We start from the raw sequence: 108,542 nt of genomic DNA on the forward strand, positions 1-108,542 counted from the left end.
GCGGACCTGCTCCTGAAGCTGGCGCTCGACGTGAACGCGCTGCCGCCGACGGACGACCGCTGGTACGAGGCGCTCCGCGCCGAGCGCATGAACGCGGCGCAGCAGCCCGCCTGAGGCCGTCGCCGCACAGGTGAGCGGCACAGTCCAGCAGTCGGACGCCCGGTGCGGCCCCGCCCCCTCTCGCCTATAGGGTGGCGGGGTTCCCGCCGGACGACGTGGTCCGGACTTCGGCCCACGCAGCACAAGGGCCCCTCTTTATGAAAGACGTTGGCGGGCTATGCGCATTGGTGTCCTCACGTCCGGCGGCGACTGCCCCGGTCTCAACGCCGTCATCCGCTCGGTCGTGCACCGCGCCGTCGTCGACCACGGCGACGAGGTCATCGGTTTCCACGACGGCTGGCGTGGTCTGCTCGAATGCGACTACCGCAAGCTCGACCTGGACGCGGTGGGCGGCATCCTGGCGCGAGGCGGAACGATTCTCGGCTCCTCCCGTGTCCAGCCCGCGCACCTGCGCGACGGCGTCGAGCGGGCCAAGGGCCACCTCGCCGACCTGGGCCTGGACGCGGTCATCCCGATCGGCGGCGAAGGCACACTGAAGGCGGCCCGGCTCCTGTCGGACGCCGGTCTGCCGATCGTCGGGGTGCCCAAGACGATCGACAACGACATCGCGGTCACCGACGTGACGTTCGGCTTCGACACCGCGGTCGGCGTGGCGACCGAGGCCCTCGACCGGCTCAAGACGACCGCCGAGTCGCATCAGCGGGTCCTGATCGTCGAGGTCATGGGCCGACACACCGGCTGGATCGCACTGCACTCGGGCATGGCCGCGGGCGCGCACGCGATCGTCGTGCCGGAGCGGCCCTTCGACATCGAGGAACTGACGCGGAAGGTCGGCGAGCGGTTCTCCGCCGGCAAGAAGTTCGCGATCGTCGTGGCCGCCGAGGGCGCCAAGCCCCGTGAGGGCACGATGCAGTTCGACGAGGGCGTCAAGGACATGTACGGCCACGAGCGGTTCGCCGGCATCGCCCGCCAGCTCTCCATCGAACTGGAGCAGCGCCTGGGCAAGGAGGCCCGCCCGGTGATCCTCGGGCACGTCCAGCGCGGCGGCACCCCCACCGCGTACGACCGTGTCCTCGCCACCCGCTTCGGCTGGCACGCCGTGGAGGCGGTGCACCGCGGCGAGTTCGGCAAGATGACCGCGCTGCATGGCACGGACATCACCATGGTCCCGCTCGCCGAGGCCGTCGAGACGCTGAAGACGGTGCCGGACGAGCGCTACGCCGAGGCGGAGTGCGTGCTCTAGAGCTGTTCCGGATCTTCTCTGGAGCAGGACCTTGATTCAAGGCTGAAGGAACGGCCCCCGGACGCGTCGGCGTCCGGGGGCCGTTCTAGTCTGGTGCGGACACACAGCGCACAACCGCACGAATCAGGAGCCACTGGATGGATCACAGCGGGCACGGCATGAACATGGATCTGCCGCCGTTCACGCTGGGGCGCGGGCTCGAGCTCTCGGCCGACCCCTTCTTCCTCATCGGCTGCCTGGTGGCCCTCACGCTCTACGGCTGGGGCGTGGTCCGGCTCGTACGGCGCGGTGACAAGTGGCCGGTCGGTCGCACCCTTTCCTTCGTGGCGGGCGTGCTGACCATCCTGCTCGTGATGTGCACCAAGCTGAACGACTACGGCATGGTCATGTTCAGCGTGCACATGGTGCAGCACATGATCATCAGCATGCTCTCGCCGATCCTGATCCTGATGGGCGCCCCGATCACCCTCGCCCTGCGCGCGCTGCCGGTCGCGGCCCGCGGCAGCAAGGGTCCGCGCGAGTGGCTGCTGTGGGTCCTGCAGAGCCGCTACATGCGGATCATCACGCACCCCGCGTTCACGATCCCGCTGTTCATCGCGAGCCTGTACGCGCTGTACTTCACCCCGCTCTTCGACACCCTGATGGGGTCCAAGGTGGGCCACATCGGGATGATGGTGCACTTCCTCGCCGTCGGCCTGGTCTTCTTCTGGCCGATCATGGGCGTGGACCCGGGTCCGCACCGGCCCGGATACATCATGCGGATGCTGGAGCTGTTCGCGGGCATGCCGTTCCACGCGTTCTTCGGCATCGCCCTGATGATGGCGTCAGAGCCGATGGTCGGCACCTACAAGAACCCGCCGTCCTCGCTCGGCATCGACGCACTCGCTGATCAGACGGCTGCCGGAGGCATCGCCTGGGCGTTCAGCGAGGTGCCGTCGGTCCTCGTGCTGCTCGCGCTGCTCTTCCAGTGGTACCGCTCCGAACAGCGCCAGGCGCGGCGCACGGACCGGGCCGCCGACCGTGACGGCGACAAGGAGCTCGAGGCGTACAACGCCTATCTCGCCTCACTGGCCGCGCGCGGGCGCTAGCGGCGAAGGGTCTTCGCGGGCGAGGATGGTCTCAGGCCGCGGTCTTGGCGTCGAGGCGCCGGGCTGCCGGGAGGAGGCAGGGCGATGCCTGATTCTACGAAGACGATGGGTGTATTCACCATCGGAGGCTTGGTCGCGGTGACCGCGTACACGGTCGCGCTGGGGAGCAACGGCTGGCTGTGGTTCGGCTGGGTCGTCATCGGCATGCTCACGCTGGCGATGGTGCTCTCGCGCAGTACGCCCTAGGCGCCGCGCACCGCCGAGGAAAGGTGCGGGGCGGCGCCCGGGTGCACTGCGGGGCGGCACCCGGGGTGGGCCCTCGGGCGGCGCCTGGGGTGGAGCGCGGGTGGACCGTCGGCCGGTGCCGTCAGAAGCGGAAGACGGCGCCCGTCGAGTGCGCCATCTCGCAGGCGTTGCCGTACGTCTTGTTCCAGCTGACCGGCTTGCCCCGGTGCAGCCCCGTCGCGCTCACGGTGACCGGGGCGTACTGCTTGGTGCAGATCCCCGACTTCGTCGTCGGCAGCGCGTCGAAGTCGCCCTGCGCCTTGTCGATCGCCGCGCAGGCGGCGGCCGCGTGCGGATGGTGCGCGGGCCGCTGGGTCACGCAGTCGAGCAGCACCCCGCGGACCCACGCGTTGTCCTGCCCCGTGACGGTGAGGAAGACGCCGCTCGCCCGCTCGGGGGCCGTTTCGCCCGCCGCGTGGGCGGGCGCGGCGACGGCGAGGGAGACCAGCGCGGCGGCGGTGGCCGCGGCCGGGCGCAGGCGGGACGTGGGACGAGACCTCATGGGGGACCTCCTGTGACGGTGACGTACTGCGTCGGAGAGAGGCCAGGCCACCCCCGCTCCCACCGCCCGCGCGAGCGACACGCCGGGCACTCACCCGGACGTGTGCGCGGCGAGGCCCGGACGGGCGCGTCACCGGCCGGGCGCACGATCACGCCAACGACCGAGGCCACCCGGCCACGGTCCCTTCTCCCGTCGCGGCGGCGCACCTAAACTGACCGCTGCGCGAGGACCCGTGACCTGCGACGACGCAGCACCCAGGCCGGTCCACCTACGTCAAGGAGCAACGGGTGTTCTACTACCTGCTCAAGTACGTCGTCCTGGGGCCGCTGCTGCGGCTCATGTTCCGCCCGCGCATCGAGGGGTTGGAGCATGTACCGGAATCGGGTGCGGCGATCGTGGCGGGCAACCACCTCTCGTTCTCGGACCACTTTCTGATGCCCGCCATCATCAAGCGGCGGATCACCTTCCTCGCGAAGGCCGAGTACTTCACGGGCCCCGGCATCAGGGGCCGTCTGACGGCCGCGTTCTTCCGCAGCGCCGGGCAGATCCCGGTGGACCGCTCCGGCAAGGAGGCGGGCCAGGCCGCGATCCGCGAGGGCCTCGGGGTGCTGCGCAAGGGTGAGCTGCTCGGCATCTATCCGGAGGGCACCCGCTCGCACGACGGGCGGCTGTACAAGGGCAAGGTCGGCGTCGCCGCGATGGCGCTCAAGGCGCAGGTGCCGGTGATCCCCTGCGCGATGATCGGCACGTTCGAGGCGCAGCCGCCGGGCCAGAAGGTGCCGAACTTCCGGCAGGTCTCCATCCGCTTCGGCGCCCCGCTGGACTTCTCGCGCTATGCGGGCATGGAGAACGAGAAGGCGGTCCTGCGCGCCGTCACGGACGAGATCATGTACGCCATTCTCGGGCTCTCCGGGCAGGAGTACGTCGACAAGTACGCCGCGGTCGTCAAGGCCGAGGAAGCCGAGCGCGCCGCCGCCGCGAGAGGACGGAAGTTCCCCCGGATGCCGCTGAGTTGATGCCCTGACGTACGGTCGCGCCCATGAGCGAACACATCCTGTACACGAAGCTGGTCGGGCTGCTCGACGAGCGGGGCGCGGCGTACCGCGTCATCGAGCACGAGGCGGAGGGCGCCACGGAGGCGGTGAGCGCGCTGCGGGGCAACACGCTGCAGCAGGCCGCCAAGTGCATCGTGGTGATGGTGAAGATCGGCAAGAAGACGAAGCGGTACGTGCTCGCCGTGGTGCCCGGCGACCGCCGTGTCGACCTGAACGCCGTCAAGCAGCTCCTGGGCGGGACGTACGCGGGCTTCGCGACGCACGAGGCGGCCGAGCGGCTCGCGGGCAGTGTGAGCGGCACGATCCTGCCGTTCTCCTTCGAACCCGAGCTCGAACTGGTCGTGGACCCGGCGCTGCTCGCCCACGAAGAGATCTTCTTCAACGCGGCCCGCCTGGACCGTTCGCTGGCGCTGCGGACCGCGGACTACGTGGCGATCGCGGAGCCGCGTACGGCGGAGATCGCGCAGCAGGCGGCGTAGCGACCGGAGCTGTAGCGCCGAAGGGGCGACCGGGTTTCCCCGGTCGCCCCTCGTGTCGCTGCCTGTCGGTCGCCTAGTGGCGGACCGTCACGGCTTGGGCTCGGCGTGCGGTGCGCACGTCACGTCCTTGCTGTCCACCTTGCCGGTCAGCAGGTAGGTGTCGACACGCTCGTTGAGGCACGGGTTGGCCAGGTTCGTGATGCCGTGCGAGCCGGCGTCCTTCTCCGTGATCAGACGCGAGCCCTTGAACCGCTTGTGAAGCTCGACGGCGCCCCCGTACGGGGTTGCCGCGTCACGCGTCGCCTGCGCGATGAGCACGGGCGGCAGACCCTTGCCGGTCTTGACCTCGACGGGCTCGTGCTGCTTGCTCGACCAGGTCGCGCAGGGCAGGTTCATCCAGGCGTTGGCCCACGTCATGAACGGGTTGTCGCGGTGGATGCGGGTGTTGTCCCGGTCCCACTTCTTCCAGCTGGTCGGCCACTTGGCGTCCGCGCACTCGACGGCCGTGTAGACGGCGTTGCTGTTCTCCGACGCGATGTTGCCCGCGGTGTCCGACAGGTCGGGGCTGGCTGCCTCGATCAGCGGCTTGGGGTCACCGGCGACGTACTTGCTGAAGTTCGTCGCGATCCCGACCCACGCGGAGTCGTAGTACGGGGCGCTCTGGAAGTAGGCGATGAGCTCGGCGGGGCCGACGACTCCGCCCAGCGGCTCCTTCTTCGCGGCGGCACGCAGCTTGTCCCAGTTCTTGGCGACCTTGTCCGCGGTGTCCCCGAGGTGGAAGGTGGCGTCGTACTTGGCGACCCACTTCATCCAGTCCTTGAGACGGACCTCGAAGGCGACGTCCTGGTCGAGGTTGGCCTCGTACCAGATCTTCTCCTTCGACGGGTTGACCACCGAGTCCAAGAGCATGCGGCGCACGTGCGTCGGGAAGAGCGTGCCGTAGACCGCGCCGAGGTAGGTGCCGTAGGAGACGCCGAGGAAGTTCAGCTTCTTCTCGCCGAGCGCGGCCCGGATGACGTCCAGGTCGCGTGCGGTGTTCGGCGTCGTCATGTGCGGCAGCATCTCGCCGCTGCGCTCGGCGCAGCCGTCCGCGTACTCGGCGGCGAGCTTGCGCTGGGCGCGCTTGTCCGCCTCGGAGTCCGGCACCGGGTCGAGCTTGGGGGCCTTGACGAACTCCTGCGGGTCCACACAGGAGATGGGCGCCGAGTGACCGACGCCGCGCGGCTCGAAGCCCACGAAGTCGTACGCCTTCGCCGTCTTCTCCCAGAGCTTGGCCTTGGTGACCACGCGGTTGGGGAAGCGGAGACCGGAGGCGCCGGGGCCGCCGGGGTTGTAGAGGAGAGCGCCCTGGCGCTCCTTCTTCGTCCCGGTGCTGCCGACGCGGTCGACGGCGAGCTTGATCTTCTTGCCGTTGGGCTTGGCGTAATCGAGCGGGACGGTGACCCAGCCGCACTTGATGGCCTTGTCCAGACCCCAGTCGTCGGGGCACGTCTGCCAGTCGATGCCGGCCTTGGCGGCACGCTGCGCGGCGAGCGCGACACCGCGCGCCTCGGAGCTGGTCCGCTGGCGGGCGTCAGCGCTGCCGCTGCCCTGACGGGCGTCGGCATTGGCGACCGGTGCCATGATCGCGCCCGCTATGAGCGAGCCCGTGATCAGCGTGCCGGCTGCGCCGAATGCTGTGGTGCGTCTCAACTGGTTCCTCCCCCTGTCGATTTGCCTGTCGATTTTCGAACAGTAGGAGGATCCTGTCGGTCTTCGGGTTCAGTGCGACAGACGCAGCCGGGGTTTCTTTACCAATCCGATAACCGGGTCGGTTTAACCGGTGAGCGGTTCGTCCAGGTAAGAGGCCCAATCCCCTGAGGAATCAGGCCTCGACCACTGCATGCGTGTCTAACTGAGTGACTACGTCTCCGGAGGGCGCCGGAAAATGTCGTCCATGACGGTTGCCCCGGTCTGGATCACCGGACGGAGCTGCTTCCGGTACACGGTCTCGGTCGTGACCTGGCTGGAGTGACCCACCAACCGCGAAATCTCCTCAATCGGCACTCCGTTGTCGGAGAGGATCGACACGAAGGACGTACGGGTCTCTCGCGTAGTCCACTCGTGAGGTTCGATCTTGACCCCCTGAGCCTTAACCCGCCCGAGGACTCGGCGGAACTCGTGTCGCACGTTCGTCGCGTCCAACTGCGTACCGACAGCCGAGGCGAACACGAGCCCGTTCTCCTGCCACTTGGCACCCGCGGCCTGGCGTTGCAGGTCCTGACGCTCCCGCTGAACCTTGAGAGCATCGATGGCCCGTCCGGGCAGGGCCAGCGTGCGACGGGACTTCCGGGTCTTGGTGTCCCCCGTACGCCGGACCGAACGCCACACCGCGATGTGTGGAGGGACCGCGGGCACCGCGTCCGGATCACCCTCCAAGTCCACGTGCTCCCAGCGCAGTGGGCGGAGTTCTTCGGTACGGCCCCCGGTGAGCAGCGACACGACGATGTACGCGTAGAGCCGTGAGTCCTCCGCCGCGACGAGAATCCCCTCAGCCTGCGCCAGAGACAAGGACTTCGAGGGGCGCCCAGGCTGTCCCTCCGGCACATCGCACAGCTCAACTACATTGCGTTTCACTTTGTCCCGCGCCATGGCTCGCTTCACGGAGCGGTTCAGACAAGCACGCACCATCGTGAGCGAGGACGTACTGAGGACTGCAGCCTTCTTCTGTAACCACCTGTCCACATCGTCGGCACTGAGGTCGCGCAGCTTCCTTGCTCCAAGATCGGGGATCAGGTGATTCTTACAGAGGCTCCGGTAGGTGCCGAGGGTGCTGCGCTCGTCCCGCCCAGGGAGACCGTAGGTGAGCCAGTTGGTCACGGCGTCCTTGACCGTGTAGTCGGTGGGCGCGATGGCGAGCCCGTCTTCGTAGTCGCGCAGCACCTCCTTGAGCTTGTTCTTGGCTGCTGTCTTCGTCGTGCCACTCGCCCGCTTCACGATCCGCTTGCCGCTTGAGTCATGGCCGAGGCTCGCGGTGGCGATCCAGCGTTGCCGCTTGGCGTCCCAATGGAGGCCGCCGTCACCCCTACTGCGTCGCTTCGTCATCAGGCCGCCTCCACGAGCCGTTCCCGGATGTAGTCCTGGATCGAGCTTTCGGGGATGCGGCGGGCGCGCCCCTCGGTGATGGAGACGAGGCGCTTGGAACGGATCAGGTCGTAGACCTTGGAGCGTCCGAGCTTGAGTCGCGCCATGACCTCCGGGACGGTGAGGAGTTGGGCGGTTGTGGTGGTCATGCTGCGGCTCCTTCCGGTCCATGTTGGTCTTGCAGGGCTTCGCGTGCGGTTTCGCGGTTGGTGCGGATGTCTTCGGCGATCCCGGCGGCGAGCCAGGATTCTCCGGGGGTGTATCCGTGTCCGGCATAGCTCCAGTGCGCGAGGACCAGGGTGGTGTCCGGGTCGGGCAGGCCGAGGGCTTGGCGTTGTTGGTCGGCGCGGTAGTCGGCGCGGACCTGTCGGCGTTCGGTGAAGGTCGAGGAGTAGGCGCGGGACTTGGTCAGGAAGTGGCCGCGGAAACCGAGCATGTGCGCCCAGCGTGCGAACATCCGTTTCGGGTAGACGCGTTGGAGCTCCGAACAGGCCAGCATCAGGCGCCGGATGTGGTCGGGCACGGGCAGAGTGGCAGGGTCTTGGCCCATGCCGGAGCCTTCGCAGGTGCGGCAGTAGACCGGGGTACCGTCCGCGTGCTGGATGGTGGGGAAGCCGCCAGAGCCCCGGCAGGTGGCGCAGTACACGGCGCGGTCAGTGGCACCGGTAGATTCGGCTGCTTTGGTGGCGTACTTGGCGACGTACGCGGCGACCTTGCCTTCGTTGATGTCGTCGGTGGCGAACGCGGTGATGGGCCGGACATCGAGCACCGCACCCCAGGACAGATCACGGGCGGGCTGCTCGGAAACGGCGGGCACGCGGACCGTGGTGTACGGGTGGTGGTGGGCTGCGGCGATGGCGTCGGTCAGCAGGTCGAGCGTGGCCCAGGCCGGGGGCGGGCTGGCAGAGCCTTCGGGTCCGTCGAGGCGGATCACGGCATGGAAGTGGATGGCGCCGCGGTTCTGGAATTCGGCGACCTTGCCGTACGACAGCCGGGCTACGTCGGCGAACTCCCGTTGGGTGAGTCCGGCGCGTAAGGCGATCTCACGGCGGAGCCGGTTGATGAAGCGGTGCCACAGGTCCCCGGCATGGTTGTTGAACAGCACCGCCCCCGTGTAGTCGTACGTGCTCGGGTTGAGCGCCGTGCCCAGGGCCGGATCATCGTCGCGGTGGCGGGTTCCGCAGCGGCAGCGGCCGGTATCGGGCTGGTTGTGGACGGGCCCGAACGAGGGGGCGGTCAGGGTCAGGAAGACGCGGGGGCGCTCGCGCACGGTGGCAGGGATGTGCATGGCGTCATCGCCGCACAGACCCGCACGGATCAACCGGAAGGCGTCCCCGGCATACAGGTAGGAGCAGGGCGCACAGCGCGAAGCACGGCGGTTTCCGCAGGCGACCCGGAGCCGTCCGCCAGGCTGGTCGTCACTGGTGGTGTGGTGCAGCAGTCTGCCGGTGGTCTTGTCCTGGGTCCTGGTCCAGCCGGTCAGGTGGATGGGGTTGGCGCAGCCTCCAGTACGGCGGATCTGCTCGCGCCAGCTGTCGAAGTCGGGGGCGGAAGCCACCCGCAGCAGATCGCCGAGGGTGACCGGATCGAGGCCCGCCAGGGTGGCCGTGTCGCTCATCAGTGACCCTCCCTGACATGGGCGAGGCCGTGAAAGTAGGTGTAGTCCTGCACGAGCGCCCAGGCATCGGGGTCTCCGTCGGCGGTAGCCGTGTCACCACAGCCGCAGACGTAGGAGCCCGTGGCCGGGGCGTACGGGGACGGCTTGACGACGTGCAGGCCGGGGCTGTCCGACGTCGGGGTGAGGTCAGTCATGGGCCACCCCGACTGCCTCAGTGAGGAGGGGAGCCGACAGGAGGCCGTCAGGTGGGGTCCACAGCCCGCGGGCGCCAGGCCAGGGAAGCGGCTCGGACAGCCGCACCACGTCGGTGAGTTTCCAGTGCCACTGACCAGGAACGGACCACAGGGTGCAGTAGCCGTCCGGGGCGTGGCAGTCAACAAGCCTGGCCACGGCGATCACGGCGCCTGTGGGTTGTGGCCGACTCAGGAACGGCCGGGCCAGCGGGGCGTTCCTGGCGTGGCGGTCCTGGGTGAGTCCGGCATGAATAAGGAGCAGGCCGCGGTAGCCGGTGGGCCACGTGCGGTTTTCGATCTTCTTAGTGCCATACGCGATGGCCGAGGCCCAGGGCTGCCACAGGGTGAGGGCCTGAATAGCGGGCAGTGTGCTCATGGCGTCACCGCCGCAGGGTCCTTGGCTATGTCGTCCAGGACCTGTGCTGCTTGGGCGGCCTGGGTGGCGAGTTCGCGTAGGGCATCAGCGGTGCCGGGAACGGCGATAAGGGAGATGTCGATCAGGCCGCTGCCGATTCGCAGGCTGACGAACGCCTCGCCGGGGGCGCGGTTGCCGAAGATGATGAGCCGGGTCGGGGTGTCGGCTTCGAGGTGAGCGGTAAGGGTGGCGGTGTTCATGCCGTCACCCCCGCCGGGGCCGTGGTGGTGCGGCGGACGGGGAGGGTTCCGGTGCCGCGGCAGGCCGGGCAGTCGGCGGTGATGGTGTGCAGGTGGCCCGCGGCGTTGCGACCGCCCAGGGTAATGGCGACGGAGGCGAAGCCGTCGCAGTCCGGGCAGATCCGGGCAGCGGCAGGAGTGCGGTCGGGCATGATGGGACTTCCTTCCGGTTCATTTGGTCGGGTAGGGGCTGTGCCGTCCGGGGCGGACGAGACTTGGCGGTTGAGGCCGCCCCGGGGGCCGGTCAGCGTCGGTCGTTCATGAGCGAGCGGATGACCACGGCGAGCAGGGCCAGTGATCCGGCCGTGATGGCGATGGCCAGGAACATCGAGGTCAGCAGCAGCCCGCCGACGACGAGCCCGGCAACGACCAGGACGGGGTTGCTCTTGACCAGCTCGACCGCGGCCGACGTGCGGGCCAGGGGCACAGGTTGAAGTGCCGGGGCGGGGGTGCGGTCGGTGGCCGGGGGCACGGCGGTGGTGATCGTGGGGTAGGTGTCCGGGGTCGGGTACTTGGGCTTGAACATCGGTGGATCTCCCTTCTGGATTGGGTTACTTGACCTGGGTGTCGCTGAGCGGGGCGAAGATGCTGTCGGACAGCAGGTAGCCCCCGAGCAGGAGCAGGGCGACGAGCCAGAGCGGCGGCCGGAAGAGCTTGACGCCGAGGTAGCCGACGACCGCGAGTGCGAGCCAGAGCGGAACGGTCATGACGGGTCACTCCTTTCAGGCGAGTTGGAGGGTGATGGCCTCAGCCATCGGAGCGGGCACACCCAGGCGGGCACGCAGGGTGGTGGAGTCGATCGGCTCACCGGTCGAGGCGCGGTGGGCATCGGCGATCTTCTGGGCGCGGTCGGCGAGCGCGGGCGGAACCTTCACCGCAGGCACAGCAGCGGGAAGTTCGGGGGCAGGCTCGGGGATATCGAGCGGCTCGACCAGCGGTGCGGGCTCGGCAGGGGCCGGTTCGGTGGACGCGTCGGGCAGCGGGGCCGGGTCGGGGGCGCGGTCAGGGTGGTGGGCCAGGAGGGTGCCGCCCAGGAAGGCGAGCGCGGGCCACCCGGCAACCAGGAACCGCAACCAGGCCGGGGGCTGTTGGAGGTCGAGGAATCCGGCGGTGGCGACGTTCGCACCGAGCGAGGCGATCAGAGCGACCACGAACCAGAACCAGGCCAAGCGCGGGGTCTGCCCGGCTCGAAGTCGGCGCCACGCCGCGACCAGCAGCAGGTCTACCGAGATCGGGTAGGCCCAGGCTTTCCAGCCGGTCTGTCCGGCCGAGGCGGCGATGTCGTGCAGGTGGGCAAAGGACAGAGCACCGGCGATCACGGCTTGCACGAGGACGGCATCGCAGCGGATCGAGCGGGACATGTCTTCACCTCCTTCGCGTAGTTGGAGCCGGTACCGGGCGGGGTATGGAGGCCAGCCGCCCGGCACCAGCGGTGTTCAGTCGGTGGGGGCTGCACCAGTGCCGAAACAGGCCAAGCAGATGCCGGTCTGCTTACCGACGTCGCGGCGTTGGCGGCCGACGCGGACCGTGATCGGAACCTCTCCGGTGCCCTTGCACGGCTTGCACCTCACGAGCGTGGGCTTGCGAGCCGGGGGCTTCTTCTGGGCCATCTCCGGTCACCGCCTCTGGCGTGCGGCGCCCTCAACGTGCAGACGGGCCTTGGTGACAATCTCGTCCCGATGCGTGATCGCGCGGCCGGTAACGCCGCACGAGCACTGGAAGTTGAAGTAGCCGAACCCGGCGTCGTAGACCTCGGTCTTGTGCTTCCTGCGCAGCAACCTCATGACGGTTCCTCTCTCTGTGATCAGGCATGGCGGGGGTAGGGAGTTGGCGCGAGGCGGTCACGCCGACCGTTGACGGGGTGTGGCTACAGAGCCTTCGCGGGCGCCGGGACCTCGGTGCGGGCCGGGCGGAAGGGGCGCAGGGCCGGGATCATGGGGGCCAGGTGGGCGTACTGGCGGCACACCGTGGCCACCTCGCCCAAGCTGGTCTTGGGGGTGCGGATCCGGGTCCAGCCACCCGAGGTGTCCCCGGCAATCGCGGTACCGCGGCGCTCCGGGGCGATAGCGGTAGCGGCCGGTACGGCGAGATCGCTGATGTCGCCCAGACCCATTTCCGCAGTCTGCTTGTCGTTGCAGCGGTGCACCACACGCCCGGTGAGCTGGGCACGCAGAGCGGTGGCGCCCTTGCCGAGATCGGTGCCGAAGCGCTGCGCGTTCACTTCCAGGTAGATACCGACCGCACGAGCCAACTGGGCCAGGCGCACGAGCTGGGTGACGACGTGGTCACGGCGCTTGCGGTCATCGGTGGAGACCACGAAGAACAGCTCGGCGATCTCATCAATCAAGACCACGATCGGCGTCGGGCGCAGGTGCTTGGGCAGACCCCAGATGTCGGACGTGATGTCTTCCAGCGGGGTGCTGGGGTCGATGCCCTGATGCAGGCACAGCAGGTCGAAGCGCTCTTCCATCTCCGTCACCAGGGCATTAAGCAGCCCCTGTGCCTGCTCCGGGTCGGTGGCCAGTGCGGAGAGACGTTCCGCGAACGGCGCCTGCTCCACACCGCGCTTGCAGTCGATCCCGACGAGCGCCACATCCAGCGGGGCGAGCGCCTTGATCAGACACCGCTGGTACATCGACTTACCCGAGTCGCTGGCGCCCAGCGTCAACGCGTGCGGGATCTGCCGGTAGTCGCGGACGAAGGGCCGACCGTCCTCGCGCAGGGCCACCACCGCGGACAGCGGACCGGGCGCCAGCCGACGCGGCATACGGACCCGAGACAGGAGGTCAAAGCCGGTCATGCGCAGCTCGACCACACCAGGTTTGAGTTCGGCGACATGCACCGAGTACACGCGCCAGGCATGCCGCAGGCGTTCAGCCGACTTGACCACATCGTCCGGGGCCAGACCCGCCGCCAGATGAAGCCGCAGCCGCAGGCCGGTAGTGGTCGGGGCAATCCCCCGGACCTTCGGGACGCCGGGCCGCGACTCTTCATGGCTGGTCACGTTCCTGGCCAGCACCCTCCACCAGGGCGGGGAGACCGTCAGCTCACAGGCTTCCATGGTCTGGCGGTAGGAGGAGAAGATCCGGTACAGGGCGGCCGGAAGGCCGAACAGAGACCAGTACACGGCCGGAGCCTTGGCCCGTGCTATCAGGGCCACCAGCACCACCAGGGCGGCGAGCACTAAGAGTTCGGTCATCGCGATCAGCCCTTGCCGTTGGCCATGGCCGGAACCTGAGCGGCCATCACGGCGGTCGCACGGTAGGTGATGCCGTGCCCGTACTCGTTCTCCCACGGGCGGCCGAACGGCTCGACCAACGTCACCTGCGTCCCCGGCACCAGACCGTCAGCGATCCCTGACTCGGGGATGGTGAAGGTGTCCACGTCCGGCTTGCCGTCGATGTTGATCAGGGCGACGTTGACGCTCATCAGCAGTTCGCCCGTGTTCGTGTCGTACGCCTTCTCTTCCGTCTTCTTGTTCTTCAACTTCGGCTCCGGAGCCTGCATCAACATCACAGACGTCCAGCGCTCCGGGTTCAGAGGCAGGAGACGCATAGCGGTCACTCCTTGATCGAAAGGAAGCGTCAACTCGCAAGTGGCTCAAGCCAGTTGACCTGACATGGTTCAGTGAACTGGCTTGAGCCAGTTGCGTCAACCCCTCCGAGCGAACTGGCTTGAGCCACCCGCTATGGTGGTGGCAGTCAGAAACGGGAGAGTGGATGTCAGGGCGAGACGAAGACAAGAGGCCTGCAAGTAGGCGAATTGCGGATGAACTGCGCGAAGCGATCGAGGCTGGCCAGTACGCGCCAGGGGAGAAGCTGCCATCCAGCCGTCAGCTAGCGGAGCGCTACGGAGTGGTCCGAAACACGATCGATGCCGCGACGGAAATCCTGAATCAGGAAGGGCTCGTAACGACCGAACATGGTCGAGGCTCCTTCGTCCGCAAGCGGCAGCCTCTTATCCGACTGGGCAGCGACCGCTATTCGCCGAAGTACCGCGAGAGCGGGCTGTCCCCCTTCTTGGTCGAATGTTCCAAGCAAGGGAAGACCGGCCGATTTGAAGTGCTAGGCATTGAGCGAGTCAAGCCGGACAGTGACCTAGCGAACCGACTTAAAGTCTCCCACAAAACTAAGTCGGTACTTCGCCGTGAGAACGTTTTTCATGCTGGCGATGATCCTGTCTATCGCGTCACAACTTGGATTCCGTGGAGCATTGCTCAAGGTACTGGACTCGTCGAAGAGGAGGTTCCCCACCAGTATGGGATTCACGGAGTCTTTGAGGACCAAGGGCATGTAATGGAGCGCATCAACGATGAGGTGACCGCGCGCATGCCCACCCCCACGGAGGCTGAGTACCTGCAACTACCGGGAGGTGTGCCAGTCATCGAGGTGCTACACACCAGCATTGATCAAGATGGCGAGCCGTACGAGTTGACCAAGTTCGTCATGCGTGCCGACATGAACGGACTGGTTTACAACGTTCCCATTGAGTGACGCCCAGCCAAGGAGTAGCAGCCATGCCCAGTGACGCACTGCGTGAAACCTTGATCAGGCCCCGGATAGACAAAGATATTCCGGGTGCCGCCGCAGCACTCGTTGATGTCCATTCCTCCGATGGCTATCCAGTAGAGGGGGTGGAGCGCCCCGAGGAGTGGCTTAGGCCTAGCGGTTTGATTCAAAGCTGGGTTGCCGAGCTGGCAGAAAATATCGTCGGGCATGTGTGCATCACGCGCGGACAAGGTGAAGCGGCAGTAAACCTCTTCCTTGAGCGAAGCAAAAAGTCCAAGGATGAAGTGGCCGTAATGGCAAGGCTGTTTGTCGTTCCGGAAGCGCGGCGAAACTCCACCGGCGAACGTCTCGCGCGGGCGGCCGTTGCTTACGCCCAGAAGCACGGGCTCGTACTCGTCGGCGACGTCATGACCAAGGACGCTTCCGCGATCCGACTCTATGAGCGGCTTGGCTGCCAGTTCATCGGCACGACCAGGCACAACTATGGCGAAGGCCAGGAGACCCCTGCACTCTGCTTCGTCGCGCCAACAGGCTGACGCGTAGCAGGACTTAGCAGCAGTGTGAGCACTAACAGTGTGCCTTTGCACCTTTGCCGGGTCCGTTCGATCTTCGTTCAACGGCCGCCAGATGCCTGGCCGTTGTCCTCGTTATCGACCGGCGTGCCGACCTCACCCGTACCGCCGCAGCCATCGCATGTCACGGTCGTCTCGTTACCCGCGTCGTCCCGGAGCGTGATCGTGCCACCGACGCAGTTGCCGCACTTCGGCACTCGATCCTCCAGGAGCCGCTGGGTCAGGTTGAGCAGACGGCTGTACCGCCAATCGTGTTGAAGCATCGGGATGTGCTCGCGATCGACCCAACCCACGTCAGCCTCACCCAGCCTTTCACCTTCACCTTTGAAGGTAGCGGCAAACGGGGCTCCGCGGGAGCCTGCCGTGAAGCGGGGCGCTCCTTGAGCCCGTATCGCGCGGACAGACTTTCCCTACATCATCAAGGGCTCGCCCCGCTCGCCGGCCGTCGTACCGCCAGGATCGCCGACACTGCCCATGCCCGCGGGCCAACGTCCACGGGGACGCGGGTTCGACGGCATCGCGCCGCCGCCACGATCCGGCCTCTGAAGAGGGAAAAGACCAAGAGCCACAACATGGCCTAGTCGCATACGTACAGGCAGAACCCATAGACCCCAAAAACCAAAGGCCTAACAGAGTTAGGTCGATTCGCAGGGAATCGTGAGCCGCACAGAGTGCGTCGGCGCCGGATGGCCGCCGACGCGCACGCCCTTCGCATGTCTCCGCCAGCGGGTCGCACGCGTCGTCGCCCATCCGCACCCACAAGGGGAGAAGAGCAAGCATGGGGCAAGGGGGAAGAGCCGTACAGGCAAAAGACGCTTTGTGCTTACAAACCGAGGCCGGATCGTGGCGGCGACGCGATGCCGTCGAACCCGCTCCCATGGACGAGGCCCGTCGGCTGAGGCGGTCGGCTCCACGGCTTTACGCAGCCACCATGGGGCGAGCCTCGAAGATCATGGCCCCACCGTCGTGCTTTACCGGGCAGGTCCAAAGACCGCCCGACTCGCGATGAGCTTACGGGGCCATGATCACTCACCCCATGGCAGCTCCCGCCCAAAGCCGCTCCACCGACCTAGGCATTCGACGCAAGGTGTATTTAAATGCACCAGTATGGATGAGGGTATGGCTGCCGTGATCGCTGGATTAGCGTCCATGGTTGGCGCGCTTGGTGGAGCCATTGCAGGAGGAATGGCAGCAGTCAGAGGGACCCGCGCCGGGGCAGAAACAAGCGCTCAAGCGCTCCGTCAACAAGTGCAAGACCAGGCAGCGACTGAGCATGCACACTGGCTCCGGGCCCAACGCAGAGAGGCATACGATGCATACATCGCCGCTGCGCAGTCCGTAGGGGTAGAGATCGAAAAGTACACGCTATATCCAATTCGCGCTGATGCGAATGAATTACAAAATGCAACTAGTCAACTAGCGAACATCCGCAGCAGGGTCACTCTAATCGGCTCCAAAGAAACCAGTAAGGCGGCTCGCGATCTTCTGGGTTCCGCGCAGCGTGCTAAGAATACCGTCCTCAGTGCATCGCCGAGAGCGAGAAGCGTTCGACACGTCAGGGCACGGAACCTAGCGGCGACGGATTTCCTCGAAAAGTACAGTCTCTTTGTCGCGGCAGCTCGCTCCGAATTAGGAGTCGACTGAGAAGTTGTTACAGCACTTCCTTGAAGCATCATTCGGAAGAGAGTTCCGTGGGGCGACCGCACGAGCCTGGCACACGGGCGGTGTGCTCAGGAGCGTTCATAGGTCTCGGCGCACCGCAGCGAAGTACGACAACCGCAGCAACCATCCACGCCCGATAGCATTCCCCCAGGACCGTGTGGAGGCCGGAATGACCGTCGGCGACCGGCCCCGCTAGAGCTGCGGATCAGAGGGCGCCTGACTTACAAGGCGCGTGTCGCCCAACGCGCAAGCGCCCTCCTCGGGCCGTCATGGGGCCGTAGAAGGGCGCTCGTTGGTGACCAACGCTGACAACTGCCAACAGCACAGCAGCAGTTCAGAGCGGTGATCGAGTAGACGGCCGCACGTCACGGCCATCAATGATCAGTTGTGGCGATACTGTCGCTGGAACGGCCAATCCGATGAGTAGCTAACTGCGTGACAACGCCGACGCACACCCGCGAACAACCATGGACGCCAGCGCACCATCAGCGCAGGTGACAGGCACACCAACCCGAGGCCAGCCCCCACCCCCAATTGCCAATCCGATAACCGGGTCGGGGGAACCGGTGAGCGGTTTGTCCATGTGGGGAGGCCTGCTCCCTCGATCACCGGGCGGTGCTGCTTCCGGTACGCGGTCCTGGTTGCGGCCTGGCTGGAGTGCCCCACGAGCGGCGAGGTCTCCTTCAGGCGGACAGCCAAGCGCGCCGATGCCGGGCAACCGCGTACAGCTCATCGATCTGCCTGGCATCAAGCACCCCGCTGAGCGGGCCGAGCGCAGAGACCTCCCGCTCGCGGTACACGCGGACGGTGAACTGCGTTGCTGCCTTGGTCAGTTCCGTCACGCCGACGAACACGATGACCGGCTGCACATGTACCGGGATGTCGGTGTAACGCCGCAACACCGCTTGGACCCGACCAGCCTCCGCCTTGCTCTTGCGTGCGTACGGCTGTGGCGGGCCGTGATTGACCTTCGCCATCTCATCGCCGACCCATACGGTCTTCCCGAAGTGGCGCTTGGTGTTGATGCTGAACACTCCGCCGGGACCGATCAGGAGGTGGTCGATGTCCACGTCCCGAGGCAGCGGCACAGAGTGCAGCACACGCCAGCCATACCGCGAGAGCCTCTGTAACTCGCCACCGACCCGACGCTCACCGGCGAGCCCCATGCGCCATGAATCCCACTCAGACTCACGCCGCAACAGCCAGGAGAGCACCCTCTGCGCAGCGCTGGGGCCCTTCTCCGCCAGCAAGCACCTAAGGCCCTCCCCCGGCCGATTCAGGGCGAGATCGTCCGGCGCCGTCAGCGGAGGCAACTCCGGTACACCTTGCGGCTCTACCGATCTACGCGGTTTGGGCTTCGCGGCGGCGCTCGATCTCGGTGCGGGAGAAGGTCGCGTGAGGAGCGGACGCAGCAACCCGAGTGCCTCATGCCGATACGGCTCGACCAGGATCGTGACCTTGCCCGTCCGGCAGTCGGCCCATGCGACGGCGGAGCCGTCAGGGAGATTCACATAGAGCCGATCCTGCCCATGCCGCTTCCACCGAACGACCTTGAGATCACCCATGTTCGCCCATTACCGTCTTCGTAGAGCCCGGTTCGGGTTCGTGGCCTTCAGGGCCGGTATGACTCGTTGCCCCTGTCCTTGATGATCCGGGGGGTGCTGTCGCCGGTCCTGGCGGCACCGGATGGTCGCTGATGGAAGCATGTCCGCCGGCAGGCAGGGCTGCGTAATGTGGCTGCCGATCTCCGGTGCCCGGCTGGGCCACCGGTGGTGACTCCGGGGAGGGAAAACCCGGTGACCAGCAATGACTTCACGTCAATCGATGTGTTCTGCGCCCTGGATGTGGGCAAGTCCGCCCACCACGCTACGGCTCTGCTGGCCGACGGCCGTACCACCTTCGACAAACCGCTGCCCAACGGCGAGCCCCAGTTGCGGGAACTGTTCACCCGTCTCAAGCGCAAGGGGAGGGTCCTGGTGGTGGTCGATCAGCCGGCCTCCATCGGCACGCTGGCGGTGACCGTCGCCCGCGCCTGCGGCTGCGATGTCGCCTATCTGCCCGGCCTGTCGATGCGCCGGCGGGCCGACCTGCACCCGGGCAGCGGCAAGACCGACGCCCGTGATGCCCACGTCATCGCCGATGCCGCCCGCACCCTGCCCCACCTGCTGCACTCCATCGACGTCGATGAGAGCGTGCGGGCCGAACTGACCATGGTCCTGGGCTATGACGACGACCTCGCCCAAGACGCCACCCGCACCTCCAACCGGCTGCGCGGCCTGCTCACCTCGATCCATCCGTCCCTGGAACGCGTCCTGGGACCGCGCCTGCGCCATCCGGCCGTCCTGGCCCTGCTCCAGACGTTCGGCTCCCCGGCCGCACTGGCCCGGGCCCGCACCGAAGAGCTCATCGAGGTCATGACCAACGCTGCCCCGCGCATGCGCACCCCGCGGGAGCTGGCCGAACAGATTCATATCGCCCTGGCCCAGCAGACCGTCCAGGTCCCCGGCACGGCCTCGGCCGGCGAGATCATCGCCGGCCTGGCCGAAGCCCTCGCCGTCCTTCTCAAGCGCCGCGATCTCCTGGAGAGCCGGGTCGCCGCGCTGCTGGAGGCCCACCCTCTCGCGAAGGTCCTGACCTCCATGCCCGGGGTCGCGGTCAGGACCGGAGCCCGCATCCTGGCCGAGGTCGGCGACGCCAGCGCGTTCCCCACCGCCGCCCACCTGGCCTCTTACGCGGGACTGACCCCCACCACACGTCGGTCCGGGACCTCGATCCGGGGCGAAGGACCACCCCGCGGCGGCAACAAGATGCTCAAACGGACCCTGTTCCTCGCCTCGTTCGCCTCACTGAGCAGCCCCGAATCCCGGGCCTACTACGACAGGAAACGAGCAGAGAACAAACGCCACAACGCAGCCCTCATCTGCCTCACCCGCCGCCGCGTCGACGTCCTGCACGCCATGCTCAAACATCGCACCCTCTACCAACCCCGGCACGAACAAACAGCCTGATCAATCCCCCAGACCTTGACCGAACAGATAGAAGCACCCCCCTGCAGCGGCACAACCCCCAAGGCCATGGGAACAGCGGATCGGCACCACCACAAGGACGCGTACTACCGCTGGCGCGACAGCTCCGATGCGTGTCTGTCTGCGTGTCAACGCCGACGCACAGCCGCGAACGCCCATGGACATGCCGGGAACCCCGCTGAGCGGATATGACCCCGTTCACGTGAGTGTGCGTAGCGCCTCGTCGAGGATGCGGCGGATCTGTAGGGCGTCGGGGGCGACGGCGGTGACGAGTACCGCGGGTCCGGCGAGGGGGGTGAGCGTGGCGCCTTCGGTGAGGAGGGCCGGCCCTGGGCGCTCCTGGTCGAACTCCGGGCGTACGAGGACGAGCTGGCCGATCGCGCGATGCCCCGCCAGGACAGCGGGGCCGTCCCAGCCGGCGGGTGCGCCGGGTCCGCAGGAGAGCTCCTGGTCGAGCAGGAGGCGGCCGGCCCGGCGCACGGTGAGGCGGCTGGTGAGGCGTCCCGGGTCCTCGCCGGTCCGCCCGAGTACCTGTTCCTCCCGCAGCACCAGGCGCGCGCTCGCGGCGAGCTCGGCCCGTGTGGTCACCCGCAGATCACTGTCGCGTACGGAGATCAACTGCTCGGGCAGCCAGAGCAGTTCCGCGTCCTCGCCCACCGTGAGCCGCACGTCGTAGCGCGCCGTCTCCTTCGACTGCCCCGGCAGGGCGAGGGTGGCGGCGGCCGAGCCGACGCGTAGCCGGGCCCCGTCGTGGGCGGTGGTCTCGACGGTGAGGTGGTCGCCCCCGAGGGGGCCGCTCATCGCCCCGACGAGGGTGACGTGGGCGCCCGCTCCTGCGGCCCGGGTGCGGCGCGGGACGAGGGGCCCCTCACCGTCGAGCACGGGCAGGGCGGTGCCGCCCCGCCCGTCGCCTCGCGCGGTGATGCGGGCGGTGCCGCGTACCCCCGAAGCCACGACCGCGTCCACGCTCATGCGGACGCGGTCCACGCCGCGTACTGGGCGCGTACCCAGGCGGCGACAGGACCGACACCCTGCTCCGACCTCAACGACTGGAAGACGACAGGCAGTTCGGCGCGCTGGGCCTTGGCGTCCGCGGCCATGCGCGCGAGGTCGGAGCCGACGTGCGGGGCGAGGTCGGTCTTGTTGACGACCAGGAGGTCGGCGGTGCTGACGCCGGGGCCGCCCTTGCGCGGGATGTCGTCGCCGCCCGCGACGTCGATGACGAAGATCTGCGCGTCGACCAGGCCCTTGGAGAAGGTGGCGGTGAGGTTGTCCCCGCCCGACTCGACGAGGATCAGGTCCAGCGGCCCGACTTCGTCCTCCAGGTCCTCCACCGCCTCCAGGTTGGCGGAGATGTCGTCGCGGATAGCGGTGTGCGGGCACGCACCGGTCTCCACGGCGGTGATCCGCTCGGGCGGGAGCACGGCCTCGCGCAGCAGGAACTCGGCGTCCTCGCGGGTGTAGATGTCGTTCGTGACGACGGCGAGGGACAGCTCGGCCCGCAAATCCTTGCAGAGCGCGGCTACGGTGGCGGTCTTGCCGGACCCGACGGGCCCGCCGAGCCCGATCCGCAGGGCGCGGCGGCGCCCGTCGGCGCGGTGTGCGTCGGCGCTCACGGCGGTGGACTCGTCGTGGGAGTGGTCGAGATGCATGGTGCGACTCCTATGGTTCAGCAGTTCGTTTCGCCCCGTACGGCGGGGCTCCGGGGGCGAGCGCCCGGTGGTGCGGTCCGCTACGACGCGAACAGCCGCGCGGGCCAGGCCGCGTGTGCCTCGGCCCCGATCTCGAGGAGCGGCGCGGACGCCGCGGGCAGCGCGTCGACGCCTTCGGTCAGGGCGCACCGTGCGGCCTCCGCCGCGGCCCGCGCGACGAGATCGAGTTCGGGCGCGAGGCGGGCCAGGACCCCCGTCGCGTCGAACGGGTCAAGGCTCAGCAACCGCACGGTCGCCGTCGCGGGCCCGCTGACGCATTCGTACGCGGAGCAGTACGCGGCGTCCTCGGCGCCGAGCCCCGCCGCCCGTGCTGCGAGGCCGAGGACGACCGGTTGGTGGGCGCCCTTGGGCCGGGCGGCAGCCAGGTGGTCCAGGGACGGGTCGGGCCACGCGGACCGCGCGGCCCGCATCATCTGCCGCCCGAGCCGCCGCCCTGCACCGCGCAGTGCGGCCGACGAGGTCCGCGCGTCGGCGGCCTCGTCCAGTTCGAGCGGATCGATCCCGAGCGCCGCGGCCGCCGCGAGCGAGGCGGAGACGAGCCCCGTCGTGTGCAGCCGCCCCCGGCAGAACTGCTCCAGGTCCGCGGCGCCGGTGACGCGTCCCGCCTTGACCGCTTCCTCGGCCCCGCCGGAGTGGGCGTGCCCTCCGGCGGGGAACCGGCCGTCGGCCAGGACGAGAAGTGCGGCTCTAGACATCGCGGTCGACCGTCATCAGAGCAACCACCACCAGAATCACCATCAGAAGAGGAAGTACCGCTGCGCGAGCGGAAGTTCGGCGGCGGGCGACGGCTCGACGAGCTCACCGTCGATGGTGACGGCGAAGCTGTCGGGGGCGACCTCCACCCTCGGCAGGGCGTCGTTCTCGCGCATGTCCGCCTTCGAGCGTCCGCGCGTGGAGCGGATCGCGGTGAACTCCTTGGCCACACCCAGCCGTTCCGGCAGCCCGTCGTCCAGCGCCGACTGGGTCACGAAGTTGAGCGAGTTGAGCCCCGGCGCCTTGCCGTGCGCGCCGAACATGGGCCGTGGCAAAACCGGCTGCGGGGTGGGGATGGAGGCGTTGGCGTCGCCCATCTGCGCGTACGCGATCTGGCCGCCCTTGATGACCAGTTGCGGCTTGACGCCGAAGAACTTCGGGTCCCACAGCACCAGGTCAGCGAGCTTGCCGCTCTCCACCGAACCGATCTCGTGGTCGACGCCCTGGGCGACCGCCGCGTTGATCGTGTACTTGGCGACATAGCGCCGCGCGCGCCGGTTGTCGGCGCGGCTGTCCCCCGGCAGGAAGCCGCGCCGCCGCTTCATCACGTGCGCGGTCTGCCAGGTCCGCATGACGACCTCGCCGATGCGTCCCATGGCCTGCGAGTCCGACGACATGATCGAGATGGCGCCGATGTCGTGCAGGATGTCCTCGGCCCCGATGGTGGTGGGCCTGATCCGCGACTCGGCGAAGGCGAGGTCCTCGGGGACCGCCGGGTTGAGGTGGTGACAGACCATCAGCATGTCGAGGTGCTCCTCGACGGTGTTGACGGTGTGCGGCCGGGTCGGGTTGGTGGAGCTGGGCAGCATGTTCGGCAGCGACACCGCCGTGATCATGTCGGGGGCGTGCCCGCCGCCCGCGCCCTCGACGTGGAAGGCGTGCAGGGTGCGGCCCGCGACGGCGGCGAACGTGGCGTCGATGAAGCCCGCCTCGTTCAGAGTGTCGGTGTGGACGGCGAGCTGGGCGCCGGTGTCCTCGCAGACGTTCAGGCAGGCGTCGATGGTGGCGGGGGTCGCGCCCCAGTCCTCGTGAATCTTGAAACTGACGGCTCCGGCCCGCAGTTGGGCGTGCATGGACTCGGCGGAGACCGTGTTGCCCTTGCCGAGGAAGCCGATGTTGACGGGGCTGGAGTCCATCGCGGCGAACATCCGGGCCAGGTGCCAGGAGCCGGGCGTGATCGTGGTCGCCTTGCTGCCTTCGGCGGGTCCGGTGCCGCCGCCGATGAGGGTGGTGACCCCGGAGGCGAGTGCCTCGTCGACGATGGTCGGCGAGATGAAGTGGATGTGGGTGTCGATGCCGCCGGCGGTGAGGATCTTGCCGTTGCCGGAGATGACCTCGGTCTCCGGGCCGATCACGAGATCGGGGTGCACGCCGTCCATCGTGTCCGGGTTGCCGGCCTTGCCGATGCCGGTGATGCGGCCGTCGCGTATGCCGATGTCGGCCTTGACGACGCCCCAGTGATCGATGACCACGGCGCCGGTGACGACGGTGTCGGGGGCGCCTTCGGCGCGCGTGGTGCGCGACTGCCCCATCGACTCACGGATGACCTTGCCACCGCCGAACACGGCCTCGTCGCCGGAGCGTCCGGGGCCGCCGGAGCGGTCCTCCTCGATCTCGACGAGGAGGTCGGTGTCGGCGAGCCGGATGCGGTCGCCCGTGGTGGGGCCGAACAGGTCGGCGTACGCGGCGCGGGACAGTTCAGGCATCGAGGGGGCCTCCGGTCTCGCCGCGCAGTCCGGGCACGATGCGCAGACCGGCCAGGGGGACGAGTTCGACGTCGACGGGGATACCGGGCTCGAAGCGCACGGCGGTCCCGGCGGCGATGTTGAGCCGCTTGCCGCGGGCGGCACCGCGGTCGAAGTCGAGACCGGGGTTGGCCTCGGCGAAGTGGTAGTGGGAGCCGACCTGGACGGGGCGGTCGGCGGCGTTGAGGACGGTGAGAGCGGTGACCTCGCGGCCTTCGTTGTAGGCGACGGGCTCGTCGGCGAAGAGGATCTCGCCGGGGATCACGGGCTGCGTGGGCTGCGTGGGACTCTGCGTGGGGCTCTGCGCGGAACTCATGTGGCCGGCCCCCGTCAGACGATCGGCTCGTGGACGGTGACGAGCTTGGTGCCGTCCGGGAAGGTGGCCTCGACCTGGACGTCGTGGATCATCTCGGGAATGCCGCTCATGACGTCGTCGCGGGTGAGCACCTTGCGCCCCGACGACATGAGTTCGGAGACGGTGCGGCCGTCGCGGGCACCTTCGAGGATGTGGGACGTGATGAGCGCGATCGCCTCGGGGTGGTTGAGCAGCAGCCCCCGCGCCCTTCGCTTCTCGGCCACGTCCGCGGCCACATGGATGAGCAGTCTCTCCTGCTCGTGCGGGGTCAGTTGCACGCGTCCCACCTCACAGTCCTCGCTCCGGACCGTGCGGGGTCCGGCTGCCGCGGCCACCGCGACGGATATAGATGTAACACACAGACAGTACGCATGATCTTGCGCACCCCGGTTACCAAATCCCCTGGTGGCGTGGGATCGCAGGCTAGTTGGGAGGAGTTTCAACGAGGTTAACCAGCGCTTGACCGCTCCATGACCATCAGCTGGGCAGACCCATACTCATCCGCTGGGCCGACCCACGACCCTCAGCCGGACCGCCCCGCACCGGTCAGCCGGGCCGGCCCATGCTCATCAGACCGCGCAGACCGTCCTGCAGCGCCTCGATCGGGACCTCGTCGAACAGCGCGAGCTGGGCGGCGAACCCCTGCGCCGTCGCGACCATCACCCGCGCGACATGGTCGGCCGGGACGTCGCCGCGCATCATGCCCGCCGCCTGATACCCCTCGACGATCTTCACCCAGGCGACGCGCACCTTGGCGTACCCCTGATGCATCACGGCCGCGAGCTCTTCGTTGCGCAAGGTCTCCGCCCACACCTGGACGATCAGCCGCGGGAAGTACGAGGCCTCCCCCTCCCGGACACCGGGCTTACGACTGAGCACCTGGGACAGCGCGCGGCCGACCAGCACGTCCGGCGGTGGCGGCGGGGTCTCCTCGGCCGCCGCCTCGAAGGTCGCCTGGATGTACTCAAGGACCTCGCCGACGATCGCCCCGATCAGCTCCTCCTTGCCCCGGAAGTAGCGGTAGACCGCTCCGGCCGACAGGCCGACCTCCTTGAGCACGTCCTGCATCGAGGTGGCGTGGAAACCGTTGCGGGCGAAGCAGAGGGCGGCGCCGTCCAGGATCTGGCGGCGGCGTGCGTCTAGGTGCTCCTGGGATACGCGGGCCATGCCGCCAAACTAAAACGAACATTCCTTCTTGACAAGCTCCACACCCGGCAGCACAGTGAGGACATCACGTAAAACGAACGATCCTTCTCTTTAGTCAATCCCGGAATCCCGGTCCGAGAATCCCGGAAGGGGCTCAGCTCATGTCGACGCCCGTCGCTACCTCGCCTCCTCAGGCCCGCCGCATGGTGATGGTGGCCGTCCTGGTCTCCGCCGTCGTGGCCCTCGCCCTGTGGGCCTTCGCCTGGCCCGCCACCAGGACCACCCCGCGCGATCTGCCCCTGGGCGTCGCGGGACCCGCTGCGGCGACAGCCCCACTCAAGGCGCAACTGGCCGACCACAAGGGCGCGTTCGAGGTTCATCAGTACGCCGACGAGGCCGCGGCCCGCGACGCCATCGAGGACCGGGCCGTGTACGGGGCGGTCGTCGTCACGCCGCAGGGCATGGAGCTGCTGACCGCGACGGCGGCGAGCCCGGTGGTCGCCCAGCTTCTGGAGCAGGCGGTGGCCGGTCAGGCTCCCGAGGGGGCCGAGGTGCGGACCACCGACGTGGTGCCGGCGCCCGCGGCCGACCCACGGGGCTCAGCCCTCGGCTCGAGCATCCTGCCGCTGGCCATCGCGGGAGTCGCGGCGGGCGCGATGGTGACGATGCTCGGCCTGCGCGGCGTCCGCGCGGTGACCGCCCTCGTGCTGGCCGCCGGGGCGGTCGGCGTGGTCGCCGCAGCCGTGACGCACAGCTGGCTCGGCGTCCTGACGGGCAACTGGTGGGCGGAAGCCGGGGTGTTGGGGCTCTTGACGCTCGCGCTGGGCGGCGCCGTCGCGGGATGCGCCGCGCTCTTCGGCCCGGCGGGGATCGGGATCGGCGCGCTGACCATGGTGCTGCTCGGCAACCCGTTCTCCGGCGTGACGTCCGCGCCACGACTGCTGCCCGAACCGGTCGGCTTCATCGGGCAGTTGCTGCCGCCGGGCGCCGGAGGCACCCTGCTGCGCTCGGTCTCCTTCTTCGACGGCGCGCGCGTCACGGGTCCGCTCGTCACCCTCGCCGTCTGGGTCCTGCTCGGCCTCACCGCCGTGCTGCTGGGTGCGCTCCGCCGCCGTCCCGCTGCCGCGACGCGCGACGAGGCGCCGACGGCGAGGGAAGCGGTGCCGGTCTCCTGATCCGGCGGCACGCCTCGCAACGCTTCCGGCACTCGGACAGCCGTACACCCCCGCTGTAGCGGACGGGGGCGTACGGCCATTCCTGCGGTCGCCGCAAGCAATCAACCGGCCGTTACGTCGCGTTGGGACCCCGGTGCTCGGCCGCAATGCCGAAACGGCGGCCTTCGCCCGCGCCGGACGGGGACGACGTCGGGCGCAACGACGAGACGGAGCTGATCACCTGCTCCTCGTCGGCCTCGGGCGCCGCCTCGGACAGCGCCTCGAGCCGCTCCAGGTCGGCGGCGGAGACAAGGGCCACGAGTGGCTTGCCATGACGGGTGACGACCACCCGCTCACCGCAGTATACAACGCGGTTGATCAGGTCGGCGAGCTCTGCGCGGGCTTGCGTCACCGGAATCTCGTAGGCCATGCCCCCCAGCCTACCGGCGCCCCGTGCGGCCATCCGGCCCGCGAGGACCGGATGCGTCGCAGGTCAGCCCGTACATCAGGAGCCGGGCTTCGGGTCGCGCGCATGTGGTGGCGACGACTCCAACTGCCGGGAGCCGTCACCGTGGTCGACGTCGTGCTGGGCCAGGAGCGTGAGCAGCTCCGCCACCGCGAGCCCCGATTCGGCGGGGTGACGCAGGATGGTCCCCGATTCGATGCGATACGTGTTGGAACGGCCTTGCCGCGTGTGAGAGAGATATCCGCCTTCCTCCAGATCGGAGACGATCTTCTGCACGGCGCGCTCCGTGAGGCGGCAGCGAGCCGCGATGTCACGGATGCGGGTCGCGGGATCATCGGCGATCGCGGCCAGCACGCGGGCGTGGTTGGTGAGGAAGGTCCAACCGCTGTGTGATTCAGGTACTGCTCCCATCCCTACAAGATAGGGCGTTTGATTCACGCATTCAAAAGGGCGAACCCCATTTCCTGTATCACTTGACGGGTATGCCGTGCCGGACCGACGCTGGGTGAGGTGATGACGCCCGGACGTCTACGGAGTGGCCGCCATGACAGAACGTGTACTTACTGCGCAGGTCGCGGAGGAGCCGGCCATCGCGGAGGATCTGATGTCGTTGCCGGATGACCTGGTGTCCCTACCGGATGACCTGGTCTCCGTCGCGGACGCGGACTTGGAGCAGGACCCGCGCGTCGAACTCGTCCAGCTGCGGCGGGCCATGGAGACGAGGCCCGTCATCGACATGGCCCGCGGAGTCCTGATGGCCTCCTTCGGGCTGAGCCCCGATGACGCGTGGGACGTGCTGGTCTCGATCTCCCAGAACTCCAACACCAAGTTGCACATCGTGGCCGACGAACTGGTCGGCGCCGTCACGGGAGGGCACATCCCGAAGCCGTTCCGACGCCAACTGTCCACGACGATCGCCCGGCTCCAGGCGGCACCGCAGGCTCCGGCGACGCGGGCGACGCCACCTTAGAAGAGCCTCAGGAAAGCCTCCGGATCTGTTCTCAGTTCTCGGTTCTCGGTTCTCGGTTCTCGGTTCTCAGTTCTCAGTTCTCAGTTCTGCAGGGCCGCGATCCGCAGGGGCACCGGCAGGCTGGCGGGCACCGTGACCTCGCTTTGGCTGACGTCCGCCCACCACGCCCCACCGTCCTCCATATGGCGCAGCAGTACGCCCTCACGGATGGCCCAGGGGCAGAGGGTGACCGTCTTGACGCCCGTCAGCTTCATCGCCGTGTGGCCCACGATCGCCCCGGCCAGGCTCTGCGCGGCCCGCGGCGCCGAGACCCCCGGCAGCGCGGCACGTTCGGCCACCGGCAGCGCGGCGAGGCGGTCGCGGCATCGGCGCAGGTCCGCCCGGCTCAACTGCCGCGCCATGAACGGCCCGTGGCGGCCGGGAGCGGCGCCGCCGAGCCGCGCCAGCTGCTGGAACGTCCGCGATGTCCCGACCGCGGTACGCGGCCCCTCCCAGCGGATTCGTGCGGCGACGTCCCGCAGCTGGTGGCGGACCTTGCGCCGCAGCGCCTTCACGCTCTGCTCGGTCGGCGGGTCCTCCCCGTCGAAGAACTCCCGGGTCAGCCGACGGGCGCCGAGGGGCAGCGAAGCGACGTAGTCCGGAAGCCGGCCACGTCCGAAGGCCACCTCCAGCGAACCGCCGCCGATGTCGAACATGGCGAGGGGCCCGGCGCGCCAGCCCATCCACCGCCGGGCGCCGAGGAAGGTGAGTTCGGCCTCCACCTCTCCGGGCAGTGTGCACAGCGGTATGCCCGTCTCCTCGCGTATCTCCCGCAGCACGTCGAGTCGGTTGGGCGCGCTGCGCACCACCGTCGTCGCGAAGGCCAGGGGCTCCGCCGAGCCCCATCTGCGGGCGGTACCGGCCGCCTCGGCGACCGCCTTGACCAGCTGTCCCACCGATTCCTCGGGGATCACCCCGCTCGGCCCGATCTCCTCGGAGAGTCTCACCTTCCACTTGGCGGTGTGCACCGGCAAGGGCACACCGTCCTCCGCGTCCACGACAACCAGCCGGACCGCGTTCGAACCCACATCCATCACACTCATCCGCATGTGACACTGAGTACCCAAGAGGTCTGAGCTCAGTCACTCTGATTGACCTTCGCGGCACCAGGGAACTCGTGATCCATGACCGTCGATCACGCCCGAGCCCCCGTACTCGAAGCCCTGGCGGACCACCGCAGAAAGGGCCGTATCTCCTTTACCCCGCCCGGCCACAAGCAGGCCCGGGGCGCCGATCCGCTGGTGCGGGAGGTGCTCGGCGACGCCGTCTTCCACGGCGATCTCCTCGCCTCCGGCGGCCTCGACGACCGCCTCGGCCGCGGTCAGGTCCTCGAACGGGCCGAACGGCTGATGGCCGACGCCGTGCACGCGACGCACACCTTCTTCTCCACATGCGGCAGCTCCCTGTCGGTCAAGGCGGCGATGCTCTCGGCCGCGGGACCGCACGAGAAGCTGCTCATCGGGCGTGACGCGCACAAGTCCGTCGTGTCGGCCCTGATCCTCTCCGGCATCCGCCCGGTCTGGGTCGATCCGAGCTGGGACCCCGACCGGCATCTGGCCCACCCGCCGTCGGCCGACGCCTATGCCGAGGCGTTCGCCGCCCATCCCGACGCGATGGGCGCCCTGGTCACCAGCCCGACTCCGTACGGAAGCTGCGCCGATCTGCGGGGCATCGCCGATGTCTGCCACCGGCACTCCCGTCCGCTGATCGTGGACGAGGCCTGGGGCGCGCATCTGCCGTTCCACCCCGACCTGCCGTCGTGGGCGATGGACGCGGGCGCCGACATCTGTGTGACGAGCATCCACAAAATGGGCAGCGGCCTGGAGCAGGGTTCCGTCTTCCACCTCCAGGGCGACCTGATCGACCCGACGGTGCTGAAGTCCCGGGCGGACCTGTTCGGCACCACGAGCCCGTCCGTGCTCATCTACGCCGGTCTCGACGGCTGGCGCCGCCAGATGGCCCTGCGCGGCAAGGACCTGATGGGGGCGGCCCTGGATCTGGCGGCCGACGTACGGGCGAAGATCGAGGAGGTCGACGGGCTGCACGTGAACGACCGCTCCGACTTCTGCGGTCCCGCCGCCGACTTCGACCCGCTGCCGGTCGTCATCGACGTGAGCGGCCTGGGCACCTCGGGATTCCGGGCGGCGGACTGGCTGCGTGAGCACCGCTCGATCGAGGCGCATCTGGCCGACCACCGCCGCATCAGCACCCAGCTCACGCACGCCGACGACCGGGAGACGACGGATCAGCTCCTGGCCGCGCTGCGGGCCCTGTCCCAGGCCGCTCCCGGCCTGCGTCCGGTGCCGGAGGTGGAGGTCCCCTCCCCCGCCGCGCTGCGCCTCTCCCAGGTCGATCTGCCACGGGACGCCTACTTCGGACCGACCGTCGACGTGCCGGTGGCCGAGGCAGCGGGGCGCGTGGCGGCCGAGATGCTGACGCCCTACCCGCCGGGCATTCCCGCGGCGCTGCCCGGCGAACGCCTCACCGAGCCGGTGCTGCGCTATCTGCGCACCGGCAGGACGGCCGGGATGAACCTGCCCGACGCGGCGGATCCCGGCCTGGACACCGTGCGGGTCGTCCGCGAGACGGCCGGCTGACGGAACCGACCGGCTGACAAAGCCACCGAAACCCCTCACAAGGAGAGTGAAGAGCCATGCGTGTCGCATTCCTGATGGCGCCCGAGGGCGTCGAGCAGATCGAACTCACCGACCCCTGGAAGGCGGTGAAGGACGCGGGCGGCGAGCCCGTCCTCGTGTCGACCGAGGCGGGTCAGGTCCAGGCCTTCAACCACCTCGACAAGGCCGACACGTTCCCCGTCGACGAGGTCGTCGGGGAGGTGTCGGCGGAGTCCTTCGACGGGCTCGTGCTGCCGGGCGGCGTGGCCAACCCGGACGCGCTGCGCCTCGACGAGGGGGCCGTGTCCTTCGTGCGGGGCTTCTTCGACAGCGGCCGCCCGGTGGCCGCCATCTGTCACGCCCCGTGGGTCCTCGTCGAGGCCGGCGTCGTCTCGGGCCGTGGACTCACCTCGTTCCCCAGCCTCCGTACGGACATCCGCAACGCGGGCGGCACCTGGGTCGACGAGCAGGTGAAGGTCTGCCATGACGGGCCCAACGCGCTGATCACCAGCCGTAAGCCGGACGACCTGAAGGCGTTCTGCGAGGCCTTTCTCACGGAGTTCGCGAAGTTCGCGAAGAGCTAGTCCAAGGAGCCGGTCCCAGGGAGTCAGTCCCTGGGAAGCAGCGGCCCCAGCGGCCCGAGGTCCAGATTCAGGTCCTCGGGCCGCAGGCCGTAGCGGTCGCGCAGTTCGGCCATGCGATCGTCGAGGAGCATCAGCGTGAGGCCGATGCGCTCCTCCTGGTCCTCGTCCAGCTCGCCGGTGTCGAACCGGCGCACGGCCTGGCGTTCCATGAGCTGCCGCAGCAGCTCCACGACGGTCAGGACCAGTTTGATCAGATCGCGTTCGACCGTGTCCGGCTCCAGTTCCAGCCGGTTCTTGCCCGCGGGCCGCTCCCGGACCTGCTCCCGGATCTGCTCGACCTCGCGCTCGGCCTCGCCCTCGCTCACAGCAACTCCTCGAAGGGCGAGGGGACCTGCTCGTTCACCGAGCTGATGAGCGCGTTCAGGTCGATGCGGACGAGATCGACGTCCGCGATGCGCAGGGTGAGATCGCCCTTGATGACGACCCCGCCCGCGAGCAGCCGGTCGAGCAGGTCGACCAGGGCGACCTCGCGGCGTTCGATGACGGTCACAGTCCCGCCTCCCCCGCCGCGTCGTCCCCCTCGGCCTCCACCCCCGCGAAGGAGTACGCGGCCCACGGCCCCGTCAGCTCCACGCGCATGCCCGGCTCGTCTGTCTTCACGCGTTCCACGAGTTCGACGAAGGCCTCCGAGTCCGCACGCGGCACCAGATAGGCCGCGTTGAGCACGTTGCGGCCCGACACCTTGGAGAGCGCGGAGTTCTGGGGCGCATGCAGCCGGGCGTCCTCCGCCTGCTCGCAGAGCGTGCCGTGCAGCCGGTGGGCGAACTTCTCGGCGCTCTCCCACATCTCTTCGTGCGCACGGTTGCGCTGCCGTCGCTGGCGCAGATAGTCCCTGCCCGACGCGGGCTTCTCCGACTCGGCGGCCGGGCTCGCGGCCTGCGCGTCGGAGTAGATCTTGACACCCCATTCCACGCGGCCGTCGAGCCGGTCGAGTGTGCGCCTGAAGGAGTCCTCCCGTGCCTCCATCATCGCGCGCACCCCCGCGTCGTCCCGGAACACCGTGGCCAGGCGCAACGGCAGCGGCGTGGTCACCGCCGTGAGGGCGTCGATCACGGACTGGTGAGCGCGCGCGGTGGCGCTCAGCCAGTCCAGGTCCTCCAGGTGGCGCCGCAGCGGCTCCTCGGCGAAGTCCTGCTCCGGCACCGTGCCGACCACGGCGATCAGACCGTGGTGCGACAGCTGACCGGGGGGAGCGCCGTCCACCCCGGTCACCTGCGCCTGAAGCGCAGCGTCGAAGGGCCGGCAGATCGCGTAGACGTACCGCAGTCCACTCATGTGCTCTCCTCCGCCTTGCCGCGCTTCGTCGTGCCCTGTTCCACCTTGCCTCGCTCCGTTCCGCTCTCCTGCCCCGTCCTGCCTTGCTCCAGTGCGGCGACATGGGCGCGCAACTCGGCGTTCTCACGGGTGAGTTCGTCCCGACGTGCGCGGGTGGAAAGCGCGGGGTCGTCCTCCCACCAGTCGATCCCCATCTCCTTCGCCTTGTCGACGGAGGCGACGATGAGCCGCAGCTTGATCGTCAGGAGTTCGATGTCGAGCAGGTTGATCCGGATGTCCCCGGCGATCACGATTCCCTTGTCGAGCACGCGCTCCAGGATGTCGGCGAGGTTCGCGCCGCCGCCCTGCCCGTACGGCTCCGGCATCCGGCCAGCCATCGTCATCGACGGCTCCCGCTCATCTCGGCGTCTTCGTCGTGCTTCGCCTCGTCCTCGTCCTCGTACTCGTCGTACTTCGCCTCGTCGTCCTCGTCGGCCTCATCGGCGTCCTCGGCGTCCTCGTACTTCGCCTCGTCTTCCTCGTCCTCGTCCTCGTAGGGCTCCTCGGGCTGGTCCTCCTCGTCGCGCTCCTCTTCGTCGCGCGCTTCCTCGTCGTGCTCGTCGTCCTCGTGCTCGCCTTCCTCGTCCTCGTAGGACTCCTCCGGCTGCTCCTCGTCGCCCTCGTACTCGTCCTCGGCGACGTCCTGCTGCTCGCCCTCGGCTTCCTCCTCGGCGACCGCGTCGTCGTGGCTGTGGACGACCTCACCGTCGCGGATCTCGCCGCGCCAGCCGTCCTCCGCCTCACCCTTGATGGTGATGAAGCGCGCGAAGTTCTTCAGGTCGAGCCGGGCCCGGCGCCCCTGGGCGCGCCAGATGTTGCCCGTCTTCTCGAAGAGGCCCTTCGGGTAGTACTCCAGGACCAGCAGGACGCGCGTGAGGTTCTCCGCCAGCGAGTGGAAGGAGACGACGCCCTTCGTGGTGCCCTTCGCGCCCTCCGAGGTCCACGCGATCCGGTCGTCCGCGACCTGTTCGGTGGTGTGGGCCTTCCAACTCCTGTTGGACCAGAAGATCTTGGCCTGCCAGTCGGTGGTGGTGTCGTCGGCGCGGTTGGCGCTCTTGACGCCCTTGGCGAAGGTGCTGAAGTCCTGGTACTGGGTCCACTGGTCGTACGCGGTGCGCAGCGGCACGCCGACGTCGATGAACTCCATGATGACCGTCGGCTTCTTGCCGGCCCCGCTCTTGCGGCGGCCCTTGCCACCGGTCATGTTCTTGAAGGCTCCGACAACGCTGTCCTTGGCGCGGCCGGCACCGATCTCCACGGCGGACCGCAGCGGTCCCTTGCCCTCGGCGATCTTGCGGCCGCCGTCGAGGGCGAGCTTGGCGAAGCCCGGGCTGTTGCCCTCGGCGATGTCGTTGAGCTTGCCCGTCGTCTGGCCGAGCTTGTGGCCCACTCCGACGAGCAGCCGCTGGGCCTGGGCGTTCAGGTACTCCTGGAACTCGGCCTTCAGGCGGTCGGCGGCCTCGCTCTGCGCGATGCCGGCGAGCGGGTTCTCCTTCGCCTTGCCCGAGGCGGACTTCAGGGTGTCACTCATCGCGGCCCCCCTCCTTCGGCAACCGGGCCCCGGTGGAACGGCGCGCGGACGTCTTCGTCGCGGCCCTGGCGGGGGCCTTCTTCGCCGTCTTCTTCGCAGGGCTCTTCTTCGCCGTCGTCTTTCTGGCGGGGGTCTTCTTGGCGGCCGCCTTCTTGGGGGCGGCCTTCTGCGCCGCGGCCTTCTTCCGCGGCCGGGGCTTCTCGTCGGGCTCCTCGTCGGACTCCGCCTCGGCGGACTCCTCGTGGTCCCGCTCGTCGCGGTCGTCGTCCCGGTCGTCCTCGTCGTCGTACTCCTCGTACGCGTCGTCCGGTTCGTCCTCGTCCTCTTCGGTGTCGCGGCCCGGGAGGTCCGGTTTCACGCCCGAGAGCTGGTCTCGCACATCCGCCGTCCGGCCGTGCAGCCGGTCCGCCAGGCCCGAGATCTGCCGCTCGACCAGGGCTCCGGTCGCGGCCTTTCCGACCCCGCGCATGTCCTCGCGCAGCTGGTCGCCGATCTCCTTGAACTGCGGGTTGTTCTGCAGCTGCTGAGACAGCAGGTCACCCAGGGCGCGCGGGCTCAGGTTCATCCGCTTGCCGGCCACCATGGTGCCGACGGCGAACGCGAGTTTCATCTTCTTCGTACGTCCGAGGACGTATCCGGCCCCTACGGCGAGGCCAAGTCCCACTCGATTCATTGTGTCGTCCCGTTGTCGGTTCCCGCGCCGGGGCGCAGGCCTATTTCCAGGCGGTCGAGCAACTCGTCCTCCCGGCGGTCGAATTCCTCCTCCCCGATCTCGCCCGCCTCGAGCTGCTGCTCGAGAAGGGCGAGTTCGGACCGGACGGTGGCCGGGTCGTAGTACAGGCGCTCGGCCTCGGCGAGTACCTGGCTCACCGCCCACAGGCCGCCGCGCACCGGGGCGAGCGGCAGCATCAGTACTTCGCCGATCAATCCCATGAGCTACTCCCGGCCGGCCTGCGAGCTCGCGGACTCCGGCGTGGCCCCGGTCGGCTCGGAAGGACCGGGCTCGACGAAGCTGTAGGGCGGCAGCGGGCCGTTGACGCGCAGTTCGATGTGCGGGTGGGCCTTGCGGGCTTCCTCGACGGCGGCGAGGAACACCTCGGCCGACTTGCGCTCCACGAGGAACGACAGGTTGGCCAGCCATCCCGTGGACTCGGGGCCCACGCTGACGGAGTGCGCCGCCGGCTCCAGGGTGCGGTGCAGTTCCACCGCGTCCTCGGCCTCGCGGGCCTGGAGCGCGGCCACCACCATCTCGCCGAGCTGCAGCTTCTGCTCGTAACTGCCGCCGCCCGCCTGCCGGTTGGCCTCCGCGAGCGCCTGCACCTCGGGGTTGTCCGCCATCACGCGGTGCAGTGCGGCCTGTTCGTCGTGGCTGGCCTTGACGTTGTACTCGACCTTGCCGGCCAGCGTCGAGAGCCGCTCGTTGTAGTGCTCGGCGCGCTCCGCGAGGACGCTCGTGACCGCCGCGTCGTCGGGGGCGACGTTGCCGAACCGCATGGGCAGGACCGGACCGGCCGCGCCCGCCTCGTTCAGCACGTTCTGATGGGCGAGGAGGTCATTGCGCTTGGCGCGCAGCCCCTCGGGGGCGTCACTGACGATCGCCGCCAGGTCGCCCTCCTTGAGGATGCGCACGGGGCGGGCCGGCTTTCCCACGCCTTCCATGCCCTCGGGGAGCGAAGGGTGCGAACCCGCGGTGATGCCGTAGACGTACGTGCTCATTCCTGCTCCTCCTTCCGGCGCGCCGAGGTGCTCTTGCGGGCGCGCGGGCGGGACTCCGACTGGCTCTCTTCACGCGACTGCTTGAACGCGTCGGAAATGGTCTCGGCCGCACCGGAAAGGGCGCCCTTCGACTTGCCGCGCGCACCGGACTCGGTGATCTCGCCCATGAGGTCGGGGAGTCCGGGGTTCTTGTGCGGACCTGCCTCCAGGTCGAGGCGGTTGCACGCCTCGGCGAAGCGCAGGTAGGTGTCGACACTCGCGACCACCACACGCACGTCGATCTTCAGGATCTCGATGCCCACGAGCGAGACACGCACGAAGGCGTCGATCACGAGGCCGCGGTCGAGTACCAGCTCCAGGACGTCATACAGACCACTGGTGCCGCCCGATCCGCCGGATTGCTGTGCAGGGACAACGGTCATGCCGATCGACCCTCCTTAGTCTGGGATATCTGTGGACATGTCGCGGAAACCCGCGCGTACAGCCGTCTCAGCGGCCGCCGGACTTGCTGCCGTCGGCGCGTCCGCGTTCGTAGCGGCGGATGCGCCGGTAACCCAGGAGTTCGCCCTGCGGGTCGCACTCCACCTGATAGCTCGCGAGGAGACTCATCGTGTCCGGCACCCGGGTGAGTTCCAGGACCTCGATCTCCAACGTCCAGCCGTCCTCGGTCTGTTCGAAGGACGACACGGACTCGGCGGCCATCCCGGTCAGCTCGGCGAGCTGGGTGCGTGCGATGCGCAGCACCTCCATGGGGCCCGGGCGGCGCTTCGCGCTGCCGCTTTCCGCTTGTTCGGTCGAATTACGCGAGTTCTGCGAACTCGTCTTCTTCTTCTCTGGTTCCGATGATGTGTTCAATATGGCCACCTCAATTCCCCGAGTGGCCCGTAACCCGTTGGCCAAACATCTTCGTTCGGGGTGGCCCGGATCACTGTCCCCAGCGGTGCGGCACCTCGGGCTCCACGCCGCCCGGATGCGCCGCGTCCACGGTCGGCGGCGCCGTCGGCCGCTCGGGCGCCGGCGGTGTCACGGGCGGCGGGGTCATGGCCGGCCCGTCCACCGCCGGCACGTCCGGAGAGGGGTGATCCGTGGAGGGCAGGTCCGTGGAAGTCCGGTCAGTGGAAGCGCGATCGGCGGACGGGCGGCCCGCGGAAGGGCGCGCCGCGTTGCGCAACAGATAGGCCACGCCACCGAGCACCACCGCGGTGATCAGCGCCGCCGCCCAGTCGGGCAGTCCCAGAGCGAGCGCGAGGCCGAGGGCGAGTGCCAGTGCCGCGCCCGCGTAGAGGCCGGCGGCTCCCGCACCGGCGTACAGCGCGGCCCTGCGGCGCTGCCCCCGTGTCTGCTCCCTCAGTTCGTCGCGTACCGCCTCGCGGGCCGCGTGTGTCAGTTCACGCGTCAGTTCGTCGACGAGGCTCTTGTCCAGATGCTCCAAACGATTCATGGCGCCCGAGTACCCGTCCGTCCGGGCGCGTAACGCCTTGCCCCGGCCCGCGCTCGCCGTGCCGGGTGGCCTGCTCGAAGGCGTGGCCGATCCGCAGAACACGTAGGTCGCCGCGGTGCGGGCCGACGATCTGCAGCCCGACCGGCAGTCCGCCCGGGGTGAATCCGGCGGGCACGGACAGGGCCGGGCAGCCGGTGGCGGACACCAGGTACGCCGAGCGCATCCAGTCCAGATAGTCGGCCATCGGCACCCCGTCGATGTTGTCCGGATACTCCAACTCCACGGGGAAGGGTGGCACTTGGCTCGTCGGCAGGATGAGCGCGTCGTAGCGGTCGAAGAACGCCCGCATCCGGTGGAAGAGTTCACCGTGCAGCACGGTGGCCCGCTCCAGGTCGATGCCGGTGAGGGCGCGCCCCTGCCGTACGTTGCGGACGAGGCTGGGTTTGATCCGGTCCGCCGCGCTCTCCACGAGCCCGCCGAGCGCCAGGTGGAACTGCCAGGCGCGGAAAGTCCGGAACACCTCGTCGGCGCCGCCCAGTTCGGGGCATGCCTCCTCGACGGCGCACCCCAGGTCGGCGAAGACCGCGACGGCGGGCGCGAGCACCTCCCTGACCTCGCGGTCGACCGGGACCGCTCCGCCCAGGTCGGGCGACCAGGCGATCCGTAGCCCCTTCAGATCCTGCTCCAGCGACCCGCCGAAGGCGCTCCCCGGCGTCTCCAGGGCGATCGGTGAGCGGGGGTCGGGACCGGCGACGACGGAGAGCAGCAGAGCCGCGTCGGCGACGGTGCGTGCCATCGGCCCCTGCACGGCCATCGTCGACCAGGGCGCGGCGTCCGGCCAGCTCGGCACCCGGCCCGGCGACGGGCGCAGGCCCACCACGTTGCAGAACGACGCGGGGTTGCGCAGCGATCCGCCCATGTCGCTGCCGTCGGCCAGGGGATGCATGCCGCACGCGAGCGCGGCCGCCGCTCCCCCGCTGCTGCCGCCCGCGGACCGGCGGAGGTCGTACGGGTTGCGGGTCGCCCCGAAGACCGGGTTGACGGTGTGCGAACCGGCTGCGAACTCGGGCACGTTGGTCTTGCCGATGGTGATCGCCCCGGCGGCGCGGATGCGTTCGACGATCAGCTCGTCCCGGTCCGGGACGTTGTCGGCCAGGAGCGGCGTCCCGTAGGTGGTCCGGATGCCGCGGGTGTCGTGGGTGTCCTTGTGGGCGACGGGCAGTCCATGCAGCGGGCCGAGGGCGGCGCCGCTCGCGGCGGCCTCGTCCGCGGTGCGCGCCTCGTCGAGCGCGCGTTCCGCCACGAGCGTCACGACCGCGTTCACGCGGTCGTTGACCTGTTCGATCCGGTCGAGGTGCGCCTGGACGACCTCGCGGGCGGACACCTCGCGGGTGCGGATCCTGGCGGCGAGTTCGCGGGCGGTGAGGTGGACGAGCTCGGACGCAGTCATACGGCGCTTTCGGCTGGGGGCGGTTGAGATCGCGACGAGGCGGAGCATGCCCACGCCGTCCCCGATTCTCACCACGGCGTTACGTACGTCCTGTACATTTTTTACAGGAAGCCATGGGAGCAGCCGACCCCGACAGAGGAGAGACGCGCCATGAACCGACCGTTCGCCCGTCATGTCCTGCCCGAGTTCACCGAGCACTCCAGTACGGGCCGACGCACGCTGGACCCCTACGCGAAGCTGCTCGAGGAGCGCATCGTCTTTCTGGGCACACCGATCGACGACACGTCGGCCAACGACGTGACGGCACAGTTCATGCACCTCGAACACCTGGCGCCCGACCGCGACATCGCGCTCTACGTCAACTCCCCCGGCGGCTCGTTCAGCGCGATGACCGCGATCTACGACACGATCCAGTTCGTCACCTGCGACGTGGAGACGACATGTCTGGGGCAGGCCGCGTCGTCGGCCGCCGTCCTGCTTGCCGCGGGCACCCCCGGCAAGCGGTTCATGCTGCCCGGCGCCCGAGTGCTGCTCCATCAGCCCGCCTTGACCGAGCCGGTCCACGGCCAGACCTCCGACCTGGCGATCCAGGCCGACGAACTCCTGCGCACCCGCGCGCGACTGGAGGAGCTGCTCGTCCGGCACACGGGGCAGAGCGCCGATCGTGTCGCGGCCGACATCGAGCGGGACAAGATCCTCGACGCGGCGGGGGCAGTCGACTACGGCCTGGTGGACGGGATCATCGCGAACCGCAAGTCCTCCCCGCGCTCCCCGGATCCGCGCAGCCCGGAACCACGCACCCCGGACGCGAGGTGAGCCACCGATGCTGCCGCCCGAGCTTCCCCCGCTGCCCGCACTCACCCGCGCCGAGGGCGAGTTGATCGACCGGTACCTCGAAGTGGTCGACCTGCTCGGCCGGATCAACCCCGCCCGCGCCTCGGACACCTACGGAGGACTGCGCGCGGCCCAGGCCCTGGTCGGCAGCGCGACCGCCCTGCGGGACGCGCTGACGCTCATGCACCAGCGGGGTGAAAGCGCCGTGCACGCACCGACGCTGGCCCGTGCGCTGCGCGTGCTCGACGGAGAGCGGCGGGCCGGGCGGGTCACCGTGCCGCCCCCATCCGCCCCCTGAGCAGCCGTCACCCCGGGCTGCGAACTCCGTAGCGTCCGGGGCCGATCTCAAACGAACCAAACGGGCTACCTCATTCAGCGTAGACATTCCTCCTTTTTCGAGACGTCTTCGGTTGCGTCAGATGTGTACGCGTGGGCCGGAATTCGTCGTTCCGGTGCTGGTCGAACGATCGTCCGGCGCGCTCTCCCGCTCCCGAATCCGACCGTGTCCACCCGAACGGTTCAGCCGTGAGGAGCCTCACAAAACGCCGTTTCGGCTCGGTTTTCGACCCCATGTCGGGTCAAGATCCTCTCCGACGACAAGCCCCCGCCACAGCGGCGGGGCGGTCCGGGCGGACGCCGAGTCCTGCCGCCACCCGGATGACCGGTCGACATCGGTGCATCGGCAGGAGTGGAGGACCCAGGCATGACGGGTCGGTCCGGAAGGTCCGGACAACGACCCTTGGGGTGAAGCCGCAGTACGCGGCCGGGCAACTTTGTCAGCCCGAATCCGACAGGTCATCCTTCACAGGCGGTTGACGAAGGGTTGCGCATGACTGCGCTGAATCATGTTCCGTCGCTGCTCACCAGGGTCGGGTCCGTATCCGCCCTCACGCTCGCCGTCGTAGGCGGCACCCTCGTGGCCCCGGGGCTCACGTCGGAGGCGGAGGCCGCGACACACGGGACGAAGGCGCTCAAGATCGCCGCCTCAAAGAAAGGCTCTCCGTACCGCTACGGAGCCACGGGACCACACCGGTTCGACTGCTCGGGCCTGACCCAGTACTCCTTCAAGCGCGCGGGCAAGAAGCTGCCACGCACCGCCGCCCAGCAGTACAACAAGACCCGCCACATCTCCGCGTCCAACCGCGTCCGCGGCGACCTGGTCTTCTTCCACTCCGGCCGGAACGTCTACCACGTCGGCATCTACGCCGGTAAGGGCCGGATCTGGCACGCCCCCAAGTCGAACACCAAGGTGCGGCTCGAGAAGATCTGGACGAAGAGCGTCTGGTACGGCAGGGTGCGCTGATCATCCGTCATCGGCCGGAGGGCGGGGCGACCCCCGCCCGGCCCTCCGGTCGGCGCGCCCGCCAGGCGTGGAGCGCGTCGGCGCGGATACTCGTGCGCCATGGCCGAAAACAACAGTTCTCCCGCCTCGGACCACCCATCGCGTAACGAGACGCGCTTCGAACGCGCCGACCGCAACTTCGCGGAGATCCTCCAGGAGCTGCGCGTCACGCAGGCCGGGGTGCAGATCCTCTTCGCCTTCCTGCTGACGCTCGCCTTCACCGAGCGCTTCCCCTCGCTCGACACGGTGCAGCGAACCACCTACGTCGCCACGCTGCTGCTCGCGGTGCTCGCCGCGGCGTTGTTCACCGCCCCGGCGGCCGTGCACAGGTCTCTCTTCGGTCAGCACTCCAAGCCACTGATCGTGCGGGTGTCGTCCCGCCTCGCCGGCATCGGTCTGGGTGTCCTGGTCTTCGCGGTCTCCGGCGCCGTGCTCCTGGTCGTCGACGTGGCGGTGGGCCGGACCGGCGGGATCATCGCGAGCGCGGCCACGCTGCTGGTGTGCGCGGGCCTGTGGGGGCTGCTCCCCCTTCTGCTGCGCCGTGCGCGCGACGACGAGGATTCGGACAGCTCGGACGACGTCAGGGCCTCACGACCCCGCTGAGGAGCCCCAGCCCGAGCACGCTCAGCGGGGTGAGGTCGAGTCAGCGGGGTGAGGTCGAGGGGGTCGCGGCCTCACCGCGGACGGGTGCCGTCCACGGCAGCTCGATCCAGACCGTCTTGCCGCCCTCGGGGGTGGGCGTGAACGACAGCCTGCCGCCGCACTCCATGGTCAGCCAGCGAATGATGACCAGACCGCGGCCGTTGTCCTGCTGGACGGCGGCGGGCAGCCGCTTGGGATAACGGGGGTGGCTGTCGGTGACCCCGATGCGCAGCTGCTCGTCCCGGTCCAGCTCGATGTCCACCCGGAAGGTGGGCGACTGGCCCCGGGTGTGCTGGACGGCGTTCGTGGCGAGCTCGGAGACGATGAGCCGGATCGTGTCGGCCGCCTCGGTCTCGCCCGGCAGACCCCACTCGGCCAAGATGCTCGCAACGTATTTCCGGGCCGCGGAGACCGAGGCAGGATCGCTCGGCAGGGTGACGGATGCTTCCTGAAGGTCTGCCATGGCGACGCTGTCCCTTTCCCACCGGGGCTCGGCTCCGACTCGTAACGAAGGCACGAGGACAGTCCCGGAATGGTGCTTCGCGCCAGACTGCCACTCTTGGACCCCTCAGAGGTGGCCATCCACCAAGATGTGCATATATCTGTCGCTCAAAACGGTGAACTCTGCTACGAGAGACCGTATTTGGGCGCGCGGTCGGCGCTTCCTCTACTGTCGCCCCTGAACGGCCCGGGGGAGGCCGAAAAGAAACGCTCCGTCGGGAAGGAGACGGACCATGCGGTACGGCCCAGCGGTGCGCCGCCGGAAACTCGGCGCCGAACTGCGTGCGCTACGCACGCACGCCGGGCTCACCAGTGGCCAGGCAGCGGACCGGGTCGGCTGGCATCAGTCGAAGGTCAGCCGGATCGAGACGGGACGTAGCAGCGTCAAGGCTGCCGACGTAGGTCTGCTGCTCGACGCGTACGAGGTGGCGGACCCCCAGCTCCGTCAGTTGCTGGTGGCATTGGCGGGCTCGGACGACGACGGCGGGCGGCGCCACTGGTGGCACGCCTATCGCGAGCTGCTGCCGCCCGCCTACCGCGACTTCATCAGCCTGGAGTCGCAGGCCTGCCGGATGCGCACCCTGGAGACCACCGTCGTGCCGGGCCTGCTGCAGACCCCGGACTACGCGCGTGCGGTGACGCGGGCCGCGCTCGACGGACTGCCCCAACAGCAGGTGGACACGCTGGTGGAGGTGCGTCTGGCCCGTCAGGACGTGCTGCGCGCGGCCCCGCCGCTGCGACTGAGCGTGATCCTGGACGAGGCGGTGCTACACCGGCCAGTGGGCGGCAGCGAGGTGCTCGCGGGCCAGTTGAAACGGTTACTGGAGGCCGCACAGTTGCCTCATGTACGACTTCAGGTGTTGCCGTTCGCCGCCGGAGAGCACGTGGGCCTCATCGGCCCTTTCGTTATTTTCTCCTTTCCGAACATTGCTGATCTGGATGTGGTTGTTCTCGACCACTTGACGAGTAGCCTCTACCTCGAACGGAAAGAAGACCTTCAGGCCTACACGGAGGCCTTCAACTCCCTTCAGAGAAAGGCACTTTCACCCGAGGAATCAACGGATCACATCGCCGGGATACGTGACGGCGCGTAAGGGGGCACCATGACGGCACTGCCTCGGCACGTACCTTCCAGCACTTCTCTGCACGGCGCACGGTGGTACCGCAGCAGTCGGAGCAACGGCATGAACAACTGTGTGGAGACAGCCTCGCTCGCTTCAGGGCCGAAGCAGGGGCTGCTCGCCGTGCGCGACTCGAAGAACACGGCAGGGCCCGCCCTGCTCTTCTCGCCCGCGACATGGGAGGCCTTCGTCCACGGCCTCCGGTGACTACCGGGGTGCGGCGCGGCTGATCACTCGTACGGCATCGGCGATCTGTCCGTCGGTGAGATCCGCACGGGCGGTCAGCCGCAGCCGCGAGATGCCGTCGGGCACCGACGGCGGACGGAAGCAGCCGACGGCCAGGCCCGCGCCCCTGCAGTCGGCGGCCCACCGCACGGCGGCTTCCGGTGACGGCGCGCTCACGGAGACGACGGCGGCGTCGGGGCGTACCGCCGAAAGCCCTTCCGCCGTGAGGCGTTCATGCAGCTCGGCCGCGACCGCGCGCGCCCGTGCGGCACGCTCCGGCTCCGCGCGCAGCAACCGCAGGGCCGCGAGGGCCGCCCCCACGGCGGCGGGCGCGAGCCCCGTGTCGAAGATGAAGGTGCGTGCGGCGTTGACCAGGTGGTCGATGACCTTGGCGGGGCCGAGGACCGCACCGCCCTGGCTGCCGAAGGACTTCGACAGGGTGACCGTGGCCACCGTGTGGTCCGTGCCCGCGAGCCCGGCCGCCTGCGGGGCGCCGCGTCCGCCGTCGCCGAGCACGCCGAGCCCATGGGCGTCGTCGACGACCAGACCGGCACCGAACTCCTGGCACAGGGCAGTGAGTTCGGCCAGTGGGGCCGCGTCTCCGTCGACCGAGAAGACGGTGTCCGAGACGACGACGGCCGGACCCGCGTGCGCGTCCAGCGTCTTGCGCACCGCTTCGGTGTCGGCGTGCGGCACCACCTGCGTCGTCCCGCGCGCCAGGCGGCAGCCGTCGATCAGCGAGGCGTGGTTGCCCGCGTCCGAGACGATCAGCGAACCGTGCGGGGCAAGGGCGGTGACGGCGGCGAGGTTCGCGGCGTATCCGGACGAAAGGACCAGAGCGGCCTCGAAGCCGCAGAACGCGGCCAGCTCGCGCTCCAGGTCCGCGTGCAGTTCGGTCGAGCCGGTCACCAGACGGGAGCCGGTGGCTCCACCGCCCCAGCGCCGGGCCGCGGCCGCCGCGCCCTCGGTGATCTCCGGGTGCCTGGCCAGGCCCAGGTAGTCGTTGCTCGCCAGGTCCAGGAGGCCGCCCGCGTCGGCGGGGCGGGGGCGCAGGGTGCGGACGAGTCCGGCCCGTGCGCGCAGGCTCGCCTGCTCGTCGATCCAGTCGAACGGCGAGCTCGCCATGGGGGTCCCCTCCGGGTCGCCGGCACGGGCCGGTTTGTAGACAGTGCACAGACCCTAGCCGTCCGGCCACCGGGCCAGGATGTGGCAATACCCACACCTCTCAGCGTTTCTGTTGTGCGAAGTCTCCTTGGAAAGCGGGGCCCCCGTGCGTAAGGATCAGCGCCATGGATCTGCTGAACACGCTGGTGGACAAGGGGCTTCGGCGCGAGCTGCCGACCCGTGAAGAGGCGCTGGCCGTGCTGGCCACGTCCGACGACGAGCTTCTCGACGTGGTGGCCGCCGCCGGGAAGGTACGGCGGCAGTGGTTCGGGCGCCGGGTGAAACTCAACTATCTGGTCAATCTCAAGTCGGGTCTCTGTCCGGAGGACTGCTCGTACTGTTCGCAGCGTCTGGGCTCGACGGCGGGCATCCTCAAGTACACCTGGCTCAAGCCCGACGAGGCCTCGAAGGCCGCGGCCGCCGGAGTGGCGGGCGGCGCGAAGCGGGTCTGCCTGGTCGCCAGCGGGCGCGGTCCGACCGATCGTGACGTCGACCGGGTCTCCCAGACCATCGAGGCCATCAAGGAACAGAACGACGGCGTCGAGGTGTGCGCGTGCCTCGGCCTGCTCTCCGCGGGCCAGGCGGACAAACTGCGCACCGCGGGCGCCGACGCGTACAACCACAACCTCAACACGTCCGAGAGCACGTACGGCGAGATCACCACGACCCACACCTACGCCGACCGCGTGGACACCGTGCAGCAGGCGCAGGCCGCGGGCCTCTCCGCCTGTTCGGGTCTGATCGCGGGCATGGGCGAGAGCGACGAGGACCTGGTGGACGTGGTCTACGCGCTGCGTGACCTCGACCCCGACTCGGTGCCGGTCAACTTTCTGATCCCCTTCGAGGGCACGCCGCTGGCCAAGGAGTGGAACCTCACCCCGCAGCGCTGCCTGCGCATCCTCGCCATGGTCCGTTTCGTCTGCCCCGACGTCGAGGTCCGCATCGCGGGCGGCCGCGAGGTGCACCTGCGCTCGATGCAGCCCCTGGCCCTTCACCTCGCCAACTCGATCTTCCTGGGCGACTACCTGACCAGCGAGGGCCAGGCCGGCAAGACCGACCTGGAGATGATCGCGGACGCCGGTTTCGAGGTCGAGGGCACCGACACGGTGACGCTGCCGGAGCACCGCGCGGACGCCGTCGCGGCCGCGGGCTGCGGGTCGCACGGCGAGGCCGGGGGCGGCTGCGGGCCGTGCGGTTCCTCGGAGCCGGAGGCAGAGTCGGTACCGGCATCGGCATCGGCATCGGCATCGGCCGGGATCTCCGAGGACGAGGCCTCCGAGGCGCGCACGGACCTGGTCGCGGTACGCCGCCGGGGTGCGGGAACGGACCTGGCGCCCAATGCCTGACCTCTCCGTTCCCGAACTCCTCGATCTCGACCGCCGTCATGTGTGGCACCCGTACGGCCCCATGCCCGGCCGCCAGGAGCCCCTGGTGGTCGAGGCGGCGAGCGGTGTGCGGCTGCGACTCGCGGGCGAGGGCGGCGAGTTGATCGACGGCATGTCCTCCTGGTGGTCGGCGATCCACGGCTACAACCACCCCGTGCTCAACGACGCGGTGCGCGGCCAGCTCGACCGGATGAGCCATGTCATGTTCGGCGGGCTCACCCATGAACCCGCCGTCCGCCTGGCGAAGCGCCTTGTCGACATATCTCCGGAGGGCCTCGAGCATGTCTTCCTCGCGGACTCCGGCTCGGTGTCGGTCGAGGTCGCGGTCAAGATGTGCCTGCAGCACTGGCGCTCGCTCGGCCGCCCGGACAAGCGGCGGATGCTGACCTGGCGCGGCGGCTACCACGGGGACACCTGGCAGCCCATGTCGGTGTGCGACCCCAAGGGCGGCATGCACGAGCTCTGGCAGGGGGCGCTGCCGCAGCAACTGTTCGCGGACATGCCGCCCGCCGGCTTCGACGCGTACGACGACGCCTACGCCGACCATCTGCGCGAGACGATCGGGCGCCACGCCGACGAGCTGGCCGGTGTGATCGTGGAGCCGGTGGTGCAGGGCGCGGGCGGCATGCGCTTCCACTCCCCCGCCTATCTGCGGGTATTGCGGGAGGCCTGCGACGAGCACGACGTGCTGCTCGTGTTCGACGAGATCGCCACGGGGTTCGGCCGCACGGGCGCGCTGTTCGCCGCGGACCACGCGGGTGTCACGCCCGATGTGATGTGCCTGGGCAAAGCGCTGACCGGCGGCTATCTGACGCTGGCGGCGACGCTGTGCACCTCGCGGGTCGCGGACGGCATCTCCCAGGGCGAGGTTCCCGTCCTTGCCCACGGCCCGACGTTCATGGGCAATCCGCTCGCGGCTTCGGTGGCCCTGGCCTCCATCGACCTGCTGCTCGGGCAGGACTGGCAGACCGAGGTCAAGCGCATCGAGGCGGGCCTGCGCGGCTCCCTGGCCGAGGCGGCACAGCTGCCGGGCGTACGGGACGTACGCGTGCTCGGCGCGATCGGCGTCGTACAGCTGGACCACGGCGTGGACATGGCGGCGGCCACCCGCGCCGCGACCCGCGAGGGCGTGTGGGTGCGGCCGTTCCGCGACCTCATCTACACGATGCCGCCGTTCATCACGGGCGACGACGACGTCGCACGGATCGGCCGCGCGGTGTGCGCGGCGGCGAAGGAGGGCTGAGATGACGGTCATCGTGGTGTCGGGGACCGGCACCGAGATCGGCAAGACGGTGACGACGGCGGCGGTGTCCGCCGTCGCGCTCGCCGCGGGACGCAGCGTCGCGGTGCTCAAGCCCGCGCAGACGGGGGTCGCGCCCGGTGAGCCGGGCGACGCGGAAGAGGTGCGGCGGCTCGCGGGCGAGACGATCACCACGCTCGAACTCGCCCGCTTCCCCGAGCCGTTGGCCCCGAACACCGCCGCGCGCCGGGCGGGCATGGCGCAGGTGCGTCCGTACGAGGTGGCCGCGACGGCGGAAAAGCTGGCGGCCGACCACGACCTGGTCCTGATCGAGGGCGCGGGCGGCCTGCTGGTCCACTACGACGACGAGGGCGCCACCCTCGCCGACGCCGCGCGCCTCCTGTCCGCTCCGGTCCTGGTGGTCGCGACGGCGGGCCTGGGCACGCTGAACACGACGGAACTCACGGCCGAGGCCCTGCGGGCGCGCGAACTCGCCCCGCTGGGTGTGCTGATCGGCAGCTGGCCCGCGGCACCGGACCTCGCGTCACGCTGCAACGTCGCGGACCTGCCACGGTGCGCGGGCGCTCCCCTGCTCGGCGCCCTGCCGCAGGGCGCGGCGGCGCTCGCGCCCGCCACCTTCCGTACCAGCGCCGGGACTTGGCTCGGTCCGGAGCTCGGGGGAACGTGGGACAGCGCGGCGTTCACGGCGCGTGAGGCGCCGCGCAGCGCCTGAGACCCCGGCGGCTTCTGTTCGGGCACCTGCCGGGACTCGCGGGCTTCGGCCGGGGGGAAAGGGGGCGCTGCCGGGGCACCATTGCGGTGTCCGGTCGTCCCGCCGAGGAGGGTTCATGTCGCCTCGCTCCGCCAGGTCCGCGTCCCGGGACGCGGTGCACCATCCCGTCTTCGCCCGCTTCTACGCCCGTCAGAGCGTGGCCGCCGAGCGCGTCATCGCCACGTACCGCAAGGAGCTGCTCGCCGGGCTCTCCGGCCGGGTGATCGAGGTCGGCGCGGGGAACGGGCTGAACTTCGCGCACTATCCGGCGGCCGTCTCCGAGGTCGTGGCCATCGAACCGGAGCGCATCCTGCGCCAGTTGGCCGTGGACGCGGCCGTGCGAGCCGGTGTGCCGGTGGACGTGGTGCCCGGTGCCGCCGAGGCGCTGCCCGTCAAGAGCGAGGCCTTCGACGGCGCCGTGGCCTCGCTGGTGCTGTGCAGCGTGCGTGACGTGCCCCGTGCCCTCGGCGAGCTGCGGCGCGTCCTGCGGCCGGGCGGCGAGCTGCGGTTCTTCGAGCACGGCGTGGCTCCGGGCGCGGCGATGGCGGCCACGCAGCGCGCCTTGGACCGCACGGTGTGGCCCCTGCTCTTCGGCGGCTGTCACGTCGCGCGGGACACCCTGGGCGCGCTGCGTACGGCGGGCTTCGAGATCGGCCCGTACCGGAGTCTGCTGGTGCCCCCGAAGGGCCCGCGGCTGCCGACCTCCTACTGCGTCCTCGGCACGGCCCGGCGGCCGGAGAGCGACTGACCGCGGTGGCCGCAGTCGGCGTGCCCGGCGGACGTCAGATCATCTGCGTGAGGTTCACCGCGTTGCCGTCGGGGTCCTTGATGTGCGCGACCCGCTGGCCCCACGGCATGTCGTTGGCCGGCCCGAGGGCCTCGCCGCCCAGGGACTCCACCCTTTCGACGAGGTCGTCCACGGCTTCCACCGCCACGCTCAGCAGGATGCGCTGGGGCGTGTCGAGCGGCACGCTCGTGTCCGAGACGACGCCGAGCTCCGCGTCGCCGATGCGCAGGTCCACGAAGAACGCGGGCCCCTCCTCCGGGGTCCTCGACACCTCCTTGGCGCCGAGCAGTTCCTGGTAGAAGCGCACCAGGCGGTCGATGTCCGGGGTGATGATCATCGGCTGGATGGCGGCAGGCATGGGCGTCCTCCTGGAGTGCGGCTCCTTTGCGCCGAACCTATCCCCGCCGCATGATCATTGGTGCGCGCCTCGGCATCCGGCCGGCTCGTGCGAGCTCGGCCGCTACAGACTCCACTTGCGCAGTTCGTCCGCGATGGCGCGCACGCTCGCCCCGTCCTCCTTCACCAGACGGGCCAGTTCGCGCACCTGCTCGGGCGAGGTGACGACCTTCATGCCGCTGGCGACCAGATAGGCGTAGGCGACGGACGAGGCGAAGAGGGCGTTGGAGCGTTCCAGGGCGGGGATGTGCAGGAGGACCTGGAGCAGGGCGGCGGCGCGGTCGTGCGGGGATTCGTAGACGGGCACGCCGAAGATCTCCGCCTCGTGCCGGCTGACGGCGGCCACCAGGGCACCCCAGTCGGTGACCTGCGGGTCTCCGGGCGTCTTGTGTTCGGCGATCATCAACAGCCAGGCAAGATCAATTCTGAGGTTCAAGGGCTAACGACGACCCTCGCGCTCAGCACCGAACTCTTCGGCGAACACGGATTCGTACTGCTTCATGAAGTCGGCGGCGGCCTCGACAAAGGTGTGGCCGACCTCGCCGGCGTCCTGTTTGACCAGTTCCTCGATGTAGCGGTTCACGCTCATCCCGCGGGCGAGCGCTCGCTCGCGCGCGGCCCGGGCGGTGCCTTCGTCCACCCGCACGTTCAACTGGGTCTTCGCCATGCCTTCAAGCTAGCGCCGGGGTGCTAGCACCGGCAAGAGGGCGCAGGAGAGTGCGGGAGGGCGCAGAGGCGCACGCGCGGACCGGTCCCCCGTGCCCCTTACATACGTCTGCGGTTCACGACCTTGGAGGGATACCGGCGCTCGCCCCGACCCTCTACTCTCGGCAGGATTACGGGAGTTGGAGCGGCCACGACCCAGGAGGCGGCCTTGTCCACACCTGCTTCGGCATCGGCCACAGGCCTCGCGGAGCCCGCCGAGGTCGCCGCGCGGGCACGCGCCCTGACCAAGGCCTACGGTTCCGGCGAGACCACGGTGCTCGCCCTCGACGCGGTCGACGTAGACATCGCGCGCGGCCGTTTCACGGCGGTCATGGGCCCGTCCGGCTCGGGCAAGTCCACGCTCATGCATCTGCTCGCCGGGCTCGACACGGTCTCAGCGGGACAGGTGTGGCTCGGCGACACCGAGATCACCGGGCTCAGGGAACGGGAGCTGACGCAACTGCGGCGCGACCGCATCGGGTTCATGTTCCAGTCCTTCAACCTCATCCCCACGCTGAACGCCGCCGAGAACATCACGCTGCCCATGGACATCGCGGGCCAGCGCCCCGACCGCCAGTGGCTCGACCACGTCATCGAGACGCTCGGCCTGCGCGACCGCCTCAAGCACCGGCCCGCCCAGCTCTCCGGCGGCCAGCAGCAGCGCGTGGCCTGCGCACGGGCGCTCGCCTCGCGCCCCGAGCTGATCTTCGCCGACGAACCGACCGGCAACCTCGACTCGCGCGCCGGCCTCGAAGTGCTCGGCTTCCTGCGCGAGGCCGTCGACAAACTGGACCAGACAGTCGTGATGGTGACCCACGATCCCGGCGCGGCTGCCCACGCCGACCTGGTGCTCTTCCTCGCCGACGGCCGCATCGTCGACGAGATGCCGCGCCCGTCGGCGGAGTCGGTCCTCGAACGCCTCAAACGGTTCGACGTGATCCACGCGCAGCCCCAGGAGAACCCGCCCGGGGCTGCCGACAGCGGTCGGGGCGTCGACATCGACAGCACGCCGGACCAGGACTGAGGCGTCGGGGACATGCTGAAGGCGACGCTCAGGAGCTTCCTCGCGCACAAGGGCCGTCTGCTGCTCTCCGCGCTCGCCGTGATCCTCTCGGTGGCGTTCGTCGCGTGCAGCCTCATCTTCTCCGACACGGTGGCCCGCACCTTCGACCGGCTCTTCGCCTCGACGTCCGCGGACGTGACCGTCGAGCCGAAGGAAGACCTCGACGAGGCCGTGCCGTCGGGCCGGACACCGACGATCCCCGCCGATCTCGCCGACCGCATCAGCGGGATCGACGGGGTCGCGCGGACCCGCGTCGACGCGGCCGTCGAGAACATCACGGTCGTCGACAGCGAGAACGACCCGGTCGGCTCCACCACGGGCGCCCCCACCATCGCCACCAACTGGGAGCCCAACGACCGCAGCCCGGTGGATCTGACCTCGGGACACGCCCCGCGCGGCAAGGACCAGGCGCTGCTCGACAAGGACACCGCCGACAAGAAGGACGTACGGATCGGCGACACCCTCACGGTGCTCGCCGCGCCCGGCTCGTTCAAGGTGAAGGTCGTCGGCATCGTCACCTTCACCACCACCAACCCCGGCGCCGCGCTGGTCTACCTGGACACGCCGACCGCCCAGCGCGAGCTCCTCGGTGACAAGGACGCGGTCACGGGCATCTCGGTGGACGCCGCCCCCGGCGTGAGCGACACCGAGCTGAAGCGTCGTGTCGCGGCCGAACTGGGCTCGGGCTACGACCTGAAGACCGCGGACGAACAGGCCGAGTCGGCGGCGTCCGAGCTCGGCGGTTTCCTGGACGTCATCAAGTACGTGATGCTCGGCTTCGCCGGGATCGCCGTCCTGGTCGGCATCTTCCTGATCGTCAACACCTTCTCGATGCTGATCGCGCAGCGCACCCGCGAACTCGGCCTGCTGCGCGCCCTCGGCGCCGACCGCAGGCAGGTCCGCCGCTCGGTGCTCACCGAGGCGGTCCTGCTCGGCGTGGTCGGTTCAACGGTCGGTCTCGCGGCGGGGATCGGACTCGCGGCCGGGCTCATCGAGCTGATGGGCGTGTTCGGGATGAACCTGAAGTCCACCGAGATGGTCATCGGGTGGGGAACTCCCGTCGCCTCGTACGTCGTCGGGGTCGGCGTCACCTTCGTCGCGGCGTATCTCCCGGCGCGGCGCGCGGCGCAGGTGTCGCCGATGGCCGCGCTCACCGACGCGGAGATCGCGGGCGTGGGGCGGTCGTTGAAGGTCCGCGCGGCGGTCGGCGCGGTCGTCGGGGCGGCGGGCGCCGCGGCCCTGGTGGGCTGTGCCACCGCGCAGGAGACCGCGTCGGCGGCGTCCCTGCTGGGCCTCGGTCTCGTCCTGACGCTGGTCGCCACCGTCATCGCGGGACCGCTCCTCGTCCGCCCGGTGATCCGGGTGCTCGGCGGCGCCTTCCCCGCGGTGTTCGGCTCGGTCGGCCGGATGAGCCAGCGCAACGCGCTGCGCAACCCGCGCCGTACGGGAGCCACGGCCGCAGCGCTGATGGTGGGCCTCGCCCTGGTGAGCGGCATGTCCGTGGCGAGCGCGTCGATGACCAAGTCGTTCGACGAGCAGATCGACAAGACGCTGGGCGCCGACTTCGTCGTGCAGAACAGCAACTTCCTGCCCTTCTCGCAGGAGATCACCGACAAGGTGCGGGACACCGAGGGCGCCGGACTCGTCGTGCGGCAGCGGTTCACGCCCGTGAAGGTGTCCATGCCGGACGGCAGGAGCGTGGAGACCACCGCGGCGGGCTACGATCCGCGCCTCGACGACGTGGCCCGCGTCACCTACGTGGACGGCGACACCACACGGGCGCTCGCGCCGGGAAGCATCGCCATGCAGCGGGACTTCGCCCGCGACCACAAGATCCGCATGGGCTCCGAGCTGCCCGTACAGTTCCCCGGCGGCCGCAAGACGGAACTGACGGTGGGCGCGCTCACCGACCAGCCGGGGGCCGAGGGCTTCGGTGTCGAGGGCGGGATCTACTTCGGCATGGAGACCGTCGAGGAGTTCGCGCCGGGCGGCCAGGACTCCGCGCTGTACGTGAACGCGGCAGCGGGCACGGATGCCGACACCCTGCGCGACCGCCTCGAGAAGACGCTGGACCCGTATCCCCAGGTGCAGGTCCGCGACCAGGCCGACTACAAGGAACTGATCCGCGAGCAGATCGCCGTGATGCTCTACCTCGTCTACGCGCTGCTCGGCCTGGCGATCATCATCGCGGTCCTCGGCGTGGTCAACACCCTTGCCCTGTCGGTCGTCGAGCGCACCCGCGAGATCGGTCTGCTGCGCGCCATCGGACTCGCCCGGCGCCAACTGCGCCGGATGATCCGCCTGGAGTCGGTGGTCATCGCGGTGTTCGGCGCGCTGCTGGGGCTCGCGCTCGGCCTGGTGTGGGGCGTCGCGGCCCAGCAGGTGCTCGCGCTGCAGGGCATGACGGCGTTCGCGATCCCCTGGACGACGGTGATCGCGGTGCTGACCGGCTCGGTGATCGTCGGTCTGGCGGCGGCCCTGCTGCCCGCGCTGCGCGCCTCACGTATGAACGTGCTCGCGGCCATCGCGCACGAGTGAGGCGCCGCCGCCGCTGTGCCTACTTGGCCGCGAAGCCGAACATCATGATCGTCTTCTTGTCCGCGGAGTACTGGCCGAGCAGCTCGGAGCTGAGGAACAACTTGTTGCGGTGGTAGCGCAGTTCGGAGATCAGGGGCGGCAGCGCGGACGGCCGGGTGCCGAGGTCGATGAGCACCGTCTCCTTCTTCAGGTTCCTGCCGTCGAGGGAGACCACCTGCGCGTAGGGGCCGCTCTTGTAGACGAGCACGTTCCCGCCATCCATGCGGATGGGGAAGACGGGGGAGCTGTCGCCCCCCTCCACCTTCTCCCCGGTGGTCTTGCCGGTGGCCAGGGAGAAGACCACGACGTCGTTCACCGACGAGAACTCCTCCGCCCCCTCGCGCTTCTCGGTGGCGACGTAGAGCTTGCCGTTGCCCGCCACGATGCCCCGGCAGTCCTGGACGATGGAGACGGTGCCGCACTTGTGCAGGTACTTGCCATCCGTCAGGGCGATCCGCGTGTGCCGCTTGCCCTTCTCGTCGATGGCGAAGACGTCCGTGGCACCGGACGAGGTGATCTCGCCGGAGTCCAGGGCGACGACCACCGGCTTGGTCGAGACCAGGCTGGGGCTGCGGACACCCGCCGGCAGCTTGTGGGTCCACTTCGACTTGCCCGTGGCCGGGTCGATGACCTGGACCTGGAACCGCTCCGCCCCGTAGTCACCGCAGGAGCGGACCGCCACGAGCCGCTCGCCGCCCCCGTACCCCACGTCGCGGCAGGTGTCCCCCTGCTGCGGCTTCCACAGGACCTCGCCACTGCGCAGGTCGAACGCCGCGCCGCCGTACAGACCGCCGACCGCCGCCGTGTCACCGCTGATGGTGACCTGGTTGAAGACGGTCTTCTTCTTCTCGTAGCCGATGGTGATCGACTTGGTCCAGAGCTTGTCGCCGGTGTCCACGTTGAAGGCGGTCACCTCGGTGCACGCGTCCTTGAAGCCCCTGTCGTCCTCCACCTTCGCCCCCGTGACGACGACGGCGATGTTGCCCTTGCCGACGTCCGGTGAGCCCGCGCACGACTCCCCCGGCTTCGGCAGGCGCCACAGCCCCTTGCCCGTCGTGGCGTCGACGCCGACGATCGCCTCGACGGAGGACTTCGCGTACACCTTGTCGGTGAGCCAGGAGCCCTGTGCCTTCCAAGTGGTCTGCCCCTTGGGCAACTTGGGCTGCACGGCCTTGGTCTTGAAGAAGGCCTTGGGGTCCGCGGGCGCCTTCTCCTCGGGCTTCTCGTAGGCGGGCGCCCCGCCGTCGCCGCCCGGCTTGGCGGCGGTCTTGTCCTTCGAGCCGTCGCCCGCCGAGGTGGCGTACCAGAGGCCGCCGCCGACGGTCAGGGCGAGCGCGGCGACGACGAAGACGACGATCGCGGTACGCCGACCGGGCCGTCCGCCCCCGGAGCCCGGCGACGGGACGGGCGCCGGAGTCGGCTGGTAGACCTGGTGAGGGCCGAAGCCACTGGGCGGCGGGGCGACCGGCGGGCCGAAGCCCGGCGTGTTCCCCTGCTGGGGCGGACCGAAGGCGCCTTGCGGGGGCGGGCCGAACGCGCCCTGCGGAGGCACCGGGCCCTGGGGCTGCTGCGGGGACTGTTCGGGGGGCGGCTGCGTCATCGAGGCTCCACTGCTGGTGAGGGTAGGGGGGCGTACTGCTCGGCCGGAGGCCTCACCGGGCGAAGGAGAGCATGCGGGCGTTGCCTTCCTCGCCGTCGCCGCCGTGGCTCTTGCCGTCCAGGCGCGTGGGAGTCACGAAGAACCGCTGGTCGGCGTACAGGACGTTGCCCGCGAACATCGCGGCCTCCGTGCTCTGGGCCGCCGAGGTGTGCCGCAGCAGCACGTCGGGCTTGCCTCCGCCGGGGCCGAACCACACCGTCTGCCCGTTCTTGCCGTCCTGCGCCCGCGCGTACGCGATCAACCCGGGCCGGTCGCCTCCGGCCACGGTCACGGGCACGATCTGCCGCCCGCCGTCGACCGATCCGGCCCACTTGGACTTCCCCGTACGGAGGTCGTAGGCGACGATCTTGTTCGGTCCGAGGACGCCGTCCTTGGGTTCGCTCGCCAGGTAGAACGTGTCTGCGTCGGCGGCGGCCCCCGGGCAGTTCTGCACGCCCTCGCCGGAGTCCCCGGCCCCCGCGCACATCTCGAACTCCTGCGGGCCCTTGTCGACACTGATCCAGGAGCGCTGGTCCCCCTTGTCGTCGACAGCGACGACGGCCCACTTGTCCATCTCGTCGCGGTTTCGGACGGCGACCACGGCGGGGTCGACGGAGTAGACCTTCTGGATGCTCCAGCCCTTCTTGGTCCGGTAGCTCCACTCGACGTCGCCGGTACGGGGGTCGAGCTTCTTGAGCCTGCCGTGCGTGCTGGGGCTGCCCAGTTGGCAGGACTCCACCTGGAGCAGCCGCGCGCCGCCCGCGACGCCGTCGAGCGAGCAACCGCCCTTGCGCTCCCGCTCGGTGGTGTACAGGCGCTTGCCGTCGCCGATGCGGTAGGCCCGCATGGTGGCGCTCTGGTCGACCAAGACGGTGCTGCCCGTGATGGACACGTGCGTCGCGCTGGTGTCGTCCCAGAAGCCGCGGTCGACGAGTTCCTTGTGCCAGCCCTTCTCGCCGGTCTTCAGGTCGATCATCCGCAGTTGGTCACACGACGCGTTCTGCTCGGACTTCTTCTTCGTGTACGCCACCACGACCTTGCCGTCCGGCGTGGGATTCACCGGGGTGTCGCACACCGTGCCGGGCAGCGGCACCGACCACGCCTTCGAGCCGTCCTTGGTCCGGTAGCCGGTGACCTCGTCGTACTCGGCCTGGGCCACGATCCCGGGGACGTGCCAGAGATCGAGGAGCTGTGCGCCCTTGCCCGGCAGCTTGATGTCGTTCATGGCGACCCACGCCTTGGCCTCACCGGCCTTGCGCCCCGCGTTGACGTCGATCACGGCGGCCGACCCGTCGTCCTTCGCGCCGGCGTCACCGTCCGGGTCCGCCGACTGCGGCCCCTCGTCCGGCGATTGCCGTGTCTGCCCGGCCACGGGCTCACGGGAACCGCTCCCCTCCCCGTCCCCGTCCGCTTGCGTGACGGCGTAGAAGCCCACGCCGATCAGGATCAGGGCGAAGGCACCGGCGCCGAGGGCGAGGCGGAGCTTTCGCGTGGTGCCCGCCGGGGGCGCCGGGGGCGCCGGCTGGGCGTAGGGGTTGCCGGGCACGGGCTGACGCACCGGCTCGGACTCACGATTGACCATGAACGAGATTCTGGACCAACCCGCGCTCTTTCTAGAGACATTTTCTAGAAAAAGTTTCCACCGCAGGTTTCCGCCACGAGCCGGAGGGCAGCAGCGGGCAGCGGAAACCGCTCGCCCACCGAGCGGCCGCACTGCTTACCTCTCCCCATGAGTGATCTCCACGTCCGCGGCGCGACCCCTCCGGACATCGACGACGTACTGCGGTTCTGGCGCGAGGCCGCGAAGGGGACGAGCGTCAGCGACGACCACGACGGAGTGGCACGCCTGATCGCCCGCGACCCCGACGCCCTGCTGCTCGCGGAACGCGACGGTCTCCTCGTGGGCACCGTGATAGCCGGCTTCGACGGCTGGCGCTGTCACCTCTACCGCCTCGCCGTGCACCCGGACCACCGCCGCCAGGGCATCGGCTCGGCGCTGCTCGCCGCGGCGGAGGAGCGTTTCGTGGAGCTCGGCGGACGGCGCGGCGACGCCATGGTCCTCGACGGCAACGAACAGGCCCATCACGTGTGGCACGCCGCGGGCTACGCGCCCCAGCCGCAGTGGAGCCGCTGGGTGAAGCACCTCCTCGACTGAGCGGCCGAGCCGGGGGTACCCGTACGTGACCGCAGGAGTGGGCTTTGCTGATCCTTTAATATGGACGGACCACTCGAACGTCTACGAAAGGTGTGAGCGTCCGCCGATGGGCGAGCCTCCCAGTACCCGACATCGCGCATTCCCTCGGTCCCTGCCTGATCATGGGACGGAGGTGACCCGATGACCGAAGTACTCCTGCTCCTGGTGGCGGTGCTGCTCTCGCTGGCCTGTGGCGTCTTCGTCGCGGCCGAGTTCTCCCTCACCACGGTCGAGCGCAGCGAGCTGGAGCGAGCCGCCGAACGCGGTGAGCGCGGCGCCGCGGGCGCCCTCAAGGCCGTCAAGAACCTCACCTTCCAGCTCTCCGGGGCCCAGCTGGGCATCACCGTCACCAATCTGGTCGTCGGCATGCTCTCCGAGTCCTCCATCGCCAAGCTGATCTCGGGCCCGCTGCGCGCCATGGGCATCCCCACGTCGGCGGCCTCGTCGATCGCCCTGGTCATCGGCACGGCCCTGTCGACGGTCTTCCTGATGGTCGTCGGCGAGCTGGTCCCCAAGAACTGGGCGATCTCATCCCCTCTGGCCGTCGCCAAACGGGTGGCGACCCCCCAGCGCCTGTTCAGCGCCGTGTTCCGCCCCTTCATCGCGCACCTGAACAACACCGCGAACCGCTCCGTACGCCGCTTCGGCATCCAGCCCACCGAGGAGCTGGCCTCCGCGCGCAGTCCCAAGGAGCTGGTGGCACTCGCCCGGCACTCCGCCAAGGAGGGCTCACTGGAGCCGGACACCGCCGAGCTGTTCGTCCGCACCCTGAACCTCGCCGACCTCTCCGCGCAGAACGTGATGACGCCGCGCGTCCAGGTCATGGCCCTCGACGTGATGGCCACCTGCGAGGACGTCGCGAACGCCACCCGGGCGACGGGCCTGTCCCGTTTCCCCGTCTACCGCGGCAACCTCGACTCGGTCGTCGGCGTCGCGCACATCAAGGACGTCCTGGCCATACCGGCCGAGCGCCGGGCCCGCTTCCCCGTGGCCGAGCTGATGCGCGAGCCTCTGCTCGTACCGGAGACGCTGACCGTCGACCGCCTGCTCGACCGGCTCTCCGGCAAGCGCACGATGGCCGTGGTCATCGACGAGTACGGCGGCACGGCCGGCGTCGCCACCCTGGAGGACATCGTCGAGGAGGTCGTCGGCGAGGTGCGGGACGAGCACGACCCGCACGAGACGCCCGACATCGCGGCCGACGGCAAGGACGACGACGGCCGGACCCGGTACTCCGCCGACGGCTCGGCCCGCACCGACCAGCTGGCCCGCGTCGGCCTGCGCACACCGGACGGACCGTACGAGACGCTCGCCGGACTCGTCGCCACGGAACTCGGCCGCATCCCCGCCGAGGGCGACACCCTCGACGTGGGCGGCTGGCGGCTCGACGTGGTGGACGCGCGCGGCCGTCGCGCGGCCCGCGTCCTGCTGCACGCGCCCTTGCACGACGACCACCAGGAGGAGGAGCGATGACCGCCGTCCAGTTGTTGATCGGCCTGGCGACCCTCGTCGTCAACGCCTTCTTCGTGGGCGCCGAGTTCGCCCTCATCTCCGTGCGCAGGAGCCAGATCGAGCCGTACGCCGAGGACGGCGACCGGCGTGCCACCAGCGTGCTGTGGGGCCTGCGGCACGTCTCCGCGCTGCTGGCCGCCGCGCAGCTCGGCATCACGCTGTGCACGCTGGTGCTCGGCATCGTCGCCGAACCCGCGATCGCGCACATCCTGGAGCCGCTGTTCGACGGCGTCGGGGTGCCGCACGGCCTGGTCCACCCGCTCTCGTTCGTCATCGCCCTGACCCTGGCCACGTATCTGCACATGCTGCTCGGCGAGATGATCCCCAAGAACATCTCGCTGGCCGAGCCCGTGCGCACGGCGCTGCTGCTCGGCCCGCCGCTGGTCGCGATCGCACGGGCGCTGCGCCCGGTCATCTTCGCGATCAACGCCTTCGCCAACGGCCTGCTGAAGCTGCTCAGGGTCGAGGCGAAGGACGAGGTCAGCGCGTCCTTCTCGGACGACGAGCTCGCCCGGATGGTCAGAGACTCCGGCGAAGCGGGGCTGCTCGACGACCGCGCCCAGGAGCGGCTGCACGACGCCCTGGAGCTGGGCCGCCGCCCCGTCAGGGACGTGGTGCTCCCGCTGGAGAGCGTGGTCTACGCCCGCGTGGGCGTGACACCCGAGGAACTGGAGCGGCTGTCGGCGGAGTCCGGTTTCTCGCGCTTCCCCGTCGTGGACGACGGCCGTCGTATCGTCGGCTATCTGCACGTCAAGGACGCGCTCGACCGGATGCCGCGCGATCTGCCGTTCCGCGTGCCGGACATGCGGAAGATCGCCCAGGTCAGGGAGACCACGCCGCTGGACGACGTACTGACCGCGATGCGCGGCAGCCGCACGCATGTGGCGGCGGTGCTCGGCTCGGACGGCAGGCTGGCGGGCATGGTCACGATGGAGGACGTACTGCGGGAGCTGTTCGGTCAGCCCGTCTGACCGGTCAGCCCGTCTGAGGCCGAAGCCGAAGCCTTACGGCCGTGGCTCCGAGGCGAGGGGGATGTGCACGGTGAGTCAGCTGGTCCTGCGCGACGTTTCGTATGGCTATCCGGAGCGGCCCGTGCTCGAACGGGTGTCCCTGTCGGTGCGGCCCGGCGAGAAGGCGTGCGTCATCGGTGAGAACGGCTCGGGCAAGTCGACGCTCCTGCGCCTGATGGCGGGCGAGTTCGCGCCCGCCGACGGCGAGGTGGCCGTCGTCTCGGACGGCGGCACCGGCTACCTCGCGCAGACCCTGCGCCTGCCGCCGCACGCCACCGTGCAGGACGCGGTGGACGACGCGCTCGCCGAGCTCCGGGATCTGGAGCGGCGGATCCGGGTGGCGGAGGAGACACTCGGCTCGGCCGGTGAGGCCGAATTGGCCGCGTACGGAGACCTCATCGCCGCCTTCGAGGCCCGGGAGGGCTACCGCGCCGACGCCCGCCTCGACGCGGCGCTGCACGGTCTCGGCGTACCCCACCTGGAGCGTTCGCGCACCCTGGGTTCGCTGTCCGGCGGCGAGGCCGCGCGCCTCGCGCTCGCCTGCGTCCTGGCCCCGCAGCCCGAGCTGCTCCTTCTGGACGAGCCGACGAACCACCTGGACGACCAGGCGCTCGGCTGGCTGGAGGAGCGGCTGCGCGCCCACCGGGGCACGGTCGTGGCCGTCACCCATGACCGGGTCTTCCTCGACCGGGTCGCCGAGGTGATCGTCGAGGTGGACGGCGACCGCAGATCCGTGGCCCGCTTCGGCGGCGGCTGGCACGGCTATCTGGAGCAGCGCGCCACGGCCCGGCGCCGCTGGGAGGAGCGCTACCGCGAGTGGAGCGAGGAGATCGCGCGCCAGGAGAAGCTCGCCGAGGGCGGCTCCAAGCGGATCGCGGTCGGCTGGCGGATGAGCGAGAGCCCTCGCTTCGCCAGCAACAACCGGTCGGTGGAGGGCCAGCTCTCCGGGATCGTGCGCAACGCGCGCGAGCGGCTGCGCAGGCTGCGCGCCGATCCGGTGCCGCGCCCGCCCGACCCCCTGCACTTCACGGCCGCCGAGGGCCTGGCGGGCGGCGATCACCCCTTCGTGCGCCCGGTCGCGCTGACGGACGTCGCGGTGGGCGAGCGCCTCGCCGTCGAGCGCCTGACCCTGGAACCGGGCTCGCGCACGCTGGTGACCGGGGTGAACGGCGCGGGCAAGTCGACGCTGCTCGCCGTCCTCGCCGGCGCGCTCGCCCCGGATCGCGGGGAGGTCCAACTCCCGGCCCGGGTGGGCTACTTGCCGCAGGAGATCGAGTACCTCGGCGACGAGGACACGGCGAGGCCGCTGCTCGACGCGTTCGCGGCAGGTCTTGGCGGACTCCCCGAGGACCACACGCAGGCGCTCCTGTCCCTCGGCCTGTTCCGCGAGGAGGACCTGACCGTGCCGGTGAAGGGGCTCTCCGTGGGCCAGCGACGCCGCCTGGCGCTCGCACGCCTGGTGACGCGCCCGGCCGACCTCCTGCTGCTCGACGAGCCGACGAACCACCTCTCCCCCGCCCTGGTCGAGGAACTCGACGAGGCGCTGGCGGGATACCGCGGCACGCTGGTCGTGGTGTCGCACGACCGCAGGCTGCGGGAGCGGTTCCGGGGCGAGCGGATCTCGGTTCAGGCCGGGCGGCCGGTCCTTCCCTAAGCCCCCCCTAGACCGCGGCCCGTCCCTTGCGGGCGGTCGGCGTCTCCGTGATGCCGGGTCCGCGCGCCCCGACGTTGGCGGCCCCGACCGCCGTGAGCACGGCGAGCAGCGTCGCCATCCCCGCGGTGGCGAGCGCCGCCTGCCAGTCGACGTCCAGGAGGGTGGTCGCCCCGGCGACCAGGACGGCGGCGAGCGACTGCGCGAAGGTACGGAGCGCACGCTCCGCGGTGGCCTTCCAGAATCCAGCGGTCCACATGTCTGGCCCACCCTCTCGTGGTGTACGGGTCAACACTTGGCATACCGCTGTTGTGTGCCGCTGCCCAGCAGGCCGACGCACCGCACTCAGAGTTCGCAGCCGCTCAGAGGCTGTGGCCCGTCGTCGCGTCGACGTGGGACGGGATCTCGTCGTGGCGGTCGCCGACCGTCGGGGTGCCGGTCGGCTCGAAGAGGAGGATCTCGGCGCCGCACGGGGCCGAGGGCTTGTGCTCGGTGCCGCGCGGGACCGTGAAGACGGCGCCCTTGGGAAGGGTGACCGTGCGTTCGCCCGCCGGCTCGCGCAGGCCGATGCGCAGTTCGCCTTCGAGGACCAGGAAGAACTCGTCGGTGTCGTCATGGACGTGCCAGAGGTGGTCGCCCTCGACCTTGGCCACACGTACGTCGTAGTCGTTGACGCGGGTGACGATGCGAGGGCTCCAGAGGGCGTCGAAGGAGGCCAGGGCCTTGCTGAGGTCGATCGGTCCATTGCTCATGCGGCAACCTTCCGTCATCCGCCGTCGCCTTCGTGAGTGGTAGAAATAGCCCATGCCGCAAGAATCCTCTCAGTCCGCGAAGGGGCCGGCCCCGCACCGCGTCGTCGTGATCGTCGACGCGAACTCCAACCCCTTCGAACTGGGCTGCGCCACCGAGGTCTTCGGCCTACGCCGCCCCGAACTCGGGCGGGAGATCTATGAGTTCGCCCTCTGCTCGCCCGAGCCGCGCACCCTGATGCGGGACGGCTTCTTCACGCTCTCGGGTGTCGCCGGACTGGACGCGGCGGACTTGGCGGACACCTTGATCGTGCCCAACCGGCCCGACATCGAGGTGCCCCGCCGCCCGGCCGTCCTGGACGCCATCCGCCGGGCGCACGCCCGAGGGACCCGGCTCGTCGGATTCTGCAGCGGCGCCTTCACGCTCGCCGAGGCCGGGGTCCTCGAAGGGCGCCGGGCCACCGCGCACTGGCAGTGGGCGGACGACTTCCGGGCCCGCTTCCCCGGCGTACGGCTCGAACCGGACGTCCTCTTCGTCGACGACGGCGACATCCTGACCGCCGCGGGCAGCGCCGCCGCCCTGGACCTCGGGCTGCATCTGGTCCGCCGTGACCACGGCGCCGAGGTCGCCAACGCGGTGAGCCGCCGCCTCGTCTTCGCCGCCCACCGGGACGGCGGCCAGCGGCAGTTCGTCGAGCGGCCGGTGCCCGAGGTGAAGGACGAATCCCTGGCGCCGGTCCTCGCCTGGGCCCAGGAACGGCTCGACTCGCCCCTGTCCGTGCCGGATCTGGCGGCGCGCGCCGCGCTCAGCCCCGCGACCCTGCACCGCCGCTTCCAGGCCCAGCTCGGCACCACTCCCCTGGCCTGGCTCACCGGCGAACGCCTCGCGCTGGCCTGCCGGTTGATCGAGCGGGGCGTGGCGCCCTTCGAGACGGTCGCCCGGCGCAGCGGGCTCGGCACCTCCGCCAATCTGCGCGCCCTGATGCGCCGCGAGACGGGGCTGAGCCCCTCGGCGTACCGGCGCCGGTTCGGGCCCGCGCCGGACTGAGGCGGGCTAGCCTTGGTGCGTTCGGTGCTCGGGGACACGACGGGCCTTGAGGGGTGGCGAGGCGTTGACGATCGACCTCCATCGTGCGGATCTGACGTCGGCGCAACTCAAGGTGCGGGTGGCCGCCGTGACCGCGCTCGGGCAGCTCCTCGCGGCCCCCGCGCCGGACGGCGAACACGATGCGATCGTCCAGGAACTGGTCGAGTTCACCCGCCGCGGCGTGGAACACCCGCGGCTTTCGCACATGGCCCCGCTGTACCTGCGCCGACGGAAGCCGGTCGGCCTGGCCGCCGACGTCCAGGCCGCTCTCACCGCCCTGGGCCGGCGGCCCGAGGCCGTGGAGGCGCGCCCCCTCGAACTCAACGGTCTCGACCTGCGGTCCGCCGACGCGGGTGGCGGGCGTTGGACGCATGCCCGGCTCACCGGCAGCGATCTGCACGACGCCGATCTCAGCGAAGCGGACCTGCGGGGCGCCGACCTGTCGTGGGCCTTCCTGGAACGGGCCGACCTCACGAGCGCGCGGCTCGGCCGTGCCGATCTCACCAACGCGCACCTGCGGGAGGCGAACCTGCGGAACGTGCGGGCAGCGCATGCCCGCTTCTGGGGAGCCGAACTCCACCACGCCCACGGCGAGGACGCAAACCTCGAATACGCCGACCTGCACCGAGCCGACCTCGACCACGCCGACCTGCGGCGCGCACAACTGCCGTTCGCCTCGCTCAACGCCGCGTCCGCGCCGTACGCCCGCTTCGACGGCGCCCTGCTCCACTTCGCCGACCTCAGGGAGGCCCGGCTCGACGACGCGGACCTGTCGCAGGCCCGGCTGGACAACGCGAACCTGTCCCAGGCCCGGTTGCGCAACGCGCGGTTCGTGTACGCCTCGCTGCGGGGCTGCCAAGTGGTACGCGTCCAGGCCCAGTACGCGGATCTGCACGGAGCCGACCTCTCCCACGCGGGCCTCGGGGCCGCCGATCTTCGGTACGCCGACCTGCGCGGGGCCGATCTCAGCGACACGTACATGTTCAACACCCTGCTGCACCGTGCCGACCTCGCCGGGGCACGCCTCGACCAGGCCAACCTGCACAGCGCGGATCTGACCGATGCGTGGGGCCTGGAGGCCGAGCAGCTCCGCACCGCCTGGATCTACAAGTCCACCCGGCTCGACCCGGAGCTTGCGCGGCATCCCGCCGTCCGGGAGAGGATCGCGGCGACCGAGAGCCGATTCGACTGACCGGCCTCACCCCTCGGCACGGACGAGCCTCAACTCACCGTCCGCAACCTGCCCAGCTGCTCGAAGCGGTCACGGAAGCCGTTCGCCCGCCCCTGCGGCAGCCCCCACAGCCTGCCGATCTTCGGCAGCGCATCGGTCATCTCCCGGGACTGTGACCGGACCTGGATCAAAAAGCGCAGTTCAGGCCTGAAGCACTGCCACCACAGGCGCCGCCGCAGGTCGGCGGGGACCTCCGAGGAGGCGATGCCCAGCAGCGTCGCGACCTCTTCGGGCAGTTGCGCGGGCGTGGCCCGGGTGAGGCGCCCCACGGTCTTCGCCACCAGCGAGAAGCCGTGACCGCACACCTCGGTCAGGTTGACCGCCTCGCTGCGCACCGCCATGAGCAGTTGCCGGGAGGTGTCGGACGCCTCGCCGAGCGCCAGGGCCTCGTCGAGGTCCGCGCGGTGCGCTCGGAAGCGGCGTGCCCGCGTGCGGAGTTCGGCGAGGCGCGGCCATACGTCCTCGATGCGCCGGGCGTCGGCGAGCGCGACGGCCAGGAACACCGGAAGGACCAGGTCCTGCTCCCGGGCGAGCTCACGGTAGGCGCGGTCCGCCGCCTCACTGGTGAGCAGCCGGTCCTCCAGCTCCCAGCCCCGCTCGCAGAAGTAGTGCCGGAACGGCATCCGGGCGGTCGCGGGCGCATACGGCAGCCCCAGGAGGTTCGCGAAGGACTGCGCGGCGTGGGCGCGGTATGTGACATCGCCCAGGACGGGGGCGCAGTACCCCTCCGAGAGCGACGGCAGGTCGTCGCAGTAGGGGTCGCGCAGCAGCGTCAGCTTCGGGGTGAACCAGCCCTGCGCCTCGCAGGCCGCCAGTGCCTCACCCGGCCGCACGGGGCGCCCGGTCACCAGCGCCCAGGCGTCGGCGACCTCGCGGACGGCGTCCGCCCAGTACGTGCCGGGCTGCGGCTCCCGCTGGTGGGCGAGGGGGGAGACCAGGGCGCGGTAGGACCCGAGGCTCTGGCCGTACAGGCGTGCGGGCACCCCGCCCTCCGACAGAGACAGCGGCGGAAGGCTCACGAAGACGTCGTCGCCGAGGAGTTGGTTGAGCCGGTCGGCGGGCACTAGGTGTTCGCCCGCGTAGTAGATCCGGTCGGACATGATCACGCGGTCCACGAACGCGGCCAGGTCCCACAGGGTCAGCGGCGTGAGCCAGCGCCGGTCGCCGGCCAGCAGGCGGTCGGCGATCCCGACCGTCGTGGCGTCCATGTACACGCTGTTGCGGCTCTGCTCGGGGGACGGGCGCCAGTCCGCCAGGGCGCGCAGATCCTCGGCCGTCGCGTCGGCGAGGCGGGCGATCCCCGCGTCGACGGCGGAGCGGACCGCCGGATCGGCGCTGTCCCACCGCGCGACCCGGCCCGCGATCCGCTCCGCGTCCGCCCGGCAGCTGTCGAGCAGTTCCTCGGGTGTCCGCGCCGCCAGGGGGTCACTGTTCTCCGGCACGTCCGGCCTCCGGGGTGTGGGCTCCGACATCGGGCTCCATCATCCACCGCACGGGTCACGCCGAGGCGCGCATCGCACCGTTCCACCCCGCGCCCACCCCGTCCCCCCTCCGCCACAACGGCCGACTTGCGGCCTACTGCTCCCCCTCCCCGTCTCCTAAGGTCACCGCTTGAAATGGCCATGCCGAAGAAGGACGGCCGAGAAGAGGGATCGCATGCGCAGACGTCTGCTTCACCTGGTCCTCGCCCCGCTCGCGGGAGTCCTGTTGGTCACGGCACCGGCCTCCGCGGCGCCCCCGCCACCCGGGGACGTGTACCGCCCGGTACGCGGCCCCGCTGCCCCCGCCGAGTACCGCTACCTGCAAAAGACCGTCCCCGGAGAGTCGATTCCGCGCCACGCCCACGCGGACGCCGCCACGCAGGCCCGGCAACTTCCCACCACCGGCGGCCGCTGGAAGTCCGTCGGGCCCACCAACATCGGCGGGCGCGTCGTCTCGCTCGCGCTCGACCCCAAGCGCGCGGACACCCTCTACGCCGCCGCGGCCAGCGGCGGCGTGTGGCGCAGCACCGACGCCGGACAGACCTTCAAGCCCGCGTGGCCCGACAGCTGGACGCAGTCGATGGGCGCGCTCGCCACCGGACCCGACGGCACCCTGTACGCGGGGACCGGCGAGCCCAACCCCGGCGGCGGCAGCATCACATACGAGGGAACGGGCCTCTACCGCAGCACCGACGGCGGCAAGCACTGGAAGCAGTCCGGACTGCGCGACTCGGGCGCGATCAGCGCCATCACGGTGGACCCGGCCAACCCCCGGCGCATCTACGTGGCCGCGGCCGGTTCGCTCTACAACGGCGGCGGTGACCGCGGCGTCTACCGCTCGGAGAACGGCGGCAAAACCTGGCAGCGCATCCTCACGGGCGCGAACGAGTTCACCGGCGCCACCGAGATCATCGTCCAGGGCGGGAAGTTGTACGCCGTGCTGTGGGACCACCGGCGCACACCCGAACGCCGCACCTACGGCGGTGAGGGCTCCGGCATCTTCCGCTCCGGCGACGACGGCAAGACCTGGAAGCGGCTCGGCGGGGGCCTGCCGGCGCAGGGCCCGGACGTGGGACGGATCGGTCTGGCCGTCGCGGGTGAGCGCGCCTACGCCATCGTGAACAAGACGGACGGCCCCTTCGAGGGCTTCTACGCCTCCACCGACGCGGGCGACACCTGGCAGCGGACCCCGGCCGACAAGAAGCTCACCGACTCGCAGTCCACGTTCGGCTGGTGGTTCGGCAAGATCTGGACCGATCCCCGCGACGCCGAGCACGTGCACGTCGCCGGAGTCCCGCTGATGACCTCGAAGGACGGCGCCGCCACCTGGACGGCCGACGACACCAGCATCCACGTCGACCAGCACGCGATGATCTGGGACCCGCGCCGCCCCGGCCGCGTCTATTTGGGCAACGACGGCGGCGTCTACCGCTCCGACGCGAACGGCGACGGCGGCTGGGTCAAGGCGCGCCACGAGCCGTACACCCAGCTCTACAGCGCGGCGATTTCCCCCCAGGACACCTCGCGGATCTCCGGGGGCTCGCAGGACAACGGCTCGCTGCGTTCCTGGGGCGGCGACCGCTTCAACGAATACCTCGGCGGGGACGGCGAGGAGAACCTGATCAACCCGACCGACGTGAACAACGTCTACGCCTGCTACCAGTACGGCAACTGCTTCAGCTCCACCGACGGCGGCGACACGCTCACGTACTTCGCCGACAAGACCACGTATCTGCGCCGCAATTGGTTCACGCCGGTCGTCTTCGACCCCCGTGATCCGAAGATCCTCTACTACGGCTCCGAGGTGCTCAACCGCTCCACGGACGGCGGCGCCACCTGGCAGGCCATCAGCCCGGACCTGTCGGGCGGCCCGGGCCCCGACCCGATCTACACCAACTACGGCACCATCACCTCGATCGCCCCGGCCGCGGACGGCCGCACCATCTACGCCGGCACCGACGACGGCCGCGTCTGGGTCACGAAGGACCTGGGCGCGCACTGGACGAAGCTCGCCGAGGGGCTCCCCTGGGTGACCCGCGTCGTCGTCGACCCGCAGAACGCCGACCGCGTGTACACCACCCACTCCGCCTACCGTTCCGGCTCCAACACACCGCACGTCTACGGCAGTACGGATGGCGGCGCGCACTGGAGGAACCTGTCCGGCAACCTGCCGGACGCGCCCGTCAACGACCTCGTCATCGCACGGGGCGGCACGCTCCACATCGGCACCGACCAGGGGGTGTTCACCTCCGGCGCCAAGGGTGGCCACTGGAAGCGCCTGGGCCGCGGGATGCCCGCGGTGCCCGTCGACGACATCGAGTACGACGCGGGGAACCACCGCCTGGTGGCCGCGACGTTCGGAAGGGGTTTCTACGAGCTGACCACTTCCTGATCCACGCCGGTCATCGCCGCCGGTGCGCGCCCCGGCCTCGTGCCATCGCCTTCGCGTCCTTCTTGAACGCCCACTCCATCTCGGGCTCCATCGCGAACTTGAAGAGGCGCTGCACCGGCGGCGTGCACAGCGCGGTGATGAGGGCCGCCGCGCAGAGGGTGACCGTGATCTCGCCCAGCGGGGTGTGCAGCCAGTCGAGGTCGTACCAGTCCCAGAAGCGGGAGCCCTTGGCGACGAAGCCGTGCAGCAGATAGCCGTAGAGGGTGCCGGCGCCGAGCGCGGTGAACCACAGTCTGCGGCCCGGCACCCAGGCGAAGAAGCACGCGACGAGGATCACCGAGCAGCCGAACATGCCGAGCGTCATGACGGCCCCGGACCAGCCGGGCGCCGCTAGCTCCTGCGCGCTGTCCCGGCGGTAGAACCAGGCGGCGTTCATGCGCGGCGCCGCCCAGTACGCGAAGAGCAGGGCCCCCGCAAAGACCGGCAGCGCCAGGATGCGGGCCTCCCGGCGGCGCACGATCTGGAAGTGCTCGGGCTTCAGGCACAGGCCGAGGACGAAGAACGGCAGGAACTGCAGCACGCGCTGGAGGTCCAGGTCGTCGCCGATGTCCGGCGAGACGGAGGCGAGCACGGCGATGGCCAGCGCTATGGGGAGCGGCCGGCGGACCACCTTCCACAGCGGCGTGGTCAGCCGCCAGACGAAGAGCGCGACCAGGAACCAGGTGAGATACCAGGGGTCGAGCAGGCTGATCGGGTACGTCGGGTCGTCACCCGCCCAACGCTTGAAGAAGGTGTAGGCCACCTCGAAGATGACGTACGGCACCGCGATGCCCGTCACCAGGCGCTTGAGGCGGCCGGGGCTGGCGTCGAAACTCCGCGAGAAGTAGCCGGAGATGACGATGAACGCCGGCATGTGGAAGGTGTAGACGGTGATGTAGAGCGCGGCGGCCGCCCGGCTGTCGCCGCGCAGCGGCTCCCAGGCGTGGCCCATCGCGACGAGCACGATCGCCAGGTACTTGGCGTTGTCGAAGAACGAGTCCCGGCGTTTGACCGGAGGCTCCGGCACCACCGTGGGGGGCGCCGGAGCCTGTGGAGGGGCATCGCGCGCGGCGGGCAGCGGCGTGCGCAATGCCCCGGTCCGGTGCATCGAGCGGACAGGCTCACTCACGGGACCTCCCGGGGGAACCCGGGCCCGCGGTCTCGCGTCTCACGTCCAGTGCGGGTGCTACACCTGTGTAGAACATCACGGGCACCCTAGCCACCGGAGCCCCCGCACGTACAGTCGCGCCACCTGTGAATCAGCTGAGTGCCGCCGGTGCGGGGCCGACCAGCTCGGACAGCACGTCCTCCATGGTGACGAACCCGAGCACCGTGCCGCTCTCGCCGGTGACCGCCGCCAGATGACTGCCCGCGGCCCGCAGCGCGGTGAGCGTGTCGTCGAGCGGGGTGTCGATGTGCACCCGCGTGACCACGTGCAACGCGGCGCGCGGGAAGGGCCGGTCCCGCTCGGCGATGCCGAGGGTGTCCTTGATGTGGAGGTAGCCGAGCAGGGTGCCCTCGGGCCCTGTCACCGGGAAGCGGGAGAAGCCCGCGTCCGCGGCCACCCGCTCCAGGCGCGCCGGGGTGACCGTGTGGTCGACGGTGCGCATCTTGGCCGCCGGCACGAGGATCTCGCCGACCGGCCGGGTGCCCAGCTCCAGGGCGTCGCGCAGCCGCTCGCCGTCGGCCGCCGAGAGGAGACCCGCCTCGCTGGAGTCGACGACCATGCGGGCGAGCTGGTCGTCGGTGTAGACGGACTCGACCTCGTCCTTCGGTTCGACCCTGAGCAGCTTGAGGAGGGTGTTGGCGAAGGCGTTGATGCCGAAGACGACCGGCCTGAGGGCGCGGGTGAGCGCCACCAGCGGCGGGCCCAGCAGCAGGGCGGTCTTGGCGGGCGCGGCGAGCGCGATGTTCTTGGGGATCATCTCGCCGATCAGCATGTGCAGATACGTCGCCACCGTCAGGGCGATGACGAAGGCGATCGGATGCACCAGGGCGTGCGGGATGTGGACCGCCTCGAAGGCGGGCTCCAGGAGGTGCGCGATGGCGGGTTCGGCGACCGCGCCGAGCACCAAGGAGGAGACGGTGATGCCGAGTTGGGCGGTGGCCATCATCGCGGAGATGTGCTGCAGGCCCCACAGGGTGATGCGGGCGCGCTTGTCGCCCTCCTGGGCGCGGGGTTCGATCTGGCTGCGGCGCACGGAGATCAGGGCGAACTCGGCGCCGACGAAGAACGCGTTGGTGAGCAGGGTCAGGGCGCCGATGGCGAGCTGGAGCGTGGTCATCGGGCTTCCTCCACGGCCTGGCCGAGCATCTGGAGCGCGGGTTCGGTGATGCGGATCCGGTCGGCGCGGTGGTGCTCGACCGCCAGGACGGACAGTTGCCAGCCGTCCAGGTCGACGGCGTCCCCCTGGGCCGGGATGCGGGAGAGGCGGGTGGCGATCAGCCCGGCCACGGTCTCGTACGGCCCTTCGGGCGCGGTGAGTCCTATCGCGGCGAGCCGGTCGATGCGGACGCTCCCGTCGGCCTCCCACACGGCGCGGCCGTCCGGGGCCGCCTGGGCGGGCAGCAGGTCCGGGATCTCGACGGGGTCGTGCTCGTCGCGGACCTCGCCCACGACCTCCTCGACGATGTCCTCCACCGTCGCCACACCGGCCGTGCCGCCGTACTCGTCGATGACCACGGCCATCGTGCGGGTCTCCCGCATGCGCTCCAGGAGCCGGTCGGCGGGCAGGCTGTCGGGCACGAGGAGGGGTTCGGTGGCCAGGTCGGTGACCGGGGTGAGCCGGCGCTTGTCGGGGGCCAGGGCGAGCACGTCGCGGATGTGGACGGTGCCGATGACCTCGTCCAGGCTGTCGCGGAAGACGGGGAAGCGGGACAGGCCCGTGGCGTGCGTCAGGTTCGCCGCGTCGGCGGCCGTGGCGTGCGCCTCCAGGGCCCGTACGTCGACGCGCGGGGTCATCACGTTCTCCGCGGTCAGCTCGCTCAGGTGCAGCGTGCGCACGAACAGTTCGGCGGAGTCCGCCTCCAGGGCGCCCTCGGCGGCCGACCGCCGGGCGAGGGCGACCAGTTCCTCGGGGGTGCGTGCGGAGGCCAGCTCCTCGGCGGGTTCCAGGCCGAAGCGGCGTACGACGTGGTTCGCGGTGTCGTTCAGGTGCCGGATGAACGGTCCGAAGGCGGCGGTGAAGCCTCGCTGGGGTGCCGCGACCACCTTGGCGACGGCCAGCGGCCGGGAGATCGCCCAGTTCTTCGGCACCAGCTCGCCGACGACCATCAGGATCACGGTGGAGAGCGCCACACCGAGCAGCGTGGCCGTGGTGGGAGCGGCGGCCCCGAGACCCGCGGCCTCCAGCGGGCCGCGCAGGAGCGCCGCGAGCGAGGGTTCGGCGAGCATGCCGATCACCAGTGAGGTGACGGTGATGCCGAGCTGGGCGCCGGACAGCTGGAGGGTGAGGCGCCGGACCGCCTTCAGGGCGCTTTCGGCGCCCCGCTCGCGGGCCTCGGCGGCGCGCTCCAGATCACCGCGCTCGACGGTGGTCAGGGAGAACTCGGCCGCCACGAACAGCGCGCAGGCGAGCGTGAGGAGCAGGGCGAGCAGCAGAAGCAGGATCTCGGTCACCGTGCCACCCCCGTTCCCTCGCGCTCGGACAGCGGGCGGGACGTGGCACGGTTCGTACTGGGAGGCTCACCCATTGCGGGTCCGTGGCTCCTTCTCGTACTCGTACGAAGTGTCGTACGAGGGCGGTGGCAGGGAAGCGGTGGTGCTTCTACACCCACTGTAAAGGAACGGCAAAGCGAGTCTGGCGGGACCTGTGCCCCAGAACCCGGGACCTGTGCCCTAAAGCGGCGTGGCCGCGTGCAGGATGATGACCATCGTCACGGCGGAGTTCGCCGACGACATGGCCGAGACCGCCGCCCCCGCGGCGGCCGCCCACGCCGCCAGCCCCACCGCGGTGAACAGCGACGGCCAGCTGCGCACCGAGGGGGCCGGGCCCAGGAGGGCCGCGACCCGGCGCGGCACGGGCCCCGGAGCCGCGAGCCCGGCCAGGGTCGGGGCCGGAGCGCCCCGGGAGTGGAGAGCCGCCTTGCCGATGGCGCGGGCCACGGCCTTGCGGTCGCCGACGGCATGGGCGGCGTCCTCGTCGGCCCAGCGCTCGGTGGTGTAGGACACGGCGGTGCGCAGCGGGCGCAGGAACGGATTGGCGCGCGCGGCCAGCTGTACGGCCAGGAGGTAGCGGTGGTGCCGGGTCGCGAGGTGGGCGCGCTCATGGGCGAACAGGGCGCGGCGCTCGGCGGGGGCCAGGCAGTCGAGCAGCGCGGTGGTCACCACGACCCGGTCACGGGCGCCGCCGGGCAGCGCGTAGGCGTAGGGCACGGTGTCGGGCAGGACGGCGACGGACGTGCCGGGCAGCCCGGCGAGCGCGCGGTGGGCACGGCGGCGCACCTGGCCGTGCCGCCACAGTGTCCTGCCGCACGCCAGGGCCACGGCGAGCAGCCCCGGGATCGCGAGGCGCCCCGCGACCCCGTCGTACGGGACAGCCGCGCGGACCTCGGGGTCCGACCAGCCGTCGGGCAGCGGGTTGCCGGGCAGCTGCGCCGTGCCGACGACCATCAGGAGGCCCAGGCACAGCGTGCTGCACAGCGCCATGACGGCGGCGACCGTCGTGAGCAGCCGGGTCGCCGTCCGCGGGTGCAACCGCTGCTCGGCGAGCCGGGCGACCGGCCAGGCCGTCAGCGGCAGGACGAGCGGCAGCAGGACGAACATCCCCATGACGGTTCAGACGTCCTTCTCCGCCTCGGCCTGCCGCAGGAGCTCGCGCAGCACCTGCTCGTCACCCGGCGGCAGCGCCGTGAGGAAGCTGGCGAGGACCGCCTCCCGGTCACGCTCGCCGTCGAGCACCTTGCGCATCTTGCGTGCCGCGAGGCCCGCCTCGTCGGCCGACGGCGTCCACGCGAAGGAGCGTCCCGCGCGCTCGCGCGTCACCGCCCCCTTGTCGAGGAGACGGCTCAGGATCGTCACGACGGTCGTGTACGCGAGGTCCTCGCCGAGCCGCTCCTGCACCCAGCCCGCGGTCGCGGGGCCCTCCGCCTCGCGCAGGGCCGAGAGCACCAGTGCCTCCAGCTCACCCTGCCCCCGCCGCCGGGACCGCCGCTCCTGCTCCGCCACGCCCGTCTCCCTTCCGCTGCCCAGTGCCCAGTCGTCCTGGTCGAGGCTAACCCCCGGCCGTCCGGGGTGTGCCGCCGGTCGGGGGCGAGGCGGGCACCCCGCCGACCCGGCGGGAAAACGGCGTTGCCCCGCCCCGAGGCGCTCACTAAGATCATTCGCGTGACTGCCGGGTCGGCCATGGGCCACGTACGAGTGAGGCATCCGGCCTTGGCGTGAGCGCGAGGCGGGCCAGAGCCCCGCCGTCCCCTCTTCCGACTTCCCACAGCGCCTACATGCGGCGCACCGCCAGTGGATTCCCAGACCCGGAAGAGATCTCACCCATGTCGCAGCACCAGTACGAGCACTCGCACGACCTCGAATCGCCTGTCACCACCGTCCAGTTGAACCACACCGCCGTCTACGCCAAGGACCGGCAGCTGTCCGCCGAGTTCCTCGCCGTGATCCTGGGCCTGAAGGTCGGCGCCCCGTTCGGGCCGTTCCTGCCCGTCGACCTGGGCAACGGCGTGACGCTCGACTACTACGAGCTGACCGATGAGCCGGTCCAGTCCCAGCACTACGCGTTCCTCGTGCCCGACGAGCAGTTCGACGCGATGATCGCCCGCCTGGAGGCGGTCGGGGTCACCTACTACGCGGACCCGAGCCACACCGAACCCGGCCAGATCAACCGTCTGTTCGGCGGCCGTGGCGCGTACTTCGACGACCCGGACGGCCACAACATGGAGATCATGACCCGGCCCTACGCGCGCCCTTAGCTCCCCGCGGGCTCCCCGCGGGCTCCCCGCAGGGCGGAACGGGCGGCTCCCTGGGGCTGGTTGTTTGTTCGAGTCGTGATTGAGGCATCGCGCCCCGCCCGCTCCGGCAGTGGGCGGGGCGCGGGTGCCCGGCGGTGACTGCTGGGACCCGCCCCGGGCCGTTCGCCGTGAGGCGGCGGGGCGAGCTGACGGCCCGAGCGTCGAATGTGCCCCGGGAGCCGGGCAGTTGACGCCCGTGGAGCTTCTGAACCCCAGGCGCGCGCCCGTGCGACGGTCGGCGCAAAAGGCTCATTGCGACACTTGTCCGGCGGCAGTAGACAAGGGAATCGACCCAGAAACGTTGCGGCCGCGGCGTCCTGCAAGGCATCACATCGCAGCTCTGAGAGAAGCCGGGTGATCCAGAATGGCGCAAGATCCACACACCGCAGTGACGAACGAGCCGGACGACGGAGCGATAACCCTGGCCGCCGAGCAGGAGGCGGTGCTGCAGCCGCCCTCCGAGGGGACGGAGGGCCAGGCCCAGCACTCGACGGGTGAAGGCCTGGAGCACGTCGAGGGCTACCGGCGCCCGGAGCACTTCGCGCCCGAGGCCTGGACGGCCCCCACCGCCTCACTGCCCGACATCGGCGAAGCCTCGTACGGCCCGCCGCCCCTGGCCCCGGAGACCGTGCACGGCCCCGACGACCGCATCCAGATCACCAACACCAGCGTGTACCCGTGGCGGGTGCACTGCTACCTGCTGATCACCGCCCGCGACAACGCCCTCTACCAGGGCACCGGGTGGCTGCTCGGACCCCACACCCTCGCGACCGCCGGCCACTGCGTCTACATCAAGGGCAGCGGCGTGGCGGGCCGGGACGGCTGGGTGAAGAGCATCCAGGTCATGCCGGGACGCAACGGAGCCTCGCTGCCCTACGGCAGCATCACCTGCACGAGCTTCCGCTCCGTGACCGGCTGGACGACCAACGGCGACGAGAACTTCGACTACGGCGCCATCATCACGCCCTCCAACATCGGCTCCACCACGGGCTGGTTCGGCTTCGGCGTCTGGTCGGACTCGGACCTGCTCAAGACCACCGGCAACATCTCCGGCTATCCGGGCGACAAGCCGTCCGGGACGCAGTGGTACGCGGCGCGCGGGATCGACTCGGTCGCCCCTCGCAAGGTGTACTACGACATCGACACCGCGGGCGGGCAGAGCGGCAGTTCCGTCTACCGCATCGACAGCACCGGCCGCTACGGCTTCGGCATCCACGCCTACGGCGGAGCCCGGGTGAACTCGGGAACCCGGTTCACCACACCCGTCTACAACAACTACGTGGCATGGAAGGCGTGAGCGCACCCCGATGAACGGCAGCAGGTCCGCAGTGGAGATCACCGGCGTCGTCCGCGACACCTCGGGCACCCCGGTGACGGGCGCCCACGTCCTGTTCACCGAGGGTCCGCGGCCCCTGCCGGACATCGCTGCCGTGACGGACGCCGAGGGACGTTTCTCCCTCGTCGCCCCCACACCGGGCGCGTACACGCTCATCTGCCGGGCGGACCCTCTCATGGGCCCGTCCGGCACCGCCGAGGCCACCGTCCGCGTCGAACCGTCGGCGCGAGCCGCCCACCAGGGGCGGCTGAGCGTCGAGCTGACGCTCGGCTAGCGCGATGGGCGGCGCCGGGCGGCAGCGGTGGACATGCGTGGTGCGCGACTCCTGTCTAGCGTCACGGTCATGAACACTGTCCCGCAGCGTTTCGAGATCCTGCTGGTCCCCGAGTTCTCGGGGGACGGCTCAAGTACCACCGATGGCCGCGACGCCCTGCGCTCGGCCGTCGTGGTGGCCACGGGCGAGACCGGGGCCTCCGGGTTCCCCCGGTTCGCCGGGGACGGCATGGAGGCCGACATCGACCCCGAGACCCGCACCGTCGAGGCAGTTCTCGTCGACGGGTCCGAGCTGGACTACGGGCTCTCGGTACGGGTCGCGGAGGCGTAGGGCGCCCTTCACGGCAGCGGGGCCGCGTCACCCGCCAGACGCGCCAGCGCGTGGCCGAGCCCCGGCGGTGAACCGGCGGCAGCCGGTCCGACCGCGCCGTCGGGGGAAACGGCCCCCACCAAGGTGTCGCCCGAGTGGACCAGGATGTGGCTGGGCGGCCGCAGTTGCCGGGCCTGGTCGATGACCGTCGCGGCGTCGCCCGCGAAACGGGCGCTGAGGTCGATGACCAGGACGTCGGGCAGCAGGGCGCGGGCCCGCGCCATGGCGAGGAAGCTGTCGTCCGTCTGGGAGATGACGTACACACCGGGGACGGCCTCGATCTGCGGGATCAGGTCTCCTGCCCGGTGATCGGCGGCCAGCACCAGCACGGTCAGCACGTCACCCTTGCCCTTCGCGTGGTCCGTCGTTTCAGCATGTCATCCGACACGGCGGATACGGCGCCCGCCGCGGGGCGGGGCGTGTCGGCCCGGCTAGGACGGCAGGTCGAGCCGGGTCAGGTGCTCGGGGGTGAGCGCCCGCAGGAAGTCCGCGGCGTCGAAGGCCTCCCCGGCCGCGCGTACGCCCGGAGCCTTGCCGCGTCCGTCGAGGAGGCGCTCGACGGCCTCCACGACGAGCGGTGCCGTCACGGCGTAGATGTCGCGCCCGCCCGCCACCGCGCGCCGGGTCTCCGTCCCGCGCCGGACGACCGCCTCGACGAGGAAGGTCTGCGCGGAGCGCCCGGCGGCGTCAGCGGGCTCGGGCGCCGGAGTCTCCTCGGCCCGGATGTCCCGCAGCGGCGCGAGGTTCATCACCGCCCGCACCTCGGGGGTCCGCACGTGGCGCGGCAGGGTGACCTGGTCGGCCGTCGCGAACGCGGAGGCCTCCTGGGTGCCGAACGGCTCGGGGAAGTCCCACGGGAAGGCGTCCTGGGAGTAGTCGAACGGGCGCAGTTCGCCTCCGGTGTAGACGAGGTGCTGCCCGGCGTTGCTCTCACCGGTACGCCGGGTGCCCTGGGTCGGATGCCAGCTGTCGAGGGCGTACGCGAGAGTGATCTCGTCCGCGTCCGGCCACTCCCCCAGCGCGGCGGTGGCCAGCAGGTCGCCCAGGCCGCCGTAGAACGCCAGGGACGGGGCGATGACGACGCCCGCCTCTCGCGCACGCTCGCCGTAGGTGTCGAACAGGGCGGCGCTGACGCCCTGTTCGGCGGCGACGTCCAGGTACGGGATGCCCGCGCGCAGTGCCGCGTCGGCCACGGGCAGGGCCGTGTCGAGGAAGGGCCCCGCGCTGTTGACGACCGCCGACGCGCCGTCGAGCGCGCGGTCGAGGGAGGCCGCGTCCCCGGTGGACGCCACGCGTACGGGCGCACCGGGGGCCAGGCCGTGCAGCGCCTCCAGCTTCTCCCGGTCGCGCCCCACGAGCAGCGGCGTCACACCGCGCCGCAGCAGCTCCGCCACGACGAAACGGCCGGTGTGGCCGTACGCCCCGACGACGGCGACCGTGCGTCCGTCGGGACGGACGCCGGCGGCCTGCGCGGTGGGCGTGGAAGGGGTGCTGCTCATGGTTGACTCCCGTTGTCCGGAGGGCTGTTGTGCCCTGCGAGCACCATGTTCCGCTGCCGGCCCGCGCACCACCAGCGGCCGGAATGACGAGGGGCGTACAGTTTCGGACATGCAGACCGTGGCGATGGCACTTCCCGAGGGCAGCATGCTTTTCGAGGCCGCCGCGGCCTTCGAGGTCTTCGGTTCGGACCACTCCGATCTGGCCGGGTCCTGGTACTCGTTCACCGTGTGCGGCACGGCCGGGACACGCGTGGGGCAGTGGCTGCACGCCGAGCCCACCCAGGGCCTGGAGGCCGTCGCCACCGCGCAAACGGTGATCGTCCCGGCCTGGCGCGACATCGGCGGCGTCCCGCCGGGCGAGTTGACCGAGGCCCTGCGCACCGCCCACGCGTCAGGTGCCCGCATCGTCTCGCTGTGCACGGGCGCCTTCGTCCTGGCCGCGGCCGGTCTGCTCGACGGCCGCCGGGCCACCACGCACTGGGCCCACGCCGAGCGGCTCGCCGCGCTCCACCCCCGCGTCACGGTCGACGCGGGGGTCCTCTTCACCGACGAGGGCAGCGTCCTCACCTCGGCGGGCAAGGCCGCCGGCATGGATCTGTGCCTGCACATCGTGCGCGCCGACCACGGGGCGACGGTGGCCAACGCACTGGCCCGGCGGCTCGTGACCCCGCCCCACCGGGACGGCGGGCAGGCGCAGTTCATCCCGGCACCCGTGACGCACGGACGCGACCACCCCCTGGCCGATCTGCTGCCCTGGATACTGGCCCGCCTCGATCAGCCGCTCACCGTGGAGGACCTGGCCCGGCAGGCGGGCATGAGCAGCCGCAATCTGTCCCGGCACTTCCACGCCGTGACGGGCACGGCGCCGCTGCGCTGGCTGCTCGGTCAACGCGTGCGCCTGGCGCAGGAGTTGCTGGAGTCAAGCGACGAGAGCGTCGAACGGATCGCGGCCCGGACGGGCATGGGGACCTCGGCCACGCTCCGGCGCCACTTCACCCGCGTCACCGGCCTGCCTCCCGAGGCCTACCGGCGTACCTTCGGCGCCTCCTGACACGTGGATCGGCACTCGGTCGACTGTTTGCCGGACATGGGGGTACTCGGCCGCCATGCGAATCCGGAAGCAGTCGTCCACACGCTGATCACAGACGCCCCGATCGGTGCCCGCGTCGCGTGGGTGCCCATCGGCCGGCCTCAGCGCTGGACGAAACACGAGATCAGCTGATCACACCACGACATCAAGGGAGGCAGCCATGATCACCGCCGTCATCATCGCCGTGGTCGTCATCGCGGCAGCCGCCGTCCTCTTCGTCGTCATGCGGCGAGCCAAGGGCGGCGGACAGAGTCTGAAGCACCGCTTCGGGCCCGAGTACGACCACACCGTCGCCCGTCACGGCGGCGACGTACGGGCCGCCGAGCAGGAGCTGCACGAGCGCGTACGCCTGCACGGCTCCTTCAAGCCCGAGCCGCTGCCGCCCGGCGCACGCGAGCGCTACGTGGCCCAGTGGGCCGGTGTCCAGGAGCAGTTCGTCGAGTCACCGCAGCAGGCCGTGGTCGAGGCCGACGCGCTCCTTGCCCGGCTGTCCAGGGACCGCGGATTCCCCGACGGTGAGCGCTTCGACGAGCAGGTGGCCGCGCTCTCCGTCCACCACGCGCACCACGTCCACGGCTACCGCCGCGTGCACACGGCGGCCCGCGGACAGGGCGGCACCGAGGAGATGCGCGAGGCCATGGTCGAGGCCCGACGCCTCTTCGACGCACTCGTCGCCGAGCACACGGTCGACTCCACCCGGAACGACCGGCACTCCACCGCCGACCGCGGCCACGCACCGTGGGCACTGCCCCGGCGCCATGCGAAGGGAAGTGGCACGTCATGACGGACGCCCGGCACAGCACACCGCGCGAGCAGGCCATGGGCAGCGACATCCCCGCTCCCGCCCCCGCTCCGGCTGCGAACCCCGCTCCCCCGGCCCCGGGCTCCGCGGCCCCGGGCTCTCCCGCCGCAGGTTCTCCCGCCGCAGGCACCCCTGGGACGGGCGCCCCTGGGACCGGCACGCACGCGCCCGGCACTCACACGCCCGGCACCCATGCTCCCGGCTCCCACGACCTCGGCTCCCACACGACCGGCTCCCACACGACCGCCGGTGACGTCGGCTCCGCCCTGCTCCCGCAGGACGAGCACGACAAGCTCGGTCTACGGCTCCAGCAGGCTCTCAGCACCTTCGTCGAGAGCCCGCGCCAGGCGGTGGAAGAGGCCGACAGCCTCTTCGACGACGCCGTCAGGCACCTGACCGAAACCCTCACGGAACGCCGTCGCGTCCTGCGCGCGAGCTGGCAGAACCACGACACCGAAGCGCACACGGAAGAACTGCGCCTCGCACTGCGGCAGTACCGCGAAGCCACGGAAAGGCTGCTGCGCATCTAGGTCGTGCGGTGCACAGGCACATCGGCGCGGCACACGCGTGGGGCCCGGGACGAAAGTCCCGGGCCCCACGTCGTGCGTCGTGCGTCGTCGTGCGGGGTCAGCCGTGGGGCAGGATGACCGCCCGGCCGTTGATCCGTCCCTCGTGCAGGTGCTCGTACGCCTTGGGCGCGTCCTCCAGTGCGTACCTCTCCACATGCACGTCGATCGCGCCGGACCGGGCCAGGTCGAGGACCTCGATCAGTTCGGACCTGCTGCCCCAGTACGGGGCGCGGACCGCCGCGTCGTAGGGGGTCGTGCCGAAGCCGACGGCCGCGGCACCGCCGCCGATGCCGACGATGGTGACGTCCGCCTCGACCGCCGCGCAGGCGGTCGCCGTGGCGACGGTGGGCGGCGCGCCGACGAAGTCGAACACCGCCTGCGCGCCGAGTCCGCCGGTCAGTTCCCGGACCCTCGTCGCCGCGTGCTCGTCCGACAGGACGGTCTCGTGGGCGCCGACCTTGTGGGCGAGGCGCAGCTTCCCGTCGGTGACGTCCAGGGCGATCACCCGCGCCGGGGTCAGCGCCCGCAGCAGCTGGATCGCGACGTGACCCAGGCCGCCGGTGCCGATGACCACGGCGGTGCTGCCGGGGGTCAGCTTGGGCAGGGAGGTCTTGATCGCGTGGTACGGGGTCAGGCCCGCGTCGGTGAGCGGCACGGCGGTCACGGGGTCGAGGCCGCCGAGCGGGACCAGGTGGCGCGTGTTGTCCACGATCATGTACTCGGCGATGGCCCCGGGCGCCCCGAGTCCGGGCGGGAGGATGCCGAGCTCCGCGGCGCGCGAGCAGTAGTTCTCCTTGCCCTGCGAGCACATCAGGCAGGCTCCGCAGCCCCACGGTCCGTACACGGCCACGGAGTCGCCGATCTCGAAGCCGGTCACGCCGTCTCCCAGGGCGGCCACGGTCCCGGCGCCCTCATGGCCGAGGGTCAGCGGCAGCGGGAAGGTCAGGGCCTCGGCGGGCCAGCTCATCACCGCGATGTCGGAGTGGCACACGCCCGCGGCGGTGACCTTCAGGAGCACCTGGCCGGGGCCCGGCTCCGGGCGCGGGACGGTGACGACCTCGGGGGCGGAGCCGACGCTCCGGTACTGGACGGCCTTCATCTGGGCGGGCATGTCGGGGCCTTCTTGCGCTGACATCTGGGATGCCTCTTCTCGTTCTCGGCTCGTGCTGTGCGCCTGCTGTCCCCCTCGCCTCCGACTGTACTCCTCGAAATGTCCCAATGAGACATGTGACCCACCGGGACATTGCATACGCGTTTGTCTCGCCGTCAGCCCCGCCCGGCCCGGCCCCAAGAAGCCGCGGAACCAGGCGAGTTGTTGAGTACCATCAAGAACTCAGCCATCCACGGGGGAAGGCGGCCCGGCCCGCATGACACGCAGCTATGACCAGACCTGTCCGGCGGCGCGCGCCCTGGACGTCGTCGGCGGCCGGTGGTCCCTTCTCGTCGTGCGCGAGCTGCTGCTCGGCCCCCGGCGTCACACGGACCTCGTCGCCGGGCTGCCCGGCATCGGCCCCGACGTCCTGGCCGAACGGCTGCGCGCACTGCGCGAGGCGGACATCATCAGCGAGGCCGAGCTGCCGCCACCGGCCTCCTCGACGGTCTACGAACTGACCGAACTCGGCGCCGCCATGCGCCCGGTGCTCGACGAGCTGACCCGTTGGGGCATGCGGCTGCCGGCCGCTCCCCGGCCCGGCGACACCTTCCGGCTCAGCTGGGTGCTGGGCTGCCTGCGCGCCAGCTTCCGGCCCGAACAGGCCGGCGGCCTGCGGGAGACGTACGAGTTCCGGGTCGACGGCGACACGTTCCACCTGCGCGTCGACGACGGCGTGCTCGACATCCGCAACGGCGGCGCCACGGACGCCGTCTGTTCCATCACGACCGACCTCGGGACGTTCCTCGCCGTCGGCGCCCGCCTGGTGGACATCGAGGACGCGATCGCGCGCGGGCTCGCCCGGCTGGAGGGTGAACTCACGGCCGCGGCACGGGTGATCGCCATCCTCGGCGCGCACCCCGAGGCGACCGGCGGCCGGCACGGCATCGTCGGAGCCGTCGGGGCCTCCTTCCGCCCCGACCGCGCCCTTGGCGTACGCGAGACCTACGAGTGGGTGATCGGCGATCTCGTCTTTCACGCCCGCGTCGACGACGGCACCGCCGAGACGGGTCTCGGCCCCGCACCGGACGCCGCCGCGACACTCGTCACCGATCTGGGCACGCTGCTCCAACTGGGCGCGGGCTCCCTGCCGCTCGAGGACGCGGTCAGCGCCCAGGTCATCGACGTGAACGGCGACCTGGAGGCGGCGCTGCGGATGGCGGACGCCTTCGGCGTGGTCCGCGCCGACCGCACACCGGCCGCTCCCTGACGTGACTGAAAGCCCCTGAGAGCAGACAGCGGGCCCCGGCGGATCGTGATCCGCCGGGGCCCGCTGTTCGTGTTCGTACGACCGCGGCCGCGTCAGTCCGTGCCGGACTCCATCGCGGCGCGGTCCAGCATCGACTCCTCGTCCGTGGTCTCACCGCGCGAGGCGATCGCCTCCGCGCCGCCGCCGTCCATGGCGCCGATCAGACCGGTCGAGGCCGCCTGAGCGGCGCCGATCGGCGTCGGGTGACCGGAGCCGACGAGGCCAAGGCCCGCGTACTGCTCAAGGCGCGCACGGGAGTCGGCGATGTCGAGGTTGCGCATGGTGAGCTGGCCGATCCGGTCCACCGGGCCGAACGCCGAGTCCTCGGTCCGCTCCATGGAGAGCTTGTCCGGGTGGTAGCTGAACGCCGGGCCCGTGGTGTCGAGGATCGAGTAGTCCTCGCCGCGCCGCAGCCGCAGCGTCACCTCACCGGTGATGGCCGTGCCGACCCAGCGCTGCAGCGACTCGCGGATCATCAGCGCCTGCGGGTCCAGCCAGCGGCCCTCGTACATCAGCCGGCCGAGGCGCCGGCCCTCGTTGTGGTACGCGGCCAGCGTGTCCTCGTTGTGGATCGCGTTGACCAGGCGCTCGTAGGCGATGTGCAGGAGCGCCATGCCGGGCGCCTCGTAGATGCCGCGGCTCTTGGCCTCGATGATCCGGTTCTCGATCTGGTCGGACATGCCGAGGCCGTGCCGGCCGCCGATCGCGTTGGCCTCCATGACCAGGTCCACCGCGGAGGAGAATTCCTTGCCGTTGATCGTGATCGGGCGGCCCTGGTCGAAGCCGATCGTCACGTCCTCCGTGTCGATCTCCACCGAGGGGTCCCAGAACTTCACGCCCATGATCGGGTCGACGGTCTCGAGGCCGGTGTCCAGGTGCTCGAGCGTCTTGGCCTCGTGCGTGGCGCCCCAGATGTTGGCGTCCGTGGAGTACGCCTTCTCCGTGGAGTCCCGGTAGGGCAGCTCGTGGGCGAGCAGCCACTCCGACATCTCCTTGCGGCCGCCGAGCTCCGTGACGAAGTCCGCGTCCAGCCAGGGCTTGTAGATCCGCAGGTGCGGGTTGGCGAGCAGCCCGTACCGGTAGAACCGCTCGATGTCGTTGCCCTTGAACGTGGAGCCGTCGCCCCAGATCTGCACCCCGTCCTCCAGCATCGCGCGCACCAGGAGCGTGCCGGTCACGGCGCGGCCCAGCGGCGTGGTGTTGAAGTACGGACGCCCGCCCGACCTGATGTGGAAGGCGCCGCACGCCAGTGCCGCGAGCCCTTCCTCGACCAGCGCCTCACGGCAGTCGACGAGTCGGGTGATCTCGGCGCCGTACGCCGAGGCGCGGCCGGGCACGGAGGCGATGTCGGGCTCGTCGTACTGGCCGATGTCGGCGGTGTACGTGCAGGGGACGGCGCCCTTGTCACGCATCCAGGCGACGGCGACCGAGGTGTCGAGACCGCCGGAGAAGGCAATGCCGACGCGCTCGCCGGTGGGGAGGGAGGTGAGGACCTTGGACATAGGAAGAGTATGCATGACTTCGCATGGTCATGCAACGTTGCTCGCGTGGGCGGTTCGAACGGTCGGCAACACCGCTGGTGGCAGGCCGTATCGGCTTAATGCTTAGGATGTGCAAGTGCTTGAATACCGCATCAGGACGGCCACCGCCGAAGACCTCGGCGCCGCACGAGCCGTCATGCTCGACACCGTCTACCACGACTTCGGCACGGGGTACGTGCCGCGCTGGCACGGCGACATCATCGATCTCGACTCCGCGTATCTGAGACCCGCCCGCCACACCCTGCTCGTCGCGGTGGACGAGCAGGACGGGACGGTCGCGGCGACCGCCGCCCTCGACTCCCGCGGCCCGGCACACCCGCCCAACCCGCGCTGGATCGCCGAGCGCTTCCCCTCCGGGGAGACGGCACAGCTGCGGCGCGTCTACGTGCGGGCCGAGCACCGGCGCCGCGGCCTCGCCCGGCGACTGGTCGGCGAGCTGCTCGACTTCGCCGCCGCGGACGGCGGCTACCGGTCCGTCTATCTGCACACCGACCCCGCGGTCACCGGCGCCGAGGGCTTCTGGCGCTCCATGGGGAAAGTGGTGCACGACGAGCGCGAGGACTCCGGCGGGTCGCGCGTCGTGCACTTCGAAGTGCCCGTGCGGCCATAACGCACACCTCCACGACCCGGCCGCATTAATGGAAATGGTTGTCATGTAGTCTTCGTGGCTGCCACCGCACTTCCGGACCCACTCCACCCCGAGAACGAGGACCATGCGCTCCGTCCGCCGCCGTCCCCTCATAGCCGGCCTGCTCGTCGCCCCCCTGCTCACCGGCTGTTTCGCCGCCAAGGACGACGCGTCCGGCGACTCCGCGGAAGGCGCCCGCCTCAAGGTCGCGCTGGCCTTCCCTCCCTCGGAGAACTTCTCCCCGTACGGCGCCGACGCCACCCTCCTCAGCCGCCTCGGCGTCACCGAGGGCCTGACCAAGCTGGACGCGAACGGCGCCGCCGCCCCCGCGCTCGCCGCGTCCTGGCAGAAGGAGAGCGACCGCAGCTGGCTGTTCACCCTGCGCCAGGCCGGCTTCCAGGACGGCAGCCGCGTCACACCGTCCGCCGTCGCCTCCGCCCTCACCCACGCGGGCAAGGCCAAGCCTGTCACCGCCGCCCTGTCGGGAGCCGCCCTCACCGCCAAGGCCGTCGGCGACGACCGGGTCCGGATCACCACCACCGACCCCGACCCCGCGCTCCCCCTGCGCCTGTCGAGCCCCGGCCTCGCCGTGCTCTCCCCCAAGGCGTACGCGAAGGGCGGCAAGGTCAGCCCGGTCGGCACCGCCACCGGGCCCTTCGAGCTCACGAAGACCACCGGCGCCACCGCGGCCACCCTGGACCGCTTCGACGACTACTGGGGCGGCCGCGCCCAGGCGTCCGGCGTCGACGCGCGGTTCATCGCCGACGGCACCGCGCGCACCAACGCCCTGCGCACCGGCGAGGCCGACATCGCCGAGGCCGTCCCCGTCTCCCAGGCCGCCTCCCTCGACAAGGGCCACGGACGCGAGACCGCCACGGCACGCACCACCGCTCTCCAGCTCAACACGGACAAGGGCGCCTTCAAGGACCCCGGCCTGCGCGCCGCGGCCCGCGCCGCGATCGACACCTCCGCGCTCGCCAAGGACGTCTACGAGGGCCACGCCGACACCGGCAAGGGCATCTTCGGCCCCGCCCTGACCTGGGCCGACGGAAAGCGCGTCAAGCCGAAGGGGCAGGCGAAGGCGACGGCACCCGGCGGGAAGTCCATCACCCTGGGCACGTACGACAACCGGCCCGAACTTCCCGAGGTCGCGCAGGTGCTCAAGCAGCAGCTGCAGAAGGCCGGTTTCAAGGTGACGCTCGAGGTGCGCGAGTCCTCCCGCATCGAGGGCGACGCCCTGGCCGGGAAGTTCGACGCGTTCGTCGGCGCCCGCAACACCATGCTCGACACCGGCGACCCCGTGTCGGTCCTCGCCAGCGACTACACCTGCGAGGGCAGTTACAACCTCTCGCAGCTGTGCGACACCTCGGTCGACAAGGCCGTGCGCAAGGCCGATCACACGACCGACCCCGCGAAGCGGCAGGACGCGGCCATGGCCGCCGAGGCCGCGATCCTCGGCACCGACGCCGTCGTGCCGCTGGTCCACCAGCGGATCATCACGGGCGTCGGCGGCTCCGTGCGCGGCGAGATCCTCGACCCGTACGAGCGGACGCTGGTCGCCGCCGGCACCAGGCGCTGAGGGCGGCATGCGCAGGAACCTCGCCCGCACCGGCGGACCGGTGCTGCTGTGGCGCGTGGTTCTGGCCGCGGCGCTGCTGTGCCTGATCGGCCTGCTGCCCTGGCTGTCGCGCACCGACCCGGCGCTCACCGTGCTCAAGGCGCGGGCCGCCGAGCGCACCCCCACCCCCGAGGTGCTGGCGGCCGTCCGCGCCGAACTGGGCCTGGACGAGGGGCCGTTGCACCTGCTCGGCCAGTGGACGGGCGGGCTCCTGCACGGGGACGCCGGGCGGTCGTGGATCTCCGGGGAAGCGGTGCTGCCCTCCGTGGTGCAGGCCCTGGGCGTCTCGTTGCTGCTCATGTCGGCGGCACTGGTGGTGGCCGTCGTGACGGCGGGCGCGGTGTGCTCGCGCACCCTGTGGCTCGGCTCCCGCCGCCGCCTCGCGGGGCGCCGCACCTCCGGTGGCGGCGCCGCGGTCGTCGCCGCGATGCCCGAGTTCCTGACCGCCTCGGTGCTCGCCACCGTGGTCGGCGTCCATCTTGGCTGGCTGCCCGCCCTCGGCTGGTACGGGCCCCAGTGGCTCGTGCTGCCCGCGCTCTCGCTCGGGCTGCCCGCCGGGGCGCTGCTCGGGCGGCTCATCGACGACCTGCTGCCCGGCGCCTTCGCCGAACCGTGGACGCGGGCAGCCGCGGCCCGCGGCATCCCGAGCGGACGCATCGCGCGCCAGGCGCTGCGCCGCTGCCTGCCCGGCCTCCTGCCGAACCTCGGCCTCTTCCTCGTGGGCCTGACCGGTGGCGCGGTCGCCGTGGAGCAGATCTTCGACATCCCCGGGCTCGGCCGCTCCACGCTGCAGGCCGCGGTGGCGCAGGACTTGCCCGTCCTGCAGGCCGGAACCCTGGCGCTCGTCCTGCTCGCCGCCGTGGCGGGCGGCCTCTTCCGCCTCGTGTCGCGGCTGGCGAGCGGCCCGGCGCTGCGGGACGGGGCCCTGCCGACGCTGCACCTTCCGGTGCCGCCCGCGCCGAGCCGGCTGCCCCTGCTGTACGGCGGGGTGCTGCTGGGCGTCATCCTCCTCGGCCTGGTCCGCGACCCTCTCGCCCTGGACACCGCGGCCCGGCTGCAAGCGCCGTCCCTGGCGCACCCGTTCGGCACCGACGCCCTGGGCCGCGATGTCCTGGCGCGGGTCGGGCACGGCGCGCTGCACACCCTCGCGCTGGCCCTGGGGATCAGCGCCTTCGCCCTGGTGGCAGGCGTCCTGCTCGGGCTTCTGCCGCGCTTCTCCGGCCCGCTGCTCGACACGCTGAACGCGATACCGCCGACGCTCGCGGGACTCCTCGTCGCCGGTGTCGCGGGCAGCGGAGCGGCCACCCCCGCGATCGCCGTGGCCGCCGTCGCCTGGGTCCCGCTGGCCGCCCACACCGCCGCCCTGCTCCTCCAGGAGCGCGCCACCCTGCACCTGACGGCGACCCGGAGCCTGGGGGCGGGGCGACGCCACCAGCTGCGGCACCATCTGCTGCCCGCGGTGCTGCCGCCCGTCACCCGCCACGCGCTGCTGCGGCTGCCCGCCGTCGCGCTGGCCCTGGCCGCCCTCGGCTTCCTCGGCCTCGGCGCCCAGCCGCCGTCCCCCGAGTGGGGCCTGCTGCTCGCCGAGAACCAGCCCTACGCCGAACGCGCCCCCTGGGCCCTCCTCGCGCCGGCGGCCGCGCTCGCCCTCCTGGGGGCCCTGGCGGTGACGGCGGCAGGCGGAGTACCGATCCCCCGGTGGCTGCGACGCACGCGCCGCCCCGACCAACCCCCTCGCGTGGCCGACGTACGGCCCAAGGAGCGGGACTTGACGACGGCAGGGACGGCAACCCGGTGAGCGAACGACGTCAACTGGCCCTGTCCACACGGCTCCGGCCCGCCAAGCGCCCACGCCGCGACCGGATCTGGCCGCACCTGCCGCCACTCCTTCGCCTGCTGATCCTGACCCAACTCGCCTTCAACATCGGCTTCTTCGCCGTCCTGCCGTTCCTGGCCGAGCACCTGGGCGCGGCGATCGGCATGGCGGGCTGGCTGGTCGGCCTGGTGCTCGGCCTGCGGACCTTCAGCCAGCAAGGGCTCTTCGTCGTGGGCGGCGCCCTGACCGACCGGTACGGCGTGCGGCCGGTGGTGCTCACCGGCTGCCTGCTGCGGATCGCCGGGTTCGCCTGGCTCGGCTATGCACAGCAGACCTGGTCGGTCATCGGCGCGGTGCTCCTGATCGGGTTCGCCGCCGCCCTGTTCTCGCCCGCCGTGGAGTCCGAGGTCGCCCGGCAGGCGGTGCTCTGGGAGGAGTCGGGCCAGGGCCCCCGCACCCGCGTCCTCGCCCTGCTCACCGTGGCGGGCCAGGCAGGCGCGTTCCTCGGTCCGCTCATCGGCGCGCTGTTGCTCTCCGTCGACTTCCACACCGTCTGCCTGGCCGGGGCCGGGGTCTTCGTCCTCGTCCTCGCCGGGCACCTGTGGTTGCTGCCGCAGCGCATCCCGGGGCGCGAGCGCATCCGCGTGCGAGGGGGTGTGGGCGAGCTGTTGCGCAACCGCCGGTTCCTGGCGGTGTGCTGTGCCTACGGCGCCTATCTCCTGGCGTACAACCAGCTCTATCTCGCCCTGCCGGACGAGGTGGAACGTACGGCAGGGTCGCAGGCGCCGATCGCCTGGCTCTTCGCCCTCTCCTCCCTCCTCGTGGTGACCACGCAGCTCCCGGTCACCCACTGGGCGGCAGGACGTCTCGACGAGCGCCGCTCGATGGCGGCGGGGCTCGTGCTCATCTCCGTCGGGTTCGCCGTCGTGGCCGCCGCCCGGCCGGCCGCCTGGACCGGCGTGGCCGGGCTGCTGCCCGCCGCCGGGTTCGTCGTCCTGCTCACCCTCGGCCAGATGCTGGTCGCCCCGGCCGCCCGGGCGTGGGTCCCGGATCTCACGCCCGACGGCAGGCTCGGCCTCTACACCGGAGCACTGTCGTCGGTCTCCGGCCTGATCGTGCTCGCGGGCAGCGCCGTGACCGGCTCGCTCCTTGACGCGGGGCTCCCGCCCTGGGTGCCGTGGCTCGTGCTCGCCGCGATCCCGCTGCTCGCCGTGACGCTGCTGCCGGTCCGCGTCCGGGCCGCGGGCCCGTCAGCCGCCTGACGCGCCGGGCAGCGCCGCCGCCGTGAGGGCCGCCAACTCCTCGGGGGTACGCGGCCCTTCGCCCACCTCGGCCAGCAGGCCCTTGTTCCGCAGCAGCTCCGTGACGGCGATCCCCCAGGGCAGGCGAAGGCCCGCCTGCGCCAGGAGTTCGCGGTGGGCGAGCATCTCCGCGACCGGCCCGGTGCGTACTCCCGAGGGGGTGAGCAGGGCCGCGTCGTCGGCCCAGCGCAGGGCCAGGTCCACGTCGTGGGTGGCCATCACCACGGTCGTTCCCGCGTCCCGCAGGCCTTGCAGGGTGGTCAGGAGGCGTTCCTGGCCGTCGGGGTCGAGTCCCGCGGTCGGCTCGTCGAGGATCAGGACGCGGGGCCGCATCGCCACGGCTCCCGCGATGGCCGTGCGCTTGCGCTGGCCGTAGGAGAGCAGATGGGTGGGGCGGTCCGCCAGGGCGCTGATGTCGAGCGCGGCGAGCGCCTCGGCGACCCGGCCGCGCACCTCGGTGTCCGAAAGACCCAGGTTCAACGGCCCGAAGGACACGTCCTGTTCGACGGAAGCGGCGAAGAGCTGGTCGTCCGGGTCCTGGACCACCAGTTGAACGGTGGTGCGCAGCCGCGTGAGCCCCTTGCGGTCGTACGTCACGGGGGCGCCCCCCAGGGTCAACCCGCCCTGGTCCGGGCGGAGTCCGCCGCTCAGGAGCCGCATGAGGGTGGTCTTGCCGCTGCCGTTGCGCCCGAGCAGCGCGAGGGCGCGCCCTTCGGTGACGTCGAAGTCCAGGCCGCTGAGGACAGTGGGCCCGTCCTCGTATGCGTAGGAAGCGGCACGCAGAGCGACCAGGGACCCGCTCGGCTCGCTCATGGCAGAACCCTTTCCAGTACGAGGGTGAGGGCCGCGAGGCCCACGAGGAGCGCGGTGCTCGCGGCCACGAAGGGCCGCGAGATCCGGGCGTCGGGCACGAGCACCCGCAGGGTCCCGTCGTACCCGCGTCCGGCGAGCCCGGCCTGCAGCCGGCTCGCCCGGTCGAAGGCCCGCACGAACGCGGTGGCGCCGAGACCGCCGAGGGAACGCCAGGTGGCGGCCCGGGTGGTGTGACCAAGGCGCGCGGCCTGCGCCTGCCGGATCCGGCTCATGGAATCGAGGAGCAGGAAGCTCATCCGGTACATGACCAGCGCCACGTCGACGACCGGCGCCGGTACGCCGGCCTTCACCAGGCGGGGCAGCAGGTCCGACATGGGCGTGGTGAAGGCGAAGAGAAGGACGCCGAGCGAGGCCGCCGACGTGCGCAGGAGCAGTCCGCCCGCTCGCTCGGGGCCGCCGTCGGCGAGCGTGAGGAACCCCTCGGGCCCGCCCAGTTGGACGAGCAGCGTCAGGGCGCCGGTGACGCAGAAGCCCAGGGGCACGCGGTAGGCGCGCCACAGTTTGCGCGGCGGCACACCGGCGGGTCCGAGCAGCACGGTGAGCGCGGCGACCAGGATCAGGGCGGCGCCCGGCCAGGGCGGCAGGGAGACGGCAAGGACGGTGAGGCCGAGCCCGAGCACGGCTTTGTCCACGGGGTGGCGGCGGCGCCAGCGACTGCTGTGCGCCGCCGCGTCGATGGGCAGCACGCCGGGTCAGACCTGCCCGGTCCCGGCCCGGGTGTGCTCCTCGTCGGCGGGCTGCTGCTCCACGTCGACGGCCTGCTCCCCGGCGGCTGCCTCGGTGTGCGCCGCCTCGGATCGCGCCGCCTCTGCCCGCGCCGCGTCAGCGCCCTGACGGCGCCCCTTGCGCAGACCGAAGTAGTAGGCGAGGACGCCCGCGCCGATCGCCGCCTGCAGCGCGAAGAGCGCCGACTCGATCTCCCCGGACGGGGGTTCGTACAGCGGCGAGAACCAAGGCTCGTAGTCCGGCTCGATCTCGGTGATCGCGGTCTCGGCCTGGGCGTCGGCCCCGGTGAACGGCTCCTTCTCGTCGTCGCCGAGGCCGAGCGCCAGCGGCAGCACCGCCAGCGCGGCGACGATGAGGAGCAGCAGAGTGTTGATCTTCGCGTTCCGGCTCATCAGGCGCTGGCCCCCGTCTCCGTCTCGGTCTTGCTGCCGGTGTCCGCCCGCACGGACGGCTTCTTGCCCTGGAGCAGCACGCCGAGCCGCGTGAGCTCACCCTTGCTCGACTGCACGAGCAGCCGCATCACCACGACGGTGAGCAGTCCCTCGCTGACGGCGAGGGGGATCTGCGTGACGGCGAAGATGCCGCCGAACTTGCCCAGGGCGCCGATGAATCCGCTGCCGGGGTCCGGGAACGCCAGGGCGAGCTGGACGCTGGTGACGCAGTACGTGGACAGGTCGGCGACGAACGCGCCGAAGAACACGGCCACCATGAGCGGCACGTCGTACCGCTTCAGGAGCCGGTAGACGGCGTATCCCGCCCATGGCCCGACGATGGCCATGGAGAACACGTTGGCGCCCAGCGTGGTGAGCCCGCCGTGGGCGAGCAGCAGCGCCTGGAACAGCAGCGTGATGGTGCCGAGCACCGCCATGATCGGAGGCCGGAAGAGGATCGCGCCGAGCCCGGTGCCCGTCGGGTGCGAGCAACTCCCGGTGACGGACGGGATCTTCAGCGCGGAAAGGACAAAGGTGAACGCTCCGGACGCGCCCAGGAGCAGGGTGCTCTCCGGGTGTTCCTTGACCTCACGGGTGAGGGAGCGGACTCCGTGGACGACGAACGGCGCGGACGCTACGCCCCAGGCGATCGCGTGCGCCGGTGGGAGGAAACCCTCGGCTATGTGCATGGCTAAGCAGACCCTCTCCAGCACCTCGTGGATGGACAACGCGCCTTGGCCGGTCTCCTGGCTGACGGGTCGTACCGACCGGACTCCGCCTTCCCGGGCGCGTGTTGCGCCCAGTGGCTGCCGCGAGGGCTGGAGCCGGACTTCCCGATCACAGTGGCGAGGGCCGCACCGGCATCACACCGATTTCCCGAGCACCAAGGCGTGGTGACCCTAGTGCGGAATCCAGTGACCTGACAACTTGCGGGACCGCTCCATCTGTGGCACGCGCGAGCGCACATGACCTGGGCGTACGCCCCTGGTCAGCCTCCTGTCACCCCTCCTGTGCCGCAGGACACCGCGAGGGTCCTGGCGGGGTGGCGAGGCCCGAGGAAGACGACGACACCTTTGCCGTCGGGTGAGGGGTGTGTCGCCTGGGTCCAGCCCTGGCGGCCGTAGAACTCCATGGCCTGCGCCGACCGGACCGAAGTGAGCAGCCAGGCACGGTCATCGGGAGCGCCCGCGGCCATCGCCTCAAGAAGGGCCGCCCCGATCCCGGCCCCCTGCGCCCCGGGACGTACGGCGAGTTCGTCTATCTCACGCGCCCCGCACAGCCACGACAGGGCGCGCCCGGCCCCGAGTCCGGCGGCCGCCTGCGGATAACAGCGGTCGGCGGGAAAGGGGTCGGGAGTGGTCCAGCCGGTGGTGAATCCGACGATGTCCGTCCCCCGCAGGGCGATCGCCGCGGTGAACCCGGGACGCCGCACGTCGTCGCCGAGCCGGACCAGGAACTGCGCCACCCTCTCCTCGTCCTCGTACCAGGGCGGTGGGCCGAAGGCCTCGGCGTAGACCGTGCGCAAGGCTTCGGTGTGCGCGAGCAGTTGCGTGCCGTGCAGGACGTGGACGACCGCCGTCATCAGGCAGCCTTCGCCGGGGCCGCTCCCGGCTGCAGGGCCGCGTACTCCAGCGGGGCGGACGGGTCGACCGACACGTCCAAAGGCGCGGGCTCGGCGCCGGCGCGTACGAGCAGATCGCCGACGGCGGCGATCATCGCGCCGTTGTCGGTGCACAGGGTCATCGGGGGGACGCGCAGGCGCACGCCGGCTGCCGCGCACCGCTCCTCCGCGAGCGACCGCACCCGTGAGTTCGCGGCGACCCCGCCGACCACGACGAGGGTCGTGACCCCGTACTCCCGGCAGGCGGCGAGCGCCTTGCGGGTCAGGACGTCCGCGACGGCCTCCTGGAGCGAGGCCGCGCCGTCGGCCACCGGCAGTTCACGGCCCGTGTGCCCTTCGGCCCAGCGGGCGGCGGCGGTCTTGAGGCCGGAGAAGGAGAACGCGTACGGGGCGTCCTTCGGCCCAGTGAGCGGGCGGGGGAAGGCCACCGCGCGCGGGTCGCCGTCCCGGGCCGCGCGGTCGATGGCGGGGCCGCCCGGATACGGCAGGCCGAAGACCCGGGCGACCTTGTCGAAGCACTCGCCCGCCGCGTCGTCCAGGGTGTCCCCCAGGTGCACGATCCGGTCGCGGGCCAGGTCCCGGACGAGCAGCAGGGACGTGTGCCCGCCGGAGACGATGAGCACCACGCAGGGGTCGGGCAGCGGGCCGTGTTCCAGCGTGTCGGCGGCGACATGACCGGCCAGGTGGTGCACCCCGTACAGCGGGACGTCGAGCGCGTGGGCCAGGGTCTTCGCTCCCGCGAGGCCGACCTGCAGCGCGCCCGCGAGGCCGGGTCCCGTGGTCACCGCCACCGCGTCGATGTCGGACAGCTTCAGGTCCGCCTGGTCGAGGGCGCGCCGGACGACCGGCGTGAAGGAGTGCAGATGCGCTCGCGCGGCGATCTCGGGGACCACACCGCCGAAGCGGGCGTGCTCGTCCATGCTGGACGCGACCACATGGGCGAGCAGACGCCCCTCCGAGACGATCCCCACCCCGGTCTCGTCGCACGACGACTCGATTCCCAGCACCATGCGCCCCGCGGCCACCGGCGTCTCCTTCACGTACAGATCTCGCTCACTTTCTGCACTCGAAGTGTAGTTGCAACCTATGTGCAATAAGACCTACGGTCCGGCCACCGGATAGGGCACGAAGGTGCTGATGTTCTCGTCGATGGCCAGACGGCGGTCCAGTGGGGGCACCGCCCGCTGTGGGCAGTCGGTGCGTTCGCAGAGGCGGCAGCCCATGCCGATGGGCACGGCGGATGAGGCGCTGTCGAGGTCGAGGCCGTCGGAGTAGACGAGCCGCGCCGCGTGGCGGATCTCGCAGCCGAGACCGATGGCGAACGTCTTGCCGGGCTCGCCCCAGCCGCCGCGATGCCGGGTGACCGCGCGGGCGGTCCACAGGAAGCGCCGGCCGTCCGGCATCGCGGCGACCTGGACGTGGATGCGGCCGGGCGCGGCGAATGCCTCGTACACGTTCCACAGCGGGCAGGTGCCGCCCGCGCGGGAGAAGTGGAACGCGGTCGCGGACTGCCGCTTCGACATGTTGCCCGCCCGGTCGACCCGGACGAACGAGAAGGGCACTCCGCGCAGCCGGGGCCGCTGCAGGGTGCTGAGCCGGTGGCAGATGGTCTCGTAGCCGAGGCCGAAGTGGTCGGTCAGCCGCTCGATGTCGTAACGGAACTCCTCCGCGGCCGCGTGGAAGCGGCGGTAGGGCAGGATCAGCGCCGCCGCGAAGTAGTTGGCGATGCCGATGCGGGCCAGCGGCCAGGCCGCGGTCTCCTCGCCGAAGTCCTCCGAGGCGAGCGCGGAGATGCCGTCCGCGTGCTCCAGCAGGGCGAGTTGGGTGGCCATCCGGAACGCCTGTTGGCCGGGGCGCAGCCGGCTGGAAAGGTGCAGGACCCTGGCCGTCGGGTCGTAGTGGTGCAGGAGTTGACCGGCGTCCGCCGCCAGCCGCACCCCGTGCCGCTCGGCGAGGCGCGCGGACAAGGCGCGTACGGCCTCACCGGGACGCAGGCCGATCTCGGCCGCGAACCCCTCGGCGGCGGAGTCGATGTCGTGCAGGTAGTTCTGGCGCCGGTAGAAGAACTCGCGGATCTCCTCGTGCGCGGAGCGCGGCTGAGTCACCGTGCCGGGACCTCGCCCCTCCGCGGCTTCGGAGAGCTGTTCGGTCAGGTGCTGGTTGCGGCGGCCGAGGTCCACCAAGAGCGTCGCCACGGCGGGCATGCGTGAGGCGAGGTCCGAGAGGTCGGAGGCGGAGACCCGGCCCGCGGAGACCTCGCCCGTGAGGGCATCCCGCAGGTCGGCCACCAGGCGGCTGGTGTCGCGCTCCGAGAAGAAGCCCGGGTCGACGCCGAACGCCTCGGTGAGACGCAGCAGTACGGGCACGGTCAGCGGCCGGGAGTCGTGCTCCATCTGGTTCAGATAACTCGGCGAGATGGCCAGGGCCCGGGCCAGGTCGGCCTGGCTCATGCGGCGTTCCTCCCGCAGTCGGCGCAGCCGCGCGCCCGCGTACGTCTTGCTCACCCGTGGCTCCTGTCCGGTCCATTAACAACGTTGGCAATACGGCGCGGAAAGATGCGCAGAACTTGGCATCTTTCCCTGGTTGTTGGCACTGAGTGCCGATGCCAGAGTCGTACCGCGGCCCGCCGGGCTCCGCCGACGGGCCGCGCCTCACGTTCAGTTCGGCACTCAGTGCCACACATTCGCACAGTTCACGAATCTCCGGGAGACGGTCATGACACAGGCAGGCAAGACGACGGCAACGGCCCAGGAGCTGGCGCAGGAGCTGGCTCAGCGATGGGCGACCGACGCCCGGTGGCACGGCATCGAGCGCACCTACTCCGCCGAAGACGTGATCCGGCTCTCCGGCAGCGTCCGCGAGGAGCACACCCTGGCCCGGCGCGGCGCCGAGCGGCTGTGGCGCCAACTGCACGAACAGGACTACATCCACGCCCTCGGCGCACTGACCGGCGGTCAGGCGGTCCAGCAGGTCAAGGCCGGGCTCCAGGCGATCTACCTGTCCGGCTGGCAGGTGGCCGCCGACGCCAACCAGGCCGGGCACACCTACCCCGACCAGTCGCTCTACCCCGCCAACTCGGTCCCGCAGGTGGTCCGTCGGATCAACAACGCGCTGCTGCGCGCCGACCAGATCGCCACCGCCGAGGGCGGCGAGGACACCACCGACTGGCTCGCCCCGATCGTCGCCGACGCCGAGGCGGGCTTCGGCGGACCTCTCAACGCCTTCGAGCTGACCAAGGCGATGATCGCGGCGGGCGCGGCGGGCATCCACTACGAGGACCAGCTGGCCTCGGAGAAGAAGTGCGGGCACCTGGGCGGCAAGGTCCTCGTGCCGACCGGCCAGCACATCCGCACCCTCAACGCGGCACGTCTGGCCGCCGACATCGCCGACGTGCCGACGCTCATCGTGGCGCGCACGGACGCACTCGCCGCGAACCTCCTGACCAGCGACGTCGACGAGCGCGACGCGCGGTTCGTCACGGGCGAGCGCACCGCCGAAGGCTTCTACCGGGTGCGGAACGGCATGGAGCCCGTCATCGCCCGCGGCCTCGCCTACGCCCCGTACGCGGACCTCATCTGGGTCGAGACCGGCACGCCGGACCTCGCGCAGGCCCGTGAGTTCGCCGAGGCCATCCACGCCGAGCACCCCGACCAGATGCTCGCCTACAACTGCTCGCCCTCGTTCAACTGGCGTGCCGCCCTGGACGACGACCAGATCGCCAAGTTCCAGCGCGAGCTGGGCGCCATGGGCTACCGCTTCCAATTCATCACCCTGGCCGGCTTCCACTCCCTCAACCACGGCATGTTCGACCTGGCCCGCGGTTACGCCGAGCACGGCATGACCGCCTATGTCGACCTCCAGGAACGCGAGTTCGCCGCGCAGGCGCAGGGCTTCACCGCGGTGAAGCACCAGCGCGAGGTCGGCACCGGCTACTTCGACCAGGTGTCCACCGCCGTCAACCCGGCCTCGTCGACGACCGCGCTGGCCGGTTCCACCGAGGAAGAGCAGTTCCACTAGTCCGTTCAATTTCTTCAGCCCGTTCGGTTCTTTCCCGAGGAGACCCGCAATGCCCCTCTCCGCTCCGACCAGCCGCGCCCAGGTCCTCGGCACGACCGACCGGCAGGACGAGATCCTCACCCCTGAGGCGCTGGAGTTCGTCGGCCGCCTCGTCGACGCCTTCGCCGAACGCCGCCTGGAGATCCTCAAGGAGCGCATCCGGGTGAGCGCCCGGCTTGCCTCCGGCTCCCCGCTCGACTTCTCCGTCGCCACCGCCCGTATCCGGGCGGACGACTCCTGGCGGGTCGCTCCCCCGGCGCCCGGCCTCACCGATCGCCGCGTGGAGATCACCGGGCCGCCGGAGCGTGCCATGACGGTCAACGCCCTCAACTCCGGTGCGCGGGTGTGGATGGCTGACTTCGGGGACGCCACCTCGCCCACCTGGGACAACATCATCGGCGGCCAGCTCAACCTGCTCGACGCGATCGAGCGCAGGATCGACTTCAGCACACCGCAGGGCAAGCGGTACCCGCTCGGCGAGCAGGTCGCGACCATCGTCGTCCGCCCGCGCGGCTGGCATCTGACCGAGGAGCACCTGGAGATCGACGGCAGGCCCGCGCCCGCCTCGCTCGTCGACTTCGGGCTCTACTTCTTCCACTGCGCCCAGCGGCAGATCGACGCCGGGCACGGCCCGTACTTCTATCTGCCGAAGCTGGAGAACCGCGACGAGGCACGGCTGTGGAACGACGTCTTCGTCCTCGCCCAAGACCTCGCCGGCATCCCCCGCGGCACGATCCGGGCGACCGTCCTGATCGAGACCATCACGGCGGCCGTCCAGATGGAGGAGATCCTCTACGAGCTGCGCGAGCACAGCTCAGGTCTCAACGCGGGCCGCTGGAACTACCTGTTCAGCCTCATCAAGACCTTCGGACACCGCACCGACTTCCTCCTGCCCGACCGCTCGAAGGTCACCATGACCGCCCCCTTCATGCACGCGTACACCGACCTCCTCGTACGCACCTGCCACAAGCGGGGTGCCCACGCGATCGGCGGCATGGCCGCCCACGTGCCCGGCAGAGATCGCGACGCGCACCAAGCCGCCGTCGCCACCGTGCGGCTCGACAAGGAACGCGAGGCCGAGGACGGCTTCGACGGCTCCTGGGTCGCCCATCCCGCGCTGGTGCCCGTCTGCCGAGAGGTGTTCGACGGGGTGCTCGGCACCCGCCCACATCAGCTCGACCGCACCCGCGACGACGTCGAGGTGACCGCGGCGCGACTGCTGTCCGTACGTCGCATCAGCGCACCGCCCACGACGGAGGGCGTACGCACCAACATCGCCGTCGCCCTGCGCTACTTCGCCGCCTGGCTGAACGGGCAGGGGGCCGTCGCCCTGGACGGTCTCATGGAGGACGCCGCCACCGCCGAGATCGCCAGGGTGCAGATCTGGCAGTGGCTGCGGCACCGCGTCGTCGACCGCGCGACGGTCCTGGAGCTGGTGGAGGACGAGCTTGCCGCCCTGGGCGCGGAATACCCGTGGGCGCCGGTCGACGAGATCCGCGAGCTCTTCGAACGGACCGCCCTGGGCCGGGAGTTGCCCGCGTTCTTCACCACGGACGCCTACGCCCGTCACCTCGTGCGCCGCCCGTTCGTCGGCCGCCCGGAGCGACAGTCGTGACCGCGGCCATCCGCCGGGTCGGTGTGGTGGGCGGCGGTCAGATGGGTGCCGGAATCGCCGAGGTGTGCGCCCGCGCCGGTCTGGACACCGTGGTCTGCGAGACCGACGCGCTCGCCGCCCGCGCCGCCCGCGAGCGCGTCGCCGTCTCGCTCGAACGTGCCGTACAGCGCGGCAAGTTGGACCGCATCGGTGCCGAGGACGTGCTGGCCCGCATGGTCTTCACCGGCAGCCTCGACGATCTGGCCGACCGCCAGCTCGTGGTCGAGGCAGTCGTCGAGGACAGCGCGGCGAAGACGGACATCTTCGCCACCCTGGACAAGGTCGTCGAGGATCCCGGCGCGATCCTCGCCACCAACACCTCCTCGATCCCGGTCATGCGTCTGGGCATGGCGACCCGGCGCGCCGACCGCGTCCTCGGCCTGCACTTCTTCAACCCCGCCCCCGTCCTGCCCCTGGTGGAGGTCGTCTCCTCGCTGCACACGGCCGCGGAGACCGTCGCCGCCGTCGAGGACTTCGCCACGTGCACGCTGGGCAAGACGGTCGTGCGGTCCAAGGACCGGGCGGGCTTCGTCGTCAACGCGCTGCTCGTGCCCTATCTCCTCTCCGCGATCCGGATGACGGAGTCGGGCTTCGCGACGGCCGCCGACGTGGACGCGGGCATGGAGCTGGGCTGCGCCCATCCGATGGGTCCGCTGAAGCTGGCCGACCTGATCGGTCTGGACACGGTCGCGTCCATCGCGGCATCGCTCTACGAGGAGTTCAAGGAGCCCCTGTACGCCCCGCCGCCTCTGCTCCTGCGCATGGTCGAAGCGGGGCTGCTCGGCCGCAAGAGCGGGCGCGGGTTCCACCTCTACGACCGGGGCTGAGGGGCCCGGGTCCGCCGCCGGGCCGAGGGGCTCGCGGCTGCTGTGAGAGGGGCGCGGAACAGAGTGGTGATCTGTTCCGCGCCCCTTCGCGTGTCCCCACGCCGGTCGCGTCCGTGTCTCACCTCACGGTCCGGGATGTGATCAGTACTGCCCAAGAGGGCGACCACCCTCTAGCCTGATCCGTGCAGCTGGTTCGCCCTGTCCGCCAGGCAGAGGTGTCGTAAGAGGGAACCCGGTGGGAATCCGGGACTGCCCCGCAGCGGTGAGTGGGAACGACCGCCGTCATACGCACTGGGTCCGAGCACGGGTCCGGGAAGCGACGGCCAGTAGGTGTCTGCCCCGGCAGATGTGCCCGCGAGTCCGAAGACCTGCCCGTTGCCCGCATGTGATCCCTCATATGCGGACATCCCGGTGACCTCGTGGGCGGGTCGGCGTACAGATCAGGTGGAGCACCGCGCGACCGGCGCGTGTCCGTCCGCCCGGTCTGTCATCCCTTCGCGTCCGTGTCCCGTCCCCGGGATTCTCAGGAGTCATCTCGCGAAGGAGATTTCCGTGACAGCGAAGTCCGCAGCCGCGGCAGCACGGGCCACCGTGTACGGCTACCCCCGCCAGGGCCCCGACCGGGAACTGAAGAAGGCCGTCGAGGGCTACTGGAAGGGCCGCGTCAGCGCCGACGCCCTGCGGGAGACCGCGGCGAGGCTGCGCCGGTCCACCTGGCGGCACCTGGCCGACGCCGGCATCCACGAAGTGCCGACCGGCGACTTCTCGTACTACGACCATGTCCTGGACACCAGCGTCATGGTCGGCGCCGTCCCGCGCCGGCATCGCGAGGCCGTCGACGCCGACCCCCTCGACGGCTACTTCGCGATGGCCCGCGGCACCCAGGACGTGGCGCCCCTTGAGATGACCAAGTGGTTCGACACCAACTACCACTACCTCGTGCCGGAGTTGGGCCCCGACACCGTCTTCGCCGCCGATTCCGCCAAGCAGGTGGCCGAGCTGAAGGAGGCCGTCGCGCTCGGCCTCGCCGCACGCCCGGTCCTTGTCGGCCCGGTGACCTATCTGCTGCTCGCCAAGCCCGCGCCCGGCGTGGCCGCCGACTTCGAGCCGCTGACGCTCCTCGACCGCCTGCTGCCCGTCTACGCGGAGATCCTCGCCGACCTGCGCGCCGCGGGCGCCGAGTGGGTGCAGCTCGACGAGCCGGCCCTGGTCCAGGACCGCACCCCGGCGGAGCTCAACGCCGCCGCCCGCGCCTACCGTGACCTGGGCGCCCTCACCGATCGCCCGCAGCTCCTCGTCGCCTCCTACTTCGGCAGGCTCGGCGATGCCCTGCCCGTGCTGGCCAAGGCGCCGGTCGAGGGGCTCGCCCTGGACTTCACGGAGGCCGCCGCCGGCCAGTTGCAGGACCTCGCCGCCGTCGGCGGACTGCCCGGCAAGCGCCTTGTCGCAGGCGTCGTCAACGGCCGCAACATCTGGATCAACGACCTGGAGAGGTCCCTCTCCACCCTGGGCACACTCCTCGGCCTCGCCGACCGGGTCGACGTCTCCGCGTCCTGCTCCCTGCTGCACGTCCCGCTGGACGCCACCGCCGAACGGGACATCGACCCGCAGGTGGTCCGCTGGCTGGCCTTCGCCCACCAGAAGGCCACCGAGATCGCCACGCTGGCGCGCGCCTTGGCCCAGGGAACGGACACCATCCCGGCCGAACTGGCCGCCAATCGCGCCGATCTGGCGTCCCGCTCGGGTTCGGCCCTCACGCACGATCCGGCGGTACGAGCCCGTGTCGCCGCCGTCACGGAGGCCGACGCCCGCCGCGTCCACGCCTACCCGGAGCGCGCGGCGGCCCAGCGCTCCCGACTCGGCCTGCCGCAACTCCCCACCACCACCATCGGCTCGTTCCCGCAGACCACCGAACTGCGCACCGCACGCGCCGACTTGCGGGCGGGCCGCATCGACACGGACGGCTACGAGGAACGCATCCGTTCGGAGATCCGCGACGTCCTCGCCTTCCAGGAGAAGGCGGGCATCGACGTCCTGGTGCACGGCGAGCCCGAACGCAACGACATGGTCCAGTACTTCGCCGAACAGCTCACCGGCTATCTCGCCACGCAGCACGGCTGGGTCCAGTCGTACGGCACCCGCTACGTACGCCCGCCGGTCCTCGCGGGCGACATCTCACGGCCCGAACCGATGACGGTGCGCTGGACGTCGTACGCCAACTCCCTCACGGACCGCCCCGTCAAGGGCATGCTCACGGGCCCCGTCACCATGCTCGCCTGGTCCTTCGTCCGCGACGACCAGCCCCTTGGCGACACCGCGCGCCAAGTCGCCCTGGCCCTGCGCGACGAGGTCAACGACCTGGAGGCGGCGGGCACTTCGGTCATCCAGGTCGACGAGCCCGCCTTGCGTGAAACCCTCCCACTGCGCACCGCCGAGCACGCCGCGTACCTGGAGTGGGCCACGGAATCCTTCCGTCTCACCACCAGCGGCGTGCGCCCGGACACGCAGATCCACACGCACATGTGCTACGCCGAGTTCGGTGACATCGTCCAGGCCATCGACGATCTCGACGCCGACGTCATCAGCCTGGAGGCGGCCCGCTCACACATGCAGGTGGCCCGCGAACTGGCCGAGCACGGCTACCCGCGCGAGGCGGGCCCCGGCGTCTACGACATCCACTCCCCGCGCGTACCGAGCACCGAGGAGGCAGCAGCCCTGCTGCGCAAGGGCCTTGAGGCCATCCCCGCCGACCGCCTGTGGGTGAACCCGGACTGCGGCCTCAAGACCCGAGGCTGGCCCGAGACCAGGGCCTCCCTGGAGAACCTGGTCGCGGCGGCCCGGAAGGTGAGGACGGAACTGCCCTCGGGTTCCTGACCCCGACGACCCGAACGACCGGGCGCGTACGGGGGGTCAGGCCCCGCCCCCCGTATGCGCCACCCGCGACAACAACCCATGCAACATCTCCCGCTCCTCCGCACCGAGCGGAGCCAGCAGCTCGTCGGTGACCCCCCGCGCCACCTCGTCGGAGTCCCGCAGGAAGTCGTGGCCCGCGGGGGCGAGGGCCACGATGCGGCGGCGGCGGTCCTCAGGGGCCGGGCGGCGTTCTACGAAGCCGAGGCGTTCCAGGTCGTCGACGAGGCCGACGATCGCGCTGGGGTCGTATCCCAGCTCCTGGCTCAGTTCGCGCTGGGCCGCGCCCTCCACGGTGGCCAGGTAGCGCAGCAACGCGTAGTGGCGAAGGCGTAGGCCGGATCTCTGGAGCGCCGCGTTGAAGAGCTGGCCCGAGCGCAGGCCGAGGCGGTAGAGCAGATAGCCCGCGTCGGCATGGAGGCCCCGCATCCAGGGCGCGCCCTCGTCGACGGATCCTTCCTCCACGGGATCGGCGGTGGTCTTCCGGCTGGTCATGAGGGGTGCTCTCCCTGAATCGGTGGTGCGCGGGCGTACGGCGGTCGTCGGTGACAGTGTCCAGCATGCCGCATTATCGATGTTGGAAACAATCATTGACGACAACAATCGTTTGTCTTAGCTTCCTTTCTGCGGGCCGATGCCGACCGGAGTCGTGTTCCCCCGGCCTCGCCAAACCATCTCTTGTCACTGCCTGTTGGAGGAGTTTCTCCATGCTGGACTCATACGCCGTGGACCTGCGCGGCAAGGTCGCCGTCGTCACGGGATCAGGGCGCGGCCTCGGCCTCGCCTACGCCGCCGCCCTCGCTCGCGCCGGAGCCTCCGTGGTGGTGAACGACGTCGACGCTGAGGCGGCCGAGCACGCCGTCAAGACGATCACCGCTGCGGGCGGACGCGCCGTCGCGGAGGTGGCCGCGGTCGGCGGCAGCGAGGCCGCGGACCGCCTGGTCACCCGCGCCGTCGAGGAGTTCGGGCGGCTCGACGTGATGGTGACCAACGCCGGCATCCTGCGCGACCGGGTGCTGTGGAAGATGACCGACGACGACTTCGACGCCGTGGTCACCACTCACCTGCGGGGCACCTTCACCTGCGCCCGCGCCGCCGCCGTACGCATGCGGGAGCAGGGCGAGGGCGGCAGTCTGATCCTGGTCGGCTCCCCCGCCGGGCAGCGCGGCAACTTCGGGCAGACCAACTACGCCGCCGCCAAGGCCGGGATCGCGGCCATGGTGCGTACGTGGTCGATGGAGCTGGCCAGGGCCGGCATCACGGTCAACGCGATCGTGCCGGTGGCCGCCACCGCGATGACCGAGACCATCCCCGCCTTCGCCCCGTACGTCGAGGCCATGAAGGAGGGCCAGCCACTGCCGGACTTCCTCCGCAAGGACGAGGGTTTCGGGACGGCCGACGACTGCGCCGCGCTCGTCCCGTTCCTGGCCTCCGGCTTCGCCCGTGACGTGACCGGGCAGTGCGTCGGCATCGGTGGCGACCGGCTCACCCTGTGGTCGCATCCGCAGGAGGTCTCCGTGGCGTACGCGGACGGCGGCTGGAGCCCGCAGTCCATCGCCGCCGCCTGGCACACCTCGGTGGGCAGCGCTCCGGAGTCGGTCGGCATCCCCGCGCCCAAGATTCCCGGCGCGTGAGGGAGTTGGACGACTTGGACCTCTCCGAGCTCACCGCGATCGACGTCCACACGCACGCCGAGGTCTCCTCCCGGGGCCACGCCTCGCTCGACGAGGACCTCGACGCCGCCTCCAGCGCGTACTTCAAGGTCGAGGGGCGCAAGCGCAAGCCGACCCTCGAGGAGATGGCCGCCTACTACCGCGAGCGCAGGATGGCGGCCGTCGTCTTCACCGTGGACGCCGAGTCGGCCACCGGCACCGCCCCTGTCCCGAACGAGGAGGTCGCCGAGGCCGCGGCCGCCCACCCCGACGTGCTGATCCCCTTCGCCTCCGTCGACCCGTTCCGGGGGAAGGCGGGCGTGCGGCAGGCTCGCCGGCTCGTGGAGGAGTACGGGGTGAAGGGCTTCAAGTTCCACCCCAGCATCCAGGGCTTCTTCCCCAACGACCGCGCTCTCGCCTATGCGTTGTACGAGGTCATCGAGGAGACCGGCTGCGTCGCCCTCTTCCACACCGGGCAGACCGGCATCGGCGCGGGCGTGCCCGGAGGCGGCGGCATCCGGCTGAAGTACTCGAATCCGATGCACGTCGACGACGTCGCCGCCGACTTCCCCCACCTGAAGATCATCCTCGCGCATCCGTCCTTCCCCTGGCAGGACGAAGCTCTCGCCGTCGCCACGCACAAGCCGGGCGTGCACATCGATCTGTCCGGGTGGTCACCGAAGTACTTCCCGCCCCAACTCGTGCACTACGCCAACTCCTTGCTCCAGGACAAGGTCCTCTTCGGCTCCGACTTCCCCGTCCTGACGCCCGACCGCTGGCTCGCCGACTTCGCGAAGCTGGCGATCAAGGACGAGGTCCGCCCCAAGATCCTCAAGGAGAACGCCGCCCGTCTGCTCGGGCTCAAGTAGAGGGGGCGCGCCATGCGCAACGAAGGACTCGGCTCCTGGCCCGCCCGCCGGGCCCGCAAGACCCCGCACCGCACCGCCCTCACCCACCAGGGCCGCACCATCAGCTACGCCGTGCTGCACTCCCGCGTCCTGCGGCTCGCCCACGCCCTGCGCGCCCATGGCGTCCGGCGCGGGGACCGGGTCGCCTACCTCGGGCCCAATCACCCCGCCTACCTGGAGACCTTCTTCGCGGCAGGCGCGCTCGGCGCGGTCTTCGTGCCGCTCAACACCCGCCTGGCCGCGCCCGAGATCGCGTATCAACTCGCCGACGCGGGCGCCCGGACGCTCGTCCACTCCCCCGCGCACGCCTCAGTCGTGGCGGATCTTCGGCAGACGGCGGGGCAAGTGGTTCTCGCGGTCGAAGTGGGTGCGGAGTACGAGGCGTTGCTCGGCGGCTCGGTGGAGGAAGTCCTCGACGAGGCGGTCGGCGGGGACGACGTATGCCTCCTGATGTACACCTCCGGAACCACAGGCCGCCCCAAAGGCGCCATGCTGACCCACGCCAACCTCACCTGGAACGCCGTGAACGTCCTGGTCGACGCCGACCTCACCGCCGACACGGTCGCCCTGGTCTCCGCCCCGCTCTTCCACGCCGCGGCGCTCGGCATGCTCACCCTGCCCGTGCTCCTGAAGGGCGGCCACTGCGTGCTCGTCGAGTCCTTCGACCCGGCCGAGACCCTGGACCTCGTCGAACAGCACGGTGTCGGCGCGCTGTTCGGGGTCCCCACGATGTACGAGCGCCTCACCCGCCAACCGCGCTGGCGGACGGCCGACCTGTCCACGCTGCGCATCCTGATGTGCGGCGGGGCGCCCGTGCCCGCGCCCCTGATCGAGACGTACGCGGAGCGCGGGCTCGCCTTCCAGCAGGGGTACGGGATGACGGAGACCGCGCCCGGCGTCCTCTATCTCGACGCCGAGCACGCACAGCGCAAGGCGGGCTCGGCCGGGGTGCCGCACTTCTTCACCGACGTACGCGTCGTGCGTCCCGATCTCAGTCCGGCGGGTACGGGGGAAACCGGCGAGGTGCTGGTGCGGGGGCCCCATGTGACGCCCGGATACTGGCAGTTGCCCGACGAGACCGCGGCCGCCTTCGCCGACGGATGGTTCCGCACCGGGGATGCCGCCCGGGTGGACGCCGACGGCTTCGTCACCATCGCCGACCGCCTCAAGGACATGATCATCTCGGGCGGCGAGAACATCTACCCCGCCGAGGTCGAGAGCGCCCTGCTCGCCCACCCCGACGTGGTGGAGTGCGCCGTCATCGGCGTGCCCGACGCACGCTGGGGCGAAGTGCCGCGCGCCGTCGTCGTGCCCCGCGAGGGCACGGCCCCCGCCCCGGACGACGTACTCGGCTTCCTCGCGGGCCGGCTCGCCCCGTACAAGGTCCCCAAGTCGGTGGTGTGCGTGGACGAACTGCCGCGCACCGCCTCCGGGAAGCTCCACAAGCCCAGCCTGCGCCGCGACCACGGCGGCACGGCGACACCGACCCCTCAGGGAGGAACCCCCCAATGACCGTCACCGCCAACGGACTTGACGAACTGCACACCCTCGCGGGCAGCGAGCTCGGCGTCACCGACTGGCTCGAGGTCGGCCAGGACCGCATCGACACCTTCGCCGACGCGACCGACGACCACCAGTGGATCCACACCGACCCCGAGAAGGCGGCACAGGGCCCCTTCGGGGCAACGATCGCGCACGGCCATCTCACCCTCTCCCTCTTCATCCCGCTCTTCACCGACCTCCTCGACGTCCAGGGCGTCACCACGAAGGTCAACTACGGCCTGGACAAGGTGCGTTTCCCCTCCCCTGTGAAGGCCGGCTCCCGGATACGTCTGCGCGCCACGCTCGCCTCCGTCGACGAGGTGCGCGGCGGGGTGCAGATCGCGGTCGACGGCACGGTCGAGATCGAGGGCGGCGACAAGCCCGCCTGTGTCCTGCGCAGTCTGTCCCGCTTCTACGCCTGAGGAGCCCGACACCATGACGCACCCACCCACCGGGAAGCCCACGGGGAAGCCCACCGAGACGCCCGCCGAGACGGCGAGCTCCCAGGCCGGCCCCGAGGAGAGACCCGGGCAACTGCGCCGCGTCGCCCTCTCCGGCCTGCTCGGCACCGCGATCGAGTTCTACGACTTCCTCGTGTACGGCACCGTCGCCGCGCTCGTCTTCGGCGACCTCTTCTTCCCCGAGGCCGACCCGGCGGTGGGCACGGTGGCCGCCTTCGGCACGTTCGCCGCGGGCTATCTCGCCCGCCCCCTAGGCGGCATCGTCTTCGGCCACTTCGGCGACCGGCTCGGCCGCAAGTCGATGATGCTCCTCACCATGGTCCTGATGGGCGCGGGCAGCTTCCTCATCGGTCTGCTGCCCACGTACGACGTGATCGGCGTCTGGGCGCCCGTACTGCTCGTGCTGCTCCGCGTCCTGCAGGGCATCGCGATCGGCGGCGAGTGGGGCGGCGCCACGCTCATGGTCGCCGAGCACGCGGGCGACCGGCCACGCGGCCTGTGGACCAGCTTCACCCAGCTCGGCGCCCCGCTGGGCACCGTGCTGTCCACCGGGGTGGTCGCACTGGTGAGCACCCTGCCCGACGACGACTTCCGGGCCTGGGGCTGGCGCGTGCCGTTCCTGCTCTCCTTCCTGCTGCTGGGCGCGGGCCTCTACATCCGCCTCAAGGTCACCGAGAGCCCGCTCTTCGCCTCGCTCTCGCAGCGGCAGGAGCGCGCGCGAATGCCGCTGCTCGAAGTCCTGCGGGCGCCGCGCCCCGTCCTGCTGGCCTCGGCGGTCGGCAT

The 108,542-nt window shown here is 70.6% G+C and carries 119 protein-coding genes and 3 riboswitches (2 of these 122 only partly in view); of the genes, 53 read left to right on the top strand and 66 right to left on the bottom strand.

Features of this window, described 5'->3' with window-relative positions; all coding sequences use genetic code 11:
• The 4 genes from ACWFRU_RS13105 to ACWFRU_RS13120 form a co-directional block, all read left to right on the top strand.
• A protein-coding gene (locus tag ACWFRU_RS13105; protein ID WP_160509220.1) for a type 1 glutamine amidotransferase crosses the window boundary here: on the top strand, positions 1-114 show its 3' portion. Its footprint begins 615 nt before the window's first position; 114 of the gene's 729 nt are visible here — the last part of the coding sequence; its start codon lies off the left edge, out of view; its stop codon occupies positions 112-114.
• 163 nt (positions 115-277) lie between these two features.
• Positions 278-1,303 carry a 6-phosphofructokinase gene (locus ACWFRU_RS13110; RefSeq protein ID WP_453686306.1) on the top strand — a complete coding sequence of 342 codons (1,026 nt, stop codon included), beginning with the start codon at positions 278-280 and terminating at the stop codon, positions 1,301-1,303.
• Between the two features lie 137 nt (positions 1,304-1,440).
• Positions 1,441-2,391 (top strand): cytochrome c oxidase assembly protein, encoded by a 951-nt coding sequence (locus ACWFRU_RS13115; protein ID WP_453686308.1) that lies wholly within the window; start codon positions 1,441-1,443, stop codon positions 2,389-2,391.
• Between the two features lie 84 nt (positions 2,392-2,475).
• Positions 2,476-2,637, top strand: coding sequence for a hypothetical protein (locus ACWFRU_RS13120; RefSeq protein ID WP_190078913.1), 162 nt, complete (start codon positions 2,476-2,478; stop codon positions 2,635-2,637).
• A gap of 121 nt (positions 2,638-2,758) precedes the next feature.
• Here the strand turns inward: ACWFRU_RS13120 and ACWFRU_RS13125 are convergent, their stop codons facing one another.
• Entirely contained in the window at positions 2,759-3,178 is a 420-nt protein-coding gene (locus tag ACWFRU_RS13125) for an SSI family serine proteinase inhibitor (RefSeq protein WP_453686310.1), read from the bottom strand.
• A 287-nt stretch (positions 3,179-3,465) separates the two neighbouring features.
• On the opposite strand from ACWFRU_RS13125, the gene ACWFRU_RS13130 reads away from it, so the two are divergent.
• Both ACWFRU_RS13130 and ACWFRU_RS13135 read left to right on the top strand, forming a co-directional pair.
• Entirely contained in the window at positions 3,466-4,194 is a 729-nt protein-coding gene (locus tag ACWFRU_RS13130; RefSeq protein ID WP_453686312.1) for a lysophospholipid acyltransferase family protein, read from the top strand.
• A gap of 23 nt (positions 4,195-4,217) precedes the next feature.
• Positions 4,218-4,712, top strand: a complete 495-nt coding sequence (locus ACWFRU_RS13135) for a YbaK/EbsC family protein (protein WP_453686314.1) — start codon at positions 4,218-4,220, stop codon at positions 4,710-4,712.
• Between the two features lie 87 nt (positions 4,713-4,799).
• Here ACWFRU_RS13135 and ACWFRU_RS13140 read toward each other — a convergent pair whose 3' ends face one another.
• From ACWFRU_RS13140 to ACWFRU_RS13205, 14 genes are all read right to left on the bottom strand, one after another.
• A complete protein-coding gene (locus ACWFRU_RS13140; RefSeq protein WP_453686316.1) occupies positions 4,800-6,404 on the bottom strand; it encodes an alpha/beta hydrolase in 1,605 nt (534 codons plus the stop codon).
• A gap of 210 nt (positions 6,405-6,614) precedes the next feature.
• A complete protein-coding gene (locus ACWFRU_RS13145) occupies positions 6,615-7,796 on the bottom strand; it encodes a site-specific integrase (RefSeq protein WP_453686318.1) in 1,182 nt (393 codons plus the stop codon).
• The gene (locus ACWFRU_RS13150; RefSeq protein WP_453686320.1) at positions 7,796-7,984 is read right to left on the bottom strand and encodes a helix-turn-helix domain-containing protein; all 189 of its coding nucleotides are present in this window, start codon (positions 7,982-7,984) and stop codon (positions 7,796-7,798) included. Before ACWFRU_RS13150 ends, ACWFRU_RS13145 begins: the two co-directional genes overlap by 1 nt.
• Positions 7,981-9,453 carry a replication initiator gene (locus ACWFRU_RS13155; RefSeq protein ID WP_453686322.1) on the bottom strand — a complete coding sequence of 491 codons (1,473 nt, stop codon included), beginning with the start codon at positions 9,451-9,453 and terminating at the stop codon, positions 7,981-7,983. Before ACWFRU_RS13155 ends, ACWFRU_RS13150 begins: the two co-directional genes overlap by 4 nt.
• Positions 9,453-9,647: a hypothetical protein gene (locus tag ACWFRU_RS13160; RefSeq protein ID WP_453686324.1), complete on the bottom strand. Its 195-nt coding sequence runs from the start codon at positions 9,645-9,647 to the stop codon at positions 9,453-9,455. Before ACWFRU_RS13160 ends, ACWFRU_RS13155 begins: the two co-directional genes overlap by 1 nt.
• A complete protein-coding gene (locus tag ACWFRU_RS13165; RefSeq protein WP_453686326.1) occupies positions 9,640-10,062 on the bottom strand; it encodes an ASCH domain-containing protein in 423 nt (140 codons plus the stop codon). The genes ACWFRU_RS13160 and ACWFRU_RS13165 overlap by 8 nt, the downstream gene beginning before the upstream one ends.
• Positions 10,059-10,301, bottom strand: coding sequence for a hypothetical protein (locus ACWFRU_RS13170; RefSeq protein WP_453686328.1), 243 nt, complete (start codon positions 10,299-10,301; stop codon positions 10,059-10,061). The genes ACWFRU_RS13165 and ACWFRU_RS13170 overlap by 4 nt, the downstream gene beginning before the upstream one ends.
• Positions 10,298-10,492 carry a hypothetical protein gene (locus ACWFRU_RS13175; RefSeq protein WP_453686330.1) on the bottom strand — a complete coding sequence of 65 codons (195 nt, stop codon included), beginning with the start codon at positions 10,490-10,492 and terminating at the stop codon, positions 10,298-10,300. The genes ACWFRU_RS13170 and ACWFRU_RS13175 overlap by 4 nt, the downstream gene beginning before the upstream one ends.
• A gap of 92 nt (positions 10,493-10,584) precedes the next feature.
• A complete protein-coding gene (locus tag ACWFRU_RS13180; protein ID WP_453686332.1) occupies positions 10,585-10,866 on the bottom strand; it encodes a SpdD protein in 282 nt (93 codons plus the stop codon).
• A 25-nt stretch (positions 10,867-10,891) separates the two neighbouring features.
• On the bottom strand, positions 10,892-11,047 hold the full coding sequence (locus ACWFRU_RS13185) for a hypothetical protein (protein ID WP_453686334.1): 156 nt from the start codon (positions 11,045-11,047) through the stop codon (positions 10,892-10,894).
• A gap of 15 nt (positions 11,048-11,062) precedes the next feature.
• Positions 11,063-11,701, bottom strand: coding sequence for a DUF2637 domain-containing protein (locus ACWFRU_RS13190; RefSeq protein ID WP_453686336.1), 639 nt, complete (start codon positions 11,699-11,701; stop codon positions 11,063-11,065).
• 255 nt (positions 11,702-11,956) lie between these two features.
• A complete protein-coding gene (locus ACWFRU_RS13195) occupies positions 11,957-12,124 on the bottom strand; it encodes a hypothetical protein (protein WP_453686337.1) in 168 nt (55 codons plus the stop codon).
• A gap of 83 nt (positions 12,125-12,207) precedes the next feature.
• Positions 12,208-13,539, bottom strand: coding sequence for an FtsK/SpoIIIE domain-containing protein (locus ACWFRU_RS13200; RefSeq protein ID WP_453686339.1), 1,332 nt, complete (start codon positions 13,537-13,539; stop codon positions 12,208-12,210).
• A gap of 5 nt (positions 13,540-13,544) precedes the next feature.
• Positions 13,545-13,895: a hypothetical protein gene (locus tag ACWFRU_RS13205; RefSeq protein ID WP_453686341.1), complete on the bottom strand. Its 351-nt coding sequence runs from the start codon at positions 13,893-13,895 to the stop codon at positions 13,545-13,547.
• Between the two features lie 164 nt (positions 13,896-14,059).
• Between ACWFRU_RS13205 and ACWFRU_RS13210 the strand changes: the two genes are divergently transcribed.
• Positions 14,060-14,833, top strand: coding sequence for a GntR family transcriptional regulator (locus tag ACWFRU_RS13210; RefSeq protein WP_453686343.1), 774 nt, complete (start codon positions 14,060-14,062; stop codon positions 14,831-14,833).
• 23 nt (positions 14,834-14,856) lie between these two features.
• Positions 14,857-15,384 (top strand): GNAT family N-acetyltransferase, encoded by a 528-nt coding sequence (locus ACWFRU_RS13215; protein ID WP_453686345.1) that lies wholly within the window; start codon positions 14,857-14,859, stop codon positions 15,382-15,384.
• A gap of 77 nt (positions 15,385-15,461) precedes the next feature.
• Here the strand turns inward: ACWFRU_RS13215 and ACWFRU_RS13220 are convergent, their stop codons facing one another.
• A complete protein-coding gene (locus ACWFRU_RS13220) occupies positions 15,462-15,713 on the bottom strand; it encodes a hypothetical protein (protein WP_453686347.1) in 252 nt (83 codons plus the stop codon).
• Between the two features lie 2,052 nt (positions 15,714-17,765).
• Positions 17,766-18,647 carry a nuclease-related domain-containing protein gene (locus ACWFRU_RS13225; RefSeq protein ID WP_453686349.1) on the bottom strand — a complete coding sequence of 294 codons (882 nt, stop codon included), beginning with the start codon at positions 18,645-18,647 and terminating at the stop codon, positions 17,766-17,768.
• 231 nt (positions 18,648-18,878) lie between these two features.
• Between ACWFRU_RS13225 and ACWFRU_RS13230 the strand changes: the two genes are divergently transcribed.
• Complete coding sequence (locus tag ACWFRU_RS13230; RefSeq protein ID WP_453686351.1) at positions 18,879-20,090, top strand: IS110 family transposase; 1,212 nt, start codon at positions 18,879-18,881, stop codon at positions 20,088-20,090.
• A gap of 216 nt (positions 20,091-20,306) precedes the next feature.
• Here the strand turns inward: ACWFRU_RS13230 and ACWFRU_RS13235 are convergent, their stop codons facing one another.
• From ACWFRU_RS13235 to ACWFRU_RS13265, 7 genes are all read right to left on the bottom strand, one after another.
• The gene (locus ACWFRU_RS13235; protein ID WP_453686353.1) at positions 20,307-21,080 is read right to left on the bottom strand and encodes an urease accessory protein UreD; all 774 of its coding nucleotides are present in this window, start codon (positions 21,078-21,080) and stop codon (positions 20,307-20,309) included.
• Positions 21,077-21,760, bottom strand: a complete 684-nt coding sequence (gene ureG / locus ACWFRU_RS13240) for an urease accessory protein UreG (protein WP_453686354.1) — start codon at positions 21,758-21,760, stop codon at positions 21,077-21,079. Before ureG ends, ACWFRU_RS13235 begins: the two co-directional genes overlap by 4 nt.
• Before the next feature lie 80 nt (positions 21,761-21,840).
• The gene (locus ACWFRU_RS13245; protein ID WP_453686356.1) at positions 21,841-22,515 is read right to left on the bottom strand and encodes an urease accessory protein UreF; all 675 of its coding nucleotides are present in this window, start codon (positions 22,513-22,515) and stop codon (positions 21,841-21,843) included.
• Between the two features lie 42 nt (positions 22,516-22,557).
• Complete coding sequence (locus tag ACWFRU_RS13250) at positions 22,558-24,279, bottom strand: urease subunit alpha (RefSeq protein ID WP_453686358.1); 1,722 nt, start codon at positions 24,277-24,279, stop codon at positions 22,558-22,560.
• Complete coding sequence (locus ACWFRU_RS13255; protein ID WP_453686787.1) at positions 24,272-24,583, bottom strand: urease subunit beta; 312 nt, start codon at positions 24,581-24,583, stop codon at positions 24,272-24,274. The genes ACWFRU_RS13250 and ACWFRU_RS13255 overlap by 8 nt, the downstream gene beginning before the upstream one ends.
• A gap of 65 nt (positions 24,584-24,648) precedes the next feature.
• Positions 24,649-24,951: an urease subunit gamma gene (locus tag ACWFRU_RS13260; RefSeq protein ID WP_453686360.1), complete on the bottom strand. Its 303-nt coding sequence runs from the start codon at positions 24,949-24,951 to the stop codon at positions 24,649-24,651.
• A 268-nt stretch (positions 24,952-25,219) separates the two neighbouring features.
• A complete protein-coding gene (locus ACWFRU_RS13265) occupies positions 25,220-25,840 on the bottom strand; it encodes a TetR/AcrR family transcriptional regulator (RefSeq protein WP_453686362.1) in 621 nt (206 codons plus the stop codon).
• A 140-nt stretch (positions 25,841-25,980) separates the two neighbouring features.
• On the opposite strand from ACWFRU_RS13265, the gene ACWFRU_RS13270 reads away from it, so the two are divergent.
• On the top strand, positions 25,981-26,994 hold the full coding sequence (locus ACWFRU_RS13270; protein ID WP_453686364.1) for an ABC transporter permease: 1,014 nt from the start codon (positions 25,981-25,983) through the stop codon (positions 26,992-26,994).
• A 112-nt stretch (positions 26,995-27,106) separates the two neighbouring features.
• Here ACWFRU_RS13270 and ACWFRU_RS13275 read toward each other — a convergent pair whose 3' ends face one another.
• Both ACWFRU_RS13275 and ACWFRU_RS13280 read right to left on the bottom strand, forming a co-directional pair.
• A complete protein-coding gene (locus ACWFRU_RS13275) occupies positions 27,107-27,403 on the bottom strand; it encodes a type II toxin-antitoxin system Phd/YefM family antitoxin (protein WP_453686366.1) in 297 nt (98 codons plus the stop codon).
• A 75-nt stretch (positions 27,404-27,478) separates the two neighbouring features.
• Positions 27,479-27,850 (bottom strand): helix-turn-helix transcriptional regulator, encoded by a 372-nt coding sequence (locus ACWFRU_RS13280; protein WP_453686368.1) that lies wholly within the window; start codon positions 27,848-27,850, stop codon positions 27,479-27,481.
• A gap of 133 nt (positions 27,851-27,983) precedes the next feature.
• Here ACWFRU_RS13280 and ACWFRU_RS13285 point away from each other — a divergent pair, with 133 nt between their 5' ends.
• Positions 27,984-28,409: an ANTAR domain-containing protein gene (locus ACWFRU_RS13285; RefSeq protein ID WP_453686370.1), complete on the top strand. Its 426-nt coding sequence runs from the start codon at positions 27,984-27,986 to the stop codon at positions 28,407-28,409.
• An 80-nt stretch (positions 28,410-28,489) separates the two neighbouring features.
• Here ACWFRU_RS13285 and ACWFRU_RS13290 read toward each other — a convergent pair whose 3' ends face one another.
• Complete coding sequence (locus ACWFRU_RS13290; protein WP_453686372.1) at positions 28,490-29,497, bottom strand: Ppx/GppA phosphatase family protein; 1,008 nt, start codon at positions 29,495-29,497, stop codon at positions 28,490-28,492.
• Between the two features lie 75 nt (positions 29,498-29,572).
• Between ACWFRU_RS13290 and ACWFRU_RS13295 the strand changes: the two genes are divergently transcribed.
• Together ACWFRU_RS13295 and ACWFRU_RS13300 are read left to right on the top strand one after the other, a co-directional pair.
• Complete coding sequence (locus ACWFRU_RS13295; RefSeq protein WP_453686374.1) at positions 29,573-31,045, top strand: aminotransferase class I/II-fold pyridoxal phosphate-dependent enzyme; 1,473 nt, start codon at positions 29,573-29,575, stop codon at positions 31,043-31,045.
• Between the two features lie 56 nt (positions 31,046-31,101).
• Positions 31,102-31,647, top strand: coding sequence for a type 1 glutamine amidotransferase domain-containing protein (locus ACWFRU_RS13300; protein ID WP_453686376.1), 546 nt, complete (start codon positions 31,102-31,104; stop codon positions 31,645-31,647).
• A gap of 23 nt (positions 31,648-31,670) precedes the next feature.
• Here the strand turns inward: ACWFRU_RS13300 and ACWFRU_RS13305 are convergent, their stop codons facing one another.
• The 12 genes from ACWFRU_RS13305 to ACWFRU_RS13360 all read right to left on the bottom strand — a co-directional run bounded on the left by ACWFRU_RS13305 (position 31,671) and on the right by ACWFRU_RS13360 (position 39,159).
• Entirely contained in the window at positions 31,671-31,976 is a 306-nt protein-coding gene (locus ACWFRU_RS13305; protein ID WP_363207851.1) for a gas vesicle protein K, read from the bottom strand.
• Positions 31,977-32,008: 32 nt separating this feature from the next.
• Positions 32,009-32,197 (bottom strand): gas vesicle protein, encoded by a 189-nt coding sequence (locus tag ACWFRU_RS13310; RefSeq protein ID WP_451208613.1) that lies wholly within the window; start codon positions 32,195-32,197, stop codon positions 32,009-32,011.
• On the bottom strand, positions 32,194-32,982 hold the full coding sequence (locus tag ACWFRU_RS13315; RefSeq protein ID WP_453686378.1) for a GvpL/GvpF family gas vesicle protein: 789 nt from the start codon (positions 32,980-32,982) through the stop codon (positions 32,194-32,196). Before ACWFRU_RS13315 ends, ACWFRU_RS13310 begins: the two co-directional genes overlap by 4 nt.
• Entirely contained in the window at positions 32,979-33,365 is a 387-nt protein-coding gene (locus ACWFRU_RS13320) for a gas vesicle protein (RefSeq protein WP_453686380.1), read from the bottom strand. The genes ACWFRU_RS13315 and ACWFRU_RS13320 overlap by 4 nt, the downstream gene beginning before the upstream one ends.
• Positions 33,362-34,552 carry an SRPBCC family protein gene (locus tag ACWFRU_RS13325; protein ID WP_453686382.1) on the bottom strand — a complete coding sequence of 397 codons (1,191 nt, stop codon included), beginning with the start codon at positions 34,550-34,552 and terminating at the stop codon, positions 33,362-33,364. Before ACWFRU_RS13325 ends, ACWFRU_RS13320 begins: the two co-directional genes overlap by 4 nt.
• On the bottom strand, positions 34,545-35,225 hold the full coding sequence (locus ACWFRU_RS13330) for a DNA primase (protein WP_453686384.1): 681 nt from the start codon (positions 35,223-35,225) through the stop codon (positions 34,545-34,547). Before ACWFRU_RS13330 ends, ACWFRU_RS13325 begins: the two co-directional genes overlap by 8 nt.
• Positions 35,222-35,485 (bottom strand): gas vesicle protein GvpG, encoded by a 264-nt coding sequence (locus ACWFRU_RS13335; protein WP_453686386.1) that lies wholly within the window; start codon positions 35,483-35,485, stop codon positions 35,222-35,224. Before ACWFRU_RS13335 ends, ACWFRU_RS13330 begins: the two co-directional genes overlap by 4 nt.
• Positions 35,486-35,488: 3 nt before the next feature.
• Entirely contained in the window at positions 35,489-36,268 is a 780-nt protein-coding gene (locus ACWFRU_RS13340; protein ID WP_453686388.1) for a GvpL/GvpF family gas vesicle protein, read from the bottom strand.
• Positions 36,265-36,690 (bottom strand): gas vesicle structural protein GvpA, encoded by a 426-nt coding sequence (locus ACWFRU_RS13345; RefSeq protein WP_363310939.1) that lies wholly within the window; start codon positions 36,688-36,690, stop codon positions 36,265-36,267. The genes ACWFRU_RS13340 and ACWFRU_RS13345 overlap by 4 nt, the downstream gene beginning before the upstream one ends.
• A gap of 67 nt (positions 36,691-36,757) precedes the next feature.
• Positions 36,758-37,126, bottom strand: coding sequence for a gas vesicle protein GvpO (locus ACWFRU_RS13350; protein WP_453686789.1), 369 nt, complete (start codon positions 37,124-37,126; stop codon positions 36,758-36,760).
• Between the two features lie 67 nt (positions 37,127-37,193).
• Positions 37,194-37,709 carry a phage holin family protein gene (locus ACWFRU_RS13355; RefSeq protein ID WP_453686390.1) on the bottom strand — a complete coding sequence of 172 codons (516 nt, stop codon included), beginning with the start codon at positions 37,707-37,709 and terminating at the stop codon, positions 37,194-37,196.
• Entirely contained in the window at positions 37,657-39,159 is a 1,503-nt protein-coding gene (locus tag ACWFRU_RS13360; RefSeq protein ID WP_453686392.1) for an amidase, read from the bottom strand. The genes ACWFRU_RS13355 and ACWFRU_RS13360 overlap by 53 nt, the downstream gene beginning before the upstream one ends.
• A gap of 150 nt (positions 39,160-39,309) precedes the next feature.
• Here ACWFRU_RS13360 and ACWFRU_RS13365 point away from each other — a divergent pair, with 150 nt between their 5' ends.
• From ACWFRU_RS13365 to ACWFRU_RS13380, 4 genes are all read left to right on the top strand, one after another.
• On the top strand, positions 39,310-39,975 hold the full coding sequence (locus tag ACWFRU_RS13365) for an ATP-dependent Clp protease proteolytic subunit (RefSeq protein WP_453686394.1): 666 nt from the start codon (positions 39,310-39,312) through the stop codon (positions 39,973-39,975).
• Between the two features lie 7 nt (positions 39,976-39,982).
• Positions 39,983-40,291: a hypothetical protein gene (locus ACWFRU_RS13370; protein WP_453686395.1), complete on the top strand. Its 309-nt coding sequence runs from the start codon at positions 39,983-39,985 to the stop codon at positions 40,289-40,291.
• A 364-nt stretch (positions 40,292-40,655) separates the two neighbouring features.
• Positions 40,656-40,819: riboswitch (cyclic di-AMP (ydaO/yuaA leader) on the top strand.
• A gap of 3 nt (positions 40,820-40,822) precedes the next feature.
• Positions 40,823-41,296: a C40 family peptidase gene (locus ACWFRU_RS13375; protein ID WP_453686397.1), complete on the top strand. Its 474-nt coding sequence runs from the start codon at positions 40,823-40,825 to the stop codon at positions 41,294-41,296.
• Between the two features lie 99 nt (positions 41,297-41,395).
• Complete coding sequence (locus ACWFRU_RS13380; RefSeq protein ID WP_453686399.1) at positions 41,396-41,938, top strand: DUF6328 family protein; 543 nt, start codon at positions 41,396-41,398, stop codon at positions 41,936-41,938.
• Positions 41,939-41,978: 40 nt separating this feature from the next.
• On the opposite strand, the gene ACWFRU_RS13385 is transcribed toward ACWFRU_RS13380, so the two are convergent.
• Positions 41,979-42,440, bottom strand: a complete 462-nt coding sequence (locus tag ACWFRU_RS13385) for an ATP-binding protein (RefSeq protein WP_453686401.1) — start codon at positions 42,438-42,440, stop codon at positions 41,979-41,981.
• A 271-nt stretch (positions 42,441-42,711) separates the two neighbouring features.
• On the opposite strand from ACWFRU_RS13385, the gene ACWFRU_RS13390 reads away from it, so the two are divergent.
• Positions 42,712-43,572 carry a helix-turn-helix domain-containing protein gene (locus tag ACWFRU_RS13390; protein ID WP_453686403.1) on the top strand — a complete coding sequence of 287 codons (861 nt, stop codon included), beginning with the start codon at positions 42,712-42,714 and terminating at the stop codon, positions 43,570-43,572.
• Positions 43,573-43,581: 9 nt separating this feature from the next.
• On the top strand, positions 43,582-43,806 hold the full coding sequence (locus tag ACWFRU_RS13395; RefSeq protein WP_249585990.1) for a DUF397 domain-containing protein: 225 nt from the start codon (positions 43,582-43,584) through the stop codon (positions 43,804-43,806).
• Here the strand turns inward: ACWFRU_RS13395 and ACWFRU_RS13400 are convergent, their stop codons facing one another.
• Positions 43,807-44,949, bottom strand: a complete 1,143-nt coding sequence (locus tag ACWFRU_RS13400; protein WP_453686406.1) for an 8-amino-7-oxononanoate synthase — start codon at positions 44,947-44,949, stop codon at positions 43,807-43,809.
• A gap of 164 nt (positions 44,950-45,113) precedes the next feature.
• On the opposite strand from ACWFRU_RS13400, the gene bioB reads away from it, so the two are divergent.
• The 4 genes from bioB to ACWFRU_RS13420 all read left to right on the top strand — a co-directional run bounded on the left by bioB (position 45,114) and on the right by ACWFRU_RS13420 (position 49,133).
• Positions 45,114-46,334: a biotin synthase BioB gene (bioB, locus tag ACWFRU_RS13405; protein WP_453686408.1), complete on the top strand. Its 1,221-nt coding sequence runs from the start codon at positions 45,114-45,116 to the stop codon at positions 46,332-46,334.
• Entirely contained in the window at positions 46,327-47,616 is a 1,290-nt protein-coding gene (locus tag ACWFRU_RS13410; protein ID WP_453686410.1) for an adenosylmethionine--8-amino-7-oxononanoate transaminase, read from the top strand. The genes bioB and ACWFRU_RS13410 overlap by 8 nt, the downstream gene beginning before the upstream one ends.
• Position 47,617: 1 nt before the next feature.
• Positions 47,618-48,346: a dethiobiotin synthase gene (gene bioD / locus ACWFRU_RS13415; RefSeq protein ID WP_453686412.1), complete on the top strand. Its 729-nt coding sequence runs from the start codon at positions 47,618-47,620 to the stop codon at positions 48,344-48,346.
• Between the two features lie 115 nt (positions 48,347-48,461).
• Positions 48,462-49,133, top strand: a complete 672-nt coding sequence (locus tag ACWFRU_RS13420) for a class I SAM-dependent methyltransferase (RefSeq protein WP_453686414.1) — start codon at positions 48,462-48,464, stop codon at positions 49,131-49,133.
• Between the two features lie 34 nt (positions 49,134-49,167).
• Here the strand turns inward: ACWFRU_RS13420 and ACWFRU_RS13425 are convergent, their stop codons facing one another.
• From ACWFRU_RS13425 to ACWFRU_RS13435, 3 genes are all read right to left on the bottom strand, one after another.
• Positions 49,168-49,530 carry a VOC family protein gene (locus ACWFRU_RS13425; protein WP_453686416.1) on the bottom strand — a complete coding sequence of 121 codons (363 nt, stop codon included), beginning with the start codon at positions 49,528-49,530 and terminating at the stop codon, positions 49,168-49,170.
• Positions 49,531-49,632: 102 nt separating this feature from the next.
• The gene (locus ACWFRU_RS13430; RefSeq protein ID WP_361831402.1) at positions 49,633-50,004 is read right to left on the bottom strand and encodes a fic family toxin-antitoxin system, toxin component; all 372 of its coding nucleotides are present in this window, start codon (positions 50,002-50,004) and stop codon (positions 49,633-49,635) included.
• Between the two features lie 3 nt (positions 50,005-50,007).
• Complete coding sequence (locus ACWFRU_RS13435) at positions 50,008-50,235, bottom strand: antitoxin (RefSeq protein ID WP_344526843.1); 228 nt, start codon at positions 50,233-50,235, stop codon at positions 50,008-50,010.
• Between the two features lie 207 nt (positions 50,236-50,442).
• Here ACWFRU_RS13435 and ACWFRU_RS13440 point away from each other — a divergent pair, with 207 nt between their 5' ends.
• Positions 50,443-51,297, top strand: coding sequence for an ABC transporter ATP-binding protein (locus tag ACWFRU_RS13440; RefSeq protein ID WP_453686418.1), 855 nt, complete (start codon positions 50,443-50,445; stop codon positions 51,295-51,297).
• A 12-nt stretch (positions 51,298-51,309) separates the two neighbouring features.
• Complete coding sequence (locus ACWFRU_RS13445) at positions 51,310-53,874, top strand: ABC transporter permease (RefSeq protein ID WP_453686420.1); 2,565 nt, start codon at positions 51,310-51,312, stop codon at positions 53,872-53,874.
• 19 nt (positions 53,875-53,893) lie between these two features.
• Here ACWFRU_RS13445 and ACWFRU_RS13450 read toward each other — a convergent pair whose 3' ends face one another.
• Both ACWFRU_RS13450 and ACWFRU_RS13455 read right to left on the bottom strand, forming a co-directional pair.
• Entirely contained in the window at positions 53,894-55,513 is a 1,620-nt protein-coding gene (locus ACWFRU_RS13450; protein ID WP_453686422.1) for an outer membrane protein assembly factor BamB family protein, read from the bottom strand.
• Positions 55,514-55,565: 52 nt separating this feature from the next.
• Positions 55,566-57,134 (bottom strand): outer membrane protein assembly factor BamB family protein, encoded by a 1,569-nt coding sequence (locus ACWFRU_RS13455; RefSeq protein WP_453686424.1) that lies wholly within the window; start codon positions 57,132-57,134, stop codon positions 55,566-55,568.
• Between the two features lie 147 nt (positions 57,135-57,281).
• Here ACWFRU_RS13455 and ACWFRU_RS13460 point away from each other — a divergent pair, with 147 nt between their 5' ends.
• The 4 genes from ACWFRU_RS13460 (at position 57,282) to ACWFRU_RS13475 (ending at position 61,922) form a co-directional block, all read left to right on the top strand.
• Positions 57,282-57,707: a GNAT family N-acetyltransferase gene (locus tag ACWFRU_RS13460; RefSeq protein WP_453686426.1), complete on the top strand. Its 426-nt coding sequence runs from the start codon at positions 57,282-57,284 to the stop codon at positions 57,705-57,707.
• A 180-nt stretch (positions 57,708-57,887) separates the two neighbouring features.
• Positions 57,888-59,219 carry a hemolysin family protein gene (locus tag ACWFRU_RS13465; RefSeq protein WP_453686428.1) on the top strand — a complete coding sequence of 444 codons (1,332 nt, stop codon included), beginning with the start codon at positions 57,888-57,890 and terminating at the stop codon, positions 59,217-59,219.
• On the top strand, positions 59,216-60,229 hold the full coding sequence (locus ACWFRU_RS13470) for a hemolysin family protein (protein WP_453686430.1): 1,014 nt from the start codon (positions 59,216-59,218) through the stop codon (positions 60,227-60,229). The genes ACWFRU_RS13465 and ACWFRU_RS13470 overlap by 4 nt, the downstream gene beginning before the upstream one ends.
• A 61-nt stretch (positions 60,230-60,290) precedes the next feature.
• The gene (locus tag ACWFRU_RS13475; RefSeq protein WP_453686432.1) at positions 60,291-61,922 is read left to right on the top strand and encodes an ABC-F family ATP-binding cassette domain-containing protein; all 1,632 of its coding nucleotides are present in this window, start codon (positions 60,291-60,293) and stop codon (positions 61,920-61,922) included.
• Between the two features lie 7 nt (positions 61,923-61,929).
• Here the strand turns inward: ACWFRU_RS13475 and ACWFRU_RS13480 are convergent, their stop codons facing one another.
• Complete coding sequence (locus ACWFRU_RS13480; protein ID WP_453686434.1) at positions 61,930-62,178, bottom strand: holin; 249 nt, start codon at positions 62,176-62,178, stop codon at positions 61,930-61,932.
• A gap of 103 nt (positions 62,179-62,281) precedes the next feature.
• Entirely contained in the window at positions 62,282-62,671 is a 390-nt protein-coding gene (locus tag ACWFRU_RS13485) for a cupin domain-containing protein (RefSeq protein ID WP_453686436.1), read from the bottom strand.
• Between the two features lie 52 nt (positions 62,672-62,723).
• Here ACWFRU_RS13485 and ACWFRU_RS13490 point away from each other — a divergent pair, with 52 nt between their 5' ends.
• Positions 62,724-63,716, top strand: coding sequence for a GlxA family transcriptional regulator (locus tag ACWFRU_RS13490; RefSeq protein ID WP_453686438.1), 993 nt, complete (start codon positions 62,724-62,726; stop codon positions 63,714-63,716).
• A gap of 64 nt (positions 63,717-63,780) precedes the next feature.
• A complete protein-coding gene (locus ACWFRU_RS13495; protein ID WP_453686440.1) occupies positions 63,781-64,947 on the top strand; it encodes a pentapeptide repeat-containing protein in 1,167 nt (388 codons plus the stop codon).
• A 29-nt stretch (positions 64,948-64,976) separates the two neighbouring features.
• On the opposite strand, the gene ACWFRU_RS13500 is transcribed toward ACWFRU_RS13495, so the two are convergent.
• Positions 64,977-66,428, bottom strand: coding sequence for a hypothetical protein (locus tag ACWFRU_RS13500; RefSeq protein ID WP_453686442.1), 1,452 nt, complete (start codon positions 66,426-66,428; stop codon positions 64,977-64,979).
• 214 nt (positions 66,429-66,642) lie between these two features.
• Here ACWFRU_RS13500 and ACWFRU_RS13505 point away from each other — a divergent pair, with 214 nt between their 5' ends.
• Positions 66,643-68,859, top strand: coding sequence for a VPS10 domain-containing protein (locus ACWFRU_RS13505; protein WP_453686444.1), 2,217 nt, complete (start codon positions 66,643-66,645; stop codon positions 68,857-68,859).
• 10 nt (positions 68,860-68,869) lie between these two features.
• Here ACWFRU_RS13505 and ACWFRU_RS13510 read toward each other — a convergent pair whose 3' ends face one another.
• The 5 genes from ACWFRU_RS13510 to ACWFRU_RS13530 form a co-directional block, all read right to left on the bottom strand.
• Positions 68,870-70,006: an acyltransferase family protein gene (locus ACWFRU_RS13510; RefSeq protein WP_453686791.1), complete on the bottom strand. Its 1,137-nt coding sequence runs from the start codon at positions 70,004-70,006 to the stop codon at positions 68,870-68,872.
• Between the two features lie 151 nt (positions 70,007-70,157).
• On the bottom strand, positions 70,158-71,183 hold the full coding sequence (locus ACWFRU_RS13515; RefSeq protein WP_453686446.1) for a hemolysin family protein: 1,026 nt from the start codon (positions 71,181-71,183) through the stop codon (positions 70,158-70,160).
• Positions 71,180-72,517, bottom strand: a complete 1,338-nt coding sequence (locus ACWFRU_RS13520) for a hemolysin family protein (protein WP_453686448.1) — start codon at positions 72,515-72,517, stop codon at positions 71,180-71,182. Before ACWFRU_RS13520 ends, ACWFRU_RS13515 begins: the two co-directional genes overlap by 4 nt.
• A 219-nt stretch (positions 72,518-72,736) precedes the next feature.
• Positions 72,737-73,669 (bottom strand): M56 family metallopeptidase, encoded by a 933-nt coding sequence (locus tag ACWFRU_RS13525; RefSeq protein WP_453686450.1) that lies wholly within the window; start codon positions 73,667-73,669, stop codon positions 72,737-72,739.
• Positions 73,670-73,675: 6 nt separating this feature from the next.
• Entirely contained in the window at positions 73,676-74,065 is a 390-nt protein-coding gene (locus ACWFRU_RS13530) for a BlaI/MecI/CopY family transcriptional regulator (RefSeq protein ID WP_453686452.1), read from the bottom strand.
• A gap of 320 nt (positions 74,066-74,385) precedes the next feature.
• Between ACWFRU_RS13530 and ACWFRU_RS13535 the strand changes: the two genes are divergently transcribed.
• From ACWFRU_RS13535 to ACWFRU_RS13550, 4 genes are all read left to right on the top strand, one after another.
• Complete coding sequence (locus ACWFRU_RS13535; protein WP_453686454.1) at positions 74,386-74,817, top strand: VOC family protein; 432 nt, start codon at positions 74,386-74,388, stop codon at positions 74,815-74,817.
• Between the two features lie 427 nt (positions 74,818-75,244).
• Positions 75,245-76,153 carry a trypsin-like serine peptidase gene (locus tag ACWFRU_RS13540; RefSeq protein ID WP_453686456.1) on the top strand — a complete coding sequence of 303 codons (909 nt, stop codon included), beginning with the start codon at positions 75,245-75,247 and terminating at the stop codon, positions 76,151-76,153.
• Between the two features lie 10 nt (positions 76,154-76,163).
• Positions 76,164-76,466, top strand: coding sequence for a carboxypeptidase-like regulatory domain-containing protein (locus tag ACWFRU_RS13545; RefSeq protein ID WP_453686458.1), 303 nt, complete (start codon positions 76,164-76,166; stop codon positions 76,464-76,466).
• Between the two features lie 69 nt (positions 76,467-76,535).
• Entirely contained in the window at positions 76,536-76,796 is a 261-nt protein-coding gene (locus ACWFRU_RS13550; protein ID WP_453686459.1) for a hypothetical protein, read from the top strand.
• 8 nt (positions 76,797-76,804) lie between these two features.
• On the opposite strand, the gene ACWFRU_RS13555 is transcribed toward ACWFRU_RS13550, so the two are convergent.
• Together ACWFRU_RS13555 and ACWFRU_RS13560 are read right to left on the bottom strand one after the other, a co-directional pair.
• Entirely contained in the window at positions 76,805-77,173 is a 369-nt protein-coding gene (locus ACWFRU_RS13555; RefSeq protein ID WP_453686461.1) for a hypothetical protein, read from the bottom strand.
• Between the two features lie 93 nt (positions 77,174-77,266).
• The gene (locus ACWFRU_RS13560) at positions 77,267-78,334 is read right to left on the bottom strand and encodes a saccharopine dehydrogenase family protein (protein ID WP_453686463.1); all 1,068 of its coding nucleotides are present in this window, start codon (positions 78,332-78,334) and stop codon (positions 77,267-77,269) included.
• Positions 78,335-78,443: 109 nt separating this feature from the next.
• Between ACWFRU_RS13560 and ACWFRU_RS13565 the strand changes: the two genes are divergently transcribed.
• The 3 genes from ACWFRU_RS13565 (at position 78,444) to ACWFRU_RS13575 (ending at position 80,756) form a co-directional block, all read left to right on the top strand.
• A complete protein-coding gene (locus tag ACWFRU_RS13565) occupies positions 78,444-79,385 on the top strand; it encodes a helix-turn-helix domain-containing protein (RefSeq protein WP_453686464.1) in 942 nt (313 codons plus the stop codon).
• Between the two features lie 199 nt (positions 79,386-79,584).
• The gene (locus ACWFRU_RS13570; RefSeq protein ID WP_453686466.1) at positions 79,585-80,208 is read left to right on the top strand and encodes a hypothetical protein; all 624 of its coding nucleotides are present in this window, start codon (positions 79,585-79,587) and stop codon (positions 80,206-80,208) included.
• Positions 80,205-80,756, top strand: a complete 552-nt coding sequence (locus ACWFRU_RS13575) for a hypothetical protein (protein WP_453686468.1) — start codon at positions 80,205-80,207, stop codon at positions 80,754-80,756. The genes ACWFRU_RS13570 and ACWFRU_RS13575 overlap by 4 nt, the downstream gene beginning before the upstream one ends.
• A 97-nt stretch (positions 80,757-80,853) precedes the next feature.
• Here the strand turns inward: ACWFRU_RS13575 and ACWFRU_RS13580 are convergent, their stop codons facing one another.
• Positions 80,854-81,894 carry an NAD(P)-dependent alcohol dehydrogenase gene (locus ACWFRU_RS13580; protein ID WP_453686793.1) on the bottom strand — a complete coding sequence of 347 codons (1,041 nt, stop codon included), beginning with the start codon at positions 81,892-81,894 and terminating at the stop codon, positions 80,854-80,856.
• A 268-nt stretch (positions 81,895-82,162) separates the two neighbouring features.
• Here ACWFRU_RS13580 and ACWFRU_RS13585 point away from each other — a divergent pair, with 268 nt between their 5' ends.
• Positions 82,163-83,155 carry a winged helix-turn-helix transcriptional regulator gene (locus tag ACWFRU_RS13585; protein WP_453686469.1) on the top strand — a complete coding sequence of 331 codons (993 nt, stop codon included), beginning with the start codon at positions 82,163-82,165 and terminating at the stop codon, positions 83,153-83,155.
• Between the two features lie 92 nt (positions 83,156-83,247).
• On the opposite strand, the gene argG is transcribed toward ACWFRU_RS13585, so the two are convergent.
• Positions 83,248-84,696, bottom strand: a complete 1,449-nt coding sequence (gene argG / locus ACWFRU_RS13590) for an argininosuccinate synthase (RefSeq protein WP_453686470.1) — start codon at positions 84,694-84,696, stop codon at positions 83,248-83,250.
• A gap of 109 nt (positions 84,697-84,805) precedes the next feature.
• On the opposite strand from argG, the gene ACWFRU_RS13595 reads away from it, so the two are divergent.
• The 4 genes from ACWFRU_RS13595 (at position 84,806) to ACWFRU_RS13610 (ending at position 90,059) form a co-directional block, all read left to right on the top strand.
• On the top strand, positions 84,806-85,345 hold the full coding sequence (locus tag ACWFRU_RS13595) for a GNAT family N-acetyltransferase (protein WP_453686472.1): 540 nt from the start codon (positions 84,806-84,808) through the stop codon (positions 85,343-85,345).
• Between the two features lie 103 nt (positions 85,346-85,448).
• A complete protein-coding gene (locus tag ACWFRU_RS13600) occupies positions 85,449-86,942 on the top strand; it encodes an ABC transporter substrate-binding protein (protein ID WP_453686474.1) in 1,494 nt (497 codons plus the stop codon).
• Positions 86,943-86,949: 7 nt separating this feature from the next.
• Positions 86,950-88,779: an ABC transporter permease subunit gene (locus tag ACWFRU_RS13605; RefSeq protein WP_453686476.1), complete on the top strand. Its 1,830-nt coding sequence runs from the start codon at positions 86,950-86,952 to the stop codon at positions 88,777-88,779.
• Positions 88,780-88,799: 20 nt separating this feature from the next.
• Positions 88,800-90,059, top strand: coding sequence for an MDR family MFS transporter (locus tag ACWFRU_RS13610; protein WP_453686795.1), 1,260 nt, complete (start codon positions 88,800-88,802; stop codon positions 90,057-90,059).
• On the opposite strand, the gene ACWFRU_RS13615 is transcribed toward ACWFRU_RS13610, so the two are convergent.
• The 7 genes from ACWFRU_RS13615 to ACWFRU_RS13645 all read right to left on the bottom strand — a co-directional run bounded on the left by ACWFRU_RS13615 (position 90,048) and on the right by ACWFRU_RS13645 (position 96,253).
• The gene (locus ACWFRU_RS13615; RefSeq protein ID WP_453686478.1) at positions 90,048-90,911 is read right to left on the bottom strand and encodes an energy-coupling factor ABC transporter ATP-binding protein; all 864 of its coding nucleotides are present in this window, start codon (positions 90,909-90,911) and stop codon (positions 90,048-90,050) included. The genes ACWFRU_RS13610 and ACWFRU_RS13615 overlap by 12 nt on opposite strands.
• Positions 90,908-91,657 carry a cobalt ECF transporter T component CbiQ gene (cbiQ, locus tag ACWFRU_RS13620; protein WP_453686479.1) on the bottom strand — a complete coding sequence of 250 codons (750 nt, stop codon included), beginning with the start codon at positions 91,655-91,657 and terminating at the stop codon, positions 90,908-90,910. The genes ACWFRU_RS13615 and cbiQ overlap by 4 nt, the downstream gene beginning before the upstream one ends.
• Positions 91,658-91,663: 6 nt before the next feature.
• Positions 91,664-92,089 (bottom strand): energy-coupling factor ABC transporter substrate-binding protein, encoded by a 426-nt coding sequence (locus tag ACWFRU_RS13625; RefSeq protein WP_453686481.1) that lies wholly within the window; start codon positions 92,087-92,089, stop codon positions 91,664-91,666.
• The gene (locus ACWFRU_RS13630) at positions 92,089-92,817 is read right to left on the bottom strand and encodes an energy-coupling factor ABC transporter permease (RefSeq protein WP_453686483.1); all 729 of its coding nucleotides are present in this window, start codon (positions 92,815-92,817) and stop codon (positions 92,089-92,091) included. Before ACWFRU_RS13630 ends, ACWFRU_RS13625 begins: the two co-directional genes overlap by 1 nt.
• A gap of 30 nt (positions 92,818-92,847) precedes the next feature.
• Positions 92,848-93,031, bottom strand: a riboswitch (cobalamin riboswitch).
• 85 nt (positions 93,032-93,116) lie between these two features.
• Positions 93,117-93,710, bottom strand: coding sequence for a GNAT family N-acetyltransferase (locus ACWFRU_RS13635; RefSeq protein ID WP_453686485.1), 594 nt, complete (start codon positions 93,708-93,710; stop codon positions 93,117-93,119).
• Complete coding sequence (tsaD, locus tag ACWFRU_RS13640; RefSeq protein ID WP_453686797.1) at positions 93,710-94,759, bottom strand: tRNA (adenosine(37)-N6)-threonylcarbamoyltransferase complex transferase subunit TsaD; 1,050 nt, start codon at positions 94,757-94,759, stop codon at positions 93,710-93,712. Before tsaD ends, ACWFRU_RS13635 begins: the two co-directional genes overlap by 1 nt.
• Before the next feature lie 90 nt (positions 94,760-94,849).
• Positions 94,850-96,253 (bottom strand): short-chain fatty acyl-CoA regulator family protein, encoded by a 1,404-nt coding sequence (locus ACWFRU_RS13645; RefSeq protein WP_453686487.1) that lies wholly within the window; start codon positions 96,251-96,253, stop codon positions 94,850-94,852.
• 211 nt (positions 96,254-96,464) lie between these two features.
• Here ACWFRU_RS13645 and aceA point away from each other — a divergent pair, with 211 nt between their 5' ends.
• From aceA to metE, 4 genes are all read left to right on the top strand, one after another.
• Complete coding sequence (aceA, locus tag ACWFRU_RS13650) at positions 96,465-97,766, top strand: isocitrate lyase (protein WP_453686489.1); 1,302 nt, start codon at positions 96,465-96,467, stop codon at positions 97,764-97,766.
• 49 nt (positions 97,767-97,815) lie between these two features.
• Positions 97,816-99,420, top strand: coding sequence for a malate synthase A (gene aceB / locus ACWFRU_RS13655; RefSeq protein ID WP_453686491.1), 1,605 nt, complete (start codon positions 97,816-97,818; stop codon positions 99,418-99,420).
• On the top strand, positions 99,417-100,286 hold the full coding sequence (locus ACWFRU_RS13660) for a 3-hydroxybutyryl-CoA dehydrogenase (RefSeq protein ID WP_453686493.1): 870 nt from the start codon (positions 99,417-99,419) through the stop codon (positions 100,284-100,286). The genes aceB and ACWFRU_RS13660 overlap by 4 nt, the downstream gene beginning before the upstream one ends.
• A gap of 172 nt (positions 100,287-100,458) precedes the next feature.
• Positions 100,459-100,676: riboswitch (cobalamin riboswitch) on the top strand.
• A gap of 162 nt (positions 100,677-100,838) precedes the next feature.
• Positions 100,839-103,160 carry a 5-methyltetrahydropteroyltriglutamate--homocysteine S-methyltransferase gene (gene metE, locus ACWFRU_RS13665; protein ID WP_453686495.1) on the top strand — a complete coding sequence of 774 codons (2,322 nt, stop codon included), beginning with the start codon at positions 100,839-100,841 and terminating at the stop codon, positions 103,158-103,160.
• 36 nt (positions 103,161-103,196) lie between these two features.
• On the opposite strand, the gene ACWFRU_RS13670 is transcribed toward metE, so the two are convergent.
• On the bottom strand, positions 103,197-103,625 hold the full coding sequence (locus ACWFRU_RS13670) for a MarR family winged helix-turn-helix transcriptional regulator (protein ID WP_453686799.1): 429 nt from the start codon (positions 103,623-103,625) through the stop codon (positions 103,197-103,199).
• A gap of 278 nt (positions 103,626-103,903) precedes the next feature.
• Between ACWFRU_RS13670 and ACWFRU_RS13675 the strand changes: the two genes are divergently transcribed.
• The 5 genes in view from ACWFRU_RS13675 to ACWFRU_RS13695 are tightly spaced (at most 14 nt apart) and all read left to right on the top strand, a layout consistent with a single transcriptional unit that may run on beyond the window.
• A complete protein-coding gene (locus ACWFRU_RS13675; protein WP_453686497.1) occupies positions 103,904-104,830 on the top strand; it encodes an SDR family NAD(P)-dependent oxidoreductase in 927 nt (308 codons plus the stop codon).
• A gap of 14 nt (positions 104,831-104,844) precedes the next feature.
• A complete protein-coding gene (locus tag ACWFRU_RS13680; protein WP_453686800.1) occupies positions 104,845-105,717 on the top strand; it encodes an amidohydrolase family protein in 873 nt (290 codons plus the stop codon).
• A gap of 12 nt (positions 105,718-105,729) precedes the next feature.
• Positions 105,730-107,268 (top strand): acyl-CoA synthetase, encoded by a 1,539-nt coding sequence (locus tag ACWFRU_RS13685; RefSeq protein WP_453686499.1) that lies wholly within the window; start codon positions 105,730-105,732, stop codon positions 107,266-107,268.
• Positions 107,265-107,720 (top strand): MaoC family dehydratase, encoded by a 456-nt coding sequence (locus ACWFRU_RS13690; protein WP_453686500.1) that lies wholly within the window; start codon positions 107,265-107,267, stop codon positions 107,718-107,720. The genes ACWFRU_RS13685 and ACWFRU_RS13690 overlap by 4 nt, the downstream gene beginning before the upstream one ends.
• Positions 107,721-107,733: 13 nt before the next feature.
• Positions 107,734-108,542, top strand: partial view of an MFS transporter gene (locus tag ACWFRU_RS13695; RefSeq protein WP_453686502.1) — the 5' portion only. It continues 592 nt past the right edge of the window; the window shows 809 of its 1,401 coding nt (coding positions 1-809); the start codon lies at positions 107,734-107,736; the stop codon falls past the right edge of the window.

It is taken from the genome of Streptomyces sp. NPDC055099 (genome assembly GCF_053607685.1).

Coding starts and splice junctions, on each gene's coding strand:
- ureG (WP_453686354.1), bottom strand. CDS start 21,760: ATGCATCTCGACCACTCCCACGACGAGTCCACCGCCGTGAGCGCCGAC.
- ACWFRU_RS13485 (WP_453686436.1), bottom strand. CDS start 62,671: ATGAGCAATGGACCGATCGACCTCAGCAAGGCCCTGGCCTCCTTCGAC.
- ACWFRU_RS13585 (WP_453686469.1), top strand. CDS start 82,163: ATGACACGCAGCTATGACCAGACCTGTCCGGCGGCGCGCGCCCTGGAC.
- ACWFRU_RS13400 (WP_453686406.1), bottom strand. CDS start 44,949: ATGGCGAGCTCGCCGTTCGACTGGATCGACGAGCAGGCGAGCCTGCGC.
- ACWFRU_RS13475 (WP_453686432.1), top strand. CDS start 60,291: ATGTGCACGGTGAGTCAGCTGGTCCTGCGCGACGTTTCGTATGGCTAT.
- ACWFRU_RS13235 (WP_453686353.1), bottom strand. CDS start 21,080: ATGAGCGTGGACGCGGTCGTGGCTTCGGGGGTACGCGGCACCGCCCGC.
- ACWFRU_RS13285 (WP_453686370.1), top strand. CDS start 27,984: ATGACAGAACGTGTACTTACTGCGCAGGTCGCGGAGGAGCCGGCCATC.
- ACWFRU_RS13515 (WP_453686446.1), bottom strand. CDS start 71,183: ATGACCACGCTCCAGCTCGCCATCGGCGCCCTGACCCTGCTCACCAAC.
- ACWFRU_RS13320 (WP_453686380.1), bottom strand. CDS start 33,365: ATGACGATGGCTGGCCGGATGCCGGAGCCGTACGGGCAGGGCGGCGGC.
- ACWFRU_RS13685 (WP_453686499.1), top strand. CDS start 105,730: ATGCGCAACGAAGGACTCGGCTCCTGGCCCGCCCGCCGGGCCCGCAAG.
- ACWFRU_RS13570 (WP_453686466.1), top strand. CDS start 79,585: ATGATCACCGCCGTCATCATCGCCGTGGTCGTCATCGCGGCAGCCGCC.
- ACWFRU_RS13580 (WP_453686793.1), bottom strand. CDS start 81,894: ATGAAGGCCGTCCAGTACCGGAGCGTCGGCTCCGCCCCCGAGGTCGTC.
- ACWFRU_RS13225 (WP_453686349.1), bottom strand. CDS start 18,647: ATGGGTGATCTCAAGGTCGTTCGGTGGAAGCGGCATGGGCAGGATCGG.
- ACWFRU_RS13270 (WP_453686364.1), top strand. CDS start 25,981: ATGTCGACGCCCGTCGCTACCTCGCCTCCTCAGGCCCGCCGCATGGTG.
- ACWFRU_RS13315 (WP_453686378.1), bottom strand. CDS start 32,982: ATGAGTGGACTGCGGTACGTCTACGCGATCTGCCGGCCCTTCGACGCT.
- ACWFRU_RS13690 (WP_453686500.1), top strand. CDS start 107,265: ATGACCGTCACCGCCAACGGACTTGACGAACTGCACACCCTCGCGGGC.
- ACWFRU_RS13155 (WP_453686322.1), bottom strand. CDS start 9,453: ATGAGCGACACGGCCACCCTGGCGGGCCTCGATCCGGTCACCCTCGGC.
- ACWFRU_RS13425 (WP_453686416.1), bottom strand. CDS start 49,530: ATGCCTGCCGCCATCCAGCCGATGATCATCACCCCGGACATCGACCGC.
- ACWFRU_RS13200 (WP_453686339.1), bottom strand. CDS start 13,539: ATGACCGAACTCTTAGTGCTCGCCGCCCTGGTGGTGCTGGTGGCCCTG.
- ACWFRU_RS13340 (WP_453686388.1), bottom strand. CDS start 36,268: ATGAGCACGTACGTCTACGGCATCACCGCGGGTTCGCACCCTTCGCTC.
- ACWFRU_RS13205 (WP_453686341.1), bottom strand. CDS start 13,895: ATGCGTCTCCTGCCTCTGAACCCGGAGCGCTGGACGTCTGTGATGTTG.
- ACWFRU_RS13370 (WP_453686395.1), top strand. CDS start 39,983: ATGCTGCCGCCCGAGCTTCCCCCGCTGCCCGCACTCACCCGCGCCGAG.
- ACWFRU_RS13325 (WP_453686382.1), bottom strand. CDS start 34,552: ATGAGTGACACCCTGAAGTCCGCCTCGGGCAAGGCGAAGGAGAACCCG.
- aceA (WP_453686489.1), top strand. CDS start 96,465: ATGACACAGGCAGGCAAGACGACGGCAACGGCCCAGGAGCTGGCGCAG.
- ACWFRU_RS13490 (WP_453686438.1), top strand. CDS start 62,724: ATGCCGCAAGAATCCTCTCAGTCCGCGAAGGGGCCGGCCCCGCACCGC.
- ACWFRU_RS13450 (WP_453686422.1), bottom strand. CDS start 55,513: ATGACGCAGCCGCCCCCCGAACAGTCCCCGCAGCAGCCCCAGGGCCCG.
- ACWFRU_RS13630 (WP_453686483.1), bottom strand. CDS start 92,817: ATGCACATAGCCGAGGGTTTCCTCCCACCGGCGCACGCGATCGCCTGG.
- ACWFRU_RS13125 (WP_453686310.1), bottom strand. CDS start 3,178: ATGAGGTCTCGTCCCACGTCCCGCCTGCGCCCGGCCGCGGCCACCGCC.
- ACWFRU_RS13470 (WP_453686430.1), top strand. CDS start 59,216: ATGACCGCCGTCCAGTTGTTGATCGGCCTGGCGACCCTCGTCGTCAAC.
- ACWFRU_RS13560 (WP_453686463.1), bottom strand. CDS start 78,334: ATGAGCAGCACCCCTTCCACGCCCACCGCGCAGGCCGCCGGCGTCCGT.
- ACWFRU_RS13175 (WP_453686330.1), bottom strand. CDS start 10,492: ATGCCCGACCGCACTCCTGCCGCTGCCCGGATCTGCCCGGACTGCGAC.
- ACWFRU_RS13675 (WP_453686497.1), top strand. CDS start 103,904: ATGCTGGACTCATACGCCGTGGACCTGCGCGGCAAGGTCGCCGTCGTC.
- ACWFRU_RS13505 (WP_453686444.1), top strand. CDS start 66,643: ATGCGCAGACGTCTGCTTCACCTGGTCCTCGCCCCGCTCGCGGGAGTC.
- ACWFRU_RS13110 (WP_453686306.1), top strand. CDS start 278: ATGCGCATTGGTGTCCTCACGTCCGGCGGCGACTGCCCCGGTCTCAAC.
- ACWFRU_RS13170 (WP_453686328.1), bottom strand. CDS start 10,301: ATGAACACCGCCACCCTTACCGCTCACCTCGAAGCCGACACCCCGACC.
- ACWFRU_RS13265 (WP_453686362.1), bottom strand. CDS start 25,840: ATGGCCCGCGTATCCCAGGAGCACCTAGACGCACGCCGCCGCCAGATC.
- ACWFRU_RS13605 (WP_453686476.1), top strand. CDS start 86,950: ATGCGCAGGAACCTCGCCCGCACCGGCGGACCGGTGCTGCTGTGGCGC.
- ACWFRU_RS13300 (WP_453686376.1), top strand. CDS start 31,102: ATGCGTGTCGCATTCCTGATGGCGCCCGAGGGCGTCGAGCAGATCGAA.
- ACWFRU_RS13295 (WP_453686374.1), top strand. CDS start 29,573: ATGACCGTCGATCACGCCCGAGCCCCCGTACTCGAAGCCCTGGCGGAC.
- ACWFRU_RS13480 (WP_453686434.1), bottom strand. CDS start 62,178: ATGTGGACCGCTGGATTCTGGAAGGCCACCGCGGAGCGTGCGCTCCGT.
- ACWFRU_RS13150 (WP_453686320.1), bottom strand. CDS start 7,984: ATGACCACCACAACCGCCCAACTCCTCACCGTCCCGGAGGTCATGGCG.
- ACWFRU_RS13535 (WP_453686454.1), top strand. CDS start 74,386: ATGTCGCAGCACCAGTACGAGCACTCGCACGACCTCGAATCGCCTGTC.
- ACWFRU_RS13145 (WP_453686318.1), bottom strand. CDS start 7,796: ATGACGAAGCGACGCAGTAGGGGTGACGGCGGCCTCCATTGGGACGCC.
- ACWFRU_RS13380 (WP_453686399.1), top strand. CDS start 41,396: ATGGCCGAAAACAACAGTTCTCCCGCCTCGGACCACCCATCGCGTAAC.
- ACWFRU_RS13355 (WP_453686390.1), bottom strand. CDS start 37,709: ATGAATCGTTTGGAGCATCTGGACAAGAGCCTCGTCGACGAACTGACG.
- aceB (WP_453686491.1), top strand. CDS start 97,816: ATGCCCCTCTCCGCTCCGACCAGCCGCGCCCAGGTCCTCGGCACGACC.
- argG (WP_453686470.1), bottom strand. CDS start 84,696: ATGTCCAAGGTCCTCACCTCCCTCCCCACCGGCGAGCGCGTCGGCATT.
- ACWFRU_RS13510 (WP_453686791.1), bottom strand. CDS start 70,006: ATGCACCGGACCGGGGCATTGCGCACGCCGCTGCCCGCCGCGCGCGAT.
- ACWFRU_RS13250 (WP_453686358.1), bottom strand. CDS start 24,279: ATGCCTGAACTGTCCCGCGCCGCGTACGCCGACCTGTTCGGCCCCACC.
- ACWFRU_RS13375 (WP_453686397.1), top strand. CDS start 40,823: ATGACTGCGCTGAATCATGTTCCGTCGCTGCTCACCAGGGTCGGGTCC.
- ACWFRU_RS13115 (WP_453686308.1), top strand. CDS start 1,441: ATGGATCACAGCGGGCACGGCATGAACATGGATCTGCCGCCGTTCACG.
- ACWFRU_RS13635 (WP_453686485.1), bottom strand. CDS start 93,710: ATGACGGCGGTCGTCCACGTCCTGCACGGCACGCAACTGCTCGCGCAC.
- ACWFRU_RS13190 (WP_453686336.1), bottom strand. CDS start 11,701: ATGTCCCGCTCGATCCGCTGCGATGCCGTCCTCGTGCAAGCCGTGATC.
- ACWFRU_RS13275 (WP_453686366.1), bottom strand. CDS start 27,403: ATGGCCTACGAGATTCCGGTGACGCAAGCCCGCGCAGAGCTCGCCGAC.
- ACWFRU_RS13545 (WP_453686458.1), top strand. CDS start 76,164: ATGAACGGCAGCAGGTCCGCAGTGGAGATCACCGGCGTCGTCCGCGAC.
- ACWFRU_RS13445 (WP_453686420.1), top strand. CDS start 51,310: ATGCTGAAGGCGACGCTCAGGAGCTTCCTCGCGCACAAGGGCCGTCTG.
- ACWFRU_RS13615 (WP_453686478.1), bottom strand. CDS start 90,911: ATGAGCGAGCCGAGCGGGTCCCTGGTCGCTCTGCGTGCCGCTTCCTAC.
- ACWFRU_RS13455 (WP_453686424.1), bottom strand. CDS start 57,134: ATGGTCAATCGTGAGTCCGAGCCGGTGCGTCAGCCCGTGCCCGGCAAC.
- ACWFRU_RS13360 (WP_453686392.1), bottom strand. CDS start 39,159: ATGACTGCGTCCGAGCTCGTCCACCTCACCGCCCGCGAACTCGCCGCC.
- ACWFRU_RS13135 (WP_453686314.1), top strand. CDS start 4,218: ATGAGCGAACACATCCTGTACACGAAGCTGGTCGGGCTGCTCGACGAG.
- ACWFRU_RS13575 (WP_453686468.1), top strand. CDS start 80,205: ATGACGGACGCCCGGCACAGCACACCGCGCGAGCAGGCCATGGGCAGC.
- ACWFRU_RS13465 (WP_453686428.1), top strand. CDS start 57,888: ATGACCGAAGTACTCCTGCTCCTGGTGGCGGTGCTGCTCTCGCTGGCC.
- ACWFRU_RS13245 (WP_453686356.1), bottom strand. CDS start 22,515: ATGTCTAGAGCCGCACTTCTCGTCCTGGCCGACGGCCGGTTCCCCGCC.
- ACWFRU_RS13600 (WP_453686474.1), top strand. CDS start 85,449: ATGCGCTCCGTCCGCCGCCGTCCCCTCATAGCCGGCCTGCTCGTCGCC.
- ACWFRU_RS13365 (WP_453686394.1), top strand. CDS start 39,310: ATGAACCGACCGTTCGCCCGTCATGTCCTGCCCGAGTTCACCGAGCAC.
- ACWFRU_RS13390 (WP_453686403.1), top strand. CDS start 42,712: ATGCGGTACGGCCCAGCGGTGCGCCGCCGGAAACTCGGCGCCGAACTG.
- ACWFRU_RS13625 (WP_453686481.1), bottom strand. CDS start 92,089: ATGAGCCGGAACGCGAAGATCAACACTCTGCTGCTCCTCATCGTCGCC.
- ACWFRU_RS13180 (WP_453686332.1), bottom strand. CDS start 10,866: ATGTTCAAGCCCAAGTACCCGACCCCGGACACCTACCCCACGATCACC.
- ACWFRU_RS13195 (WP_453686337.1), bottom strand. CDS start 12,124: ATGAGGTTGCTGCGCAGGAAGCACAAGACCGAGGTCTACGACGCCGGG.
- ACWFRU_RS13290 (WP_453686372.1), bottom strand. CDS start 29,497: ATGCGGATGAGTGTGATGGATGTGGGTTCGAACGCGGTCCGGCTGGTT.
- ACWFRU_RS13210 (WP_453686343.1), top strand. CDS start 14,060: ATGTCAGGGCGAGACGAAGACAAGAGGCCTGCAAGTAGGCGAATTGCG.
- bioD (WP_453686412.1), top strand. CDS start 47,618: ATGACGGTCATCGTGGTGTCGGGGACCGGCACCGAGATCGGCAAGACG.
- ACWFRU_RS13330 (WP_453686384.1), bottom strand. CDS start 35,225: ATGAATCGAGTGGGACTTGGCCTCGCCGTAGGGGCCGGATACGTCCTC.
- bioB (WP_453686408.1), top strand. CDS start 45,114: ATGGATCTGCTGAACACGCTGGTGGACAAGGGGCTTCGGCGCGAGCTG.
- ACWFRU_RS13395 (WP_249585990.1), top strand. CDS start 43,582: ATGACGGCACTGCCTCGGCACGTACCTTCCAGCACTTCTCTGCACGGC.
- ACWFRU_RS13565 (WP_453686464.1), top strand. CDS start 78,444: ATGCAGACCGTGGCGATGGCACTTCCCGAGGGCAGCATGCTTTTCGAG.
- ACWFRU_RS13165 (WP_453686326.1), bottom strand. CDS start 10,062: ATGAGCACACTGCCCGCTATTCAGGCCCTCACCCTGTGGCAGCCCTGG.
- ACWFRU_RS13410 (WP_453686410.1), top strand. CDS start 46,327: ATGCCTGACCTCTCCGTTCCCGAACTCCTCGATCTCGACCGCCGTCAT.
- tsaD (WP_453686797.1), bottom strand. CDS start 94,759: ATGGTGCTGGGAATCGAGTCGTCGTGCGACGAGACCGGGGTGGGGATC.
- ACWFRU_RS13670 (WP_453686799.1), bottom strand. CDS start 103,625: ATGCGGGGCCTCCATGCCGACGCGGGCTATCTGCTCTACCGCCTCGGC.
- ACWFRU_RS13120 (WP_190078913.1), top strand. CDS start 2,476: ATGCCTGATTCTACGAAGACGATGGGTGTATTCACCATCGGAGGCTTG.
- ACWFRU_RS13185 (WP_453686334.1), bottom strand. CDS start 11,047: ATGACCGTTCCGCTCTGGCTCGCACTCGCGGTCGTCGGCTACCTCGGC.
- ACWFRU_RS13345 (WP_363310939.1), bottom strand. CDS start 36,690: ATGACCGTTGTCCCTGCACAGCAATCCGGCGGATCGGGCGGCACCAGT.
- ACWFRU_RS13335 (WP_453686386.1), bottom strand. CDS start 35,485: ATGGGATTGATCGGCGAAGTACTGATGCTGCCGCTCGCCCCGGTGCGC.
- ACWFRU_RS13420 (WP_453686414.1), top strand. CDS start 48,462: ATGTCGCCTCGCTCCGCCAGGTCCGCGTCCCGGGACGCGGTGCACCAT.
- ACWFRU_RS13525 (WP_453686450.1), bottom strand. CDS start 73,669: ATGGGGATGTTCGTCCTGCTGCCGCTCGTCCTGCCGCTGACGGCCTGG.
- ACWFRU_RS13550 (WP_453686459.1), top strand. CDS start 76,536: ATGAACACTGTCCCGCAGCGTTTCGAGATCCTGCTGGTCCCCGAGTTC.
- ACWFRU_RS13215 (WP_453686345.1), top strand. CDS start 14,857: ATGCCCAGTGACGCACTGCGTGAAACCTTGATCAGGCCCCGGATAGAC.
- ACWFRU_RS13280 (WP_453686368.1), bottom strand. CDS start 27,850: ATGGGAGCAGTACCTGAATCACACAGCGGTTGGACCTTCCTCACCAAC.
- ACWFRU_RS13460 (WP_453686426.1), top strand. CDS start 57,282: ATGAGTGATCTCCACGTCCGCGGCGCGACCCCTCCGGACATCGACGAC.
- ACWFRU_RS13385 (WP_453686401.1), bottom strand. CDS start 42,440: ATGGCAGACCTTCAGGAAGCATCCGTCACCCTGCCGAGCGATCCTGCC.
- ACWFRU_RS13160 (WP_453686324.1), bottom strand. CDS start 9,647: ATGACTGACCTCACCCCGACGTCGGACAGCCCCGGCCTGCACGTCGTC.
- ACWFRU_RS13435 (WP_344526843.1), bottom strand. CDS start 50,235: ATGGCGAAGACCCAGTTGAACGTGCGGGTGGACGAAGGCACCGCCCGG.